General features: G+C 45.7%; 87 protein-coding genes, 2 tRNA genes and 2 pseudogenes (1 of these 91 running past the window's edge). 29 read left to right on the top strand and 62 right to left on the bottom strand.

Annotated features, from left to right (window positions below):
• Positions 1–545, bottom strand: the 5' portion of a protein-coding gene (gene pomA, locus L876_RS0107875) for a flagellar motor protein PomA (RefSeq protein ID WP_028763305.1). The gene continues 223 nt to the left of window position 1, outside the view; the window shows 545 of its 768 coding nt (coding positions 1–545); it begins with the start codon at positions 543–545; its stop codon lies beyond the left edge, outside the window.
• A gap of 381 nt (positions 546–926) precedes the next feature.
• Here pomA and xseB point away from each other — a divergent pair, with 381 nt between their 5' ends.
• The 3 genes from xseB to dxs are packed head-to-tail and all read left to right on the top strand — an operon-like array spanning position 927 to position 3939.
• Positions 927–1166 (top strand): exodeoxyribonuclease VII small subunit, encoded by a 240-nt coding sequence (gene xseB, locus L876_RS0107870; RefSeq protein ID WP_028763304.1) that lies wholly within the window; start codon positions 927–929, stop codon positions 1164–1166.
• A complete protein-coding gene (gene ispA / locus L876_RS0107865; protein WP_028763303.1) occupies positions 1167–2048 on the top strand; it encodes a (2E,6E)-farnesyl diphosphate synthase in 882 nt (293 codons plus the stop codon).
• Between the two features lie 22 nt (positions 2049–2070).
• Positions 2071–3939, top strand: a complete 1869-nt coding sequence (dxs, locus tag L876_RS0107860; protein ID WP_028763302.1) for a 1-deoxy-D-xylulose-5-phosphate synthase — start codon at positions 2071–2073, stop codon at positions 3937–3939.
• Positions 3940–4020: 81 nt separating this feature from the next.
• Here the strand turns inward: dxs and grpE are convergent, their stop codons facing one another.
• Positions 4021–4638 carry a nucleotide exchange factor GrpE gene (gene grpE, locus L876_RS0107855; protein WP_028763301.1) on the bottom strand — a complete coding sequence of 206 codons (618 nt, stop codon included), beginning with the start codon at positions 4636–4638 and terminating at the stop codon, positions 4021–4023.
• Positions 4639–4738: 100 nt separating this feature from the next.
• Here grpE and nadK point away from each other — a divergent pair, with 100 nt between their 5' ends.
• Positions 4739–5617 (top strand): NAD(+) kinase, encoded by an 879-nt coding sequence (gene nadK / locus L876_RS0107850; protein WP_028763300.1) that lies wholly within the window; start codon positions 4739–4741, stop codon positions 5615–5617.
• Between the two features lie 89 nt (positions 5618–5706).
• On the opposite strand, the gene L876_RS0107845 is transcribed toward nadK, so the two are convergent.
• From L876_RS0107845 to L876_RS0107835, 3 genes are all read right to left on the bottom strand, one after another.
• Complete coding sequence (locus L876_RS0107845) at positions 5707–6780, bottom strand: TonB family protein (protein ID WP_028763299.1); 1074 nt, start codon at positions 6778–6780, stop codon at positions 5707–5709.
• 140 nt (positions 6781–6920) lie between these two features.
• Positions 6921–8261: an MATE family efflux transporter gene (locus L876_RS0107840; protein ID WP_028763298.1), complete on the bottom strand. Its 1341-nt coding sequence runs from the start codon at positions 8259–8261 to the stop codon at positions 6921–6923.
• A 46-nt stretch (positions 8262–8307) separates the two neighbouring features.
• Positions 8308–9381 (bottom strand): CobW family GTP-binding protein, encoded by a 1074-nt coding sequence (locus tag L876_RS0107835; RefSeq protein WP_028763297.1) that lies wholly within the window; start codon positions 9379–9381, stop codon positions 8308–8310.
• Between the two features lie 343 nt (positions 9382–9724).
• Here L876_RS0107835 and L876_RS0107830 point away from each other — a divergent pair, with 343 nt between their 5' ends.
• Complete coding sequence (locus L876_RS0107830; RefSeq protein WP_028763296.1) at positions 9725–10942, top strand: endonuclease/exonuclease/phosphatase family protein; 1218 nt, start codon at positions 9725–9727, stop codon at positions 10940–10942.
• A 66-nt stretch (positions 10943–11008) separates the two neighbouring features.
• Here the strand turns inward: L876_RS0107830 and L876_RS21350 are convergent, their stop codons facing one another.
• Positions 11009–12274, bottom strand: a complete 1266-nt coding sequence (locus L876_RS21350) for a DEAD/DEAH box helicase (protein ID WP_037428205.1) — start codon at positions 12272–12274, stop codon at positions 11009–11011.
• Positions 12275–12397: 123 nt separating this feature from the next.
• Positions 12398–15448, bottom strand: a complete 3051-nt coding sequence (locus tag L876_RS0107820; protein ID WP_028763295.1) for an EAL domain-containing protein — start codon at positions 15446–15448, stop codon at positions 12398–12400.
• A 362-nt stretch (positions 15449–15810) separates the two neighbouring features.
• Between L876_RS0107820 and L876_RS0107815 the strand changes: the two genes are divergently transcribed.
• Entirely contained in the window at positions 15811–16563 is a 753-nt protein-coding gene (locus L876_RS0107815) for a substrate-binding periplasmic protein (protein WP_028763294.1), read from the top strand.
• Positions 16564–16662: 99 nt separating this feature from the next.
• A complete protein-coding gene (locus L876_RS0107810) occupies positions 16663–17109 on the top strand; it encodes a thioesterase family protein (protein ID WP_051413025.1) in 447 nt (148 codons plus the stop codon).
• Here the strand turns inward: L876_RS0107810 and L876_RS0107805 are convergent.
• Both L876_RS0107805 and L876_RS0107800 read right to left on the bottom strand, forming a co-directional pair.
• A complete protein-coding gene (locus L876_RS0107805; RefSeq protein WP_028763292.1) occupies positions 17104–18603 on the bottom strand; it encodes a putative bifunctional diguanylate cyclase/phosphodiesterase in 1500 nt (499 codons plus the stop codon). The genes L876_RS0107810 and L876_RS0107805 overlap by 6 nt on opposite strands.
• A gap of 61 nt (positions 18604–18664) precedes the next feature.
• Positions 18665–19507, bottom strand: coding sequence for an HDOD domain-containing protein (locus tag L876_RS0107800; RefSeq protein WP_028763291.1), 843 nt, complete (start codon positions 19505–19507; stop codon positions 18665–18667).
• A 290-nt stretch (positions 19508–19797) separates the two neighbouring features.
• On the opposite strand from L876_RS0107800, the gene trhP reads away from it, so the two are divergent.
• Both trhP and L876_RS0107790 read left to right on the top strand, forming a co-directional pair.
• Entirely contained in the window at positions 19798–21162 is a 1365-nt protein-coding gene (gene trhP, locus L876_RS0107795) for a prephenate-dependent tRNA uridine(34) hydroxylase TrhP (RefSeq protein WP_028763290.1), read from the top strand.
• 14 nt (positions 21163–21176) lie between these two features.
• A complete protein-coding gene (locus tag L876_RS0107790) occupies positions 21177–21434 on the top strand; it encodes a YfhL family 4Fe-4S dicluster ferredoxin (RefSeq protein WP_028763289.1) in 258 nt (85 codons plus the stop codon).
• Positions 21435–21487: 53 nt separating this feature from the next.
• Here the strand turns inward: L876_RS0107790 and ubiT are convergent, their stop codons facing one another.
• Positions 21488–22000 carry a ubiquinone anaerobic biosynthesis accessory factor UbiT gene (gene ubiT / locus L876_RS0107785; protein ID WP_028763288.1) on the bottom strand — a complete coding sequence of 171 codons (513 nt, stop codon included), beginning with the start codon at positions 21998–22000 and terminating at the stop codon, positions 21488–21490.
• A gap of 198 nt (positions 22001–22198) precedes the next feature.
• Here ubiT and ubiU point away from each other — a divergent pair, with 198 nt between their 5' ends.
• Both ubiU and L876_RS0107775 read left to right on the top strand, forming a co-directional pair.
• On the top strand, positions 22199–23200 hold the full coding sequence (gene ubiU, locus L876_RS0107780) for a ubiquinone anaerobic biosynthesis protein UbiU (RefSeq protein WP_028763287.1): 1002 nt from the start codon (positions 22199–22201) through the stop codon (positions 23198–23200).
• Between the two features lie 16 nt (positions 23201–23216).
• The gene (locus L876_RS0107775; protein WP_028763286.1) at positions 23217–24068 is read left to right on the top strand and encodes a U32 family peptidase; all 852 of its coding nucleotides are present in this window, start codon (positions 23217–23219) and stop codon (positions 24066–24068) included.
• A 2-nt stretch (positions 24069–24070) separates the two neighbouring features.
• On the opposite strand, the gene L876_RS0107770 is transcribed toward L876_RS0107775, so the two are convergent.
• Complete coding sequence (locus L876_RS0107770; RefSeq protein ID WP_028763285.1) at positions 24071–24766, bottom strand: hypothetical protein; 696 nt, start codon at positions 24764–24766, stop codon at positions 24071–24073.
• A gap of 710 nt (positions 24767–25476) precedes the next feature.
• Between L876_RS0107770 and L876_RS0107765 the strand changes: the two genes are divergently transcribed.
• From L876_RS0107765 to L876_RS0107755, 3 genes are all read left to right on the top strand, one after another.
• On the top strand, positions 25477–26754 hold the full coding sequence (locus L876_RS0107765; RefSeq protein WP_428829716.1) for a YjiH family protein: 1278 nt from the start codon (positions 25477–25479) through the stop codon (positions 26752–26754).
• A 130-nt stretch (positions 26755–26884) separates the two neighbouring features.
• On the top strand, positions 26885–30568 hold the full coding sequence (locus L876_RS0107760; protein WP_028763283.1) for a two-component regulator propeller domain-containing protein: 3684 nt from the start codon (positions 26885–26887) through the stop codon (positions 30566–30568).
• A gap of 227 nt (positions 30569–30795) precedes the next feature.
• Entirely contained in the window at positions 30796–31203 is a 408-nt protein-coding gene (locus tag L876_RS0107755; RefSeq protein WP_028763282.1) for a CBS domain-containing protein, read from the top strand.
• Between the two features lie 69 nt (positions 31204–31272).
• Here L876_RS0107755 and L876_RS0107750 read toward each other — a convergent pair whose 3' ends face one another.
• A complete protein-coding gene (locus L876_RS0107750; RefSeq protein WP_028763281.1) occupies positions 31273–32631 on the bottom strand; it encodes an NCS2 family permease in 1359 nt (452 codons plus the stop codon).
• A 508-nt stretch (positions 32632–33139) separates the two neighbouring features.
• Here L876_RS0107750 and torE point away from each other — a divergent pair.
• The 5 genes from torE (at position 33140) to L876_RS0107725 (ending at position 38572) form a co-directional block, all read left to right on the top strand.
• A complete protein-coding gene (torE, locus tag L876_RS0107745) occupies positions 33140–33310 on the top strand; it encodes a trimethylamine N-oxide reductase system protein TorE (protein ID WP_028763280.1) in 171 nt (56 codons plus the stop codon).
• Positions 33311–33352: 42 nt separating this feature from the next.
• A complete protein-coding gene (gene torC, locus L876_RS0107740) occupies positions 33353–34531 on the top strand; it encodes a pentaheme c-type cytochrome TorC (protein ID WP_028763279.1) in 1179 nt (392 codons plus the stop codon).
• A 12-nt stretch (positions 34532–34543) separates the two neighbouring features.
• Positions 34544–37036, top strand: a complete 2493-nt coding sequence (gene torA / locus L876_RS0107735) for a trimethylamine-N-oxide reductase TorA (protein WP_028763278.1) — start codon at positions 34544–34546, stop codon at positions 37034–37036.
• A 39-nt stretch (positions 37037–37075) separates the two neighbouring features.
• Complete coding sequence (gene torD, locus L876_RS0107730; RefSeq protein ID WP_028763277.1) at positions 37076–37720, top strand: molecular chaperone TorD; 645 nt, start codon at positions 37076–37078, stop codon at positions 37718–37720.
• A gap of 183 nt (positions 37721–37903) precedes the next feature.
• Positions 37904–38572, top strand: coding sequence for a class I SAM-dependent methyltransferase (locus L876_RS0107725; protein ID WP_028763276.1), 669 nt, complete (start codon positions 37904–37906; stop codon positions 38570–38572).
• Between the two features lie 7 nt (positions 38573–38579).
• On the opposite strand, the gene L876_RS0107720 is transcribed toward L876_RS0107725, so the two are convergent.
• The gene (locus tag L876_RS0107720) at positions 38580–39812 is read right to left on the bottom strand and encodes a DEAD/DEAH box helicase (protein WP_028763275.1); all 1233 of its coding nucleotides are present in this window, start codon (positions 39810–39812) and stop codon (positions 38580–38582) included.
• Positions 39813–39988: 176 nt separating this feature from the next.
• Between L876_RS0107720 and L876_RS0107715 the strand changes: the two genes are divergently transcribed.
• Positions 39989–41149 carry a S8 family serine peptidase gene (locus L876_RS0107715; RefSeq protein WP_028763274.1) on the top strand — a complete coding sequence of 387 codons (1161 nt, stop codon included), beginning with the start codon at positions 39989–39991 and terminating at the stop codon, positions 41147–41149.
• Positions 41150–41222: 73 nt separating this feature from the next.
• Here L876_RS0107715 and torS read toward each other — a convergent pair whose 3' ends face one another.
• On the bottom strand, positions 41223–44204 hold the full coding sequence (torS, locus tag L876_RS0107710; RefSeq protein ID WP_028763273.1) for a TMAO reductase system sensor histidine kinase/response regulator TorS: 2982 nt from the start codon (positions 44202–44204) through the stop codon (positions 41223–41225).
• 85 nt (positions 44205–44289) lie between these two features.
• On the opposite strand from torS, the gene torT reads away from it, so the two are divergent.
• Positions 44290–45360 (top strand): TMAO reductase system periplasmic protein TorT, encoded by a 1071-nt coding sequence (gene torT, locus L876_RS21345; protein WP_037428221.1) that lies wholly within the window; start codon positions 44290–44292, stop codon positions 45358–45360.
• Here the strand turns inward: torT and torR are convergent.
• Positions 45357–46067, bottom strand: coding sequence for a two-component system response regulator TorR (torR, locus tag L876_RS0107700; RefSeq protein ID WP_028763272.1), 711 nt, complete (start codon positions 46065–46067; stop codon positions 45357–45359). The two genes, torT and torR, sit on opposite strands and share 4 nt — an antisense overlap.
• Before the next feature lie 299 nt (positions 46068–46366).
• Here torR and L876_RS0107695 point away from each other — a divergent pair, with 299 nt between their 5' ends.
• Together L876_RS0107695 and L876_RS0107690 are read left to right on the top strand one after the other, a co-directional pair.
• The gene (locus L876_RS0107695; RefSeq protein WP_028763271.1) at positions 46367–46735 is read left to right on the top strand and encodes a PilZ domain-containing protein; all 369 of its coding nucleotides are present in this window, start codon (positions 46367–46369) and stop codon (positions 46733–46735) included.
• A 93-nt stretch (positions 46736–46828) separates the two neighbouring features.
• On the top strand, positions 46829–47542 hold the full coding sequence (locus L876_RS0107690) for an RluA family pseudouridine synthase (protein WP_028763270.1): 714 nt from the start codon (positions 46829–46831) through the stop codon (positions 47540–47542).
• 101 nt (positions 47543–47643) lie between these two features.
• Here the strand turns inward: L876_RS0107690 and radA are convergent, their stop codons facing one another.
• Positions 47644–49017: a DNA repair protein RadA gene (radA, locus tag L876_RS0107685; protein WP_028763269.1), complete on the bottom strand. Its 1374-nt coding sequence runs from the start codon at positions 49015–49017 to the stop codon at positions 47644–47646.
• Between the two features lie 220 nt (positions 49018–49237).
• Here radA and L876_RS21340 point away from each other — a divergent pair.
• Positions 49238–51631, top strand: a pseudogene (locus L876_RS21340) (PilZ domain-containing protein).
• Between the two features lie 15 nt (positions 51632–51646).
• Here L876_RS21340 and L876_RS0107675 read toward each other — a convergent pair.
• On the bottom strand, positions 51647–52564 hold the full coding sequence (locus L876_RS0107675; protein ID WP_028763268.1) for an alpha/beta fold hydrolase: 918 nt from the start codon (positions 52562–52564) through the stop codon (positions 51647–51649).
• A 216-nt stretch (positions 52565–52780) separates the two neighbouring features.
• Positions 52781–53761: a phosphoserine phosphatase SerB gene (gene serB, locus L876_RS0107670; protein WP_028763267.1), complete on the bottom strand. Its 981-nt coding sequence runs from the start codon at positions 53759–53761 to the stop codon at positions 52781–52783.
• Between the two features lie 42 nt (positions 53762–53803).
• Between serB and L876_RS21335 the strand changes: the two genes are divergently transcribed.
• Positions 53804–54535, top strand: a complete 732-nt coding sequence (locus L876_RS21335) for a YtjB family periplasmic protein (RefSeq protein WP_051413023.1) — start codon at positions 53804–53806, stop codon at positions 54533–54535.
• A gap of 52 nt (positions 54536–54587) precedes the next feature.
• Here L876_RS21335 and deoD read toward each other — a convergent pair whose 3' ends face one another.
• The 11 genes from deoD to pnp form a co-directional block, all read right to left on the bottom strand.
• Positions 54588–55298 carry a purine-nucleoside phosphorylase gene (gene deoD, locus L876_RS0107660; protein ID WP_028763266.1) on the bottom strand — a complete coding sequence of 237 codons (711 nt, stop codon included), beginning with the start codon at positions 55296–55298 and terminating at the stop codon, positions 54588–54590.
• Between the two features lie 110 nt (positions 55299–55408).
• On the bottom strand, positions 55409–56626 hold the full coding sequence (locus tag L876_RS0107655; RefSeq protein WP_028763265.1) for a phosphopentomutase: 1218 nt from the start codon (positions 56624–56626) through the stop codon (positions 55409–55411).
• An 11-nt stretch (positions 56627–56637) separates the two neighbouring features.
• Positions 56638–57969 (bottom strand): thymidine phosphorylase, encoded by a 1332-nt coding sequence (deoA, locus tag L876_RS0107650; protein ID WP_028763264.1) that lies wholly within the window; start codon positions 57967–57969, stop codon positions 56638–56640.
• A 154-nt stretch (positions 57970–58123) separates the two neighbouring features.
• Complete coding sequence (deoC, locus tag L876_RS0107645) at positions 58124–58897, bottom strand: deoxyribose-phosphate aldolase (RefSeq protein WP_028763263.1); 774 nt, start codon at positions 58895–58897, stop codon at positions 58124–58126.
• Between the two features lie 457 nt (positions 58898–59354).
• Positions 59355–60188, bottom strand: coding sequence for a nucleoside-specific channel-forming Tsx family protein (locus tag L876_RS0107640; protein WP_028763262.1), 834 nt, complete (start codon positions 60186–60188; stop codon positions 59355–59357).
• Between the two features lie 340 nt (positions 60189–60528).
• Complete coding sequence (locus L876_RS0107635) at positions 60529–61788, bottom strand: NupC/NupG family nucleoside CNT transporter (protein WP_028763261.1); 1260 nt, start codon at positions 61786–61788, stop codon at positions 60529–60531.
• A 176-nt stretch (positions 61789–61964) separates the two neighbouring features.
• Positions 61965–62762, bottom strand: a complete 798-nt coding sequence (locus L876_RS0107630; RefSeq protein WP_028763260.1) for a TatD family hydrolase — start codon at positions 62760–62762, stop codon at positions 61965–61967.
• The gene (locus tag L876_RS22715; RefSeq protein ID WP_156029390.1) at positions 62752–62919 is read right to left on the bottom strand and encodes a hypothetical protein; all 168 of its coding nucleotides are present in this window, start codon (positions 62917–62919) and stop codon (positions 62752–62754) included. The genes L876_RS0107630 and L876_RS22715 overlap by 11 nt, the downstream gene beginning before the upstream one ends.
• Before the next feature lie 99 nt (positions 62920–63018).
• Entirely contained in the window at positions 63019–64599 is a 1581-nt protein-coding gene (gene prfC, locus L876_RS0107620) for a peptide chain release factor 3 (protein WP_028763259.1), read from the bottom strand.
• Between the two features lie 158 nt (positions 64600–64757).
• Positions 64758–65648 carry a lipoprotein NlpI gene (gene nlpI, locus L876_RS0107615; RefSeq protein WP_028763258.1) on the bottom strand — a complete coding sequence of 297 codons (891 nt, stop codon included), beginning with the start codon at positions 65646–65648 and terminating at the stop codon, positions 64758–64760.
• Positions 65649–65776: 128 nt separating this feature from the next.
• Positions 65777–67879 (bottom strand): polyribonucleotide nucleotidyltransferase, encoded by a 2103-nt coding sequence (gene pnp, locus L876_RS0107610; RefSeq protein ID WP_028763257.1) that lies wholly within the window; start codon positions 67877–67879, stop codon positions 65777–65779.
• A gap of 197 nt (positions 67880–68076) precedes the next feature.
• On the opposite strand from pnp, the gene L876_RS0107605 reads away from it, so the two are divergent.
• A complete protein-coding gene (locus tag L876_RS0107605) occupies positions 68077–70119 on the top strand; it encodes a putative bifunctional diguanylate cyclase/phosphodiesterase (RefSeq protein ID WP_028763256.1) in 2043 nt (680 codons plus the stop codon).
• A 197-nt stretch (positions 70120–70316) separates the two neighbouring features.
• Here L876_RS0107605 and rpsO read toward each other — a convergent pair whose 3' ends face one another.
• From rpsO to rlmE, 14 genes are all read right to left on the bottom strand, one after another.
• Entirely contained in the window at positions 70317–70586 is a 270-nt protein-coding gene (gene rpsO, locus L876_RS0107600; RefSeq protein WP_028763255.1) for a 30S ribosomal protein S15, read from the bottom strand.
• Positions 70587–70682: 96 nt separating this feature from the next.
• Positions 70683–71630: a tRNA pseudouridine(55) synthase TruB gene (truB, locus tag L876_RS0107595; protein WP_028763254.1), complete on the bottom strand. Its 948-nt coding sequence runs from the start codon at positions 71628–71630 to the stop codon at positions 70683–70685.
• Positions 71630–72052 (bottom strand): 30S ribosome-binding factor RbfA, encoded by a 423-nt coding sequence (gene rbfA, locus L876_RS0107590; protein ID WP_028763253.1) that lies wholly within the window; start codon positions 72050–72052, stop codon positions 71630–71632. Before rbfA ends, truB begins: the two co-directional genes overlap by 1 nt.
• Before the next feature lie 51 nt (positions 72053–72103).
• A complete protein-coding gene (gene infB, locus L876_RS0107585; RefSeq protein ID WP_028763252.1) occupies positions 72104–74761 on the bottom strand; it encodes a translation initiation factor IF-2 in 2658 nt (885 codons plus the stop codon).
• A 26-nt stretch (positions 74762–74787) separates the two neighbouring features.
• Complete coding sequence (gene nusA, locus L876_RS0107580; RefSeq protein WP_028763251.1) at positions 74788–76287, bottom strand: transcription termination factor NusA; 1500 nt, start codon at positions 76285–76287, stop codon at positions 74788–74790.
• A 27-nt stretch (positions 76288–76314) separates the two neighbouring features.
• Positions 76315–76770 carry a ribosome maturation factor RimP gene (gene rimP / locus L876_RS0107575; RefSeq protein ID WP_028763250.1) on the bottom strand — a complete coding sequence of 152 codons (456 nt, stop codon included), beginning with the start codon at positions 76768–76770 and terminating at the stop codon, positions 76315–76317.
• A gap of 161 nt (positions 76771–76931) precedes the next feature.
• A tRNA-Met gene (locus tag L876_RS0107570) sits at positions 76932–77008 on the bottom strand.
• Positions 77009–77114: 106 nt separating this feature from the next.
• A tRNA-Leu gene (locus L876_RS0107565) sits at positions 77115–77200 on the bottom strand.
• Positions 77201–77321: 121 nt separating this feature from the next.
• Positions 77322–77666 carry a preprotein translocase subunit SecG gene (gene secG, locus L876_RS0107560; protein WP_028763249.1) on the bottom strand — a complete coding sequence of 115 codons (345 nt, stop codon included), beginning with the start codon at positions 77664–77666 and terminating at the stop codon, positions 77322–77324.
• A gap of 1 nt (position 77667) precedes the next feature.
• Entirely contained in the window at positions 77668–78450 is a 783-nt protein-coding gene (gene tpiA / locus L876_RS0107555) for a triose-phosphate isomerase (RefSeq protein WP_028763248.1), read from the bottom strand.
• Positions 78451–78626: 176 nt separating this feature from the next.
• Positions 78627–79958, bottom strand: coding sequence for a phosphoglucosamine mutase (gene glmM / locus L876_RS0107550; RefSeq protein ID WP_028763247.1), 1332 nt, complete (start codon positions 79956–79958; stop codon positions 78627–78629).
• A gap of 75 nt (positions 79959–80033) precedes the next feature.
• Entirely contained in the window at positions 80034–80819 is a 786-nt protein-coding gene (folP, locus tag L876_RS0107545; protein WP_051413035.1) for a dihydropteroate synthase, read from the bottom strand.
• A gap of 270 nt (positions 80820–81089) precedes the next feature.
• A complete protein-coding gene (gene ftsH, locus L876_RS0107540; protein ID WP_037428203.1) occupies positions 81090–83036 on the bottom strand; it encodes an ATP-dependent zinc metalloprotease FtsH in 1947 nt (648 codons plus the stop codon).
• Positions 83037–83090: 54 nt separating this feature from the next.
• A complete protein-coding gene (rlmE, locus tag L876_RS0107535) occupies positions 83091–83720 on the bottom strand; it encodes a 23S rRNA (uridine(2552)-2'-O)-methyltransferase RlmE (RefSeq protein WP_028763244.1) in 630 nt (209 codons plus the stop codon).
• Between the two features lie 91 nt (positions 83721–83811).
• On the opposite strand from rlmE, the gene yhbY reads away from it, so the two are divergent.
• Positions 83812–84111, top strand: a complete 300-nt coding sequence (gene yhbY, locus L876_RS0107530) for a ribosome assembly RNA-binding protein YhbY (RefSeq protein ID WP_028763243.1) — start codon at positions 83812–83814, stop codon at positions 84109–84111.
• A gap of 85 nt (positions 84112–84196) precedes the next feature.
• Here the strand turns inward: yhbY and secF are convergent, their stop codons facing one another.
• From secF to dnaK, 11 genes are all read right to left on the bottom strand, one after another.
• The gene (gene secF, locus L876_RS0107525) at positions 84197–85087 is read right to left on the bottom strand and encodes a protein translocase subunit SecF (RefSeq protein ID WP_028763242.1); all 891 of its coding nucleotides are present in this window, start codon (positions 85085–85087) and stop codon (positions 84197–84199) included.
• A 10-nt stretch (positions 85088–85097) separates the two neighbouring features.
• The gene (secD, locus tag L876_RS0107520) at positions 85098–86912 is read right to left on the bottom strand and encodes a protein translocase subunit SecD (RefSeq protein ID WP_028763241.1); all 1815 of its coding nucleotides are present in this window, start codon (positions 86910–86912) and stop codon (positions 85098–85100) included.
• Positions 86913–87187: 275 nt separating this feature from the next.
• Positions 87188–87682: a hypothetical protein gene (locus L876_RS0107515; RefSeq protein WP_028763240.1), complete on the bottom strand. Its 495-nt coding sequence runs from the start codon at positions 87680–87682 to the stop codon at positions 87188–87190.
• Positions 87683–87865: 183 nt separating this feature from the next.
• Entirely contained in the window at positions 87866–88342 is a 477-nt protein-coding gene (gene greA / locus L876_RS0107510; protein ID WP_028763239.1) for a transcription elongation factor GreA, read from the bottom strand.
• Between the two features lie 239 nt (positions 88343–88581).
• On the bottom strand, positions 88582–91803 hold the full coding sequence (carB, locus tag L876_RS0107505) for a carbamoyl-phosphate synthase large subunit (RefSeq protein ID WP_028763238.1): 3222 nt from the start codon (positions 91801–91803) through the stop codon (positions 88582–88584).
• Between the two features lie 20 nt (positions 91804–91823).
• On the bottom strand, positions 91824–92969 hold the full coding sequence (gene carA / locus L876_RS0107500) for a glutamine-hydrolyzing carbamoyl-phosphate synthase small subunit (RefSeq protein WP_028763237.1): 1146 nt from the start codon (positions 92967–92969) through the stop codon (positions 91824–91826).
• A gap of 184 nt (positions 92970–93153) precedes the next feature.
• A complete protein-coding gene (gene dapB / locus L876_RS0107495; RefSeq protein ID WP_028763236.1) occupies positions 93154–93969 on the bottom strand; it encodes a 4-hydroxy-tetrahydrodipicolinate reductase in 816 nt (271 codons plus the stop codon).
• A 120-nt stretch (positions 93970–94089) separates the two neighbouring features.
• Entirely contained in the window at positions 94090–94707 is a 618-nt protein-coding gene (gene bamJ / locus L876_RS0107490) for a BamJ family beta-barrel-assembly machinery protein (protein ID WP_028763235.1), read from the bottom strand.
• Positions 94708–94788: 81 nt separating this feature from the next.
• Positions 94789–95577 (bottom strand): M48 family metallopeptidase, encoded by a 789-nt coding sequence (locus L876_RS0107485; protein WP_028763234.1) that lies wholly within the window; start codon positions 95575–95577, stop codon positions 94789–94791.
• Between the two features lie 91 nt (positions 95578–95668).
• A complete protein-coding gene (gene dnaJ / locus L876_RS0107480) occupies positions 95669–96799 on the bottom strand; it encodes a molecular chaperone DnaJ (protein WP_028763233.1) in 1131 nt (376 codons plus the stop codon).
• A gap of 89 nt (positions 96800–96888) precedes the next feature.
• Complete coding sequence (dnaK, locus tag L876_RS0107475) at positions 96889–98805, bottom strand: molecular chaperone DnaK (RefSeq protein WP_028763232.1); 1917 nt, start codon at positions 98803–98805, stop codon at positions 96889–96891.
• 303 nt (positions 98806–99108) lie between these two features.
• Between dnaK and L876_RS0107470 the strand changes: the two genes are divergently transcribed.
• Positions 99109–100029 (top strand): DMT family transporter, encoded by a 921-nt coding sequence (locus L876_RS0107470; protein ID WP_028763231.1) that lies wholly within the window; start codon positions 99109–99111, stop codon positions 100027–100029.
• Between the two features lie 126 nt (positions 100030–100155).
• Here L876_RS0107470 and L876_RS0107465 read toward each other — a convergent pair whose 3' ends face one another.
• From L876_RS0107465 to L876_RS21330, 8 genes and pseudogenes are all read right to left on the bottom strand, one after another.
• Positions 100156–100797: a hypothetical protein gene (locus tag L876_RS0107465; protein ID WP_156029389.1), complete on the bottom strand. Its 642-nt coding sequence runs from the start codon at positions 100795–100797 to the stop codon at positions 100156–100158.
• Positions 100798–101050: 253 nt separating this feature from the next.
• Positions 101051–102325 (bottom strand): glutamate-5-semialdehyde dehydrogenase, encoded by a 1275-nt coding sequence (locus L876_RS0107460; RefSeq protein WP_028763229.1) that lies wholly within the window; start codon positions 102323–102325, stop codon positions 101051–101053.
• A gap of 59 nt (positions 102326–102384) precedes the next feature.
• On the bottom strand, positions 102385–103503 hold the full coding sequence (gene proB / locus L876_RS0107455; protein ID WP_028763228.1) for a glutamate 5-kinase: 1119 nt from the start codon (positions 103501–103503) through the stop codon (positions 102385–102387).
• Between the two features lie 153 nt (positions 103504–103656).
• Positions 103657–106734 carry an efflux RND transporter permease subunit gene (locus L876_RS0107450; protein ID WP_028763227.1) on the bottom strand — a complete coding sequence of 1026 codons (3078 nt, stop codon included), beginning with the start codon at positions 106732–106734 and terminating at the stop codon, positions 103657–103659.
• A 5-nt stretch (positions 106735–106739) separates the two neighbouring features.
• Positions 106740–107816: an efflux RND transporter periplasmic adaptor subunit gene (locus L876_RS0107445; RefSeq protein ID WP_028763226.1), complete on the bottom strand. Its 1077-nt coding sequence runs from the start codon at positions 107814–107816 to the stop codon at positions 106740–106742.
• 1 nt (position 107817) lies between these two features.
• Positions 107818–108891 (bottom strand): efflux RND transporter periplasmic adaptor subunit, encoded by a 1074-nt coding sequence (locus L876_RS0107440; RefSeq protein ID WP_028763225.1) that lies wholly within the window; start codon positions 108889–108891, stop codon positions 107818–107820.
• A 296-nt stretch (positions 108892–109187) separates the two neighbouring features.
• Complete coding sequence (locus L876_RS0107435; RefSeq protein WP_028763224.1) at positions 109188–110477, bottom strand: NCS2 family permease; 1290 nt, start codon at positions 110475–110477, stop codon at positions 109188–109190.
• Positions 110478–111590: 1113 nt separating this feature from the next.
• A pseudogene (locus L876_RS21330) lies at positions 111591–113124 on the bottom strand (M17 family metallopeptidase).
• A gap of 238 nt (positions 113125–113362) precedes the next feature.
• Between L876_RS21330 and L876_RS0107425 the strand changes: the two are divergent.
• Positions 113363–114823: an aminoacyl-histidine dipeptidase gene (locus L876_RS0107425; protein ID WP_028763223.1), complete on the top strand. Its 1461-nt coding sequence runs from the start codon at positions 113363–113365 to the stop codon at positions 114821–114823.
• The last annotated feature ends 520 nt before the right edge of the window (positions 114824–115343 follow it).

Raw genomic sequence — 115343 nt, 5'->3', positions numbered from 1 at the left:
GCCACCGCCATCGCTGGGCCAATAGACTTGGGGTCATCCATGTTGGAGAGCATCGCCACCAAACCAATAAGCGTACCAATCATCCCCATTGCCGGGGCGACATCACCCAAGGCTTTAAATATACCGACACCCGTTTTATGACGCTCTTCGGTCAAGGCGATATCTTTTTCCAATGCTTCACGTACCACATCGCCATCGTGTCCATCCACCAACATATCGACCGCTTTTTGCATAAAACTATTGGTGATCTCAGCCTCTTCCAGGGCTAAGAAGCCACCTTTACGCGCCGCATCCGCCATGGTGACAGACTGCTCAATCAACTCTTCGGGTTTATCAATCTTAAACATAAACGCTTTAGCAGCAATTTTAACCGCACCTAAAAATTGCTTTAGGTTGTACTTCATCATCACCACAAACAGAGAACCGATCATTACGATGAGCACTGAGGGCACGTCGATAAAAATCGCGATACCACCACTACTGACCATAGCTCCAATAATAAAACCAAACGCGCCGATTAGGCCTATCAGGGTCGCTAAATCCACAACTGTTCCTCATGTTTAGTATTTGGCTGTTTCTAAAACCGAGCGGTTTCAATCAGCGCGGTCAATGTCTCTGCACCTAAAAAATTTTCCTAACAGCATGGAAAGGCGGAGGCACTTGTGCATTCTTTTGTCATAAAAGTCTCCCATCGGCACATTATTCATCTAACTGCCAGGTCCACTTTAGGATATAATATCAGGCAAAATTGAGTATTGTTCTAATTCAATTATCGGACAGCTTACACGCAAGTTTAGCTACAAATTCAATTTTTTATAAAAAAACCTCCTTAAAGCGTGCTATTGCACAAATATCCGACACCATGATTTGACCCTTAGGGTTCACTGATATACTTTGTGTGTCGCTAATTTCTTGGGAAAATTGTCGTGGCTAAAAAACCTGAAAACCTCTCATTTGAAGAGTCGCTATCTGAGCTAGAACGTATTGTTTCCGATCTCGAACAGGGAGATGTCTCGCTCGATGATGCGCTGAAGCAGTTTGAACGTGGTATTAATTTAGTCCGCAATAGTCAAAATAAGCTGGCAGCTGCCCAACAGAAAGTATCGATACTGACTCAAGAGCACGATCAACAAACCTTGACCCCCTATCTTGCCGAGGGCGAATAATTGCTAGCTGATGCGATAACACTCTACCAGCAGCGAGTTGATAAACTCCTGCGCCACTACATCTCATCTCAAGACGACACAGAGCCTAAATTGAAGGCTGCAATGCAACATGGAGCATTGATTGGTGGTAAGCGTATTAGACCATTTTTAGTCTACGCCGTCGGTGATATGCTCAATGTCCCCCTAGAGCGCTTAGATGCCTGCGCGGCCGCAATTGAGTGCATTCATGCCTACTCGCTGATTCACGACGATCTTCCTGCAATGGATGACGACGCTTTACGCCGCGGACAACCGACAGTGCATATTGCCTTTGATGAAGCCACAGCCATTCTTGCCGGTGACGCATTACAAACCTTGGCTTTTGAAATCATCAGCCAGCCAATGGCTCAACTGAGCCCTAAGCAACAACTGGCAATGGTAGCCGCATTAGCTAAAGCGTCGGGTTATCAAGGGATGTGCGGTGGCCAGTCAATGGATCTCAACGCTACTGACAAACAGATAGATTTAACGACGCTTAAACAGTTACATAGATTAAAAACCGGGGCACTGATCCGCTGCGCAGTGGCATTAGCTATAATTGCCGCAGACATCACAGATAATGAACAAGATCTCTTGTTAGAGTTCGCAGATGCTGTCGGTCTAGCTTTTCAAGTTCAAGATGACGTACTCGATATTATCGCCAGTACTGAAGAGCTTGGGAAACCCCAAGGCTCCGATTGCGAATCGAACAAAAGTACTTACCCGAAATTATTAGGTTTATCAGGGGCGCAGGCGACTGCAGAAAGTTTGATTAACGACGCCCTATCAGCGCTGGCTAAATTACCATACAATAGCCAGTTAATTGCCGAATTCGCCCGTTTTATCATTGAGCGAAGAGTATAATAAAGAGACAAAGAATCTCGCTATGAGTTTGGATATTATGAAATACCCTGTGCTAGCACAGGCCAATACACCCGATGAGCTTAGACAGCTGCCACAAGGTGTATTACCAAAACTTGCTGATGAACTTAGAAGTTACCTACTCAAATCTGTGGGTATTTCGAGCGGCCACTTTGCGTCTGGACTCGGTACAGTCGAATTAACCGTTGCACTTCATTACGTCTATAACACACCATTTGATCGCCTGATCTGGGATGTAGGGCACCAAGCCTATCCCCATAAAATCTTGACGGGTCGTCGCGACAGGATGCATACCATCAGGCAGAAGGGGGGAATACACCCTTTCCCTTGGCGTGAAGAGAGCGAATATGACACTTTCAGTGTCGGACATTCAGGTACGTCAGTTAGTGCTGCCTTAGCGATGGCTGTGGCCGCGGAAAAAGAGCAAGCGGGCCGCAAAGTTGTTGCCGTGATCGGTGATGGTGCCATGACTGGCGGCATGGTGTTTGAAGCCATGAACCATGCCGGCGATCTGCACAACGATATGTTAGTTGTCCTCAATGATAATGAGATGTCGATTTCTGAAAATGTTGGGGCGCTAAATAACCATTTAGCTCAACTGATGTCTGGACGTTTCTATACCACTATCCGTGAAAACAGCAAAAAAGTGCTAGAAGGAATGCCTGTCATCAAAGAGATGGCTAAGCGAACAGAAGAACACCTTAAAGGTATGGTTGTGCCGGGCACTATGTTTGAAGAGCTTGGCTTTAACTATATCGGCCCAATCGATGGCCATGATGTCGACGCGTTAGTTGAAACCATGCGAAACATGCGTAACCTTTCTGGACCGCAGATTCTGCACATCATGACCAAAAAGGGACGTGGCTATGAACCCGCAGAGAAAGATCCTATCGGATGGCATGCGGTGCCAAAATTTGACCCATCCACTTTTGAAAAACCTGCCGCTAAACCCGCAGACCCAACCTTCTCTCAGGTGTTTGGGCGCTGGCTTTGCGATATGGCTGACAAAGATGAAAAAGTCTTAGGGATCACTCCTGCTATGCGTGAAGGTTCTGGTATGGTTGAGTTTTCTCAACGTTTCCCTAGCCAGTACTTTGATGCCGCCATTGCCGAACAGCATGCGGTAACCTTAGCCGCAGGCTTCGCCTGTGAAGGATATAAGCCAGTTGTCGCCATCTATTCGACCTTCTTGCAACGTGGTTATGATCAACTGATCCATGATGTCGCCTTGCAAAAACTGCCCGTTATTTTCGCCATTGACCGTGGTGGCATCGTCGGTGCTGATGGTCCCACCCATCAAGGCGCGTTTGATTTGAGCTTTATGCGCACTGTGCCGAACATGGTAATTATGGCGCCTTCCGATGAAAACGAGTGTCGTCAGATGCTTTATACTGGCTACTGCTACAATGATGGTCCAACAGCGATTCGTTACCCCAGAGGGAGTGCGACTGGCGAACATCAAGTGGAGGTGATGACGGCGTTACCTATCGGTAAAGGCCTCATTAAACGCCAAGGCACTAAAGTCGCGATTCTTAACTTTGGTACCACATTGGCCGCCGCTTCTCATGCAGCAGAAGCCCTTGATGCGACCTTAGCCGATATGCGCTTTGTTAAACCACTTGATGTTGAGTTAGTTCAGCAACTAGCAAGCAGCCATGACCTACTTGTCACAGTAGAAGAGAACGCCATTATGGGTGGTGCGGGATCTGGTGTACTCGAACTGCTACAAACCCTTAAACTGCCTAAAGCCGTGTTAAACATCGGCTTGCCAGATGAGTTTATTAAACATGGTGACTCCAACGAGATTTTGGCTGAGCTACAACTCGATGGCCCCGGCATTTTAAACCAAATTGAGCACTACCTTAACGGGTAAAATCGCGACAATAAAAAAGGCCTCTTTAGAGGCCTTTTTTATTGTCTATTACTTTGATTAAATCATGTCTATCTGTAAAGATTAGGCTTGTGTATCGACCGATGCACCGCCTTGAGACACCATCACCATCGCTGGGCGTAAGAGGCGGTCATTCAGCAGATAACCTTTCTGCATCACCATCATCACAGTGTTAGCTGGAAAGTCTGCACTTGGCTGCATACCAATCGCTTGGTGATGCTCTGGATCAAATGCTTCGCCTTGTGGATTGATTTGAGACAGACCAAATTTCTCCACGGCACTGGTGAAACTCTTCAGTGTTAACTCAACACCTTCAAAAATGGCTTTGGTGTTTTCATCTTCACTGTTAGTTCCCGACAACGCTCGTTCCAAGTTATCGATCACAGGCAGTAGTTCATTCGCAAACTTTTCTAAGGCGAACTTATGCGCTTTTTCCACATCCATAGCGGCGCGGCGGCGAACATTATCCACCTCTGCTGCAGCACGTATCACGGAATCTTTTTGCTCTTCAACTTTAGCCTCTGCAGCAGCTAAAGCTTGCTCCAGCTCTTCTACCCTGAAATTAGCTTGGGTAAGCTCATCCATCAAACTGGCTTCATCTTCTACCACCTCGGTATCGACTTGCGCTTCTAAAGTTTCATCAATTTGCGGTTCTTGTGCTTTGCTTGATTCGTTGCTCATTGTTACTCCAGCTAAAAATGCTTTGTTTCTGCATGCTCTGGGCATATTATGGGGATCAAATTCGAGGTTTCAAGCCCTAAGGCATGGATCAGACACAAATATGAGCAAAGCGTTTCACACAATTGGCTTAATTGGTAAACCCAATCATGCTGGGACCCATAAAACCTTAAAGCGTCTTCATCATTGGTTGATCATGCAAGACTATGACGTCTATGTAGAAGAACGTGTGGCGACCGATATTGGTCCGCAGGCCAAGTCCGTTGATTTACTGCAAATTGGTGAATACTGTGATTTGGCCATTGTCGTTGGTGGCGACGGCAATATGCTCGGTGCGGCGCGTGTACTCGCTCGGTTCGACATTGGTGTCATTGGTGTTAACCGCGGAAACTTAGGCTTCTTAACCGACTTACCCCCAGATACGTTTGAAGAAGCCCTCGGCAAAGTGCTTCAAGGCGACTATGAAACTGAGCATAGATTCTTACTGGAATCTGAAGTCCATCGACATGGTGTACTCAAATCATGCAATACCGCGGTGAATGAGGCGGTACTTCATCCAGGTAAAATTGCTCATATGATTGAGTTTGAAGTCTATATTGACGACAAGTTCATGTATAGCCAGCGCGCCGATGGCATGATTGTCTCTACCCCAACAGGCTCGACCGCTTATTCACTCTCGGCTGGGGGGGCAATTTTAACCCCTAATCTCGAAGCGTTAATTTTAGTACCAATGTTTCCACACACCCTGTCATGTCGTCCAATTGTGGTCGACGCATGTAGCATTATTAAACTTGTGGTGTCACCGGATAACGGTGACAGCCTAGAGGTGAGTTGTGATGGCCATGTGACACTACCTGTGCTACCTGGCGATGAGATCATCGTAAAGCGCAGCGGTGAGCGCTTAAGGCTTATCCACCCAAAAGGTTACAATTACTTCCATGTGCTGCGAAACAAACTCGGATGGGGCAGTAAGCTGTTCTAATATCAATGAGTAAAATAAATAAAAAGCCCCGATTAATATCGGGGCTTTTTATTTACAACGATTCTAATTAAGCAATTATTTTCAATCAATTAAGGACTAAGGCTGTACTCCAGTTGTACGGTCGCTTCAGCGGCTACCGGCTGACCATCAACAAACTTAGGAGCATAACGCCAGCGTTTGATCGCCTTTAAAGACTCTTTGGTAAATAACTTACCGCCTTCAGAAGCAATCACAACAGGATCTTTCACAAATCCTTGTTCATCCACCGTAAAGCTCATCTGCGTCCAGCCCTCTTTACCATCACGTGCATAAGAGATGGGGTAGCGCGGTGCTAACCTAAACAGCGGTGCCTGATTCTGTGTCTCTGACCACGGTTTCATACTGCCTATTGCAATACAGTGCTGAGTCGAGCTGTCGCTATCGCCTTTCTTTTCATAAAGTTCGATTAAACGCGCATGAGCAGCCAATTTATAGGGATGGCTGTAATCAAGCACCGCAAATTGCTTCACGACCTCCTCAAGATATTCAATTGCCAAACTGGTTTTACTTTCTGCCGCCTTGACCATGCCAACATAAAAGGTCGCTTTTAAACGCGCCACGGCATCTTCAGGTAGTTCGGTTTGATATATCTCCAGCGCGTCAATGGCGTAATCTCGCACATCACGCGTGTAATAGGCCGTCGATGCCAGCTTATTAAAAGCCAGCATCTGCACCTCAGCAAGCAATAAAGGCTTGTTTGCATCCTCTGCAATATCAATCGCTTGTTCAAATAACTGCTTCGTTTCTTTAGACAGCTCGACAGTGTCTGCCGCACCGATTAATGGATCAATCAGCTCTATTGCATCTTTGCCAAACCGCTGCCGATACGTAGCAATGACCGAGTTAAAGTGGTCATACGCAAGTGTATTTTCATTATTATCTTGCAACGCGGTCGCCCAATTAAGTTCTAAATGAGCGACATCGATACTATTGGCTTCAAAATAACTTTTACCCAATAGGTATGCTTGCTCTGCATATTTTACCGCTGCTGCACTGTCTTGCTGCTCAATAGCGGCTTGATAAGCGCTATAGGCTTCACTGAAGGGCGAAGCGGTAATCGGTGGAGAGAGTGTCAGAAGGCCGCACAGTATCACTGCACTGATATATGAATTTTTTCCAATCATACAAATATCCTTATTTGTGATCATAGGTTTATGACCGCTACCCTTTATTTAGCGATTGATTCCATAACAGTCATCAGGTGGAAATGGCTTTGTTACCATATAATAATGGCTAATGTGGACTATCCTAACAGCATTAGCGGCTAACTTAAACGCTTGGCAAGCTTGTTCAAGGTTACCAGCATCCAAAGGGCTAACAATAAGCTGCAACAAGCCAGCGAAATCCATACGCCAGTGACCCCAAATAGCCAAGCAAATAGGTAGATCACCACGGCGATAAGAAGCAGTTTAGAGCCCGTTAATATCGACGCTTCCCGAGGACAATTAATTGCCTGAAAAAAAGCGGCGCCAATTAACAGCAGCCCTTCCATAGGTAGCCCCCAAAAATAGAGCCTCATCCCCTCGATAGCCACTGGGGTCAATTGCGCATTATCACCCGCAAAAATATAGACCAGATATTCAGGCACGATATAGATAAACAACAGCCCAATCGCTGCGGTCACTAAGGTCATAATGACGGCAATCTTAAAGGTCTTAAACACTCTATCAAATCTATTTGCACCAGCATTAAAACTGAAGATGGGTTGGGTACCAAAGGCAATCCCCTCAAAAACTAAGTAAAACAATGCCTCGGTATAACTAACCACGCCATAAGCCGCCACATGTATCGGTCCACCAACCCATAGAAATGCCATGTTATGCAATGTTAAGACAATGGATAAATAGAGATTCATCAGGAAGCTAGGAAAACCAACTTTTACAATATTAAGGCAGTGATCCCAAGTTAACTTCATCTGCTCAACATTGATACGCAGACGAGTCTTATCACTGAAAAAGTGCTGTAAGCAGAGTAATCCCGTCACAGCTTGCGAGATCATCGTGGCGATTGATGCCCCCACTAAGCCATAGGGAAAGACCACAATCAGTAACCAGTCGAGCACCGCATTGAGACAACCACCCAAAATCAATACATAGGTTACAAAACCTGGGCGACCATCATTACGCAGCAGAGCGGTAAAAGCGATAGAGATGATAGGGAAAAACCCCAAGGCAAAATACCAGAAAAGGTAGTCTGTTGCGCTACTTAACACCTCTCCCTCAGCACCAAGTAACACCAGTATATCGTCGGCTAACAGAGTACCTACCGTGGCAAAAAAGAGACCAGCTACAATGCATAAGGTAAACGTATTACCCAATATTTTTCGGGCTCGTTCTACGTCATTACGCCCCAAATTAATGGACACTAACGACGCGCCGCCCATCCCTAGCAATGCACCGACAGCATACAAAACGGCACCTATAGGGTAAGCGAGCATCATGCCAGCTAAGCCAACCTCACCTAAATAATGCCCAACAAACATGCCATCAATCGCAACGTATATCCCAGTCACTAACATAGATAAAATCGTCGGAATGGTATAACGCCAAACTAACTTGGGGATAGGGTCTGTAGCCAGCGATTGATCATTTTCGACAAGGTGCATAGAAGCTAATATATTTAATAGGTGAAAGTTTAATGCCGCGAAGATATCAAATACTTAAACGTTTAGATAGCGCTAGTAGCTGTGATTCTATCGCTTCAATTTCGATAGGTGTGGCAGCAATGATTTCAAGGCGAGAGTCCATACTGTCCTCAAGCTCTGCCACACTCAATTCACCATCAACACAGTTAATCCCAGCTATCCCCTCATCACAAATCAACACAGCTTTAAGACGCAAATAAGATTGGGACTTGACCCAATGAAAAACCAATTCAAAATCAAATTCATAACTGCAATCAAATATCCAGCCACAGCTATAGACGTTGTCGTGTTGATTACCGCTGTGATAGATCCCATTAGCCCCCATTGTCACAGGTTCACTCCGTGCTTCAAAAATGGAGGCGTTACCCATCATCTCTTGCGGCATTGCCAGTCGACTGGATGCTGTTCGTGGCTTAGACGCTAATCGTCCAGCCATTGTCTTCACATTTAGAAATTGCGCAGTTAACTCGTCATAGAGCTCACGGGTATCAATAAAGGAGTCGGCCCCAGCCAGCAAGGTCACCGGCCATACAGGCGTCGTTAACGTTTTCTCTCGTAAAAATTGCGCCAACTGCTCACGCTGATCGTCATTGGCTAAGTCGCTTTTACTGGCGATTATCAAATCGGCAATCTCAATTTGCTGATTAAAGGTCTCATGGTCTCGATAACGCTCATCATTACTCTTGCGAGCATCCACCAAACAAAGTGTCGATTGTAGTGCAATAACCTGCTCAAAATGGGGTTGGCGTAACACCTCAACAATGGCTTTAGGGTGACCAAGTCCAGTTGGCTCAATGAGTAGCCGATCTGGTTTCGCTTTAGCAATCAACTGGGTGACGGCCACCTGAGTGGGTACGCCAGCGGCGCAACACAAACATCCACCCGCCACCTCTTTGATTTGCACACCACTCTCTTGATTATCCATCAAGCTGGCATCAATACCGATTTCGCCAAACTCATTAACCAATACCGCCCACACTTCATTTTCAGGTTTATGCTCGAGTAAGTACTTAATAAACGTTGTTTTACCAACCCCAAGAAAACCAGTAATGATAGTAGTTGGTATAGGTTTTAGTATCATTAAATACTCCAGAGGTAGCCAAGTAGATTAAAGTAGAAGCACGACAGTGTAGGCCGCAAAAAAATGAAAGCAACTAAATGATTGGCGACAGTTGCGCTTTGCGCTTTTCGCACCATCACCCCAACATAAAGCCGATTATATTGAAACGACAGCTAAGCCCCCGAACGACAACATATTGTTAACATGAGTAAATTTATCTGAAAAACGGCAAAAAGTGCACAACAAGTAACCAACCAGATAAAAACAAGCGCTACTTCATAGTTATCCTGTAGCACTCTATTTACACTCTGCATTGGCGTCAAGATAGGCGTCAACAACATACTAATAATTGATGGGTCAAAATATGAAACTACTAAAAACCGCTGCGGCGATTGCCGTATCAGTCGCACTGCTTGCTGGCTGTAATTCATCGGACGATAACAATACTCAAAGCGAAACAGTGCGCTTTGCAACCTATAACATCTCATTTGATCGCACCGAAGCGGGCAAGATATATGAAGAGTTAGCCGCAGGCGAAAGCCAGCAGATAAAGCACATTGCCGAAGTGCTACAACGCACACGTCCTGACGTGGTATTTTTAACTGAATTCGATCACGACGGCGTCGGCTTGAACGATCAAGGTGTTAAAGACTTTAATAGCAAATTCTTAGGCCAATCTCAAAATGGCGCTGAGCCAATTGACTACCCCTATTACTATCTTGCGCCGACAAATACAGGCTTATTGGCATCAAAAGATCTCGATGGCAACGGCATCATTGCCCTGCCTAACGATGCTTACGGTTTCGGCTTTTATCATGGCCAATATGCCTTTGTAGTGATGTCTAAATATCCTTTAGACACCGACAATATCCGTAGCTTCCAAAAATTCCTCTGGAAAGATATGCCAAATGCGGCGTTGCCGACGACAGAGTCTGGCGACAGCTATTACAGTGAAGAGGCGTTATCAGATTTCAGGCTCTCGTCTAAAAACCATATTGATGTCCCCGTGAAGATTGGTGAGCATACTGTCCACCTTTTAGGTATGCATCCAACACCGCCAGTATTTGATGGCCCAGAAGATAGAAATGGTAAACGTAACCACGATGAGATCCGCTTGTTCTCAGATTACATCAGTGATGATGTTACCCAAGCTTACTATCTCATTGATGACAAAGGCACTAAGGGCGGCTTAGGCATCGATGCCTCCTTTATCATTGCCGGAGATTTTAATGCCGACCCTGTCGATGGTGACTCTTACCAATATGCTATTCGTCAACTATTAAACCATAGCCGAGTGTCTCAGGAAGTCGCTGTTGGCAACTATATTCCGCAGAGTAAAGGTGCGGCCGAATATCAAACCGATAAACCTTACGTTGGGAATCCAGGTGACTGGACACAACTCTATCCACTGCGCTTAGACTATGTACTGCCATCAAACAACCTTGATGTCGTCGATAGCGGCGTATATTGGGAAGAAAAAGATAGCCCACAGCGTTATCTTTTTGAAAATGAAGCGGGCGAGCAAGGTAAGAGCGTCTCTTCTGATCACCGTTTAGTCTGGGTCGACATTAAACTCGACTAACTTAAGGCAAAAAAAGCCCCGCAAATTACCGCGGGGCTTTTTTATCAATAGGAGTTTTGTTGTCAGTTAACGTGAAGATTTATTCGCACGACGACTAGCATAACTATTGGTCAGCTTCTTACCTGATGATTTTTTACGTTTATACTGCACCTTAGGCTTAGCGGATGAGTCAACCTGTAACTCTCGGTATCTCGCAGGCAATGGCGCACCTAATTCATAACCAGGCTCAATATGACGTGGCAACACTTCGCCAATTAACCCTTCAATCTCTTTGAGCATTTTCTCATCATTTAACGCCACAAAAGAGATGGCATGACCTGTGTTACCCGCACGCCCTGTGCGACCAATACGATGAACATAATCTTCTGCGGCAAAAGGCAATTCTAAGTTAACCACCAAAGGTAATGCCGCGATATCTAACCCGCGAGCTGCGACATCTGTGGCGACCATTACCCGCAATTCACCAGCTTTAAACTGCTCTAATGCACGATTGCGGGCGCCCTGAGTTTTATCGCCATGGAATACCGCATTGTTAATGCCATCAAGTTTAAGCTCTTTGTGCAGAGCTTCAGCGCTCTCTTTGGTGCTCACAAAAACCAACACTTGCTGCCAATTATTACGCCCAATCAACTCAGCTAACAGCTCTGCCTTACGACGCTTATCAACACTATAGACCTCTTGCCTAACCAGATCGGCAGTAGTGCTTTGTGCCACATTGATCCACTCAGGAGTCTGCAACATCTTGGTCGCTAGGGCTTTAATACCAGAACTAAATGTGGCAGAAAATAGCTGTGTAGAATGGTGCGCAGCAACTAAAGTTTTCACTCTTTCGATATCTTTTACAAAGCCAAGATCTAGCATTCTATCAGCTTCATCGACAATCAATTGATTGACATCGGCAAGCTCAAGTCCATGCTGGCCAATCAGATCAAACAGTCTCCCAGGAGTGGCCACAAGAATGTCCACACCTTGATTTATTGCCTTACGTTGTGGGTTTATATTTGCTCCGCCATAAACCGCAACACTCGATAACCCAGTATCACGACTATAACGACTAATGCTCTCCCCTACCTGTATTGCAAGCTCTCTAGTGGGTGTGAGCACTAACACATTAAGTTGTCCCACTGTGCGTGACGCGTTCATGAGTCGATGTAACATAGGAAAGGTATAAGCCGCGGTTTTCCCAGTACCCGTTTCAGCGCACACCATAATGTCACGCCCCTCAATAGCCACTGGAATCACTTTTGATTGCACTTGAGTCAGCTGCGTATACCCGCAATGTTGGGCCGCAGTTAACAACTGGGGATGAAGGCTAAGCGAATCGAAGGTCATAGTGCACTCGTGGGTTAATAACTAATGGGTTCAAAAAGTGAGCGCGGAGTCTAACAAAAACCCCGAGGGAAGGATATCGACATAGGCAATAAAACCGTCACCGCGGCACAACTTTCTCGTGGCTTACTCGCTTTGCGCCACTGAGCTCCTTTTTCCCATAAGGTAAGCTTGCTCAAATTCAGCGAGGCACACAGGCTTAGAGTAAAGATAACCTTGGCCATAATCGCACCCAGCGGCTGCTAATATCTGCTTCTGATGTTCAGTCTCGACGCCCTCTGCAATCACCTTGATCCCGAGCTTGTGCGCCATGACGATAATCGCTTCGCATAACGCCACCCCATCACTATCATCTTCTAAATTACGAGTAAAAGATTGGTCAATTTTGAGGTAATCGATATCGAACTTCTTCAGGTAAGCTAACGATGAATAACCCGTACCAAAGTCATCTAACGAGACTTGTATCCCGGCATCGCGATAAGCCAGCAACTTGTCAGTCACCCCCATTGACGCATCCAGCAATAGGCCCTCGGTAATTTCAACACAGATAGCGTTACTTGATAGATCCAAATGGCGTAACAGTGACAACCAATCGGCAAAGGTGACCCCTTCATCCCTAAACTGAATCGGCGATTTATTGATGCTTATTTGGATTTCGACGCCAAATTGACTGCGCCAACGTGCACTCTGTTGCGCTGCCTTTTCAAATACCCAGTTACCAATCTCATTGATAAGCCCAGTTTCTTCCGCAACCGGTATAAACTCAGCAGGTGAAACCATGCCTCGCTCAGGATGATGCCAACGAATCAATGCTTCCACTTTATAGACCTCGCCGCTACTCATATCGACAATCGGCTGAAAGTAAATCTCAAATTCCTTTCGGTTAATCGCATTGCGCAGATCTTTAATTAACTCCATACGATATCTTGCATATTCTTGCATGGAGGGCGTGAAGTAATGAAAACGATTACGCCCCTGCTCTTTAGCGGCATACATCGCCTGATCCGCATGTTTAAGCAGCCCATCAATGCTAGTCGCATCATCTGGATACATAGTGATCCCAATACTCGCACTGATATAAGCAGTTTCATCCCCCAAACTATAGGGCTCTGATAAACGGTCTAAAATACTCTGAGCAACTCGCTCAACACCGCGCGGAGAGTCTACATTTAATAATACAACGGTAAATTCATCGCCCCCTAGCCTTGCCACCACATCAGACTCACGAATACAACCTTTCAATCGTTTAGCCGTCTCTTGAAGCAAGAGATCCCCCATGTCATGACCTAAGGTATCGTTAACCTCTTTGAAAAAATCCAAATCAAGAAACATCAACGCAAAATGGCTTTCACTACGATCTATTTTGAGCATCTCCGTGCCTAAATATTCCAGCAACATACGGCGATTAGGTAGCCCGGTTAGCGGATCATAGTTAGCCTGTTTCCAAATAATATGTTCGGCCTGTTTCTTTTCTGTAATATCAGAAAACAGTGCAACGCGGCGAAATACGTCACCATGTTTGTCATAAATCGTATTAATGGTCAGCCATACCATGTACTCACCGCCGGTCTTGCTTTTAAGCCATAACTCCCCTTGCCAGTATCCCTTTTCATCAATGGCAGCGTTCATATCATCGTACTGAGAACGGCTAGTACGATCGCACTGCAAAATGCCAATATGTTGATTGACCACTTCATCTTTTTGGTAACCCGTGATGGCAGTGAAAGCGGCATTGATGGTGATAATATTCCCTTTATGATCTTGCACACTCATCGCTTCACTGGAGTTGTTGTACACAGATGCCGCCAGTTCTAGTGAATCTTGTACCTGTTTACGCTGAGTAATGTCCGTGTGCACCCCACACATTCGCAGCGGCTCACCAAATGAATCGCGGCTAACCACTCTGCCAGTATCGAATACCCAATGCTCTTGTCCAGATAAGCTGGACACTCGATACTCAATCTCATGTTGGTCGGTTTCGCCTTTGAGGTGGCGATCCATCGACTTTAATACATCAATTCTATCTTGGGGATGGATGGCATCAGTCCACATCCGCCCATCACGATTAAGCGCTTCCAATTCACACCCTAACAACTTAGCGCACCACTCATTGCGTTTAGTTTCATTGGTTTTAATGTTCCAATCCCAAAAACCTAAGTCACTACTTTCTAGCACCAGAGCCAATCGCTCTTGGCTGGTACTCATGGCAATTTCGGCCTCCTTATGGGAGGTAATATCGATAAGCCCAGCAATCACCATCTCTACATTATGGTTAACCCGTCGACACGCTACGGTAAGATGGGTATAGACAATCTCACCATCTTTTGCCACAAAACGCTTATCCATTTCATACTCATCAATCTCACCGGCTAGCATCCGTTCAAACTGATTAACATCAGCTTCTAAATCTTCAAAATAGGTCAGTTGTCCCCATGTCATGGTTAACAACTCTGCTTCGCTGTATTTCAGCATTTTGCATAATCTTGGGTTGACCTTAACCCAATGCTGGTCAACCGATGTGATGGCGATCCCCATGTTGCCAATGTCAAATTGAGAACGGAAAATGAAATCATCTTGCAGCTGAATCTTGGCATCTCGCTCAATCTCAAAACGCCGCGAAAGCAGCAAACCAAGTAACACTGTCAATATAGGGAAAATAGCAAGAATTGGTAACGCTGCATGCTCTAACAGGGTGATAAAAATGTCTAAGGGGAGTAACGCAAATAAGCCTAACGAAATGAGGTGTAATAGAAAGCCAAAACCATAAAGTTCTTTGAAGGTCAAATCTGCAATTAAGTTTTTACGATAATAACGCCATAGGCTGCCGAAAGCACCAGAGACGATGATAATTGCAATACCCGCCCACATCGCTGCACCACCTTCAATGAGGCGATAAACCACCGCGATGGTCACGGCAATAAACGTAGGTAACCCACCAAAAAATAGGCCGCTTATCCCCAGAATAACTGACCGAGCGTCGAAAAAAATACCTGGTTGATACTGCCATGAGGTCAACATGGTGATCAGGGTGATCACACCAATAACAACCCCCATTATCACTCGCCACAATAAAAAATATTCGCTGCGTTGCTGACGAGGCACCGCATCGTATATGAATATCATAATGAGCAATAACGCCGCATTTTGGAAAAGGGCAAAAAACGTATCTTGATTCATAAATTATTTAACATTTAATAGCCATACTGATAACACCACCTCAGTGTAGCAGAGTAAAACATTAAATCACTGCCTAATCATATAGAAGTGACTGATTTTGAGTAAAATACATCGGCATCTTTCTAGCATTTCATACCAGCTACACAACTTATTCTACGGCATTTTCTTGATGGCTGCGCCGTCAAATGCTGGAATAAATACTCCGATTAATGCCTACCCTCACAATAAAAAACTGCAGAGTTCACACAAAATTAAGGCGGTACTTTATTCACGAAAGAAAATGCTGCATTGTACCCGATTGATCTATATTAAAAACCGTTTATCATTAACGGCTAACGGACGCTGTTGCTTCAAGGAATCAGATGCTACCCTCTCACTTAGTTAAAGTGATTACAGCTTTTTTATTACTGTTAACCTCACTTCACGTCAATGCTGACAATCGTAATAATACGATTCACTTAGCTGCCGAAGATAATTGGGCCCCTTTTGCCGACCATGATGGCAAAGGCTTATCACACCAGCTGATTAACAGCGCATTTTCTCGAGTCAATATTGATGTAGAAAGTACCGTCGTCTCCTACGCTAGAGGCCTGGTTATGGCTAAAAAAGGACTGGTAGACGGTGTTTTTAATCTTCATAAAGAGCAAGGGACAGAAAATCAATTTATCTTTGGTGAAGAGCCGCTGTTTTCAACCCAAGCCTCTTTTTATCACAACAACGCTCACCCCATAATGATCGCAGATAAATGGGCCATCCCTCCCGGCACTAGAGTCGGTGTTATTGAAGGCTATGAATATGGCGATGAACTCGCACAATTAACACAGCTAAAATTGATCCAAGTTGCCAACCATCATCAACTTATCAACCTACTCCTGTTAAGTCGAATCGATATGGTGATCATGTACGATCAAGTTGCAAAGCAGTACCTCAATCAGATGGGCGTTGAGCAGGTAATAGGCAAGAGCGTACATAACCATACAGGCATACTCTATGTCGCTTTCTCCAAAGAGAACCCACAAGCAATCCATTATGCTGCGATGCTTGATCAGGGATTGAGAGAACTCAAAAAAGATGGCAGTTACAACAGAATATTAGCATCCATAACAAGCGACTAAACAGTGATGGCTCGCTCACGACTCATAAGGCGCTTCTTTTCGAATAATGCGATATGGTAAGCTAGCCCCTTATCTCGCTAAATTGGACCTCCGCTTTTCATGATGGCATCATCCGAACATACGCTTAGCCCACAGTACAGCTTTCCCGTTCAGATTTACTATGAGGATACTGACTTTTCAGGCGTTGTTTATCATCCTAATTTCTTAAAGTACTTCGAACGCGCGCGTGAGCATGTTATTGGCGCCGACATTTTGGCCAATCTATGGCAAGAACAGGGATTGGGGTTCGCAGTCTATCGCAGTGACATGCTATGTCATGATGGAGTGGAGTTTGCCGATATTATTGATGTGCGCACGCGTTTCTATTTTGAAAGCAAATACCGCACGGTATGGCTGCAGGAGATATGGCGCCCTAATGGGAAAAAACCTGCGGTCACGGCACAGATAGAGATGGTTTGTATGAACAAGGCACGTCAACTTGCCCCCATGTCACCCTCGTTAATCAGCAAGCTAAGTCAGAATTTCACATCCCAGATTAAGCTATAACGATATTTTTTGATTAAGTTTACGCCAGTTCATCTCTAATTCAGCGGCGGTCATAGGTTTAGCAAACAGGTCGCCCTGAATTTTATCCACGTTCATAGTATTAAGTAACTTAAATACTGGCGTGGTTTCAACGCCCTCAACCGTAACCGTGAACCCCAGCCCTTTTGCTAACCCCACCGCACTATTTAAGAGCTGCTGCCCACGCGCATCGGTTTCAATATTATCTAAAAACGCCCGATCAATCTTAACCTCATCAATCGGTAGCTGTTTTAAATATGCTAATGACGAATGTCCAGTGCCAAAATCATCAATGGCAACGTTTATACCCGCACGTTTTAAGTCGCTTAAGATCTCAGTTGTTCGGCTCATGTCTGTCATCAATTGGCTTTCGGTTACTTCAATAGCCAACACTTCTGGAGATAAACCGCAACTTATCAGGTTAGATAAAAGATGCTCGCACAGCCGTGAATTACTGAGATCATCAATGGCTAAATTAACTGCGACTTGCATTGCTATTCCGCTGTCTCGCCAATGCTTTTGCTGTAGGCATACCTGCTCGATAACCCAATGGCTTAAAATACTGATCATCCCCGCACATTCGAGTAACGGTATAAACTCCCCAGGTGAGATAGGCCCAAGCTCGGAGCTATTCCAGCGAATGAGTGCCTCGACATGGGTACAACCGCCACCCACAACATTGTATTTAGGCTGATAAACAAGATAGAGCTCTTGCTGCGCTATCGCGCGTGGGAAACAGCTAATAATGGTCAACTGACGATGCTGGCTCTTATCATCGCCTTCAACATAACTAGCGATTAAATTTGCGCTACTTTTAGCCCGAATAAGCGCTAAATCTAGGCGTCTGAGCATCTGGCTAACATCACTGTGGTGCTTCGCAAGATCCATGTAGCCTAGCTGCACCTGCAACTTAATCGAGGTGTCATTTATCTGAATCGGTTGTTGTAATTGTTGTTGCAATGCCATGAGCTGCGTTTCATTTAGCGACTGCTTGAAATAGATAAGAAACTCATCTTCATTCATGCGCGCTAAGATCTCTTTGTCGCCAACATGACCTTGTAACCGCTGCGCCATGGCGACTAATAACTTGTCGCCAAAATCAAAGCCCAACAGGTCATTTACGTACCGGAAGCGGTACAGGTCAAACATCACAAACATCCCTCGGGTCACTGGCATTAAACGTGTCAATTTGGCTTTGAGACCGACCCGATTTATCAACCCGGTTAACTTATCTCTACCCGATGGTGGTGGAAGGTGATTAAGCAGTTGTTGTAATTGAACATACAGCGGAATATAACGAAGAGGTACGTTGGGCACCTGTAAAGGTTGTCGATTTCTGTGTTGCTTACTCAGCTGGTTATACAAGGCCATTAAAAACTTAGCGTCAGCTTTTCTATGCCAGTACCAATAGATGATACCAGCTATACCAACAATGATGAGGTACGCAATAACCCAATAGTACTCTATAGCGCTCACGCTAAGCCTTTATATTAATGTAAATCTCGACAGTTTTTGTCAAGGTGACTACCGACGGCAATTATTCATAACTTAATTTAATTGAATGATAGTTATCAAGAAACTCGTCAGACCCTAAGTACTCTGGTGAAACAGGTAAACCACGCTTAACAAATATATCTAAGCGTTCTTCTAAATCATGCCCAGAGCGCAACTCACCAGTGTAAAACGCAGCCGAACGAACAAAGTCCAAATAGGTCACTCGCTCAGGTAGATAAGGCAGATCAGCCCAGCGCTCTACCACCTCCATCACCTCTGGAGAGAAATCCCAACTTTTTAACACCGCTCGTCCAAGAGGTCCCTGCATTTTTCGCACTAATGCACGGAGTTGGTCAATACTAGAGAATAGATGTGGATGTGCTTCAGCCTCAGTCAGTACCGGCAGCGCACCAATGTTGTGCACTAAGCTAGCCAAAGTTAAGGTGTCATAATTTAAACCGCAGCCCTTATGGGTTTTAGAATATTTGAGTAACAAGGCACAGGCAGCAGAGGTTACCTCAATCGACGAACGCCACACTTCATCCATGACCTCCCATACCATCTCATTGGTCGAGATAAACAGTTGTTCCATCGCCACCGACGTCGCGATGGCTTTAATCTGAGTCAGTCCGATGCGTGTCACGGCACTGTTAATGTTCTCAGCTTTTATACCGCGACTGTACATGGCACTGTTGGCAACTTTTATCATCCGCGCTGAAATCGCAGCGTCTTGACCAATAATTTCAGCGACCTGCTTTGGGCTTGAATCTGGTCGAGAAACAACCTCTTGGACGCGCATTGCTACCTCAGGTAAAGTAGGCAATACTAATGCATCTGCCTTTAACTTTTTTAATAACCCAACCAGTAGTTGATGCTCGTTAGACATTATTACTCCTTAAAAAACCGTTCACCCATAGCTTAATTGAGCTGAGTATATCAGGACTCTTGATACACGTGATGGGAAAATCACACATCCAGTTAAGATTTTGTTTAATATTAGCTAAGTTTCAGATTATAGGATACTAATTGTCTTAAAATTGTGCGGCTTAAAGCTGTATTGTAGTACCACCTTGCGATTGACCACAAAATAAACACTTTCAGATTTGCATATCAAGGCTGGCATTGAGTAAAATGCCCGCCCCGAGTTAGTTCGATACCTGTAAATTGAGAGAAACTATGTTTAAACCTGAGCTACTGTCTCCTGCTGGGACCTTAAAAAATATGCGTTATGCCTTTGCTTATGGCGCCGACGCTGTCTATGCTGGCCAGCCGAGATATAGCCTGCGTGTGCGTAACAATGACTTCAAAATGGAAAACCTGGCTACCGGGATTCAAGAAGCACATAGTTTAGGTAAAAAGTTGTATGTGGTGAGTAACATTGCCCCGCACAATACTAAGCTCAAAACTTACATCAAAGATATGGAACCTGTAGTGGCGATGCAGCCTGATGCGCTGATCATGTCCGATCCAGGCCTGATTATGATGGTACGTGAAGCATTTCCAGATCAAGTCGTGCATCTCTCAGTGCAAGCAAACGCGATCAACTGGGCCTCGGTGAAATTTTGGCAACAACAAGGTATTAAGCGTGTCATTCTGTCGCGTGAGCTTTCGCTCGATGAGATAGAAGAGATCCGTCAGCGTTGCCCCGATATCGAACTAGAAGTGTTTGTCCACGGTGCACTATGCATGGCCTACTCGGGTCGTTGCCTACTTTCTGGCTATATTAATAAGCGCGATCCTAACCAAGGGACTTGTACCAATGCCTGCCGTTGGAAGTACGATACCCATGAAGCTATGCAAACAGAAACCGGTGACATTGTCGCGGTTAACCCTGATGTTCAAGTACACAACCCAACACTAGGGGCTGGTGAGCCAAGCAGTGACATTGTTTTACTGCAAGAAGCGGGTCGTCCAGGCGAATATATGCCAGCGTTTGAAGATGAACATGGTACTTATATCATGAACTCTAAAGATCTACGCGCGATTCAACATGTAGAGCGTTTGACCAAAATGGGCATCGACTCACTTAAAATCGAAGGTCGTACCAAGTCTTTCTATTATGTCGCGCGTACAGCACAGCTTTATCGTCAAGCTATTGAAGATGCCGCTGCTGGACGTGAGTTTAACCCAGCACTGATGTACCAACTGGAAGGGCTTGCACACCGAGGGTACACAGAAGGGTTCTTGCGTCGTCATGTCCATGACGAATACCAAAACTATGACTATGGTTATTCTATCAGTGACACCCAACAGTTTGTTGGCGAGCTGACAGGTAAGCGTAACGCACAAGGCATGGCTGAAATCGATGTAAAGAACAAGTTCTCTGTTGGCGACAGTGTTGAATTGATGACGCCACAAGGTAATATCAATCTAACTATCGATTATTTAGAAAACCGTAAGGGTGAAAGTGTTGAAGCTGGTCTAGGATCAGGACACTTTGTCTTCTTGCCCGTACCTAAAGAGGTCGACATCGACAAAGCAATATTGATGCGTAATTTGACCGAAGGTCAGAATACCCGTAATCCGCATACTCCAGCATAATTGGGCCTGACACCATGGCATTACTGATCGACGATAGTTGCATTAACTGTGATATGTGTGAGCCTGAATGCCCAAATCAGGCCATCACCATGGGTGAAGAGATCTATGAAATTGACCCAGACCTCTGCACAGAGTGTGTCGGTCATTACGACAAACCCACTTGCGTATCGGTTTGCCCTATCGATTGTATTGACCCCGATCCCGAGCATGTCGAATCTGACGATGAGCTATTGGTTAAATATCACCTGATCACTGGCAAGCCTATTAGCTAACGACTAAAAAAAGCGAAGTCATCGACTTCGCTTTTTTTTACCTTAAAATCACACTACGCCCACTTCGTATCGGCTTTAGTCTGGAGCTGCATCACCATCGCAGCAAGGCGCTCGATGCTATCTCTGACGAGTGACGGCATGGTATCAAACTCAATACTCAACAGTAGGTTTTTCACCTCTAGGCCCAACTCGGTATCGCCTTCAATCGACAGTTTACGCTGGAAAAACAGAGTATCAGGGTCTTCTTTGCCTGCGGCTATCAGTAACAGCTCTTTGGTTTCACCGCTAAAGATCACCTCAGCGCTTCCCATTTCTCGAATCATAAACTGTGTTTCAAAACTGACTTGGAAACTAAGCTGCATATCAGTGATATTGATCTCAACCCAACGCTCACTGAGAAACTCAAGCTCCTCGTCTTCAATCTGCGTTGCCATGAGCTGGTTAAGTAGCTTTTCTAAGATCCGAGCTTTAAACGAAAATGGCACTAATGTTAAAGGCTTAGCGGCCACGACCGGCCCATATTGCAACAACTGCTGAGCCAAGGTGGCCATCAAGTTCTTTTGCATCGCAAATATACTCCTAACAAGCATTGAGTTCGAAAGAGTTGAACCAACTCAAATTTTCAAGAAATGTCCCGCCAAAATTAGCAAGACTGAGAATGAAAGCAATTTTAACCAGCTTTTATGATCACAAACCTGTTTTACATCAAGATTTTCTCTGCCAAACCCTTTTACACTTCACTATTTTTCAGAGAGCGCCTCAAAATGGAACTACTGTGTCCCGCTGGTAACCTAGCATCCTTAAAAGTCGCCCTTAACGCTGGCGCCGATGCCATCTATTTAGGCTTAAAGGATGACACCAATGCTCGTTCATTCGCTGGCTTAAATTTTACGCCAAAGAAGCTTGCCCAGGCGGTTGACTATACTAAGCAGCAAGGCAAAAAAATCTTCCTGACCATTAATACTTTCCCTAAACCTGGTGAAGAGCAGCGCTGGTATCAAGCGATAGATCTTGCCGCCAATACTGGCGTTGATGCACTGATAATGGCCGACCTTTCGCTGCTCGATTACGCGCATAGTCGTTATCCTCACCTGCCACTGCACCTCTCGGTACAAGCCAGTGCCACCAACCTTGGCGCGCTAACGCTGTATAAGAAAGAGTTTAATATTGAACGGGCCGTACTCCCGCGCGTGCTATCAATGAAGCAGGTCAGAGATCTGGCCAAAGTCACCCCTGTCGACCTGGAAGTGTTCGCATTTGGTAGCCTCTGCATTATGGCAGAAGGTCGTTGCCACCTTTCCTCTTATGTGACAGGTCAATCTCCCAATACCGGAGGTTCCTGCTCGCCAGCTAAAGATGTACGCTGGCAAGAGGTTGGCGATCGTCGCCTGACTCGTCTCAATGAGGTATTAATCGACCAATCTGATATTGATGAGCAGATGGGGTATCCCGTGGTTTGCAAAGGTCGATACACCACAGAGGAGAACCCCCAACCTAGCTATCTATTGGAATCTCCCACCAGCCTTAACACGCTCAGTTTGCTACCCGAACTCGCTAAAGCGAACGTTGTATCGTTAAAAATCGAGGGACGCCAACGCAGCCCAGCTTATGTTGAGCAGGTCACTAGAGTGTGGCGACAGGCTATCGATACTTACCTCAATAACCCAAGTGCATTTAGCACCCAAGACAGTTGGGAGCATGCGCTGGCTAAAGTTTCTGAAGGTCAAATCACTACCCTAGGTGCCTACGAGCGCACGTGGCAATAGCCCATAAGGACAGACGATGAAAACATCCCTCGGCCCATTGTTATATTGTTGGCCCAAAGCACAAGTTATCGAATTTTATCAAGCGGTCGCCAATAGCGATATTCCGCTAGTCTATGTTGGTGAGACGGTATGCAGTCGCCGTCGCGAAGTGAAGTTTAGTGACTATTTGCAAATTGCTAAGGAGTTAAAAGCTTCAGGCAAGCAAGTGGTGATCTCTACTCTGACACTTATCGAAGCACAATCAGAGTTTAGTGAACTTAAAAAGCAAGTTGATAATGGTGAGTTTATCATTGAAGCCAATGATATGGGTGCCGTCGAAGTGGCCAGAAGTCATGGGCTGCCCTTCGTTTGCGGCCCTAGCATAAACAACTACAATGCGGCGACCTTGAACAAACTCGCTACTTGGGGGATGCAACGATTTGTCATGCCTCTTGAGCTCTCCCAGCAATGGTTAGTATCAGTAGTTGATGCATTGACACCAAAGCGTGTCGAAGTCGAAGTCTTTGGTCACGGATATATGCCACTGGCCCATTCAGCACGCTGCTTTAGCGCAAGACATATGGGACTGGCCAAGGACAAGTGCCAGACCGTTTGTATTCAACACCCAAAAGGCTTGTTAGCACAAACCCAAGAGGCGCAACCGCTGCTGCGATTAAATGGCATTCAAACTCAATCGGCCAGTTTGTGTGACCTTCGCGATCAACAAGCCATTATGCAAGGTCTGGGAGTGGACTACTTTAGAGTGTCGCCAAGCGCGATGGCATCAATCGAGATTGCCAATGATATAAGCAAGGTAACGGATAACGCTGACGCCCTAAAATGCAACGGCTATTGGCATCAGCAAGCTGGGCTAAATATGCAGTCTTAAGTTTAACGCCGCCGAAAGGCTCGCTGACTCAACACCAGCGAGCCCACCCACAACAAAAATAGCCCTAACGATAACCACTCCAACATGACAGGCCACCAATATTCTGGTCTGGGTTCTATCATAATTAAATCATGATAGAACCAACGTCCATTGGCGACCATACTAATGTCAAAATGTGCCAATACAATAAATGCCCCCATACAAACTAACGTCAATAGGCTCAGCAACAAACTTCCCGTGCAGGAAAATGTTTTTACGCCAAAGGGAGGGTGCAGTAGGTAACCGATATATAGCGCGATGGCGACAAAACTGAAGTAAAAAAAGTACTCAATACCTAAGGTATGTAAATGGTAAACATTCACAGGAAACAACCCTGTAACGGCAAGAGAGAATAGCGACAGCACCAACACAGCAAACACAGAGTAAAGCCAAGTATTATCGGCATTTTGCAACGAAAACAGACAAAACAGCATCAAACTTAAACTGCCAAAGAATAGACCGCCATTAAATACGACTGCCAAATCAGACAAACCATATTGCCCTAGTTCGCTTAGGGAGAAATTAAATAAGCTAAAACCATGACCGTTAAAATCCTCAAAACCCAGCGCAGCCAAAGTCAGGCCCAATAGATGCCCTACAAGTCCAAGCAGACCAAACCTAAACGCCAGTATCGATAGTTTTTTTTGTCTTGAAGTCATAGTCCCTTGAGTATTATTTTTTGATCACTTGCTAACATATATGGAATCAGATTTTTATGCAGCGGTCTAGCGCATATTTCTTGCAACAAATGGATAAAAGTTATTTCTATAGCGGACAATCATTGGCGTCGCAACCCTATAAAAATATTGAGCGGTAGTACGACCATCACTAAAACCAAGGTATCACTCAACAACTCACTGTCTACACAACACGTTAACCACCATTGTGTTGGTGACATATCCAACAAAGTAAACAGGCACTTGAGAGACCTACACTGCTAGCCCCAAAGGCTCATGGCAAACCTAGACAAAGGCACCCACTCATCCGTCACTCAAACTATCGACGCCACAACTGAAGAACAATCTTATTACATTGTTTTTAAATAAATTTAACCCAAAAGTACATGGTGCAAATCAACAAATATTGGTTACAATATAAATAGTCATAAAGTGCTAATAACTATTCTTGTGCTGTGGTTCACCCAATCAAGCATTATAATCGTTTTACATCACTAGGCTTAGGGGGTAATCTCCCCCACTCACTATTGAATGGATATTCATAGTGTATTAAATCATGGATCTAAGATTAATTTATTGCCGCTGTGCAAGTAGTGTAATTTAGGGTAAAAATTGTGTCAGAAAAACAAACCCATAACGTAAAGACAATACTGACTTTTCTCATTCCGTCGCTGATCGGCTTGCTACTGTTTATGACGCCAATCAGTTATCAAGACGCGATTACGATCCCTATCGCGATTGTGTCGAAGGGATTACAAGCATTTTTAGGTGATGCCATTACAGGTATTGTCACTTTCGTCGTTGTGGCGACCGCCATCGCTACGCTCATTGCTAAGCTCATCAAACCACGCATCATTATCAATAGTCATTTTTTTAATGCCTTACTAAACGTCAGCCCCATGTGGGCGATTGTACGTGTTGTTGGTGCCGTATTTATCGTTTTGACCTTCAGTGGTATCGGCCCCGAAGCTATCCGCTCTGGTGATACCGGAGCCCTGGTGCTAAACGATCTGTTACCCGTTCTTTTTTGCGTGTTCATTTTTGCTGGCATGCTACTGCCGCTGCTGCTTAATTTTGGTCTGCTCGAGTTATTCGGCACCCTATTAACCAAAATCATGCGCCCAGTCTTTAACTTACCTGGACGCAGTGCCATCGACTGTATGGCCTCATGGTTAGGTGACGGCAGTGTGGGCATTTTGATGACCAGCAAACAATATGAGTCTCGCTTCTACACCCAACGTGAAGCCGCTGTTATTGGCACCACATTCTCAGCGGTCTCAATCACCTTCTCTTTGGTGGTGATTTCGCAAGTTAAACTCGAGCACCTTTTTGTACCCTTTTATCTGACCGTCTGTTTAGCCGGCATCGTGGCGGCCATTATTGTGCCCAAATTGCCACCCTTATCATGGAAAAAAGACCACTATATTGATGACACTCCTCGCCACCCTGATGACGAAGTGATCCCACAGGGCAAAGAGGTCTTCTCATGGGGCATAGAGCAAGCTCTCGCCAAAGCAGAAAAAGCTGATGGCGTGGTTCATACCTTAAAGGATGGTTTGAAAAACGTTATCGATATGGTCTTTGGTGTGATACCCGTCGTCATGGCCATAGGGACTATTGCGCTGATCATCGCTGAATACACGCCTATCTTTGATTATCTCGGCATGCCGTTTATCCCGTTACTCGAGTTGCTGCAAGTGCCTGAAGCCACCGAAGCCTCAAAAACAATTGTAGTCGGCTTTGCTGATATGTTTATTCCATCGATTTTGGCCAGTTCAATCGAATCTGACATGACACGCTTCATCATTGCCGCCATGTCTGTCACTCAGCTTATTTACATGAGTGAGGTAGGCGCGCTACTAATCGGTAGTAAAATCCCGGTCAACATTCTTGAGCTGTTTGTCGTCTTTATCCTCAGAACATTGGTCACCCTGCCAGTCATTGCTGGTGTCGCACACCTTATTTTCTAAATCGAAAACCTTGATAAAGGGCAGCCAAGGCTGCCCTTTTACTTTGATAGCTTCCTCCACTCGCATTTTATTGAATCACTACTAAACTTAAAGACTTAACAAGCCCTAATAACGATAATTGGCGTCTTTAATGAGAGTTCTGATTTTCTCGCTATGCTATTTAGTGAGTTGCTACTGCATCGCTTATACCTATCAGCCACAATTTGACTCCTATGGAGCCAAAGATGGCTTGTCAATGAACACTATTAATGATGTCGTCAGTGATAACCGCGGTAATCTTTGGATAGCCACTCAAGCAGGTTTAAATCGTTTTGATGGTAAACACTTTACGATTTTCGATACCACCAACGATCAATATGGCCCATCAGTTAAACACATTAAGAAACTACATTTTGGTAAGCAGTTGTGGCTGATCATGCGTAATGATGGGCTAAACCTATACCACCCACAAACAGAAATATTCGAATCCTTTAATAGTAAAAACAGTCCATTACCCGATGACATCATAGATATTCATCAAGATGACCAAGCTAACTTATGGGTAGCAACCAAACACAACGGCTTGATCTACTTCTCCCCATCAACTCGCACCATACTGAGGCACCTGACAAAAAACAGCCATGCAGTGCTGCCAAGCGAGAAAATCAATGTACTGTTTAACGACAAATATAATCGTTTATGGCTCGGAACTGAGTCAGGCCTAGCGAGTATTGAACTTAAACATGACAAACTACATATCACCCCTTGGGGCAAGGGGCTGCAACAGATCAGCGCAATAGAACAAGGTAGTAGTAATACTCTGTGGGTCGCAACAGAACAACAAGGGCTCTATCTGTTAGACATAGACAATGAATCGTTGACCGCTATAGAAACCGAAGCATCACTGAAGAACAAAGCTATCTCGACACTCAAAAGAGATAAATTCGGCACTCTATGGATAGGCTTTCGAGCTCACGGTTTAGCACGTTTCTCTTTTAGCAACAGACGACTACACCGCTTTAATTCAGCCAGTGAAAATCGATATAGTATAAATAGTCCCGTCATTACCGCATTATGGATAGATGATGAGCAGCAGCTTTGGATAGGTAGTCAGGGAGGCGGATTAAGTAAAACCTTTTTAGATGCACAATATTTCGGACACATTCATGGCTTTAGCTTTAATAATAAAAACCTAGGTAACATGGATGTACGCGCAATAGTGCATGATAAAAAAAATAATCTTTGGGTAGGCACGGCGACGGGGGTTTATATTGCACCCGAATATTTACAGGGTAGCGACTCAGGCTTTGAGCTCTTTGATCCGCTAAACAGTCGTTTGGCACAAAGCTTCATTAGTTTCATCCAAATTGATCAGCAAGGCCAAATATGGATTGGTACTCGCGGTGATGGGCTATTTATCTACGCCAGCAACCGCAAAAGCTATATCCACTATTTGGCAGACAGTAGCGATAACAGCTTACCCAGTAACTACCTCTATTCACTGTTTTTTGATAACCAACAAACGCCTTGGGTCACCACAAAAGATAATGGTATTGCTCGCTATATCAATGTACAACAAGGGTTTAAGACGATAAATAAAACCACAACGCCAACACAACTGCCCACAAACGCCATCACAGCGATGACACAAGATGAGCAAGACAACTATTGGTTAACCTCTTTTACAGATGGCCTCATTAAGATGACATCATCTGGAGAGATCACACACTTCAATCTCGACTCGCCAACCCCTCTGCCCAAAGAGCACCTATTTTCGGTAGTCACAGGGACAGACAATCAGTTGTGGATAGCCAGTAATGAAGGGCTGCTGCGTTTTGATGTGAGCACCAAAAGTAGCCAGCTTTTTACCGATAAAGATGGCTTGGTGGATAACACCATCTACTTGCTATTTGCTGACCATGCGCAGCAATTGTGGATTGGTACAACCAAAGGTCTGACACACCTCAACCCTGACACATTAGAGACGACGAACTATACCGATATTGATGGCTTGCAGGACAACGAGTTTAATTTTAATGCCGCAACGCTTGGGCCTAACAACACCATATACTTAGGCGGCATAAATGGCTTTAACCATTTCAATCCTTCACAACTGCCTAAACGTCAGCCACCGGGCAAACCTATCATTAATGAGGTGCGTGTTCTCAACCAGCACAAATTACTGCCCAATGACGCCAATGACAATAGCCATTTCTCATTACAGCTGTCTCATGAAGAGGATATCTTTTCACTGCACTATCACAGTCCTAACCTACATAAAGCAAAACGACTTATTTATGAATATCGGATGATAGGACTCAATGACACTTGGCTGCGGTCATCAGAGGAACAAAAAACCTATTTTACAGGCCTACCGCCAGGGCAATATATTTTCCAGGTTCGCGCCATTGATATCAACCAAAATAGCAGTGCCATTGCGCAACTTGCGGTAAGCATTACTCCCGCGCCTTGGCGTTCGTCTTGGGCCTATGCTCTGTACTTTTCATTGGCATTAATCATCATCAGTTTTCTCTTCTATCGCAAATGGTGGCAGTACCAACGGCAGAGTAAATTACTAAAAGAGATAGCTCAAAGTGAGCAACGTTTGCAGCTAGCCTTGTGGGGAAGTGGTGACGAATTTTGGGACTGGGATATTACGAGTTCGGTTGCGACTAGAGCTAATGTCTTTTTAAAATATCCAGATAAAGAGACTGAGCTCACACAAACTATGATAGCAAGCGTCCACCCCGAGGATCTCCCCACCGTTTCAGCCGTCGCCAATAGTTGTATCAACGATAAACAAGACAAGTTCTCTATCACTTATCGCGCGCTAGATCTTCATGGCGATTGGATTTGGGTACTTAATAGAGGTCAAATTGTTGAACGCGATAGCAGGGGCCAAGGAATACGCATTGCCGGTACCATCAAAAATATCCAACAGCAGAAGGAAACTGAGCATCAACTTAGAGAGCTTAATCAAGATCTTGAAACAAGAGTCACCACCAGAACACAAGAGTTGCAACAACGTAACGATGAGCTCAAACATACTCTGGATGAGCTGAAACACACCCAAGGGGAGCTGCTCGACAAAGAAAAAATGGCAGCGTTAGGAGGCTTAGTCGCTAGTATTACCCATGAAGTCAACACGCCCATTGGCATAAGCGTAACCGCCACTTCCCACCTGCAAGAGAGTGTTAATATTTTCAATCAACGTTACGCTCAAGGCGAAGTATCCCATGAAGATTTTGAGCAATATCAAAATGAGGTAGCAGAATGTTGTAAGCTAATGCTGTCCAATCTAGAACGTGCGTCAAGGCTTATCGCCAGCTTCAAAAAGGTGTCAGTGGATCAGTCACACGAAGATATTCGTGAGTTTGACCTGAATGCCTACTTAGAGGAGATATTTATCTCACTCAACCCAATGTTATCTCGTACGCCCCACACCTATCAGTACCAATGCCCAGAACAACTGATCATCAGAAGTACCCCCGGCGCCTTCTATCAAATTATCAGCAATTTATTCAACAATTCAGTGGCACACGCCTACCCTGATGAGCGTTCTGGCCTTTTGTCACTCGTGGTGGAAAGAGACGATGATGGGATCACCATGACCTATAAAGATGATGGTTGTGGTATGGATGAATCGGTGCAGTCACAAGTGTTTCAACCCTTCTTTACCACCAAACGTGGTAAAGGCGGTAGTGGATTAGGGATGAATATCGTCTTTAACATCGTCACCCAAGTATTAAGCGGCAGCATACGTATTGAATCAACACCCGGTCAAGGCAGCACCTTTATTATTAAGCTTCCCAACAACTTGTTAGTCGAAAATTAGCCTTTAGCACTGATACGATTTTCAGCCCATATAACGCTATCGCTGGAATATGGGACCATGACCTTGCCCTTCTCCCCCATTTCCGGACCGATTAAGTCATTTATGCTCGTCACTTTTTTACCCACCGAACTTTAGCTGACACTAATTAACAAGGTTAAGTACTACGACATTATACGTTTGTTGAACGCCTAATTGTCTGTTATAAATAGATTAACAAGGAGGCGTCTATGACAATATTGATTGCAGAGATAATGAGTACCCGTGTGGTAACCATAGATATGGATGATCGGCTAACTGTGGTCAAAGAGATTTTTGATGCCGCCCCTTTTCACCACCTATTGGTGATAGAAGAGAGTAAGTTGCAAGGCGTACTCTCTGAGCGTGACTATCTGCGCACCTTAAGCCCTAACATTGGTGCAATAAACGAAACAGAAAGAGATAACGAGACCTTACAGCGCCGTGCACACCAAGTGATGAGTCGAGATCCTGTGACCATATCGCCACGTAAAAATATTAAACAAGCCAGTCAGCTGATGTTGCAACATGAGATAGGCTGCTTGCCAGTGTTAGATAATGGCACCATTGTAGGTATCATTACTTGGAAAGATCTCCTGCGCGCGTTTAGCCAATCTTAGCTATTAATATTGCAAAGGCGAATCAAGCGATCCGCCTCCAGCGAGGCAGCAAGCCAACCTCAACTCAGGTTAAATAGCCCAACCACCGAGATAAAACACCACTAAACCTAATGTAATGGCTAATACGCCAGGTTTTAGCGAACGCCATTCGCCACTGCATAACCGACCTATCACTAGGGTCACAAAGCCAAGCATGATACCTGTAACAATGTTGCAGCTTAATATAATAAATACCGCACACGTCAGCCCTGCCATGGCATCCACTTTGTCATTGAAGTCGAGTTTAGTAACATTGCTAAGCATTAATAAACCAACATACATCAAAGCTGGCGCCGTAGCGTAAGCAGGCACTAAGTAGCTCAGCGGTGCTAAAAACATCATCAGTAAAAACAGCACACCGACAATGGTGGCTGTCAGTCCAGTCTTACCACCAGCTGCGGTACCTGCTGCAGACTCAATATAAACCGCCGCAGGTGCCCCACCGACGACTCCAGCGAAAATACTACTAACGGAATCAGAGGTTAATGCCTTGCCGCCTCCGACAATGTTATCTTTTTCGTCAAGTAGTTCAGCTTGCCCAGCGACAGCACGAATCGTCCCCGTTGCGTCAAAAATTGCCGTCATCACCAACGCCAACACAATCGGTAATACCACAGGGTTCAGTGCTCCCATTATGTCTAGCTGACCAATCAGCGATTGCTCCGACAGCAGATCAGGCAAGGCAAATAGTCCTTGATAGGTTACACTCGGGTCGAAGGCTAAACCAAATAGCGACAGCGCGATAATAACCAACAAAATGCCGCCAGGCACACCACGACGCTCAAGACCTATGGTCGCTGCGAGTCCAATAATCGTGGCCAAAACAGGTAGGCTATGAATGTCACCGAGCTTCACTGGCAAGCCTGCATCATTGGCGACAATGAGTTGGACGCTATTAGTAGCAATCAATAGTAGAAATAAACCAATACCGATACCAGTTCCATGGGCAATACCTTTTGGCAAGTTGGTCAGTACCCACTGACGCACGCCCGTAACGCTCACTAAGGTAAACACAATCCCCATTAAAAAGATCGCCCCTAAAGTAACGGGTATGGAGATCCCTTGGCCTAACACCATACTAAATGCGGTAAAGGCCGTCAGTGAAATCGCGCATCCGATGGCCATAGGTAAATTGGCCCACAACCCCATCATTAACGAACCGAATGACGCAATTAAACAGGTTGCGATAAATACAGCTGCAGGGTCAAAGCCTGCGGTACCAAGCATATTGGGTACAACGATCACTGAATACACCATGGCTAAAAACGTAGTAAAGCCCGCAATCATCTCCCGCTTTAGCGTGCTGCCTCGAGCAGAAATTGAGAAATAGTTATCCAGTAGGGATTGGGTAGGTACAACGGGGGTATCGAGCGCCTGTTCAGACTTCATTATTTATTACCTTTTTTGATCTCTTAATTTGGAAGGCTATGGCAAGTTAGAGCCCCACTCAAAAGAGCGGGTGAGAGATCCACTGAGTACTTTTTGATGTACCTAACGTGACCTGCAAGTGAGTGCTTTAGCAACACACTTATGGGGGTAAGCAAATACTTACCCATAACACAGCCTTGGTTGGGCGCGAATTCTACAGCAAAGCAAACTTGATAAACTAGAGCAAAGTACCAAAACTGTCGAACTTTTTATTCATCACCCATAACAAGGTAAATATCATTACCTGTGACCAATCCCCACACAGTTCCCCCAACCATCAACAACAAACTAAAGCACATAAAATCAGACTGTTATAAGACTACCAAACGAGTAAGTCATGGCCTAGATACAAAGCGTTCATATTCTTTCATAAGTTATCAAGGTTCATTCATTGCAGGCCACACTGCCATTCACAACCATCCCCTAATATAAGCGTCATAGACATAAGATCAACTTAAGAGAGTGAGTCATGACACAACTAAATCGAGCTGATACATCCACCAAGGTGAAATCCAAGGAGTTCAAAGCTCTCGGTTTTATCATCTTTCTCCTATTTCCCATTCTAACGGTCACAGGCATCAGTGTTTATGGCTTTGTTATTTGGATGATTCAAGCATTCGGTGGCGTTGTCGCCCACTAACCCTAACTCAATACACTAGCGAATCTTTTTAAGGATGCTGTTATGAAATGGTTTATCAACATTTGGCGCACTCTCAACCAACCAGCCAAATACCTTACCTTAGGCACAATTAGCCTCTCGGCCTTTTTGATGGGGATTATTTTCTGGGGTGGATTCAACACTGCCCTTGAATTAACCAACACAGAAGAGTTCTGCATTAGCTGTCACAGCATGGAGAGCAAACCCTATCAAGAACTCCAGCAAACTGTGCACTGGTCAAATCATTCTGGCGTACGAGCCACCTGCCCAGACTGCCACGTTCCCCATGAGTGGAGTCGTAAAATTGGCCGCAAAATGGAAGCCTCTCACGATGTCTGGGGCTGGCTACTGCAAAGTGTCAACACAGATGAAAAGTTTGAAAACAAACGTTTAGATATGGCCAGCAGAGAGTGGAAGCGTTTCGATCGTGACAACTCATTGGCGTGCAAAAATTGCCATGACTATGACTCTATGAAGTGGGATGAGATGTCAAAGCTTGCGCAAAAGCAGATGAAACGTGCTGCCGAGCTAGATCAAAGCTGTATCGATTGCCACAAAGGTATCGCGCACAAACTGCCAGACATGGGTACCTCTCGCGCACCAGAACTTATTGCGCAAGTTGGCTCAGGCGAAAGTACGCTGCAGGTGGGCGACAGCTACTTTACCGCCCTCACTAAGCCACTTTACTTCAATGAGAAAACCGATGTTGAGGCGGGAACCCTCAATATTGCCACTAAGGTTACAGTGCTAGAAACCAAAGGGAATCGTGTCAAAGTGGGAATTGACGGTTGGCGTAAAAAAATTGGTGCTGGACGAGTTATCTATTTCGATTTCGGTCTGAATATACTCTCCGCGCAACTATCAAAAGATGCAGCCCTGGAAGAGGGAGTGATGGAAGTTTTTGAAGAGAAAGAAGATCCCATGACAGGTCTAAAATGGCAACGGGTTGAAGCGAAAATCTGGACCGACAAAGACTATCTTGTCAAAGACCTTCAGCCACTTTGGGACTATGCACGTGAAACCTACTCAAGCAGCTGCAGTGTTTGCCACACTCAACCCGCTGAAGCACATTTTGACGCCAACTCTTGGCCAGGTATGTTCCAAGGCATGATCGCATTCGTCAATATGGACCAAGACACCCAGGCGTTAGTACAAAAGTACTTACAAGAACACTCATCGACTTTCGATAAGTCAGCGCACTAAAAGGAGATAACCATGAACAGAAGAGAATTTTTAAAAGGCCTTGTCGCCACCTCTTATGTGACCCTTAGCGGTGCGTCGGTATTAGCACCACTTAATGCCCTTGCGGCCGCTGGTGCAAAGAATAATGATGGCTGGCTCACGACTGGTTCACATTTCGGTGCCTTCAAAATGAAGCGTAAAAACGGCATGATCGATCAGGTTGTCCCGTTTGACTTAGACAAGTATCCAACCGACATGATCAACGGCGTTAAAGGCCTCGTCTACAACCCGTCAAGAGTGCGTTACCCTATGGTGCGCCTAGACTTCCTGCTTAATGGTCATAAGAGTGATACAAGCCAACGTGGTGACTTTCGCTTTGTACGTGTGACTTGGGATAAAGCCCTATCGCTGTTTAAAGATTCACTTGATGAAGTGCAAACGAAATATGGTCCTTCGGGACTTCACGCGGGCCAAACTGGCTGGCGAGCTACTGGTCAATTGCATTCCAGCACCAGTCATATGCAACGCGCAGTGGGGATGCATGGCAATTTCGTCAAGAAAATTGGTGACTACTCAACTGGTGCAGGACAAACCATCTTGCCTTACGTTCTGGGGTCAACTGAAGTTTATGCCCAAGGGACCTCATGGCCGTTAATTCTTGAAGAGTCTAACACCATCATTTTGTGGTCCAACGATCCGTACAAAAACCTGCAAGTGGGTTGGAACGCCGAAACCCACGAATCATACGAATACCTTGCACAGCTTAAAGAGAAGGTAAAGCAGGGTAAAATCCGTGTGATCAGTATCGACCCTGTGGTGACTAAAACGCAAAAGTACTTAGGTTGCGAGCAACTATACGTTAATCCACAGACAGATGTGGCCCTAATGCTAGGTATCGCCCATGAGATGGTCACTAAGCAGCTGCATGATCAGAAATTCATTGACGGCTATAGCCTAGGGTTTGATCGATTCTTGCCTTACCTGATGGGTGAGTCCGATGGCGTGGCGAAAACCCCTGAGTGGGCGAGCCAGATCACAGGTGTTAGTGTTGAGATCATTCGAGACTTGGCTAAAGTGATGACCAAAGGTCGCACACAAATAATGATGGGCTGGTGTATTCAGCGTCAACAACATGGTGAGCAACCCTATTGGATGGCTGCAGTCCTTGCAACCATGATTGGCCAAATCGGTTTACCTGGCGGCGGTATTAGTTATGGCCACCACTACTCAAGTATTGGTGTTCCCTCATCCGGTGCTGCAGCGCCTGGTGCGTTCCCACGCAACTTAGATGAAGGCCAAAAGCCACTATTTGATAGTAATGACTTTAAAGGCGCCAGCAGCACCATTCCAGTTGCCCGCTGGATAGACGCTATTTTAGAGCCAGGCAAAACTATCGATGCCAATGGCTCAAAAGTCACTTACCCTGATATTAAGATGATGGTGTTTTCCGGTAACAATCCGTGGAACCATCATCAAGATAGAAACAAGATGAAACAGGCTTTCCAAAAGCTGGAGTGTGTCGTCACTATTGATGTGAACTGGACAGCAACCTGTCGCTTCTCAGATATCGTGCTTCCAGCGTGTACCACCTTTGAGCGTAACGATATTGATGTTTATGGCAGCTACGCCAATCGCGGAATTTTAGCAATGCAAAAGATGGTTGAGCCGCTGTATGAAAGCTTATCTGACTTTGAGATATTCACGCGTTTTGCTGCCATCATGGGCAAAGAGAAAGCCTATACTCGCGGAATGACCGAATTTGATTGGCTCAAGAAGCTGTATAACGACTGTAAGTCTGATAATGCAGGCAAATTTGAGATGCCAGATTTCGATACCTTCTGGCAGCAAGGTTATGTTCACTTTGGTGAAGGTAAACCATGGACTCGTCATGCAGATTTTAGGAATGACCCAGAGATCAATCCACTTGGCACGCCATCGGGGTTAATTGAGATCTTTAGCCGCAAGATAGCGCAGTTTGATTATGATGACTGCCCTGGTCATCCAACTTGGATTGAAAAGACTGAACGCAGCCATGGTGGACCTGGGTCTGACAAGCACCCAATATGGATGCAATCGTGTCACCCCGACCACCGCCTGCACTCACAGATGTGTGAGTCACAAGACTACCGTGAAACCTATACGGTTCAAGGCCGTGAACCTGTGTACTTAAACCCTGTTGATGCCAAAGTTCGTGGTATCAAAGATGGTGACCTAGTACGAGTATTCAACGATCGAGGTCAACTGCTAGCGGGTGCAGTGGTATCCAACCGCTTCCCACAAGGCGTGATTCGCATTCACGAAGGCGCTTGGTACGGTCCGGTAGGCAACGATGGCAGCAAACAAGGCGGTAACGAGTTAGGCGCACTCTGTAGCTATGGGGATCCAAATACCTTGACTCAAGATATTGGTACCTCCAAGCTTGCACAAGCTTGTTCGGCTTACACTTGCCTGGTCGATTTTGAAAAATATCAGGGTAAAGTGCCACTGGTCAGCGCATTTAGCGGTCCAATCGACACACAAATTTAATAGTTGTCGGCCCATTGAGTGGCCACAGGAGAGAAATAGATGAATGATAAGCACTCATATGACACAGCCATGAATCAAGCAAGAAGCATGGTTTACAAGCTGCTTTCGTCACTGTTTGCTAAGGAGCTAGATCATCAGCTACTGCACGAGTTGACTAGCCCACAAGCACAAGCTTTCTTCACTCAATTGGCCAGCGAACCTAAATTTGCTGACGATGTCACCACGCTAACGTCTGTGCTCAATAAACTTAACACTGACAAGGCATTACTCGAGTTGGCCGCTGATTACTGCGGACTATTCTTAGTCGGCACTAAACACAGCGCTAGCCCTTACGCTAGCCTGTACACGCACCAAGCAAACGATAACGCTGATGAAGTACTGCTATTTGGTGAACAGCATCAACAGATGCTCAATTACCTACAGCAAAGTCAATTGCAAGTGCAATCGGCGTTCCCTGAGCCTGCAGATCATATCGCGGTGATCTTAGCCTATGTTGCGCACCAATGCGGTATTAGCGATGATGCAACCCAGCTCAAGTTTATCAGCCAATATCTCAACAGTTGGCTGGCTAAATTTAGCGATAAGGTTAAGGCAGCAGACAGTGGCCACTTTTATAGTGCCCTAGCCAGCCTCACTCAGTCATGGGTGACAGCTGATTGTGAGGCACTGGCACACACCAACTAGCGTTAATGACCCCGAAAAAAAAGCGCCGAATCTAGCGGCGCTTTTTTATGCAACCAGAGGTTGAAAAGGAGCACTGACTGATTTCATTGGTAACCCCGGTAGCAAAAGCCTATAGTGGTAACCCTTCCACGTAGCGAATCGATATCGATCTAGGCTTGTTGCGTTTTTCGCAAGGAGTTACCTATGTCCCCCGTACGCCTTCGCTATCAAACCCTCGAGTTTCCTGATACCGATATTCATGTTCGCAGCCTAAGAGATAGGCAAGAATTTGCCGATCCTCTAGGCGAAGCCAATGCACTTGGAATCTCCTCTGCACAATGGTCACTGTTTGGTGTGATCTGGGATTCAGGTCGTGCTTTAGCGCACGAAATGGTGGCATTTGATATCGCAGGAAAGCGCATTCTTGAGGTGGGTTGTGGTATGGCTGTGGCCAGCTTACTGCTTAACAGTCGAGAGGCCGATATTACCGCCACCGATTATCACCCGGAAGCGGGCAATTTTTTAATTGAAAATGTACGGTTAAATCAGGGAAGCGACATTCCATTTTTGCGCACAGACTGGAACAATTTAAACGACGGTCTAGGGCAATTCGACCTCATCATTGGTGCAGACCTGCTCTATGAACGCGAACATATAGAGTTGCTATCCCAATTCATTCACCGTCATACCAAGCCCGATGGTGAGGTCATACTCATCGACCCGGGTCGAGGCAATCATGCGCAGTTTAGTAAGAAGATGTGCGCACTAGGCTACAGTCATCTGCAGCACAAAATCATGCCGGCCAGCGATATGTCCTCTTCATTCAAAGGGCAGATGCTCTGCTACAGCAGAACATCGTTAACACCGGACTAATTTAGGCCTAACGCTTACCTCTGCGACCGCGTTGCTTAGCACGGCGCTTTTGTGCCGATTGGCTGTTTTTTCCTGAGAGAGACATCTTGGTTAAGTCAGGCTCAAAGCCCGGGAGCCACTGCTGAGGTAAACGTTTATCAAGCAAGACTTCAACCTCCTCTAACAGCAGCGCATCCTCTTCACAAAATAGGGTCACCGCGACACCTTTGTTACCGGCACGCCCAGTGCGACCGATACGGTGCACATAATCTTCAGCAACAAATGGTAACTCATAGTTCACCACATAGCTGAGTGCGTTAATGTCGATACCTCGTGCTGCCACATCGGTTGCAACCAGTACGCTAATCTCCCCCTGCTTAAAACCATTCAAGACCGCCTCGCGATTTCCTTGAGATAGGTCACCGTGAAATGCATTGGCACTAATGCCACTTGCGCTTAAACGCTCCGCTAACTTATCAGCCGCCACCTTTTTGCGGCTAAAAACCAACACTTGTTGCCAATTTCCTGTAACAATGAGATGACTAAGAAGCGCAAATTTTTTGTCACTATCCACCGCATAGACACGTTGCTCTATATCTTGGCTAGCACTATTAGTTTGACCAACCTCGAGACGCTTAGGCGCGTTCAGCAGCGTGCTACTCAACGCTAACACTGATTCATCAAGGGTGGCTGAAAACAGCATAGTTTGGCGCTTGGTTGGTAATTGCGCCACAACCGCTTGGATCTCATCTTTAAAGCCCATGTCTAACATGCGATCCGCTTCGTCAAACACTAAATGCTTTAGATGCCCTAAGGACAACGATCCACGTCGTAAGTGGTCGAGTAAACGCCCTGGTGTCGCCACCAGCAGATCGACGCCTTGGCTTAACTTAGCTTGCTGCGCCTCAATGCTGACGCCACCATACACAATCCCCGCCGTGAGTGAGGTCAGCTGGCCATAGCTAACAATCGCTGCATGTACTTGTAATGCCAGTTCTCGGGTTGGCACCAGTATCAGCGCCCTCACTGGTGCTAACGAGGCTGATTCGTTTAACCGTTTCTCGTCATCAAGTAAGCATTGCAAGATAGGTAAGCCAAAACCTGCGGTTTTGCCGGTCCCCGTCTGTGCCGATGCCAATATATCCTGATTGGCTAAAATAGCTGGAATCGCTAACTGCTGAATTTCTGTCGCCTGACTAAACCCAAGCAACTTAATCGCTTCGAGTAACGGCTCAGCAAGCGGAAATTGAGAAAAAGACATTAAAAAGCCTACACATTGACACAAGACTAAAGGAGGCAAAAGTTTATCAGATTTTACCGATAAAGGTTAACCAAGCACGGCACCCTATTAAGAATGATTACTACTCAATGGCAGCGCTTTTGTCAGGCGCTATACTTTACTACACGCTTATTTAATAATTCCCCTTAGAGGTTACTATGAAAAAGACGCAACTCGCTTCGGCTATCACCTTAACCTTGCTTAGTAGTAGTCTATTGGCTAATGAAACACCCGCGACCTATGGTGGTGAGAGTGAATTAAATGGGGTACACAACCGCTGTATCGTGCGCCTAAAAGACAATACAGATAGCAGCACTGTACAAGGTATTGCCCATAAAAAGCTGACCAAAGCGAACCAACTTTCTGGTAAAAGTGCCAGCCTTAAACATCTGTATATAAACAGTATTAAGGGCTTTACTATTACCATGCCCTGCGCGGCAGCAAGCAAGGCATTTGGCCAAGACAATGATGTGGCGAGTCTTACCCCGGACAGCATTATCAGCGTTAGCAGAGGTAAGCCCAATCGAGGAGGCAACGACTCTGTTGCGCAATCAACCCCTTGGAGTGTGACACGGGTCGGCGGACCACTGGATGGTTCTGGCAGCACAGCTTGGGTAATCGATACTGGCATAGATCTCAGTCACAAAGACCTTAATGTGGATCAAAGCAGAGGTTTTTCGGCATTCAGTGACAAGCGTAACCGTAGTTTCAATGACGGTCATGGTCATGGCACTCATGTTGCTGGCACTATAGCAGCCAAAAATAATACCATAGATGTCGTCGGCGTTGCGGCCGGTGCCACAGTTGTGCCAGTAAAAGTGCTCGACTCCCGCGGTTCTGGCTCCACCTCAGGTGTCATTGCTGGCGTAGATCATGTGGGGGCCAACGCCCAAGCTGGCGATTGCGCCAACATGAGCCTAGGTGGAGGGGTCAGTACAGTGCTAGATGATGCGGTTAAAGCGGCGGCACTGAAATCGGGGGCTTTTTTCGTACTCGCTGCGGGAAACGATGGTGACAATGCCAATAACCACTCACCAGCGAGAGCCAATGGCAGCAACGTGTTTACCATCTCGGCAGTAAACAGCAGCGATAATATGCCGAGCTGGTCCAACTTTGGTAACCCTCCAGTGGACTATGCTGCACCAGGGGTTAGTATTCTCTCCCTCAAGCGCGGCGGTGGCACAACGACGATGTCCGGCACATCAATGGCCGCCCCAGCGGCCTGTGCGGTGCTAATGCTGAGCAATGGTACGCCATCAACAAGCGGCGTGGCGGGTAATGACCAAGATGGTAATCCTGACCCAATCATCTCGTTATAAATGTCATTAACCGGGCGAGGTTATGTGCGGTTAAAAACTCAAGCCCGAGCTGTTAGTAAACAATCGCTCGGGCTTATTCTTTGGCAGCGAGTTTATCTGCTAAGGCATCAATTGACTCCTGCCACAGGTTATATAGCGCTGAATAACTCTCACTATTGAATCCGTCTAACTCTAGGGTTTTACAGCGCTCACTCAACGCGAGTAGGCCCATGCTGGCACTACTCCCTTTGAGCGCATGAAGTATTTGCTCCGTGTTACTAGGGAGTGTTGCCAAAGCTTGCATCTGCTTGAGACTCGAATCAACAAATAACACTTGCATCTCCTTAAGTGCTGGCACACCTAAATAGGTAAGGTCTTCATCTAACTGCTGCTGGTTAAGCAGCGCATGGGGGTCAAGTGTTATGGCTGGCATCACTGGCGTTTGTTCTTCATCGTGTTGATGACTATCTAGGTCATTATGATTGACCACACCAATCCAACTCGCTAACGCTTGCATATTAAGGGGCTTTGCTAGCACCGCCTCAAAACCTGCATCATGGTATATGTTAATGTCATCGGTTTGGATTTGCGCGGTAAATGCAGCAATTGCGACCTCTTTTCCACAACGATCTGCCACCGACTTTAATTCATTTAACAAGGTAATACCTGAACCGTCCCCTAACTGAATATCCAACATAATTGCATCATATTGCGCTGCCTTTTGCGCAGTATAATGAGCTCTGGCATCGGCACAGCTAGTGACCAATACAGACTCATGACCAAGATGCCCTAAAAACCCCTGAGCAACCATGGCATTAACGCTGTTATCCTCAATCACTAATACCCGCTTAGGCTCAACCTCAGGCAACACGGCAGCAACGGGTCTACACCCTTGCTGACAAATGTCTAGCGGTACACTAAAGCCAAATGTCGAACCGCGACCCGCTTCACTGTCGACCCAGATGCCGTTTCGCTGAGAAGTCGGGCTCTCCATTAACTCCACCAGCTCTTTACTGATAGCCAATCCGAGTCCCGTTCCACGAGTTCGGCCCTGATTTGGCTGGCTACTATAAGCTTTGAACAACTGCGGCATGGCAGCCTGAGAAATTCCCACCCCCGTATCACTGATCTCAAACTGCAGCTCAGATTGAACAATTTTCACCGTCAAGGTGATCTCTCCCTCTGGGGTAAACTTAATCGCATTGCCTAAAAGATTAAATAGCACTTGGCGTAATTTAGGCCCATCGATATTAATACACTGGGGTAAAGGGGGTTTAACTTGCCGCAGTGACAGTCCAGATAAACCTGCACCAGCCATCATAATGGCCACCACCTCATCAAGGAGCTCACTGATATCTACAGGACGCGGCTCATTAGTTAACTTCCCTTGCTCTAAACGAGAAAAATCTAAAATATCATTTAACACCGTTTGCAATAACGTACCGCTGTATTGCGACAGGGCAAGCATCTGTTTTTGTGCAGCGGGAAGCGGCGAGTGCCCCAATAATGTCAGCGTACCTAACAACCCATTGAGTGGCGTACGGATCTCATGACTCATGGTAGCCAAGAACAAAGATTTAGCTTGATTGGCCTGCTCTGCCATCTGCCGAGCGGCAGCATGCCCTTTTGCTTCAGCATCAAGCTGAGTATTAGCTAAGGCCAACTCCTGGGTACGAGCAATCACTGTGCTCTCAAGCGATGCTTTATGCGCTGTCAGCTGTGAAGCACTTTCTTGAAGTTCGGACTGTAAACGCAGATTTTGGTCAGTCTTTTGCTTAAATACCTCAATGGCTGAAGCCATCGCTGTCAATTCGTCATCGCCGTGAGGATCGAGCGCGACGTGGCTATCTCCCTGGCTCAACCGAGACATAGCTTCGGTCGCTTCATTTAACCGCAGGGCAATACCTTTATAGATAACACGGTAGATGACCAACAGCATGAGCACCAACATTGATATCCCTGTGGCCCACAAGCCTGATTTAGCCCAAAAAAGTTGCTGCAAAAATTCGCCACGCGCATCATCTGCTTGTGACTGCTGGGCACTCATTGCACGATCAACAGACTTATTGAGTTCACCAAGTTTATCTGTCAAATGTTGCAACGCAAGTCCCTGCTGAGCCAAGACTTTCACATACTGCTGCTGCAAAAGTAAGCTCGCGTCTACGCCGCGTAATATAACTAACTCTTGATCTAATGCTGTGGCTCTTACAGGGTCTCTCACCAGCCCCTTAAGCAACTCCAGCGGCATAAGGTCGATGTTAGCAAGCCGTTGCGAAGCTGCTTGCTCTTGTTCTGTGCTCACTCCCTGATTGAGTTGATAGCCAGTAGCGATGGTTTTACTCAGCACGCTCGACATACTTGTCATAAGCGAGTTAAGCCCTGATTGCTGCTCTGGTGATTGCAGCAGTTGCCCTATCAATGCAATATGATGTACTAAGGTTAAGGCTCTATCGAGTCGCTCTCGAATATCAAGATCTTGCTCTATGATGGTATCTAGCAAGTGCGCACTTTGGTCTGCCCCGACAACTTGTGGGTAGGCTAAACTTAATTTTGCCAATATGGCAGAATCCACAACAGCCAATTCAGCTTCAAGTAAACGGCTGCTCCGTGTCGCCGCTTCGACTAAAGATTGCCCTTCTCGGCCAAGGCGCTGTGCCATGGTTAAACGCTCACCAACTTGCCGACCCAGTTGCGACAGATCGTGAATAATCTCCCCAGCAGCATATTCCAATCGCTTGTCGTCTTGAACATTAAGCGATTTAAGCTTTGCTATTGCTCCCAATAAGTTACTACTTTCAAGAGAGAGCTTTCGTCCCAAGAATGCGCGTTGGGCCTCCTCTTCCACCCGCTCTAGCCCTTGAGCGTTATCCAGCAGAGCATTAGAGGATTGCATCAATTGACGCGCCGCTTCAGAGGCCGGAAGCGCCTCTTCATAAAGATACTTGTCAGCTAACTTAACCCAATAGAGTGATAAGCTACCTAGGCTAACCAACAAAAGCAGTAGCAAGCCAAGCATGCTGAATGCCAACATTAAACGGCCAACAAGACTCTTGCCTGATAACGATAAAGCGCCCACACTGATTCCTTAAACTGTTATGATAGCGAGTGTTGTAAAGGATTATGTTCACCCTAGATTTGAGACTAAACACGTGACCAAGAAGATGCAATATACCACTTATTTTCTCGTGGCTTGCTTGAATTTTATAGCAACCTTTGTTGTTGTAGCCGCCAATACCCCTTGGCCATTGGAGCAGCGTTATCCCTTTAACGCCAAACTACAAACCAGCAAGCCTGTCACGTTTCACCCCTTATCTCATGTCCAAAAAACTTGGAACCTATGTGTATTGGTGCCACACCTCAAAGATGCGTACTGGATAGGTATCGACTATGGGTTAGCCACACATGCTAAACAGCTAGGGGTCAGTTTAGAGTTATTTGAAGCCGGTGGCTATTACGGTAAAGCGCAACAACTCGAGCAGTTAAGCCACTGCATGTCCGCCCCTTTCGATGCAATCTTACTCGGAAGCGTCGATCCACTTTTACTCAACAGCTATCAAGGCCAAATCAGCAAACCCATTATAGCCCTGGTCAATCGTATCGACAGCCCGCTGATCACCACCCGTGTTGGCGTCAACTGGTATCAGATGGGGTGGGTTGCTGGCCACTATATTCAGCAGGCAGTGTTGCGTCAAAGCACAAAAACACCACCACAACTGGCACTGCTCACCGGGCCTGAAAGGGTTGGCGGTAGCGCATGGGTTGAGCAGGGGGTTTTAGCAGCCCTGGAACATAGCACTGTGACCATCTCATCAATTCGCCATGCCGATAACAATCGTGACCTCTATCGTGACCAACTGCACCACCTGCTCAACGATCACATACCAGATTATATACTCGGTAGCGCAGTCGCGGTTGAGGCAGCGGTTGGCGAGTTACAGCATAGGGGTTTAGATTCGGTACAACTTGTCAGCAGTTACCTGTCTCCAGCAACGCTAAGGGGCTTGTACCGTAATAGAGTGGCTTTTAGTAGTGACGACCAAGTGGTTTTACAAGGTAAACTGGCGATAGATATCACAGTGAGGGAATTACAAGGTGCTGCTGCCTATGGTGATATAGGCCCAAAGATTTTAGGCCTGAAAGCGGGTAAAAAGCAGCTAAGCAACCTTAATTACAGCCTTGCTCCCGCGGACTTTTACCCCATCTACCGTATTGATAATTCAGCTAAAGATTAGTCTTCAACCCTAGCTGCAAACAGGTAGCCTTCACCGTGAACCGTCACAAACAGTTCTGCAGCTAACTTGTTTCTGAGACGGCGAATAATGACATCGATGGTTCTGTCGTTGACGTCCTGATCTCTATGGCTAGTTTGCTGCATCAAACGTTCACGAGATAACACTTGCTGAGGATGTAGAGCAAAGGCCGTTAACAGCTCAAACTCCGCCTTGGTCAACTTAATCACCTCATCACCATAAGTGAGCTTACGATTATTAAGTGCTAAACAATAGCCCTCAAACTCAATGAGGTCATCATTTCGTTCCAGCTGAGTAATCACCTCTTGCTGCGCCTTTTTCACCAGCGACATACGCCATAAGAGGTTCTTGACTCGCACCAGTAGCTCACGCAGTTCAAAAGGCTTAGTGACATAATCATCTGCGCCCATTTCGAGGCCAATAATTTTATCGATAGCTTCATCTCGGCCGGTGACCAAAATAATACCCACATCTGAACGGCTTCTTAGGTCTCGGGCTAAACTCAAGCCATCCACACCAGGTAAATTGATATCGAGCATCACTAAATCGATATGCTGACTGCTGAATTGATGCCACATCTGCTCACCATCCTCAGCCTCTAAGACTCGGTAACCCTCTTTTTCAAAATAGCCTTTTAGCCTCGCGCGGATCACGGCCTCGTCATCAACAACTAGTACAGTATTGGCCAACGAAGTATGCGCCATCGAATCGCTCCAGAAAAAGTTACTTAAAGGTTATCACTCATTATTCACATATTTTCACATTTTCATATAAGCAATATCTCAAATATGCGAACTGACGCCCATTTTATGTCGTATGGCCTTAAGACTGACTCACAAACAGAGCGACCACGCTAAGCTTCGACACCTAAGCCAACACAATACGGATAGCACCTCACAAATATAAACCAAGATTTTTACACCACGCCCATGTTAGCTTATGCTTACTCTACAGCTTTTAGTTAAACACCACAGTGTGAGGACAGGTTATGGATGAAAGGCGACAATTTTCGCGGATCTTATTTGATGCCAATGCAACGCTCACCCAGCAAGGTAACGTCTGGCCAACCATCATCCACGATCTCAGTCTCAATGGCGTCCTGTTAGAGCAACCCCAAGGGTTTAGCGTCACCGATGACCCCATTGCTTTAAGTTTTACTCTAGGTGACTCTGAGATAGTGGTTTCTATGGAAACTAAACTTGTTTATCAAAAAGAGGGACAGTTGGGCTTAGAGTGCCTGCATATCGACGTCGATAGCATTAGCCACCTGCGCCGTATGCTGGAACTTAACTTAGGTGATGCCTCACTGCTCGATCGTGAGCTACGATTATTTGTTGAGGTTCACGAACAAAGTTAAGCGGCATTAATACACCATACGTGTTTCGAAAGGGGAATAAGTTTCCCCTTTTTTGATCAACCCACTAGGCGATATCAATAGCAGGACCCATTCATGCCTCCAACTTGCGCGTTATCCCACACCATTGTTGATGATTTTTTGGCGCCAGCCTGCGACGACTTTGTGGAAATTTTGTATCAAGACGATGAGATTCTATTAATTAATAAACCCAGTGGACTGCTCAGTTTGTCGGGAAAAAATCCGCTTAATTGGGATTCGGTACATTACCGTTTAGTGCACGGTCAACAGGGGCTTACGCCGCCCTTTCCTCATGCCAAACTCCCACATAGGTTAGATTTTGGCACATCTGGCATAATGGTGGTGGGACTCAACACCGAAGCGGCGCAGCATCTCAATCTACAGTTTCAAGCACGCACCATCCAAAAACGTTATATAGCTATGCTGGAAGGTTGGGTGAGCGAGGAGCAGGGACAGATCAACGCCGCAATAACCAAAGATAAAACCCTTTTTCCGCGGGTAAAAATCTGCCAAATCACAGGTAAGCCAGCTATCAGTGAATATAGGGTCATTCAACGGCTAGCAGAACCACCTTGTAGTTTGGTGCAATACACCCCTATCACAGGGCGTACACACCAATTACGCATCCACAGCCTAACGATGGGCCATCCCATTCTGGGCTGCGACCTGTATAAAAGTACTCGTAGCGAACAGATGGCAAGCCGCTTAATGCTACACGCCAGTGAGTTGCATTTTGAGCACCCCACTAGCCACAAGCGAGTTAATGGCCTGTGTCCTAGCCCTTTTTAATCAAACTTACAGGCATCATTCTGCCCCAAAACCTTACAGGCGCTGCAAACTCAATGCAGCGCACCGCCCGCGGAGCATCGGCGAACTATCCCAGCTTAATCTCAATTAATCAGCTCTAACAATTCATGAATGGTCTTAATGGGATTGATTTTGGCCCCTAGGCCTTCCATCGATTTATGATAATTACGATAAGGAATGAAGATCTCGGTGAAGCCATGCTGCACAGCTTCTTTCACCCGCGGCACACCGCTGTCGATTGGACGCACGTCACCATTTAAGCTGAGTTCCCCCATGATACAGGTCGTTCTTGGTACCACGAAATCATTAAGGCTACTGAGCAGTGCCGCGACTAAAGCTAAATCAATACAGGTTTCAGATTCATCAATTTTTAGACCACCGACCAGATTAAAATAGGTGTCGTGGAAAATTTTAGTTCGAGTATGTTTACGTAGAATCCCCGTAAGCATCTTAATCCGATTCATGTTGAGTCCCACGCATACGCGCTGAGGAAACTCCCCTTCGGTTTCGGTCGTTAAACATTGGATCTCTAACAGCAGATTGCGGTTGCCCTTACGGATACAAGTGATAGCAGCACCCGGAGAGTCGGTCGTTGACCCTGACAAAAAGATTTCACTTGGGTTATCAACGCTAATCATACCGCGCTCAGTCATCTTGAAAATACCAACAGTATCAACGTCACCAAAACGGTTTTTGTTGGCGCGCAGCGTGCGAACTTGACCATCGTTACACTCTAAATGTGTGAGGCAATCAACGATGTGGATCAGCGTTTGTGGTCCAGCGGTTTCATTGTTTTTGTTGACATGTGCCACCAGAAACATGGTGACATTGTTTTGCTTACAATACTGAGTCAGTGCTTGGGCTGAACTTTTTACCTGTGACGGCGAGCCAGGACTGCCATTAGCCAGGTCGGTGACAACAGCTTGAATGGAGTCAATCACGGCAAACTTGACCTGCTTGGCTTCAAGCTCAGCAATGATGGCTTCGACACTGGTTTCGGCCATCAAGAATAAATTATCCTCATTGCAATCTAGCTTTAGGCGATTAACGCGGTTTTTAAACTGCGATAATGACTCCTCTGCAGTACAGTATAACGATGGCATCAATTGCGACATACGTGACACCAAATCAGATAAAATAGTGGTTTTACCTGCACCAGGATCACCTGAGATAATATTTACAGAGCCTGTCGTTAAGCCACCGCATAACACGCGATCGAGTTCGCCAATACCTGTCAGCATTTTTTTGGCTTCGAACTCTTCCACTTCGCTAAGTTTCTTAGAGCCACCACCCACAGCACCAGCATACCCGGAGACTGAAGTACTGGCCGACTTGCTCGCCCCTAAACGCACTTCGGTAATAGTATTCCACTCATGACAAGCGTTGCACTGCCCTTGCCACCGAGGGAAGTCTTGTCCACATTCACTGCACACATATGCTGTTTTAATCTTAGCCATAATAAGTTCTAAATCGTTATTTGATATAAAGAGGTCGCCAGAAATAACCATAATGGCTTAAACTGTAGCCACGGTGATCGATAATATTTATTGCCTAATTTATCAACAGTCAAATGTCGTTTTATCATTGATAAACATACGGCTATCAAGTTTTATTGGTTTTGGCCGACACAAGAGTAACAGCCAGAGATTCAATTAGCATCAGAAAAAGAAATCGACCATGAGTTTAGAGCAACACAATGCATTAATCGAACAGCTAAAACCGTTACTCATGGAAGATAATTTTCATGAGCTGTTTGAGCATTTAACCTCTGATGAAACTAACTCAACCCGATTCCTACTTAAAATGGAGCTTAACCGCCTCTCTTCGCTATGCACCAGGGTGATAGATTTAAGAGATAAGTCAGAACTCCCCTGCAGTAGTTTTACTAGCGGTTCACAAACCCATTTTCTCGATGAGCCCGCTAAATCCAGTTTTATTGAGACGCTTGCGCTTTATCAGGACTAATACACCTTAGGCGTCTATGAGCAAGTAATGCTCGCCCATAAAACGCGCAGACAAAAAGCCCGAAATCCGCAGGCCGGTGACGATTTAGCCCTAACTCCCTTTATCGCTTCTGGCGCGGTCTTGGGCAGCTATTTTAATCGCAGTGAAGAGCGGATGAACTACTCAATACGCATCGGCGTCTTACAGCCGGGATTGAGTGAAGTCAGCGGTATCACCGTGGACCTCTCTGTCGGCGGAGCACGCATTCGTTTGCCACTCAGTAACGGTGTCAATATTGAAAAGCCCGTTAGGGTGAAATTACTCGAATTGGGTGAAGAGTACTATTTTGAAGATCTACAAAATGGCGTTGACTACCAAGTGGTTGATAGCGAAAGTAACCACGAGTATACATGGCTGCGTCTAAAGCGTATTGGCGGCAGTGACGCATTAACAGAGATGTTAGCAAACCTGATCCAAGGCTATAAGTACCGATATAAAGTCGACATCAACGACATATTGGTCGCTGCAACAGGACTCGGATTTGAACGTCACTATCTGCCTCACCTGCCTCACCTTCCTCTGTATGTCGAGCATACAGAGGAAGGATATCAAGTCACCCATAAGCTTCTTAGCCGTGACAATCAAAAATTACAGCACTTTTTCCGTGATGAGAAAGAGATAAGCCAATTACCAGGAATGCTGACAGCAAACCGCCTAAAAGCCCTTATTGATAATCCACAAACTATCGAACACAGCCTGTTTTTCTGTTTTACCTTTCAAACTCAAGGTAATATCTATTTCTATTCGGCAACTTTAGCTGAGTTACTGAAAAAAGAGCTATTAGGGCTTTTTTTACATTTTGGCACCAGTAAGTCTAGCTGGAGCATATTTAAACTTGCCAGTCATCAAATTGATCATCAAACCTCTTATAAGTCGAGTATTTTACCGGGTGATAGTAGCGATTACTCGGCGCTCACAGAAGCCCAACTCAAACGGTTCACCCATGTCTTACAACTCATCGACTTAACCAATGAAGAAGCGCTTGATAGTTATAAGCAGTGGGATCCAATGGGCCATCATCCCAATGAGCTAAAACCTTTTGGCCAAGCTAAGCTCAGCCTAGATAAGATTAAACTATTATCACTACAGTTTACTGAACGACGGAATGAAGCAAGATTTGCCTTTAAAACCCAAGTGAACGTGAGCCAAGGTAAAAAGTCGGCTCAAGGTTTTACTTTAGATATCTCAGGCAAAGGGCTTCAGGTCACTTTAAATGATGGCATCGAATTTGATGCTACAGCACCTATACTAGTGAGCTTTCCCAAACTGCAGACCCTTGCAGGAAAAACCAAATTATCGCAGTTACCCTATCGATTGATCCGTACCCGTAAAAATGGCGTGACCATACATTTAGCCGCGCAGGTAGGCCACACACCACATGTAGGGGTCGCCTTTATCAATCGTTTGATTGAAGCCAACCGCGATAAGCTACAAAAACTTACCGAAGCCAATAGCGATATGAAAGAACTCTCTGATGGGTTAAAAAACCTGTTAATGAGGGAGCTGGCCTGCGTACCTTACTTTCTTGAAAAAACCAGTAAATCGGCCAAACTTGGCGTATTAGGTGTGAGTAAACACAGCAACACCATTACTGATTTATTTGCTGCTACGGCGCAAGATACTTTGCAATATGATCTTGTCAGCCTGCTTGACGATGGGCGTTTAAAGCGCGATTTTATTGACCCAATAAGACAGATGAAGCCCCAATATGGCCTAGAGAGCTTTGAAGTCTTTGTCCAAGTGTCTCGTCAGTCACAAGGGCGAGTGAAGATAAAATGCCTGCCGCCAGCAGAGCTCGGCGATCAGCAAGCGCAAGTACACTTTATCCGTCAAAGTCAAAATCTAGGTAAATTTATGGCACTACGTATCTATCGTGGCGCCACTGGTAAGCCGGATTTAAGTTATATAAAACGCGAACTTGAATACATCAATGTACACGCCCCGCACAAGGCAAAGAAACTCGAGCAGTTAATGTGGCACATCATCGGCGTCGGTGAGCTACTTGAAATAACCCCAGAGGTCATGCTCCGCTTTCCAAGCCTCTATAACGTCATTGACACAAATTAGAGATCTAGCCAAATACTAGTTTTGAACTAAATACCAATGCTTTACTGCTGGGAAATGATCTTTCTCAGCGTCTTTATGGGTCAACATATCTGCATGACCATAATCATGTAGATGACCATTGGCTTTAGACAGTAAAGTGTAGTTAACCTGCTCAAAATGGCATTCATCGATCATGCGCCGAACATCTTCTGGATTGCCCAACACCTTGTCACCAATCCCGGCAATAAACCACGCTTGTGGCCATCGATGTTTCACCGCAGCTTGTGATGCCGCTTGTGCGTAATCGAAGCCATCATCATGATCGACCCAATCACCACGTACCCAGTCGATACTCTGACTCAAAGAAGCCTTGGTTTCGTTGTCCATGCCCATACGCCATCGATCTGCGGCTAAATAACCATGACCCATGGCGATGGCTGGCGCCAATTTATTCCAAGCTACATCAACCATCAACCATTTCTTAAATGAGCGAACTTTGATAGCACGCTTACTGCCAAACGTTAACAGCGATGCTACGCTGGTTTGAAAAAAATCAAACCTTGCAATAGCGCTTGCCATTAATACCCCTCCCCATGAGTGTGCACACCAGTGAACCTGATTAACTTGTTGGTGCAGCGACAAAATATAGTGTTGAACTAACGGGAGCTGCTCTCTAATCACTTCGCCTTGGCCATGATTAGCCCCTGCGCACAGTTTTGGCGTGCTGAGTCCTCGCCCCAATGTATCTAATACGTAGACTACAAAACCCGCTTTGGCCAAATAACAGCCGAGTCCCCGACCACTATCACTGTAGAAGACACGGCCATTTGACATGGCGCCATGGAGCATCAAAATGGGTGGACGGCTCATATCTGCATCGGCCGTTTTAATTTGGCGAAGATGCAACTGCCCCTGACGATAAGGAATAAAAAGTGATTGCTGAGAGAGTGTCAAAATAAGATAACTGCCAAGTAATTTACAACTAAACTACTGACATTTAAAAGATAAAACAAGTAACTAATGACGCGCCAAGGCAAATAAACAGTCGTTTGAAATTATTAGCTTTAAGATCAATCAATAATTTGCAAATTAAAACAGTGATGACTTAGCTTTATCGCAACAATGCCTGTGTTGCGATAAAGCAATTGAACATGGCAAAGCGGTTATGTCTTAGCGTAAGTCCAACAACATATAGGGTAATACCCTTAAATCTAACTGCCTAATCACGCCGTTAGCCGCAGCCGCCAGTTTAGGTTTAGCATGGAATGCAATACCGAAATCTGCGGCTTCAACCATAGGAATATCATTCGCACCATCGCCAATAGCCAAACGCTGACCATTACTAATCTGCCACTTGGCGGCTGCTCCCAAGACAGTATCAGCCTTAAACTGCGCATCAACGACTTGCCCGCGCACTTCACCTATAAGCTTTCCGTCTTCGATGACGAGTTCATTAGCAAATGCAGCATCCAAATTAAGTAACTGCTTTAAATGACCAACAAAAGGAGTAAAGCCGCCCGATGCCAATACTAGACGCCATTGATTCGCTTGTAACTCACTAACCATCTCGGTCAACCCTGGCATTAGGGGCAAACGTTGACACAGATTGTCGATGATACTCGCCTCTGCGCCAGCAAGCTTGGCTACCCGCGCACGTAAACTCTGCTCAAAGTCGAGTTCTCCCTGCATTGCACGTTCTGTCACCTCAGCAACCTCTGCACCAACCCCAGCCATAATGGCTAGCTCATCGATACACTCAATCTCTATGGCGGTGGAGTCCATATCCATCACTAACAGACCAGGAATATCAAGTCGAGGATGAGCGTTAGCAATCGTAAACACTTCAACACCATCAAGTGCGTTAAAACGTGTTTTAGCCTCACTAAGCGTTACCTCGCTTAAACACAACTCGATGCAATGCAAACCACTATCACGAGTTATCGACGCTATACTCTCAATAGCATTAACGCCCAATAAAACCTCTGCAAGTTCCACCTCAGTTGCATGAGTTTGATAGACAATACGCAAGCGAGAAGCCGTTGTTGCGTTAGCTTCAGAGTGTCGCTGAAATCGCTTTCCCTGGTACTCCATGCTGCTGGCCGTTTGCTCATGAATCCATGAAAACAGGTTGTTTTGGCGCTGACTTTCCATTTGTATTGCATCTCCGGCTATCGAGTTCGCTGATAATCAATTATGATTAATAAAACCCTTATCATCTTCAGGTACAAAGTGTTTTTTCTTAAAGGACTCAAAAAAACCCATAGGCTCAGCCGACTGATACAGATAGGCATTGCACTCGCGTTAATGGCGGGTCTATTTCAATTATGGGAAACAAGCCTACTACAAGGTCAACAGCTTCTAAAGTCCCAAACGCAAAAGATGGCTCGATTACTAGTTCAGCAAACGGCCTATGGGGCAGCACCGGCCCTACAATTACAAAATGATGAGCAACTGCAGTGGCTAACGACAGCATTAGTACTCGACCCCAAAGTGATGTCAGCAACCATCTTTAGCGAGCAAGGTCAACGACTCGCTTTCGCTCAAAGCGTAAGCCAGGATGATTTAGAACCTGAATCTGACGAGCTAGAGCGCTTATTAGCGCCTTTTCCACCTTATGTTGAGTCGGTAATACAAGACAATAAAAACCTCGGCTATATCGAGGTACGCTTGGTGCCAGAGCTATTTTTTAATGAGATCAAAGAAGCACATCAGATCAATATGGAACAACAGCAGATGATGTTGATCATTGCAGGTCTGATAGGATTACTACTGTCACGGGCACTCTCATTCAAACGCGCTGACTTTGATCGGCGAATGACGAAGAGCAAATTAGGAAAAAAACTTGCAGCGGCGCTGACTAATGACAAGTCAACAGGCGAAGATGAAGCAGACGTTGAGCCAGTCCATAGTGCTAAGAAAGAGTAACGTTAAAACAAAAAACGGACCTATTGGTCCGTTTTTTTACTAAAAGCTACGATTACAGAGTAATTGCCGCGTCTAGTGTCATTTCGATCATGTCGTTAAAGGTGGTTTGACGCTCATCAGAAGAGGTCTTTTCACCAGTACGAATATGGTCAGAAACGGTAACAACACAAAGTGCTTTTGCACCAAACTCAGCAGCAACGCCATAAAGACCAGCAGCTTCCATCTCGACGCCTAGTACGTTCATCTTTTCCATTACGTCAAACATTTCTGGGTCTGGCGTGTAGAATAGATCTGCAGAGAATACGTTACCAACGCGGTACTTAGTACCTTTTGCATCAGCCGCTTTAACCACAGCGCTAAGTAGGCTGTAATCTGCGATAGCAGCGAAGTCTTGGCCTTTGAAACGTAGACGGTTAACTTGAGAATCAGTACATGCGCCCATACCGATGATCACGTCACGGACTTTAACGTCAGTGCTGATCGCACCACAAGTACCAACACGGATTAGGTTTTTAACACCGTAATCTTTAATAAGCTCAGTGGCGTAGATAGAGCATGAAGGAATGCCCATACCTGAACCCATAACAGAGATACGTACGCCCTTGTAGGTACCAGTGAAACCAAGCATGTTACGTACGTCAGTCACTTGCTCAACGTTCTCTAGGAAAGTCTCAGCAATGTACTTAGCGCGAAGTGGATCGCCTGGGAATAAAACTGTATCGCCGAATGCACCGTCTACAGCATTAATGTGTGGTGTAGCCATCTATATAACCCCTATTTTTTAGACTTAAGTCTTTCTAGTACAGGCGATCAATTTATATCGCCAAATCGATAAATCGTTGTGGGCGACTTATCAGTCACCCACTGCAAGTCTTAAGAAACGAAAGACTTGCCATATTCCATTGGTTCTAAACCGAAGTAAGTTGCGATACTTTGACCAATATCGGCAAAGCTATCACGACAACCTAACGAACCGGCAGTCAGCCCCGCACCGTACGCAAGTACAGGCACACGCTCACGAGTATGATCGGTACCTTTCCAAGAAGGGTCACAACCATGATCGGCCGTTAATAACAACAGATCGTCGTCATTAAGTAGTGCCAGCATTTCAGGTAAACGGCTATCAAAATACTCTAATGCACGTGCGTAACCCGCGATGTCACGACGATGACCATAGTGAGAATCGAAGTCGACAAAGTTAGTAAAAACAATGGTTCGATCGCCCGCTTGTTTTACTTGCTCAAGTGTTGCATCAAATAACGCTTCAAGGCCTGTCGCTTTCACCTTTTTGGTAATGCCACAATGCGCATAGATATCTGAAATCTTACCGACACTGACCACTTCACCGCCATCAGCCTTTAGCTTATCCAATACTGTTGGTGCTGGTGGCTCAACCGCATAGTCACGACGATTACCCGTACGCGCAAAATCACTTGGACCCGTACCAATAAATGGACGCGCAATAACACGGCCGATGTTATAAGGCTCAAGCTCTTCACGGGCAATAATACAAAGCTCGTAAAGCTTCTCTAGACCGAACGATTCTTCATGGCAAGCAATCTGAAACACTGAATCGGCAGAGGTGTAGAAGATAGGCATACCAGAGCGCATATGCTCTTCGCCAAGTTCTTCTAAAATAGCCGTGCCCGATGCATGGCAATTACCAAGGTAGTCGCTTAAACCTGCGCGAGCTAGGATCTTATCGGTCAGCTCTTTGGGGAATGAGTTAGTCAAATCACTAAAGTAACCCCATTCATACAACACAGGTACACCCGCCATTTCCCAGTGGCCGCTTGGCGTGTCTTTACCAGAGCTTAGCTCATCGGCATAACCATAAGCGCCAATCACTTCAACATCATCAGCAAAGCCAGCGGCAAACGCACCAGTGCTTTCTTGTGCGGCAAGAGCTAAGCCCAGTTTAGCCAAATTTGGTAGCTTAAGTGGACCTTCTCGGCCATCATTAGCCTGCCCTTCTGCGCATGCTTTGGCGATATGACCAAAGGTATCTGAACCAATATCACCGAAGGCTGCAGCATCTTTTGCTGCACCGACGCCGAACGAGTCCAGCATCATAATTACTGTTCTTTTCATCTTTTACTCTCCTAGAGATCTTCTTGACGAATGTACTTATAGATCTCAGGTGTTTTCTCTGGCGCTGAATCGCCAATGTGTATCGCTTTTCTAACCGCTGCAGAGGCTTCTTCAAATGCAGCTTCGGTTTGAGCGTGAACCATGGCAATCGGTTTATCTGTTGTGATTTCATCACCCAACGCACAAACTTGAGTCAACCCTACACTATAGTCTAGTGCATCACCGGGCTTACGACGACCGCCACCTAAGGTGACAACGGCTAAGCCAAGTTCACGAGTATCCATCGCAGACGCAAAACCAGTACGGTCAGCATAAACAGGGCGAATGATCTGTGATTGTGGCAGGTACTTGCTGTAGTTTTCGATAAAATCAGCGGGGCCACCTAAGCCTGAGATCATACGGCCAAAAATATCTGCAGCCTTACCATTGTCGAGCACTTGGTTTAACTTTGCGCGCGCCTCAACTTCTGTCGCAGCAAGGCCACCAAGTTGAAGCATTTCAGCACAAAGACCCATGGTCACTTCATAAAGACGAGGGTTACGGTACGCACCCGTTAAGAAATCAACCGCCTCTTTCACTTCAACCGCATTACCCGCACAAGAGGCAAGTACTTGGTTCATGTCAGTCAGTAGCGCGGTTGTTCGCGTGCCAGCGCCATTAGCTACCGCAGTAATACTACGTGCAAGCTCTTCAGATGCTTCGTAAGTCGGCATAAATGCGCCACTGCCGACCTTAACGTCCATCGCTAATGCATCGAGACCTGCAGCAAGCTTTTTAGAGAGAATGGATGCGGTAATAAGGGAGATGGATTCAACGGTTGCGGTATTATCACGGATAGAATAGAAGCGTTTATCGGCAGGAACAAGATCACCAGTTTGACCGATAATGGCGACACCCGCTTCTTTAACCACTTTACGGAACAGGGCACTGTCTGGCTCGGTTTGATAACCAGGGATAGCATCGAACTTATCTAACGTCCCCCCCGTATGCCCTAAACCACGGCCAGAAATCATTGGAACATAACCGCCACATGCTGCTGCCATGGGGCCAAGCATGAGGCTAATCACATCACCGACACCACCAGTGCTGTGCTTATCGATGATAGGACCGTCTAGTCCGAGGTTTTTCCAATTGAGCACGGTGCCAGAGTCACGCATAGATGTCGTCAGCGCAATACGCTCATCCATATTCATGTCGTTAAAGTATACTGCCATACCGAGTGCGGCAATCTGCCCCTCAGAGACACTGTTGTCAGTAATCCCTTTAACGAAAAACTGGATCTCTTGAGTGGTTAACGCTTCGCCATTGCGCTTTTTACGAATTATCTCTTGTGCTAGAAACATAGTACTGCCTCCAAGTTTGTCACAAAATTTCTTTTTAGGTGACAAACTCTTTTATAAAACGCCAAAAATCGTAATTTAATTACAATTAATATAAACAAGTTTTGGCGTTTTCAAATAGATTTAGATCACACTTAACTAAAAAGCTAATCGTTTATTAGTAACCTTGTGGGCCTTTTGGCGCATCACCCAACTCTAGGGTATGAAGCAGGTTAACTAATAGACTAGACGCACCAAAACGGAAGGTACGCGGTGTTGCCCAATCATCACCAAGTAGACGAGCAGCCACACCTAAGAACTCTTCAGCTGCAGCGGCATCACGCACGCCACCAGCCGGCTTAAAGCCAACTTTAGGGTTCTTTTCACTGATCACTGTCATCATAATTTCAGCAGCTTCTAGCGTTGCATTGACCTCAACTTTACCTGTAGAGGTTTTGATGAAATCTGCACCAGCATCGATACAAAGCTCAGACGCTTTACGAATAAGCGCAGGATCTTGCAAAACACCAGACTCAATGATCACTTTTAATAGCACATCATCACCACAGGCTTCTTTACACGCTTTAACAAGTTCAAAACCTACGGTTTCGTTGCCAGCCATCAGTGCGCGGTATGGGAAAACCACATCGACTTCATCGGCACCATATGCTACTGCAGCGCGAGTTTCTAGCACTGCAATCGCGATGTCATCATTCCCGTGTGGGAAGTTGGTCACGGTTGCAATACGGATCCCTTCACACCCCATCTCATTAAGGGTCTTACGTGCAATTGGGATAAAGCGTGGGTAAATACAGATTGCAGCGGTGTTACCAGCTGGTGTCTTAGCCTTATGGCAAAGCTCAATCACCTTCTGATCGGTATCGTCATCATTTAAGGTGGTTAAATCCATTAATTCAATGGCTGTTTGTGCTGCTTTTTTTAAATCGCTCATAATAGCTCTCCGAAACGTAAAATTATTAATTCAAAAATAAGAAAAAAAATCGACGTATGACAGCACCTAAGAGTTGGCATTATTTTGATTATTTTTATGGCCGGGCCTTCAGGCGTTGCCGTAAATCGTGTCTCTGCGCCATTGGCGTAGGACTCAAGTTTACATATTCAGGTATTCAATGCCTGGTCTTACACCATGGCTATCCTGACACAAGGGTCACGACTTGAATCCTTGAAGACCGGGAAGGGGAACGAAGTTATTAAACTGCAGCGCAGTGTTCCTGCCTTTCCGCGAAAAATCCATTTTAGCGCGTAAAACTACTAACCTTTATCTAAACAAGCTCTACAAATATAGTCCATGCTTAAATAAAGACTAACCAGCAAATCAGAAAAAAATCATCCGTTTGATAGAGAATTGGAGCCGCATTTATTGCGGCTCCAACCATACAAATTCTAGCTTAGAACTTGTAAGTAGCAGTTAGGTAGTGAGCCCAACCAGTTGTTTCTAAACCTACGATACCAGCGCCATCTTCAAGAAGATAAACGTCTTTATAACCTTTTAGGCCATAACCCAGTGCGTAGTTGTCTGAGTGCCAGTGCACACCGAAGTATGCAGCACCACCGCTTGAAGTCATAGGTACGAATTCATTACCGTACTCGTCGTCAGCACCAAACTGATAATCAACATAACCTTGGAAAGCTACGAAGCTACCGTTGTCGAAGTTAGCAAATGGCTTGAACCAGTTTGCAGAGAACTGGTAACCGTTCCACTCTTTACGGTTCATGTCGTAGTGAGCGTACAAGTTCATGCCAGTTTTACCTAACCATGGAACCATAACGTCAGCACCAACACCCCAGAAAGAAGCGTTCACATCTTCACCAACTGCTCCACCACCCCAGTTGAATAGAGTTGAGAAGTAAACTTCTTGGATAGGACCAGCTGAAAGGCCCCAACCAGTGATCGCGTCAATAGAGAAACGAGGCGCGAACTTCATGAACATTTTGCTAGCACCAGAACCAGCGGCTTTGTCACCTGAATCACCAGTGAATAAGTTGAAAACATCAACATAACCGTATAGGTCAACAACACCAGCACGGCCGCCGAATTCCATTTCTAGGTAATCGTGTCCGCTTTCACCTGAGCTTGGTAGCTCATCGAAAGCATACATTGCATTGAACTGCATCCAGCTATAGTCGCCAGCGCGAAGGTCTGTACGATCTGCTGCGAAAGTCGGTGCAGACATTGCTGCTACTGCTGTTGCTGCTAAAGCTAAAGTTTTAACGTTTTTCATCATCAACCCCATTATCTTATGGTTTTGCCGCTCTTATCGAGTCAGCGTTTCTTTCTTTGTTGGCGCCGCATTTTACTCAAATTCTACCAAAGCACAATAAAATTAATGTAAAAATGCGAACACAATATTCTAACATTAAAACAAACTTCTGATTTATTGCCAAAATAAGTCTTACATCTCATTTCTGACTAAAGTTTGTTTGGGCACAGCTATCCTATAACAGTGATAAAGAATAGCTCTGTTTTACAAATCTGCTTGAAAATGGTTTGGTTAACTCTGACTCTGCTCTGTTGAGCAGAGTCATAGTTCAGGGGCATCCCCCCAAGGAATTACCTGAGAATTACAACGCTAGGAATAGACCTGCTAGCGTAGCACTCATCAAGTTAGCTAGTGAACCGGCGATTACTGCACGGATACCAAGCTTAGCTAGGTCATGACGACGTGATGGCGCCATAGCTCCTAGACCACCTAGTAGAATTGCGATTGAAGATAAGTTAGCAAAACCACAAAGTGCGAACGAGATGATAGCTTTAGTTCTATCAGACATTACCGCTTGAGTTGCTTCAACCAAGATACCGCCGTCAGCAACATCTTTTAGGTATGGAGCAAAGTTTAGGTAAGCAACGAATTCGTTAACAACAATCTTCTGACCGATGAAAGAACCCGCAACAAGTGCTTCGTTCCAAGGTACACCGATTAGGAATGCCAAAGGCATGAAGATGTAACCTAAGATTAGCTCTAGCGTGATACCTTCAAGACCGAATATACCTGTTACGCCACCGATGATACCGTTGATCATAGCAATTAAGCCTACGAAAGCGATCAACATTGCACCAACGTTTAGTGCTAGGTGCATACCAGATGAAGCACCCGCTGCAGCTACATCAAGTACGTTAGCTGGCTTATCTGGATCTTCTGGAAGATCATCCATCTCATTAACAGTTTTATCTGTTTCAGGATGCATAAGCTTAGCCATCAATAGACCACCTGGAGCCGCCATGAATGACGCTGCTACTAGGTACTCAATTGGTACACCCATCTGCGCATAACCAGCAAGTACTGAACCAGCGATAGACGCTAGACCACCAACCATGATGGCAAATAGCTCTGACTGAGTCATAGTCGCGATAAACGGACGAACCACTAATGGCGCTTCAGTTTGACCAACGAAGATGTTAGCAGTAGCTGACATTGACTCTGTGCGGCTTGTACCTAGTGCTTTTTGTAGACCACCACCGATAATACGGATGATCCACTGCATGATGCCTAGGTAGTAAAGCACTGCGATTAGAGACGAGAAGAATACGATAACTGGTAGAACGTTAATCGCGAAAATGAAACCAACTTTAAACTGGGCTAAATCGCCGAATAAGAAGTTGATACCGTCTTGAGCATAACTGATCACGCTTGATACGCCGTCAGAAACACCTTTTAGAATGTCTTTACCTACTGGAACATATAAAACGAAACCTGCAAAGAACGCTTGAATCGCTAGTGCACCGAACACAGTACGTATATTGATAGCTTTTTTGTTATTTGATAACAAGAAACCTATTGTAAGTAAGGTGACCACCCCTACTAAACTCATTAAAATATCCATTAACCATCACCCTATTGTTAATACTTTTTAATTATGTTGTTAACCAACCTTTTTCAACGTCAGATTATACCCGACGCTATGGTTAAAATCGTCGTTTTGATCAAGTTTTTGAAGTTTTATTTCAAGACGTTAGAAAAAAAGTTGATGCGATTTACATCTGTTTGTCAAAAAATAAACTAGAGGTCAAAGAGTTGCAGTGTATTTTGAAACACTTGTTCTGATACCAGAACGTTAGTTTTTTTTTGCAAATTTGCGATTTTCTCAATTAGCAAATGCAAAATTAAGCTGGATCCGTTGATTTTATCGGCAAATGGGTATTTTTGGAGGTCAGATACCATGGCTAAATCGGTCTCAATGACAAAAGATGTCAATGGTAAGTTGACAATGGCTTCTGGTAGTTTCTTAGCTTTTTCGTCTAACAAGAGATGTCCAATACCCAACTTGAAACCAAGATCGAGGTATCTTTTCGCTAACTCAGAGCCACCATAAAAGCCATGAATTACCCCACCACGATCCAAAGGGTAACGTTTGAGCAACGCAAGCACCTCATTATGGGCCTTGACGCTGTGAACGATGATCGGCAGTTGGTAACGTTGCGCCAGCACTAAATGAGCTTCAAAACATGGCAACTGCCATTGCCAATTATCACGATAAAAACCATCTAAACCACATTCACCAATGGCCACCAAAGACAGCTCTTTATTACGTGACAAAATATGCCGTTCCAGCGCTGCCACCCCCACTTGCCAATCTTGATTGCAATACCATGGATGGATACCTAACCCATAATGGCATTGATATTGTTTTGCGACCTCTGTCGTTCTGTCCCAGCTCTCACTCGATACACCAGGAATCACCGCATTCACGAGGCCCAACTTTCTCATCTGTGCAATAAGCTGCTCACGCCGCGCATCAAATTCACTAAAATCGAGATGAATATGGCTATCAATAACCTTTATAACATCACTTCGCATTGTCTTTTGTCTCGTCGACTATCACTTCTGGCGCTTGCTGCTCACGCTTTAATGGTGGGTCAGAGAGATTCGGGGCGCAACAACGTTTATTATCCGCGGTCAAGCCCATGCGATCGCACCACGCAATATAAGCGCGCCACCATTTTCTAATCATCACAGTTACTCCGTTATCACATCTCTAGTCACTCTAACAAAACGGGTAAATTTTGGGCACAAAAAAAGCAGACGAATCTGCTTTTTAATGATGCTTGAGCGATTAATTTTCGCGAGTTTTCGCAAACGAGATATCGGGATAACGCTCCATCGACAAGTTCAAGTTAACCATAGTCGGTGCTACGTACGTTAAGTTATCACCACCATCTAAAGCTAAATTGTTACTGCATTTGCGCTTAAACTCTTCTAACTTTTTATGATCGTCACAATATACCCAGCGCGCAGTAGCCACACTTATCGCTTCATAGATAGCTTCGACCTTATATTCGCTCTTTAATCGCTGTACCACCACTTCAAACTGCAGCACACCCACAGCACCGACGATAAGATCGTTGGTATCTAGCGGTCTAAACACCTGTACAGCACCCTCTTCTGAAAGCTGCACTAAACCTTTTAGCAACTGCTTTTGCTTGAGTGGATCTTTGAGACGAATACGGCGGAACATCTCTGGCGCAAAGTTTGGAATACCAGTAAAGCGGAACTTCTCACCTTGGGTAAAGGTATCACCAATGCGCATGGTTCCATGGTTATGCAGACCGATAATATCACCCGGATAAGCCATTTCGGCTCGGTTACGGTCACCCGCCATAAAGGTCAAGGCGTCACTCACGTTGACATCTTTACCTAAACGCACGTGATGCATCTTCATGCCTTGCTCATAACGACCGGAACAAATACGCATAAAGGCGACACGGTCACGGTGTTTAGGATCCATGTTGGCTTGAATTTTAAACACAAAACCACTGAACTTTTCCTCTTCAGGCTCAATGGCCCTCAGCTCAGTTTCTCGAGCTTGCGGCTGTGGTGCCCACTCAACAATACCATCTAAGATATGGTCAACACCAAAGTTACCCAGTGCGGTACCGAAAAAGACTGGCGTAAGCTCACCTTTAAGGAATGCGTCTAAATCAAATTCGTTTGAGGCACCCAGCACAAGTTCCATCTCATCACGAATATCATCAGCATAGCTGCCAATCGCTTCATCTAACTCTGGGTTATCGAGCCCTTTAATGACTCGAGAATCCTGAATCGTATGACCCATGCCATTTTGATACAGGATCACTTCATCACGCAGCAGATGATAAACACCTTTAAACTCTTTACCCGCCCCGATAGGCCAAGTGATCGGCGCACAGGCGATATTTAGCACGTCTTCGACTTCATCCATTAACTCAATCGGATCACGGATATCACGATCCAACTTGTTCATGAAAGTAACGATTGGCGTATCACGCAAACGCGTCACTTCCATTAACTTAATGGTACGCTGCTCAACACCTTTTGCTGAATCGATGACCATCAAACAAGAGTCAACAGCCGTAAGCGTACGATAGGTATCTTCAGAGAAATCTTCGTGACCAGGCGTATCGAGTAAGTTGACCAATGCATCGTTGTAAGGAAACTGCATCACAGAGGTGGTGATAGAGATACCACGGTCTTTTTCCATCTCCATCCAGTCAGACTTAGCGTGTTGGCCTGATTTCTTCCCTTTTACTGTTCCCGCTTTTTGAAGGGCGTTCCCGAACAAAAGAACCTTTTCAGTAATTGTGGTTTTACCCGCATCGGGGTGAGAGATGATGGCGAAAGTACGACGCTTGTCGACTTCAACTTTATAGCCTGACATGTTTACCTGCGAATTGATGGAGTGCTAAAAGCCGGCAATTATAGCGCCTAGGCTTCAAGTTGGCTAGGCGCGCGAGGTCAAATAGCCTATCTAGGCAGAATACAGTAAAAAACGCGGTGATCTGAAACTAAAACAGCCCTAATTATTAGGGCTTTTTTCTACTGTTCGGCTATCATTTGAGAGACTTTAGCCAGTTCGACTCGGGCATAACGATGCTCGACAAAGTCATAAATGTTAGTCGCCAATGCTAACCGGAAATAGTTAGCCGCATCGTTATATTGGCCCTGCTTTTGGGCTACTTTAGCGATATAAAAATACGCTTCGCACAGACGTTCAGCATATTCGTTGGGATGATTAACGCCCTCTTTTGCGGCGCTAAATACTTGTTCACGGGTAAGCTTCCCTAAATAGAAGTCGACCAAGGTTGTTGACCATGCGGAATCAGTAAGCTTCTCACGGTGACTCATTAAATGTGCTTTCGCTTGTTCAGCATCAATTTCAAGCTCAGTGATAAACAACCACAACGCACGATAGCCATCTTGCTCATCAGCACCATAAAAAGATTGCATATCGGACACAGCTAATTCATTTCGCTCGCCATAGTAGAGCGCGATTCCACGATTTAAATAGGCATAATCATACTCAGGTGCCAGCTCAAGTACGGCATCAAATGCCTCATAGGCCGCTTCGAACTCCCCTTCTTGCGTATAGTAAATACCGATGAAGTTATAAGCATCTGCTAAGTTAGGTTGAAGTTTTAATGCCTGATGAAAATCAATTCGGCTAAGAATGCGAAGACCGACACTGTCATATATCACGCCTCTATCATAATGAAAGCGCGCGCGCTGTTCTGGCGTTAACTCTGCAGAGGTTAAGATGTCATTCAGTCTAGCAAGCGTCACTTCCAATTTATAATCCGGCATAACCGGTGCAACCATCAGTTTACCTTGCTCTGCACTCGCGCTGGATTGGGTTGATACACATCCTGTCAGTAACATACTCAGACCTGCCATAACTGCTACTGTGGCGGTGCGCAATTTATAAGTCATCCATTTAACCTTTTAACTTCAGCATGAGCCTCAATCATAGCAATCACAAATACTAACGGCTATCTGCATTTAAAAAAAACCAATAAAAAAGGAGACCTAGTGGTCTCCTTTCTTCAAACAGTTAGCAATTACTCGCTAGCAGCTTCTTCTTTAGGCTGTGCTTCTTTCATAGAAAGACGTACACGACCTTGGCGATCAACTTCCATCACCTTAACTTTAACTTCTTGACCCACTTCTAGGTAGTCAGACACATTTGCTACACGCTCTTCAGCGATTTGAGAAATGTGCACTAGACCATCTTTACCTGGAAGGATTGTGACGAATGCACCGAAGTCAACGATACGAACCACTTTACCGTTGTAAACCGTGCCCACTTCAACTTCAGCAGTGATCTCTTGAATACGACGAATCGCTTCTTGAGTTGCTTCACCATTTGAAGACGCAATTTTTACAGTACCGTCATCATCAAGTTCAATTGTCGTACCGGTTTCTTCAGTCAATGCACGAATAGTCGCACCACCTTTACCAATAACATCACGGATCTTCTCAGGATTGATCTTGATAGTTGTGATACGCGGTGCGTGATCTGAGATATCTTCACGGTGACCAGAGATAGCTTGATCCATAACGTTTAGAATATGAACACGAGCACCATAGGCTTGCTGAAGAGCAATCTGCATGATTTCTTGTGTGATACCTTCAATCTTGATATCCATCTGCAGTGCAGTGATACCGTCACGGGTACCCGCTACTTTAAAGTCCATGTCACCTAAATGATCTTCATCACCAAGGATGTCAGAAAGTACAACGAAATCGTCGCCTTCTTTAACTAGACCCATCGCAATACCAGCAACAGAAGTCTTAATTGGTACACCCGCATCCATAAGCGCAAGAGACGTACCACACACAGAAGCCATAGAGCTTGAACCGTTAGACTCAGTGATTTCAGATACGATACGAACGCTATATGGGAACTCCTCAGCAGAAGGCATAACCGCGTTGATACCGCGCCAAGCTAGCTTACCGTGACCAATTTCACGACGCTTTGGCGAACCAACCATACCCGTTTCACCAACAGAATACGGAGGGAAGTTATAGTGCAGCATAAAGCGATTTGTTGATTCGCCCATAATGCTATCAACTTTCTGTGCGTCACGCTCAGTACCAAGGGTACATGTCACTAACGCTTGAGTTTCACCACGAGTAAACAGTGAGCTACCGTGAGTACGTGGAAGTACACCAGCCATTACGTTTAACGCGCGGATCATATCTGGTTCACGACCATCGATACGTGGGTTGCCAGCAATAATACGGCTACGAACCACTTTCTTTTCTAAGCTAGCAAGAAGGCCATCGATTTCACGAGTATTAGCATCTGGGTTTTCAGCCAATAGTGCTTCTTTTGCTGCAGTTTTAACAACACCGACTTGAGCGTAACGGTCTTGCTTAACTTCAATTTGGTAAGCTTCAGTTAAACCAGCTTCAGCCAAATCTTTGATCTTAGCTACCAAGTCTTGGTCTTGAACTGGCGCAGCCCATTCCCATACAGGCTTGTTAACTTCCGCTTGTAGCTCTTTAATTGCTTTGATTACAACTTGTTGTTGCTCATGACCGTAAACAACCGCACCCAACATAACTTCTTCAGGTAGTGCGTTTGCTTCAGACTCTACCATCAATACAGCGCTTTCTGTACCGGCGACAGATAGCTCAAGCTGGCTGTCGACTAACTGAGATACTGTAGGGTTTAGAAGGTATTCACCATTCACATAGCCGACACGTGCCGAACCTAGTGGACCATTAAATGGAATACCTGAGATCGACAATGCCGCTGAAGTACCGATCATTGAGATAACTTCTGGGCTGATTTCTGGGTCAACAGAAACAACTGTGATGATGACCTGAACTTCGTTTTTGAAGCCATTAGGGAATAATGGACGGATTGGACGGTCAATTAGACGTGCAGTCAGCGTCTCGCCTTCAGATGGACGACCTTCACGCTTGAAAAATCCACCAGGGATCTTACCAGCTGCATATGTTTTTTCCTGGTAATTAACGGTTAGCGGGAAAAAGTCACGGCCTGGCTCTTCAAACTTCTTGCCAACAACAGTTACTAAAACTGTTGTATCACCCATACTAGCCAAAACAGCTGCATCTGCTTGACGTGCAATAACCCCAGTCTCTAGTGTGACTGTGTGCTGACCATATTCAAAACTCTTTACGATTGGATTCACGTGAACCATTCCTTAATATTTAATTACCTTAATTTCGCGGGTAAGTATACTTCAAGTCTATTCAATAGATAAAGAGCACATATAGATGACAAAGCGGAATCTTTTCTCTAAAGTGGAGAGTAATGGATTTTTTTATCGTCAATCGCTGCTTTTTCTTTAAATAGAATGTGAATGGTCCCTGATGTGAGGATTGGCAAATGAGCGCCAGCTTTAAATCGTTAACTTGGAAACAAACTAGCTTAGTTGTGTTTTCAGCGCTTTTTTTTGCAATTGCTATCTTTATCGTCGAAATAGCCCTAGTCGGCGTTTCGGCTCGCCAACAACTCATTGCAGCGCAAGATGAGTTGCTAGACTCTATTGAACAGCCAGCGGCCAACGCTGTCTGGGCGCTTGATGACAACCTTGCCACCCAAACCTTAGAGGGCGTATTGAAAGTTGAGCATGTTGGCGAAGCCCTTATCGAGCTCGATGATGGCAGTATGTTCGTCTCGATCAACAACCCTTCAACTGATAACGCTTTAGTACGCAAACTGAGCCAAAAATTATTTGGCGATTTGAAAAAGATTTCACGCACGCTTTATCGCCCCTCATTTTTTGAAGGCACTGACAAACAGCAGGTCATCGGCACGTTAACCGTGTTCTACAATACGCAAGAGCTCACCGACTCACTATTTTCTCAGTTAAGATTCAGTTTTTTCGCGACACTAGCGCGTGCCCTGTTAGTCACCTTAGTACTATCAGTTCTTTTTCATCGCTTTCTCACCAAACCCATTGCTGAGATCAGTGAAGCGATCGATAAGATTGATCCCGAACTGCCCGATGAAAACCTGCTCCCCATGTCAGAGGCGCATCAAGACGATGAACTAGGGCTCGTGACATCAAAATTTAATCAAATCTTAATCCAGTTTGGCCAAACCCAGACTAAATTACGCCGAATGGCCACCAGAGACCCATTAACAGGTCTGCCAAACAGAACGCTACTACTTGAGACTATTGCTGTATCGATTCAACGTGCTCGGGTACATAAACATCAATTTACTATGCTGTTCATTGACCTCGACCGCTTTAAAAACGTTAACGACTCCCTAGGCCACGCATTAGGCGATCAATTTTTAGCAAGGATTGCTCGAGTACTTGAACGCGTAGTTGGAGATAGAGGCACTGTCGCGCGCCTAGGTGGAGATGAATTTGTCATTTTGGCCGATGAAGCTAGAACACCCGACCAAGCAGCAGACTTTGTCGACAAGTTATTGATGCAACTTAATGTGCCATTGCAGCTTAATGAACATACTATTCATCCAGCGGCTTCGATTGGGATATCGGTTTACCCTGATGATGGCCTCAGTGCAGAAGACCTCATCCGCCATGCTGACATCGCAATGTATAGCGCCAAAGCGGCAGGTTCTAATCAATGGGCATTTTTCAAACAACAGATGACCGAACGGGCAGCAGTGCGTTTAAGAACAGAGGCATCACTTCACGACGCATTGAAAAACAATGAATTCTTACTGCACTTCCAACCGAAATTTAATATTAAGACAGGTGAAGTATTAGCGTGCGAAGCGCTGATTCGTTGGAAAAAGGATGGCCGCTTAATCAGCCCAATGTCATTTATTCCTGTCGCAGAAGAAACGGGCATTATTATTCCTTTAGGGCGTTGGGTGATCGAAGAGGCTTGTAAAACATTAAAGCATTGGAAAAAGCGCTATAACTTCGCCATCCCCATTGCCGTAAATGTTGCATCGCAGCAGTTCGCAGATCCAAGTTTAGTGCCCGACATTAAGCAATTGTCATTACGTTATCAAATCGACCCAAGCTTATTAGAGATAGAGATAACCGAAACCTCATTGATGAATGATATCGAGTTGGCAATCACTAAACTTGAGCAACTTAAATCATCAGGCTTTGGTATCGCTGTTGATGATTTTGGCACGGGATACTCATCACTTTCGTACCTTAGACACTTACCCATCACGACCATGAAAATTGATCGCTGTTTTGTCACCGATCTCCCTCAGGAGAGCGCAATAGCATCAACAATTTTGATGCTCGGAAAACAGCTTAATCTGCATATTGTCGCGGAAGGTATTGAAAATGAGCAGCAATTAGATTGGTTAAAAGAGATGGACTGCCAGATAGGGCAAGGGTTCTATTTCAGCCAGCCGCTGCCGTTAGATGAGTTTGAAACAAACTATATCGCTCCAAAGACCGCTACTATAAGTCAAATTGACACCATCTAACATGCGCGTCGTTTAACTAACCAAGGTAAACCGCGGCTCTCAAATTTGTTCATTTCCAGCATGCAATTTCAACCCAGCACAGCCTTTGACGCCTATCGCTAAAACACTCTCACGCCCTAAGCGGCTTTAACTTGTGGATCTACAGGCACAAAAAAAGGAGGCTAAGCCTCCTTTTAAACTACAGCGTTAATGGATGATTAACGACGTAGACCTAACTTTTTGATTAGCTCTTGGTAACGAACGTTCTCAGTGCGTTTAAGGTAAGCAAGAAGCTTACGACGAGTGCTAACCATACGAAGCAAACCGCGACGAGAGTGATGATCATGGATGTGCTCTTTAAAGTGACCTTGCAGATGGTTGATCTGTGCAGTCAAAAGCGCAACTTGAACTTCAGTAGAACCTGTGTCATTTTCACAACGACCGAATTCAGCTAGGATCGATGCAGTTTGTTCAGCATTTAGTGACATGTTTTTCTCCAAAAATAATATAAAGGCTTCAGCCGATCACTAACTCAGCCGAAGAGAGCGCAGTATAATAACGAGATTAGCCTGCGCTTGCAAGCGTTATGCTTGCTGATCGCGTAATACAATCAAACGTTTCGGTGCCAGCAAGCCATCGTCACTCATCGCACCAATGCCGACAAACTTGCGCTCTTCACCTAAGGTGATACGGACTAACTCATCCACAGGTAGATTAGGCACCTGAACCGGATTACCATGCATCAAATACGTGGCGATATCGTCGGTAACATTGATCTCTTTGAAATTACTGACAGCTGTATCCATCGGTAACAAAAGTGGATCTAATCGCGTTTTAGGAGGCTGTTCCTCAGCTTCGGCTTGGGCTAAAAGTGCCTCTAACTGTTCCAGCGTTACCATCTTGTCATAAGGGTAACCAGCAACACCGGTACGACGTAACATGACAACGTGAGCCCCACAGCCTAACATCTCGCCTAAATCATCAGTGATAGTGCGGATATAAGTCCCTTTAGAGCAATGAATCTCTAGTGTCAGCTCATCCCCTTCAAGCTTGATAAAATTAAGCTCAAAAACTGTAATTGGGCGAGCCTCTCTAGGTACTTCAATCCCCTCACGAGCATACTTATAAAGCGGTTGCCCCTGATGCTTTAATGCTGAGTACATAGAGGGAACTTGCATCGTATCCCCTCTAAAGTGCTCTAACGCTTCATCCAGCTGCTCTTGGGTAAAATCCACAGGGCGAGTTTGCACAACTTCACCATCAGAATCACTCGTATCAGTACGAACACCAAGCTTTGCCGTCACCAAATAGCGTTTGTCAGCATCAAGCAAGTGCTGAGAAAACTTAGTCGCTTCCCCTAAACAAATCGGCAACATACCTGTCGCTAAAGGATCTAGCGCACCTGTATGGCCAGCTTTGGCAGCATTATAAATGCGCTTAACGCGCTGCAGTGCAAAGTTAGAACTCATCCCAGTGTCTTTATCGAGTAGCACTATGCCATCAACAAAACGACCTTTAGGTTTACGAGCCATTACTTATCACCTTGCTCTGTTTCACCGCCATCAGCCACGTCAGAACCATGCTGCTTTGCTTTCGCTTCGTCTGAGCTAATCACTTGGCTTACCAAATTAGACATGCGCATACCTTCAACCAGCGACGCATCGTAGATAAAACGAATTTCCGGCATTACTCGGAGTTTCATGCGCCCAGCCACTAACGAACGCACATAACCTGCAGCGGTTTCGAGTGCGGCCAGCTTTTCCTCAACGACAGCTTTATCTTCTTCAAAGAAGGTCACATAGACCTTTGCGTAACTCAGATCTCGAGACACATCAACATCGTTCACAGTAACCATGCCGATACGAGGATCTTTAATATCGCGCTGTAATACTTGAGCAAGTTCTTGTTGAAGCTGCTGAGCAATACGACGAGTACGACTAAATTCTTTTGCCATAATTATTGCATCTCTTAACTAAAAAAGGCGGCTTACGCCGCCCCTTTTCGATTATAAGGTTCGAGCGATTTCGACCGTTTCGAAGACCTCTATCTGATCGCCGACTCTGACGTCATTATAGTTCTTCACACCGATACCACACTCCATACCATTACGTACATCATTAACGTCATCTTTAAAGCGACGAAGTGATTCTAGCTCACCTTCGTAGATAACAACGTTTTCACGAAGCACGCGAATTGGAGTGCTACGCTTGATGGTACCTTCGGTAACCATACAACCTGCGATAGCACCAATCTTAGGCGATTTGAATACATCGCGAACTTCAGCAAGACCAATGATCTCCTGCTTGAATTCAGGTGCAAGCATGCCCCCCATAGCGGCACGAACTTCATCGATAAGATGATAGATAACGCTATAGTAACGAAGATCCACGCTCTCGCTATCGATAGTTTTACGCGCTTGCGCATCGGCACGAACGTTGAAACCAACCATAATAGCGTTAGACGCTGCTGCAAGTGACGCATCAGTTTCCGTTAATCCACCTACACCACTAGCGATGATGTTAACTTTAACTTCATCGGTAGAAAGCTTATTCAGTGAATCAGAAATCGCTTCAAGCGAGCCCTGTACATCGGCCTTAAGCACGATGTTAAGTTCTTGAACTTCGCCTTCAGTCATATTAGCGAACATGTTCTCAAGCTTAGACTTCTGCTGACGAGCAAGCTTAACGTCGCGGAACTTACCTTGACGGTAAAGAGCAACTTCACGTGCTTTACGCTCATCGCGTACAACAGTTGCTTCATCACCAGCAGATGGCACGCCTGAAAGACCCAAGATTTCAACAGGAATCGATGGACCTGCTTCAGTAATCGCTTTACCGTTCTCATCTTTCATTGCACGGACTTTACCGTACTCAAGACCACAAAGAACGATATCACCTTGCTTAAGTGTACCTTCTTGGACCAGTACCGTTGCAACCGGACCGCGACCTTTGTCTAGCTTAGACTCGACCACGACACCAGCAGCCATCCCTTCACGAACCGCAGAAAGCTCAAGTACTTCAGCTTCTAGCAAGATCCCTTCAAGTAACTCATCAACACCTTCACCAGACTTAGCTGAAACGTGACAGAACATGTTACTTCCGCCCCAATCCTCAGACATTACGCCATGTTGTGAAAGTTCAGACTTAACACGATCAGGATCAGCTTCTGGCTTATCCATCTTGTTTACTGCAACGATTAGCGGTACACCGCCCGCTTTCGCGTGCTGAATCGCTTCAATCGTCTGTGGCATTACACCATCATCGGCAGCAACAACTAGAATAACGATATCAGTCGCTTTAGCACCACGGGCACGCATTGCGGTAAACGCGGCGTGACCAGGAGTGTCTAAGAAAGTGATCATGCCGTTTTCAGTTTCAACGTGGTATGCACCAATGTGCTGTGTAATACCACCGGCTTCGCCTGATGCAACTTTAGCACGACGAATATAATCAAGTAGTGACGTCTTACCATGGTCAACGTGACCCATGATGGTCACAACAGGCGCACGAGGCTCAACCTTAATGTTGCCATCACGGTCGGAAAGCACTTGATGCTCTAGCTCGTTTTCGCGAGTTAGGACAACTTTATGCCCCATCTCTTCAGCAACCATCTGCGCAGTTTCTTGATCAAGCACTTGGTTAATCGTAACCATAGAGCCCATCTTCATCATCTGCTTAATGATTTCTGTTGCTTTAACAGCCATCTTCTGAGCAAGTTCAGCTACAGTGACTGTTTCACCAATGCTGATATCACGAGTAACGGCTGCCGCTGGCTTATTAAAGCCATGATCCATAGACTCAGGTGCATTACGCTGATTACGGTTATTACGACCACCGCGAGTATCTCTACCACCGCGTTTCTTATTGCCTGCCGCTTTATTTCCGCCAGCAGGTTTACGAGGACGACGACCGCGTTTCTCTGCGTTCATGTCAGCAGTATCTTCTGCCGCGCGCGCTTCAGTTGAAGTCGTTACGTGGTGATCGGCACTCTTTTCAGACTCTTTACGAATACGCTCTTCTTCAGCCCAACGCTTTTCGTTCTCTTCAGCTAGACGACGCGCCTCATCGGCGGCAGCTTTAGCTTCTTCATCAGCTTTCTGCTTAGTCGCAGCTTCTTTTGCAGCTAGCAAACGCGCTTCTTCAAGCTTGGCTGCTTTTTCTTCAGCCGTTTCAGCAATTGCAGGCTTAGCTTCAGCGGCTTTCTTTGCTTTAGCTTCTGCATCAGCTTTTGCCTTGGCTTTCGCAGCGGCATCAGCTTCGGCTTTCGCTTTAGCATCTGCGTCGGCTTTCGCCTTGGCAGCGGCTTCGGCTTCTGCAGCCGCTTTAGCTTCCAGTTCAGCCTTCTCTGCAGCTTCTGCCTCAGCAGCCGCATCGCGCTTAACAAAAGTACGCTTCTTACGTACTTCTACTTTGATATCTTTTGACTGACCACCGCTGCCGGCAACACTGAGTGTTGACACAGACTTACGCTGTAGTGTCATTTTCGTTGGTGCCGCATCGCCACCATGTTGTTTCTTTAAAAACTCAAGCAACTGCTGCTTCTCTTGTTCAGAAACCGTGTCACTCTTGTTCTTTTTAATACCAGCCTCAGAAAACTGCTCAACTAATCGATCAGCACTCTTCCCTACTTCTACGGCTAGTTTTTCTACTGTAGTATCTGCCATCTGTAAAATCCCCTCTGTTGATCGACTTATGCTTCTTCGCCAAACCAACAGATATTGCGGGCTGCCATGATGAGCTCACCAGCCTTTTGTTCTGTTAATTCTTCAATCTCGATCAAATCATCAATGCCTTGTTCGGCTAAATCTTCAAGCGTAATAACGCCTTTGCTTGCGAAAACATACGCCAAATGGCGCTCTAAACCTTCTAGGGCAAGCAAATCTTCGCTCGGCTCAGCACCGTCAAGTGCTTCTTCGGACGCCAGAGCCCGTGTAGAGATAGCGGCTTTTGCACGCTCTCTCAATGCTTCAACGATATCTTCGTCAAAACCTTCGATGTCCAATAGTTCCGCTTCTGGCACATAAGCAATCTCTTCTAATGAAGTAAAACCTTCATCAGCAAGTACCTGAGCGAAATCTTCATCGACATCCAGTGAAGCAACAAACAAATTAACCACCTTCGCACTTTCTGCTTGGTGTTTAGCTTGCATATCCGCCACTGTCATTACATTTAGCTCCCATCCCGATAACTGGGTGGCTAAACGCACGTTTTGGCCATTACGACCAATAGCTTGTGCTAATGAATCTGCTTCAACAGCAATATCCATTGAGTGATTGTCTTCATCTACAATGATTGATGCAACATCAGCAGGCGCCATCGCGTTGATAACAAACTGAGCTGGATTATCATCCCAAAGCACGATATCTACACGCTCACCGCCAAGCTCATTTGAAACTGCCTGAACACGTGCACCACGCATACCAACACAGGCACCGATAGGATCGATGCGACGGTCATTTGACTTAACTGCAATCTTAGCGCGAGAACCCGGATCACGAGCCGCACCCATGATTTCAATCATCTCATCAGCAATTTCAGGTACTTCGACGCGGAAAAGCTCGATTAGCATATCTGGCTTAGTACGTGTCAAAAATAGCTGCGCGCCACGTGCTTCTGGACGTACCGCATACAGCAGTGCGCGAACACGGTCGCCAGGACGGAAGCTTTCACGAGAAATGAGGTCTTCTCTAAATAATACCGCGTCAGCGTTATTACCCAAATCAACCACTACACTTTCACGATTACTCTTCTTCACCACACCGGTGATCAACTCACCTTCTTTCTCGCGGAACTGGTCTACGATTTGGGCGCGCTCGGCTTCACGTACTTTTTGTACGATCACTTGCTTAGCCGTTTGCGTGGTAATACGGTCGAAAACAACAGATTCGATCTCATCTTCGATGTAGCCACCGATTTCGACTTCTGGGTCTTCATATTTTGCCGCTTCAAGAGTGATCTCACGAAATGGGTTTTCTAACGCTTCACCATTATCGTCAACCACCATCCAGCGACGGAATGTTTCGTAAGCACCAGTCTTACGGTCGATAGCGACGCGAACTTCGATATCGCCTTCATATTTTTTCTTGGTTGCTGTGGCTAGCGCAATTTCCAACGCTTCGAAAATCTTTTCGCGTGGAACTGCCTTCTCATTTGAAACCGCCTCAGCGACTAGCAGAATCTCTTTATTCATCCTCTTGCCTCGTTCACCTTGAATCCATCAAAACTTAGCGATTAAATTGCCTTTACGGATATTATCCAAGGCAATAATCAGTGCGTTGCCATCAACAGTTAGAGTGAGCATTTGCCCCTCAATACCGGTGACAGTACCTTTTAAATTACGACTACCCGCTACAGGCATAGTCAATTGAACCTTTACAGTTTCACCCATGTAGCGTTCATACTGCGCTGCATTAAATAGCGGTCTGTCGACGCCAGGCGATGAAACTTCTAATGTATATTCGGTAGAGATAGGGTCTTCGACATCAAGTACGGCGCTCACCTGACGGCTAACATCAGCACAATCTTCAATAAAAATGCCATTCTCATTATCAATATATACACGCAGAATAGAGTGCTTGCCTGCTTGCACGTAATCAATGCCCCAAAGACTGTGGCCTAATGCTTCAACTGGTGCAGTCAACATCTGTTCCAGTTTGCTTTCTAAAGTTGCCAAGGTAGCTATCCCCCGAAAAACAAAAAAGGGCATAAAGCCCTAGTACGACATCGCTTCTAAGCGATATTTCAAAAGTCCAGATAACAAAAAACCCCGTAATAACGAGGTCATAGCATTCAGAACCTGTTTCAGAAGCAGATGTAAATCTGATTCTGAGAAGCTGGTTGCGGGGGCCGGATTTGAACCGACGACCTTCGGGTTATGAGCCCGACGAGCTACCAAACTGCTCCACCCCGCGTCAACTGCTGCAATTATATTGATAGTTATCAATATTTGCAATAACAAAGCGACTAACCAATCACTTTGCTATATTCAAAATCAATCTAAAAGAGCGATTTAGAATTTGGTGCGGATGGGGGGACTTGAACCCCCACGAGCATAGCTCACCACCCCCTCAAGATGGCGTGTCTACCAATTCCACCACATCCGCATGTGATCGTTACGCTTTACTGTTTTCACCTTTGTGAGATAAATTGAGGAAACTATCTCAGTGTAAACAGTAGGCCCTATTTATTAGTTAAATAGCACCTAGATTTAATCATTATTAAATCTTAGTCAGGGATCTTATCTTCTGACTTATCGGCTTCGTTTACAGCGTCAGTCACTTGTTCAGTTACTGCAGCCGCATCTGCGCCTAACTCTTTCCACGAATCTTCAGATTTTGCATGGTTTGCACTTAAGTTACCAATGGTAAGACTTAGTGCGAAAAATGCTACAGCTAAAATCGCGGTAGAGCGTGTTAAAAAGTTACCTGAACCAGACGATCCAAATAATGTTGCTGATGCACCGGCGCCAAATGAGGCTCCCATATCAGCACCTTTACCTTGTTGGATTAGAATTAGGCCAACTAGACCTAGTGCAACCAACAAGTATATAACCATTAGAACTTCGTACATATTATGCGCTCATTGCTATCGAACATAAACTTAAAAACTCGGTAGAGTTCAAGCTTGCACCGCCTATCAGTCCACCATCTACATCAGGCTGAGCAAATAGATCTGCTGCATTACTCGGTGTTACGCTACCACCGTACAAAATCCTGATATTCTCTCCAATAAATGGAGATACTTCAGAGAGACGTTTGCGTATAAACGCATGAACTTCCTGTGCCTGCTCTGGCGTAGCGCTCTTACCTGTTCCTACGGCCCACAGAGGCTCGTAAGCGATAATTGCGTTATCAAAAGCCATGGTGCCATTTTTCTCAATGACCACGTCTAACTCTTCAGCAATCACCTCAAAGGTGCGTCTTGCTTCACGAGCTGGACCCGACTCACCAACACAGAGTATTGGGGTCAAACCGTGCTTTTGTGCTGCAGCGAACTTCTCCGCTACGATATCACTAGTTTCGCCGTACATACGACGACGTTCGGAGTGGCCGATAATCACATATCGACATCCTGAATCTTTTAACATCTGGCCTGACACTTCGCCAGTATAGGCACCAAAGTCATGTTGACTTAGGTTTTGCGCACCCATTCTAACTAGGCAACCGTTCAAGGCTTCCTTATTTGCGTCAAGCTGCTGACGTACACTTTCCAGAAATATACTTGGCGGACATAAGACAACTTCCGCTGAATCATTTTGAAGCTTGGTAGCGAATTTAGTGAATAGTTCCTGCGCAAGTTGTGCAGTACCGTTCATTTTCCAGTTACCAGCGACCATTGGACGTCTAAGGGCCATCACTGTCTCCTCTGAAAGCGGCGTGAATAATAGCGAACCACTTGTTAAGTTACAATACCTAAATCTCGAAATTTTGCGATAAACCGTCGAAGCGCTTACTTTTTATGCTTAACGTCGGTGCTATGCGCAGGAATTAATCTATTCGCGACTAACTCCTGTATCGAGGATTACGCGCTTTATACTAACGCCCGAATAGCGTCAGCAATAGTATTGGCATGGCGTGTTACATCTGCCGCCACATCGCCTTCAACCATGACTCGGATTAGCGGTTCTGTGCCTGACTTTCTCAATAATACTCGGCCACGTTCACCAAGTTGCTTTTCAACCTCTGCTTGCGCACTAAGAACAGACTCTGATACGAGCGGATCATGGCTGCCTTCAAAACGCACATTAACCAGCACCTGAGGTAACATTTTAATCCCTTCGGTGAGTTCTTCTAATGTGGCGTCTTTGCGGCGCATCGCCGCCAACACAAGGATTCCTGCAACAATGCCGTCCCCTGTCGTACCATGGTCAAGATTGAGAATATGCCCTGAGTTTTCACCACCAATACGCCACTCGTGCTGCTTCAATAACTCCATTACATAGCGATCGCCCACTTTAGAGCGCACAAACGGAATATCACGGGCTTTCAATGCTAAATCCAAACCAAGATTTGACATTAACGTGCCAACCACACCACCTTTTAGCACCCCTCTATCTTGGGCATCACACGCCAAGATATAAAGAATTTCGTCACCATCGATCACTTTACCATGGCGATTAACCATCATAATACGGTCACCATCGCCATCCAGTGCAATACCTAAATCCGCCTGCTCTGCAATCACTGTCTCACGGATTTTACCCATTGAGGTTGCGCCCACCTCATGGTTAATATTGATGCCATCGGGCTTATCACCGATAGCGATGACGTCTGCACCCAGCTCTCTAAATACATTCGGTGCAATATGATAGGTTGCGCCATGAGCGCAATCGACGACAATTTTAAGTCCGTGGAGCGTATGCTCAGCAGGGAAGTTACCTTTGCAATACTCAATGTAGCGCCCAGGTGCATCATCAATACGCGATACCTTACCCAATAGATGAGATTCTACGCAGGTTAACTCTTTTTCCAATTCGGCTTCTATCTCTAACTCGATGGCATCACCGAGCTTACTGCCGTCAGTTGAGAAAAACTTAATCCCGTTGTCATAATAGGGGTTATGTGAGGCACTGATCACGACACCTGCTTCTGCACGAAATGTTCGCGTTAGATACGCGACTGCAGGTGTAGGCATTGGTCCCATTAACATCACATTCAGTCCGGCCGCCGACAAGCCCGCTTCCATCGCTGATTCAAAAAGATAGCCCGAGATGCGTGTATCCTTACCGATAATGACTTTCTTGGTACCCGTTCGCGACAATACACGCCCAGCAGCCCAACCCAGTTTCAAAGCCAATTCAGGGGTCATCTTGCCAGCCCCTACTTTGCCACGAATGCCATCTGTTCCAAAAAATTTTCTCAATTGACTAACCTCTAACGTTTGTAAACGTATACATTTTTATTTTCGGCATATCGCCATGCCGTAAATATCTATTCGTTATAATGCATCATAATACTTGCATGCTTGCATGACCTTGATCATATCCATGGTTTCTTTTACATCATGGACTCGCAATATATGAGCGCCGCGCTGCACTGCAATCATGGCTGCTGCGACACTGCCAACGACACGTTGCTCTACCTCTACCTGTAACAAGTTGCCAATCATGCTCTTACGCGACAAACCAATCAATAAAGGTAGCTGGAACTCACTAAAATCGGCTAAACGATGCAGCAGTTCATAATTATGTGAAAGCGTTTTACCGAAACCAAATCCGGGGTCGAGCACCAGTCGCTCCTTAGCAATACCGGCGGCCATACAAGCTGCTACGCGTTCATGAAAAAATGTGCTGATATCTTTAATAATATCGCCATATTCTGGTGATGCTTGCATAGAGCGAGGCTGGCCTTGCATATGCATCAGGCAGACTGGTACCTGTAACTTAGCGGCAGCCGCTAGCGCGCCAGGCACCTGTAAAGCACGAACATCATTAATTAAATGTGCACCTGCAGAGACAGCTGCGGACATCACTTGAGGTTTACTTGTATCCACTGAGATGCAAACATCGTGAGTATTACCCACATATTCGATGAGTGGGATAACCCTATCTAACTCTTCTTGAAGCGAAACATCTTTGGCACCGGGTCGCGTCGACTCCCCACCAATATCGATAAACGCAGCACCGTCAGCGACCATCTGATCCGCATGTCGACAAGCGCGCTCGATGCTGGTGAACTTCCCACCATCTGAAAATGAATCTGGGGTCACATTGAGTATCCCCATAACCTGTGGCACGCTAAGATCTAACCTTTTGTCTGCACAAGTAAACAGCAAAGCTCAACCCTCAGTATTGTCTATACAAATTTTTAACGTTGATGTGCGACTTAACAGCGCAGCAGCACCCCTCTACAAACCTAAACAGGGTCGCAGAGCAAGGTAACATCACTCACTGTATCGTCCACGATGTAGAAACACTATGCGAATCAATAACAAGAAAACCCCTTTCGGGGTTTTCTGAACTCACTGACTAACAACCGCTCTAGTGTCAATCAGCTATTTTGCTACAGGTGACTCATCAGTGCTGTCAGCCACAGACGTTTCAACCTCTTCGGGCTCAGCAGCATCGTCAATCTCTTGCGCTTTGCCACCTTTATCACCGTTGCTACCATTCTCATCCATATTCCAATCGGCTGGCGCACGAACTTCACGACGCGCCATTAGATCATCAATCTGTGATGAATCAATGGTTTCATACTTCATCAATGCATCTTTCATTGCATGAAGTATGTCCATATTTTCAGTTAGGAAAGTATGGGCTCTTTCGTAGTTACTATCGATAAGAATTTTCACTTCGTCATCAATGACTTTGGCTGTCTCATCAGACATATGCTGTGACTTGCCCATACTACGACCTAAAAAGACTTCATTTTCATCTTCGGCATAGAGGACAGGACCAAGCTTCTCAGAGAAGCCCCATTGCGTCACCATGTTACGTGCAATCGATGTCGCATACTTAATATCCTGTGATGCGCCTGTCGATACGCGCTCACTGCCGTAGATAAGCTCTTCGGCTAAGCGGCCACCGTACGCCACAGAGATTTGACTCTCTAGCTTTCTACGGCTCTGACTAATAGCGTCGGCTTCTGGCAAAAAGAAGGTCACACCTAAAGCACGGCCACGAGGAATAATAGTCACCTTATGCACAGGATCATGCTCAGGCACTAAGCAACCAACAATAGCATGGCCAGCTTCGTGATACGCGGTCATCTCTTTTTCATCTTCAGACATCACCATGGTGCGACGTTCTGCACCCATCATGATCTTATCTTTAGCGCTTTCAAATTCTTCCATGCCAACGACGCGGCGGTTACCACGTGCAGCAAATAGCGCCGCTTCGTTAACTAGGTTAGCCAAATCGGCACCAGAGAAACCTGGTGTACCACGGGCAATAACACTCGCTTTGACATCATCGGCCAACGGCACTTTACGCATATGGACTTTGAGGATTTGCTCGCGGCCACGCACATCAGGCAAACCAACAACAACCTGACGGTCAAAACGACCTGGGCGCAACAATGCTGCATCGAGTACGTCTGGACGGTTAGTCGCCGCGATAACGATAATACCTTCGTTACCTTCGAAACCATCCATCTCAACTAGCATCTGGTTCAACGTTTGCTCACGCTCGTCGTGACCACCACCAACACCAGCGCCACGTTGGCGACCTACGGCATCGATTTCATCAATAAAGATGATACAAGGTGCAGATTTTTTCGCTTGCTCGAACATGTCACGTACACGGGATGCACCAACACCAACAAACATCTCGACGAAGTCAGAACCTGAAATAGTAAAGAATGGCACTTTAGCTTCACCAGCTATCGCCTTCGCCAGTAGTGTTTTACCTGTACCTGGAGGACCAACAAGCAAAACACCCGTTGGAATACGGCCACCAAGCTTTTGGAATTTAGTGGGTTCTCTAAGGTAATCAACCAACTCTTTAACGTCTTCTTTGGCTTCATCACAACCTGCAACATCACCAAAAGTCGTCTTAATCTGGTCTTCACTCATCAATTTGGCTTTGCTCTTACCAAACGACATCGCGCCTTTACCGCCACCGCCTTGCATCTGACGCATGAAGAATATCCATACACCGATAAGCAGTAACATTGGGAACCAAGAGATAAAAATCTGGGTCAAAAAACCTGACTCTTCGGCTTCCTGGCCTTTCATGGTGACACCTTTACGATCAAGATCATTGATAAGATCTTGGTCATACATTGGCATAATCGTTGTGAACTTTTCACCAGTCCGTTTAGTGCCTTCAATAGTGCGTTGATCGCTCTTAACTTCGACAGTATTTATCTGTCCAGAACGCACGTCATCTAAGAATGCTGAATAATCCATCTTCAACGAAGTTGATGAAGAGGGGGAGTAGCCCTGAAACACTGACATCAACACTACGGCGATGACAACCCAGAGAATTAAATTTTTTGCCATATCACTCAAAATTACTAGACCTCATAAAGTCTTGCGGTTACTGACGTTAGGTTACTACAACTTGTATCCTGTCGCCACAAGATAGACTTCACGCGAACGCGGTCGCGAAGAGTCTGGCTTACGTGTTTTAACGGTTGTAAATGCTTCTTTAACCGCCTTCATATACTCATCAAAGCCCTCCCCCTGAAAGACTTTGACAGCAAAACTTCCATTTGGTGCCAACACTTGATGACACATATCAAGCGCCAACTCCACCAAATACATGGCCCGGGGTTGATCAACACCACCCGTGCCACTCATATTAGGCGCCATATCAGAAAGCACAACATCGACTTTAGCATCACCCACCCGCTCAAGTAAGGCGTCGAGAACTTTCTCTTCACGAAAATCTCCTTGAAGAAAATCGACACCAACAATTGGGTCCATAGGCAAAATATCACAAGCAATTACTTTGCCGTTATCACCGGCTAACTTCACTGCAATTTGCGACCATCCACCTGGTGCTGCCCCTAAATCCACCACAGTCATTCCGGGACGGATCAGTTTGTCTTTCTGTTGTATCTCTTCGATTTTAAACGCGGCACGGGAACGCAGCCCACGTTTTTGCGATAACTTAACATAATGATCATCGAAATGTTCCTGCATCCAACGGGAGGAACTTGCTGTTCGTTTTTTACCTGACATTTAAAATCCGCAACAAATAAAAGTTACACAAAGGCTATATGAGGGTAGAATAGCGGTTTTTCAACAGTAACTCAGCATAAAGTTGGTAGAAATGAACTTAACAACCAAACAAAAACAGCACTTAAAAGGCTTAGCACATAACTTAAAGCCTGTTGTACAGCTTGGTTCCAATGGTCTGACTGAAGGTGTACTGGCTGAAATTGATAATGCACTCTCTCATCATGAACTAATCAAAGTGAAAGTAGCTTCTGGCGACAGAGAGCTAAAAAATGCAGTCGTTGACGCCATCGTACGCGAAACCCAAGCTGTAAAAGTGCAGCTAATCGGTCACGTATTGGTCCTTTTCCGTCAATCTCCAGAAATGAAGATTGCTGTGCCTAAGGCAAAGTAATTCAGCAATGCGCTTTTAATTTATTAAAAAGCTCATTACTAGGTAAGCTAAAAAGAGCCGCTGTATCTACAGCGGCTCTTTTTTATTATGGCGTTTGGCTAATCGGTGCTAATTGATAATGTTCGGCTTTCACCTTCAATAGTTCCGGTAAACACGTTCCCACCGAAATAGATGATATTGTGCCAATCATTATTCCAAGGAACATTGCGATAGAAAAACCCTCTAAGGGAACACCACCCATCCCCCACAGCGCAGCAACGGTAATTAATGTCGTGCCGCTGGTAACCATAGTGCGTGAAAACGTTGCTTTCACCGCCGCACTGCATACTTCATCAACAGCCATTTTCGGTTTTGCTATCAATAGTTCTCGGATCCTGTCAGCAATCACAATTGAGTCATTCAGCGAATATCCCAATATGGCTAACACTGCCGCCAATATGGTCAAATTAAACTCCATTTGCATCAAAGAGAAAAACGCCAAAACAAAGACCACATCGTGAAACAAAGCAAGTAATGCCCCACTCGCTAAACGCCATTCAAAGCGAAAACTTAAGTATCCTAGAACACATAGCATAGCAACCAGTAATGCTAATCCCCCTTGCTCTGCAAGCTCTTGACCAATTTGCGGTCCGACAATACTGGAATTAAGCACTTCGACATTGCCACTTAACGGCGCAAGTACACTAACAATATCCGTACTCGACTTCGCATCAACCTGGCTGTATCTCAATACCCAACGACCCGACTCACCGGCAGAGATGACACTTACTTCCTGTTCAGAGTGCTGTGCTAACAGTTCACTCAATTCAGTCGCTTTAATATGGCTGTCCAGCCGCACTTCTGTTACCACACCACCAGTGAAATCTAATCCCCAATTGAAGCCATTACTAAAGATAATACCTATCGATGAGATGATAATCATTAGCGATAATACACTCGACAGGTAACGGGCCTTGGTTAACTTGCTCATTTTTATTACGTTCATCTTATACCCTCACATCGCGGCGAAAATCGCGGCCATATACCCAATTCACTAAAGCTCTAGAAGCAAAAATCCCCGTAAACATACTAGTTAATAAACCAAGGCCTAAGGTCAATGCGAAACCTTGTATCGGACCATTACCAATGGAATACAGCACTATAGCGGTGATCATCGTGGTGAAATTTGCATCGACAATGGTCGATAGAGCACTGTCGAACCCGCGTTCAATGGCGTGAGCGAAGCTCCTGCCCTCCTTGATTTTGTCTTTAATCCGCTCAAAGATAAGCACATTAGTATCAACCGCCATGCCAACAGTTAACACCAACCCTGCAATACCAGGTAAGGTCAATACAGCTCCTGGTATCAGGGCTAATAATCCGAACAACACCACCATGTTAGAAATAAGCGCCACATTCGCTATCCAACCTAAGCGGCGATACCAAAGCCCCATAAAAAGCAAAGTGAAGGCCACTCCTAACGCCAGCGCCGAAAAACCATTAGCAATATTTTCCTCTCCTAAACTGGGGCCAATAGTCCTCTCTTCAGCGATGGTAACAGGTGCAGTCATCGAACCTGCCCGCAGCAGCAACGCAAGCTGTTGCGCACTGGCATAGTCCCCCACTCCGGTGATACTGAAACGGTCACCGAGCTGAGAACGAATCGTAGCCACACTGATCACCTCGGTAGATTGACTTATTTTGCCTTTATCATCGCGACTGTATTCGCTATAAGAGGTCGCCATCGGTTTACCGATATTGTCACGTGAAAAACCTGACATGATTTTTCCACCTTTTCTATCGAGATGAATCACAACCTCCGCTAACCCCATCTCGCCAAGCTGTGCTCTGGCATCAACAATATGTTCTCCGCCTAGCACCGCCCGTCGTGAGACCGATACTGGTCCATCTTTTTCGCTGTCCAATACTTTGGAATTCAGCGCGCCCGGTTGCATCACCTGATAAAACGCTAAGCTTGCTGTCGCCCCAATAACTGACTTAGCCGCAGCGGGGTCTTGGACGCCTGGCAACTCAATACGAATGCGTTGCTCTCCTTGGCGCTGAACGAGCGCTTCGGTAATGCCTAGCTGTTCTATACGGCTGCGCATTATCTGCAGGTTTTGCTTGACCGTCAGATCTCGAATATTGACTTTTTCGCTATCAGACAGATTAACCCCGAGTGCATTGAGCCCCGAGTTGGTTACTTGCCAATGTGGATATTGCGCCGCAATAAACTGACGCAACTTTTGGCGTTGCCTCGAGTCTGAGGCAGAGATTTGTACACTCCCGCCAGCCTGAGGTTGAACAGTTATTCCAACGAGAGACTCATCACGCACAAATTGTCGAGTTGCCTCGACAAACGTATTGTTGTGCAATTGATACACAGGATCGATCTCAACATCGAGTAAAAACTGCACACCACCACGTAAATCTAAGCCTAGTTTAATTGGAGAAAAACCTAACGACAGCAGCCAATTAGGAGCGGACGGTGCTAGTGTAAGGGTGACCTCGGATGGGGTTTTAACTTGCTCAACTAGCAGGGATTTAAGTTGAGCCTGCTGTGAGCTATCAGTGAGCACGACCAAGGTTTTTCCCATTGTTTGATCAATACGCTTAACTTCAATCCCAGCGGAAATGAGCCGTTGGTGCAACATCAAAGGATCGAGCTTGAGCCCGGCCTCTTTACTAACTTGAATGGCTGCATCTTCACCATAAAATGTCGGTAAGGCACTCAATAACATAATGATGATCGTGACAACTAACAGCACATACTTCCATACACTGTAGTGGTTCAACAGGGTTGCTTTATTTTGTTTTCTCATACTTCTTTGCTCTTTATCTTCACTAAATACGCAAAATGTCGACGACTGAACAGTGAAAAACCGCCCCTAGAAGGTGGGTTAATCGCTAATCTGCGTTGCCGTCTAAAATGTCGAGAACAGTGCCTTAGCGCGGATAACCTGTAACGATTTATAGGTAAATGATAAGCGCTAGAACAAACTCACAGGTGCTAAAGATAAGCACGCTGTATTGACCCACCAGATAAAGCGGGAATGGACTGTTCTCGATTGATAAGCCTGAAAGGGCTTAATAGTATTTAGCTAGCGGAGCGGGTATGAGATAAACGGTAAAGAAGATTAGATTCTTTCCATGCAGAAAGCCTAAAAGATGAGCCATCAATATGCAGCTGCCAATCGACGGCAGGTTTAAAATCCATACGATAGCCCACGGTTAATGAAGGAATTGGTGGGGAGATAAATTCAAATACCAGTTGGTAGTCAGGCCGACTATGCAGACGTTCATACTGTGCGAAGCTGATTAATCGTTGCGACACCAGCGGCGCATATTCTGAGCTCTTGCTCTCTTTGTGTTGCAGATGCCGACCTTGAACATCACTTTCTGTATCCAGTGACGTCTTTAGTGATGACTCCATGATGTTAAACATTGTGGCAGTATCGACCTTAGCACTTTGAACAGATAGTGGCTGACCCTCAGCATTCAAATTGTTCCCAGCGATCAGCGTATGCTGTTGGTTTATGGCAGACGCACTTGCTGACATAGGTGACAAACAGAGTCCCCCAATGAGCAACAAAATAGATCCTACCAACCACAATAATCGCACTAAACCACCTTACTCACTACATTACTTTACGCTGATATATAAACACAGCACTCTAAGGATTAAAACCATTAATCACGCTGTTATGAGCTTTAATATCAAACAAACATAAAAAAACCGCTATAAAGCGGTTTTTATGGACATCAAACGATGAAATTAGATGTACTCAACTTTAATGATTTCAAAATCACTGGTACCGCCAGGAGTGGTGATAGAGATTTCATCGTCTAAGCTTTTACCCACTAAACCACGCGCAATAGGCGAGCTCACTGACAGTAAGTTCTCTTTGATGTTAGCTTCATCTTCTCCCACAATACGGTAGGTTGACTCCTCTTCGGTATCTAAGTTCAGAATGGTCACCGTGGTACCAAAAATAACACGCCCAGTGTTTTCCATTTTGGTCACATCAATGATTTGCACATTTGACAGCTTACCTTCGATGTCACGTACACGAGCTTCGCACAGGCCTTGCTCTTCGCGGGCTGCATGATATTCGGCATTCTCTTTCAAATCACCCAGCTCTCTGGCAATACCAATGGCTTCAGCAATCTTAGGACGCTTATCGAACTTTAAATAATCTAACTCTTTGCGCAGCATCTCTGCGCCAACAACTGTCATCGGAACCTTATTCATAGGAACGATTGTCTCCTTAAAACAAAAGCATCCTAGCCAGCCTGACCATTGTCGGGTCACTGACTAAGTAAAATAATGCATGGAATAGCTCTATTCTATATCGTGATGCCGCGAGATGCTATTTAATCACACACAGATAAGCATAGCGCAGATAGAACTGTGTTTTCTATCCCATTACTAACACCAAAATCAAGCCATAAAAAAGGCCGCGAAGCGGCCTTTTTGCAACTCAAAGACTATTAGCCTTTAATGCGCTGATGAAGCTCTTGTACCGAGGTCACTGTCGTGCGGTCATCCGCAGCATGCGCCATGCATGTTGCAAAGGCGGCATTCAATGTTGTGGTGTAGTTCACTTTATAACGCAATGCACCGCGGCGTAACTGACGCGAGTCTTCAATTGCTTGACGACCTTCAGTGGTGTTCACAATGTAGGTGTATTCATCGTTCTTGATACGGTCAAGAATATGAGGACGACCTTCATGAACCTTGTTCACTAAACGCGGATTAATACCCGCTTCGCCTAACACAACTGCGGTACCGTGAGTGGCATCGATTTCGTAACCAAGCTCAATCAACTTAGCCGCTAAATCGGCAACGCGGTTTTTGTCACTGTTACGCACTGACAGTAATGCACGCCCAGACTTAGGTACTTCTGATGTCGCACCAAGCTGCGCTTTTGCGTAGGCTTCGGCAAACGTATCACCTACACCCATCACTTCACCGGTTGAACGCATTTCAGGGCCAAGCAATGGGTCAACACCAGGGAACTTGTTGAATGGTAAAACCACCTCTTTCACTGAATAGAAAGGTGGGATCACTTCTTTTGTGAAGCCTTGCTCTTCAAGTGATTGGCCAGCCATCACACGTGCTGCGATTTTAGCTAATGGCACACCGGTTGCTTTCGATACGAATGGCACGGTGCGCGCGGCACGAGGGTTAACCTCAATCATGTAGATGTTGTTTTCTTGTACGGCAAACTGCACGTTCATCAAGCCAATAACACCTAGTTCCATTGCAAGCTTTGTCACCTGTTCACGCATCTGGTCTTGGATCTCTTGACTCAGCGTGTAAGGAGGCAGTGAACAACCAGAGTCACCTGAGTGAACACCCGCTTGTTCGATATGCTCCATGATAGCGCCAACCACTACCGTCTTACCGTCACAGATTGCATCAATATCGACTTCTGTCGCATTATCTAAGAAGCGATCAAGCAATACTGGCGATGCATTGGATACACTCACAGCTTCATTGAAGTAACGACGCAAGTCTTGCTCGTCATACACTATCTCCATCGCTCGGCCACCTAATACATACGATGGGCGCACAACCAATGGATAACCGATACGCTCAGCAGAAATAACCGCACCTTCAACCGTTGTCACGGTATCGTTTTCAGGTTGCTTCATCTCTAAACGCTGAATCGCTTGCTGAAAACGCTCACGGTCCTCAGCGCGGTCGATAGCATCAGGGCTAGTACCAATGATAGGTACACCCGCAGCCTCTAGATCGCGAGCCAATTTAAGCGGTGTCTGGCCGCCATATTGTACAATCACGCCCTTAGGCTGTTCGATACGAACAATTTCCAAAACATCTTCAAGCGTCACTGACTCAAAGTAGAGTCTGTCTGAAGTATCATAGTCGGTTGAAACCGTTTCAGGGTTACAGTTAACCATAATGGTCTCGTAACCATCTTCACGAAGCGCAAGCGCCGCATGAACACAACAGTAATCGAACTCAATACCTTGGCCAATACGGTTTGGACCACCACCCAATACCATGATTTTGTCACGGTTAGATGGATTAGCCTCACACTCTTCCTCGTAGGTCGAGTACATATAGGCTGTATCCGTTGAGAACTCAGCCGCACAGGTATCAACACGCTTATAAACAGGGTGGATCTCATGGCGATAGCGCAGCTTGCGCATCTCAGATTCGCTGACCGCCATCAGTTCGGCAAGACGAGAATCAGAAAAACCTTTACGCTTTAGCTTGAACAAGAAATCCTTGTCCATACTAGAGATACTTGACTCTTTTACTTGGCCTTCAAGCGCCAGTAGCTCTTCAATCTGAACCAAGAACCACGGGTCGATATTAGTTAACTTAAAGACATCATCAAGACTGAGTCCCGCACGGAAGGCATCGGCAATATACCAAATACGTTCGGCACCAGGCTCTTTAAGCTCATGGCGAATACGCGTTAGCGCATCGGCTTCTTGGATATCGATAATGGAATCTAAACCATTCACACCAACTTCAAGGCCGCGCAGTGCTTTTTGCAATGACTCTTGGAATGTACGACCTATCGCCATCACTTCACCCACAGATTTCATCTGAGTGGTGAGTCGGTCATTTGCACCAGCAAATTTTTCGAAATTAAAACGTGGCACTTTAGTCACCACGTAATCGATGGCTGGCTCAAAAGATGCCGGTGTCGCACCACCAGTGATATCGTTACTTAGCTCATCAAGGGTGAAACCAACCGCCAACTTAGCCGCGATTTTAGCAATCGGGAAACCCGTCGCTTTCGATGCTAGCGCAGAAGAGCGTGAAACTCGTGGGTTCATCTCAATGATCACCATACGGCCATCAATTGGGTTAATACCAAACTGTACGTTTGAGCCGCCGGTTTCAACACCAATCTCGCGTAACACAGCAAGTGATGCATTGCGCATCAGCTGGTATTCTTTATCTGTTAATGTTTGCGCTGGTGCCACAGTGATAGAGTCACCCGTATGAACACCCATTGGATCGAAGTTTTCAATTGAACAGACAATGATGCAGTTATCATTGCGGTCACGAACCACTTCCATCTCATACTCTTTCCAACCAATTAACGACTCATCAATAAGCAGTTCGTTGGTTGGTGACAGGTCAAGGCCTTGAGAGCAGATCTCTTCAAACTCCTCCTTGTTATAGGCGATACCACCGCCACTACCGCCCATCGTAAATGATGGACGAATAATACAAGGGAAACCCACTTGTTCGAGTACGCCATAAGCATCTTCCATGCTACGAGCAATACCTGCACGTGGACACTCGAGACCAATGGCTTTCATCGCTTCATCGAAGCGGCTGCGATCTTCAGCCTTATCAATCGCATCGGCAGTCGCGCCAATCATCTCGACATTAAATTCGGCAAGCACGCCTTCGCTTTCTAGACGCAGTGCACAGTTCAATGCAGTTTGACCACCCATGGTTGGTAGAATCGCATCAGGACGCTCTTTGGCGATAATGTTGCGTACCACTTCCCAATGAATTGGCTCAATATAGGTCGCATCGGCCATCTCAGGGTCGGTCATAATGGTCGCTGGGTTAGAGTTGACCAAAATGACACGGTAACCCTCTTCACGCAGCGCTTTACAAGCCTGGGCACCCGAGTAGTCAAACTCACATGCTTGACCAATCACAATTGGGCCTGCACCCAGGATTAGAATACTTTTTATATCTGTACGTTTTGGCATTGCTGAAACCTTCTCCCGGACTACTTAGCGTTGTGACGATACTGTTCGATCAACTCAATGAAATGATCAAACAATGGGGCCGCATCATTAGGGCCTGGACTCGCTTCAGGGTGGCCCTGGAAGCTAAATGCAGGTTTATCCGTTAGATGAATACCTTGTAATGAACCATCAAATAGCGATTTATGGGTCACCTTAATGTTAGCTGGCAGGCTAGTTTCATCGGCAGCAAAACCATGGTTTTGACTGGTGATCATCACATTGCCTTGTTCGATATTACTCACAGGGTGGTTAGCACCATGATGACCAAACTTCATCTTCAAGGTTTTTGCACCAGAGGCCAGTGCCAATAATTGATGGCCTAAACAGATACCAAAAACAGGAATGTCAGTCTTCAAGATATCTTGAATCGCTCTAATGGCATAATCACATGGCTCTGGGTCACCAGGACCGTTAGACAAAAATATACCATCAGGATTCATTGCAAGTACGTCTGCAGCAGAAGTCTGTGCAGGAACAACCGTCACATCACAACCGCGATCAACCAGCATACGTAAAATGTTGCGTTTAACGCCATAATCATAGGCAACAACTTTAAACTTAAGCTCGGACTCAGGGGTATCAAGGGGTAAACCACCCACAAGACGCCAGCTTCCACTACGCCATTGATACTGAGATGCAGTGGTCACTTCTTTGGCTAAATCCATGCCTTTCAATCCAGGGAACGCCTTAGCCGCTTCAAGTGCTTTAGCTTCATCCAAATCACCGACTAATATTGCGCCAGCCTGAGCCCCTTTCTCCCTTAAAATACGCGTCAATTTACGCGTATCGATATCTGCAATACCGACAACATTGTTGGCTTTTAAGTAGTCACTTAGGGATTGCTGATTTCTGAAGTTACTTGCAATTAGAGGCAGATCTCTAATAATTAACCCACATGCATGAACTGCATTAGATTCGGTATCTTCACTGTTGGTACCTGTGTTACCAATGTGAGGGTAAGTCAAAGTAACGATTTGACGAGAATAGGAAGGATCTGTAAGAATCTCTTGGTAACCAGTCATTGAAGTGTTAAAAACAACTTCACCAACTGCAAGACCATCGGCACCAATTGCTGTGCCAGAGAATACGGTTCCATCTTCGAGTACGAGTAAGGCAGACTTTGTCAACGCGACCTCCGAAAAAGAGCCAAGCCACTGAATAATAGGGTTTTATGTTATATTTAAAATACCAACTTTCGCTAAAATACGAAATTTTGACAAATTCCGTCAATTCTATAGGTCAAACCTAAATTCGTCTATAGCTAGTGGGTAAGTTTTTCAAAAAAAAACGCCATATAGGCGTTTTTTTAAATCAATCTTTCAGGCCTAAGACCTGCTGCATATCGTAAAGACCGGGACCTTGGTCACCAAGCCAAAACGCGGCGCGCATTGCACCATTGGCAAAAGTCATGCGACTCGAAGCCTTATGGGTGATTTCCAGACGCTCACCAATATCAGCAAACATCGCAGTGTGCTCACCAACGATATCACCGGCACGAATGGTTGAGAAACCTATGGTCTCACGACTACGCTCTTCGGTGATCCCTTCGCGGCCATAAATGGCACACTTTTCAAGATCACGTCCCAGCACCTCGGCAATCACCTCTCCCATTTTCAACGCTGTACCTGACGGCGCATCTTTCTTATGGCGATGGTGACCTTCAATGATCTCAATATCAGTGTAATCACCCATTACTTCGGCCGCCAACTCAAGCAGGCGCCACATCAAGTTGACGCCAACAGACATATTGGGTGCCATCACGATAGGAGTGGATTCACTGTAAGCAGCAATCTGCTCTTTCTGTGCATGATTAAAACCCGTGGTTCCAATCACAATCGCCTTACCATTACGCGAACACCAATCGGTATGTACGACACTAGCTTCTGGCGAAGTAAAATCGATCAGGACGTCGAAATCATCGACGGCATGATCAAGAGAATCCGTAATAGCAACATTCATGGCACCAACACCTGCGAGCTCGCCGGCATCTACTCCAATCAATGTCGAACCAGCACGCTCAATCGCAGCACCTAAAAAGATATTGCTACTTAACTTGGCCGATTCAATAAGAGTTCGGCCCATACGACCGCTGCCACCAGTAATAGCCACTCTTACTTGCTCTGTCATCTACTTCTCCCTGCACAAATTATTGATACCAATCGCACACTGCACTATGGCAACAGCTCTAGACTGATAATGGTTTTTCTATTTCAAAAAAAAGCCTAAGCGATAGCTTAGGCATTTTTATTAAATGATGTCGAGTAACTCAACTTCAAATACTAACGCTGAGTATGGAGGAATTGAAGCACCCGCTCCACGCTCGCCATAGGCTAGGTGATGAGGAACATATAGCTTCCACTTAGCACCCACAGGCATAAGTTGAAGTGCTTCTGTCCAACCAGCAATCACACCTGATACTGGGAATTCAGCTGGCTGATCACGCAATACAGAGCTATCGAATACATCACCAGAGATGAAAGTACCATGGTAGTGAGTACGTACAGTTGAATCGTAACCAGGCTTGTCACCGTTACCTTCGTTAATGATTTCGTACTGTAGACCAGACTCAAGGGTAACAACACCATCACGCTTTTGGTTTTCAGCTAAGAAAGTATCGCCCTCTGCAGAAGCTACCGCTGCGGCTTCTTCTTGAACCTTCTGAATACGCTGACTGATTTCAGTGAAGGCAGTTTGAAGATCTTGCATAGAAACAGCGCTCTCTTTACCGTCAAATGCGTCAGATAAACCAACTTGAACAGCTGAAATATCAATACCTTCAAAAGAGTTTGCAGCTAATTGCTCGCCTAGTTGACGACCGACACCATAGCTTGCGTGCTGTTCAATTGTGGTGAACTTCTCAGACATAATGATTGTACTCTCATAGATTCAATTAATTTCGCGCGGAATTTTAACATAGAATGTGATAAAAAACCCATTAATAGCAGTTTACTCACAGCTATTTTTTACACTGGATTGTGTGTTCTGATATAACGGCAATACCTTAGCTTGCATCTGTTGCAAATCAGCAATTCGGTGATCATGTGAAGGGTGAGTCGATAATAGTTCTGGCCCCTGGCTGCCACCCGCTTTAGCCATATTCTGCCATAACAATATGCTTTGGCTAGGATCAAAACCTGCTCGAGCCATCAACTCAACGCCCATAATATCGGCTTCGCTCTCCTGCTCACGCCCATAAGGGAGAATAAAGCCAACCTGAGCCCCCAAGCCTAACGCTGACATATAGAGATCTTTATTACTCACGCCACCCGCATCCAATGCAACGTTGGCAAGCTGCATACCGACCCCCGTCATTTGTGCACGCGACACCTGCTCATTACTATGATTGGCTAAAACGTGGGCCACCTCATGGCCAATGACTGTCGCAAGTTGATCTTGATTATTAGCGACCTTAAGTAAACCGGTATAAACACCAATGTGTCCGCCGGGTAGCGCAAAAGCATTAACCTGCTCAGACTCAAACACAACGACTTCCCAGTTAGGTTGTTGGCCCGGCAGTACCGCTGTGATTCGCTCAGCAACACAAGCCACGTACTGATTGACTTGACGATTCTTACTGAGTGGTTGCTGCTTTTTCATCTCTTCAAATGAAGCGGCCCCCATCTGATCCATCTCCTGAGCAGAAAACAGCAAGGTTTGCCCTCGCCCAGTAGGTGACTGATGTGTCGCGCAACCAGCAAGCAGCGTTAAAATAACAAGCATCATAAGCGGTTTCATGGGGCGATAATCCTTTATTGTCGTTGGGTAGTATTGAGCTAGCTATAAAAAAACCTCGCATAGCGAGGTTTTTATTTTCTTACAAATAGACTTAACTATTCAAGTCTTGGAAAAACTTCTTCACGCCATCGAAGAAACCTTCAGCCTTAGGGCTATGTTTCTTTGACGCACCAGTAAGGGTATTGTCAAATTCACGCAACAGCTCTTTTTGCTTGTCGCTCAAATTAACCGGTGTTTCCATCACCACCTTACAAAGTAGATCACCGACAGCATGACTACGAACAGACTTAACACCCTTACCACGTAGACGGAACATACGGCCGGTTTGCGTCTCAGATGGGATCTTAAGGTTAACCTTACCATCTAACGTCGGCACTTCAATCTCACCGCCCAAGGCTGCCGTGCTAAATGAGATAGGCACTTCGCAGTAGAGGTTGTTACCATCACGAACAAAAATGGCATGTTCACGCACGGTGACTTGCACATATAAGTCACCAGGTGGTGCACCAAATTCTCCCGCTTCACCTTCACCAGAAAGACGAATACGGTCGCCAGTATCTACACCAGCTGGAATTTTAACCGATAGGGTTTTGCTCTTCTCAACACGGCCTTCACCATGACACTTGTTGCAAGGATCTTTAATGATCTTACCGCGACCATGACAGGTTGGACAGGCTTGTTGTACCGCAAAGAAACCTTGGCGCATCTGTACTTGGCCTTGACCATGACAGGTACCACAAGTGGTGGGAGAAGACCCTTTCTTAGCACCGCTTCCATCGCAGCTATCACACGCAGCCAGTGTTGGAATACGTAGCTCTTTAGTTAAGCCTTTAACGGCTTCTTCTAGCGATAACTCTAGGTTGTACCGCAGGTCACTACCACGTGCCGCTTGACGCTGGCCACCACGACGACCGCCGCCAAAAATATCACCGAAAACATCACCGAAAACATCACCGAAATCAGCGTTGCCACCGAATCCACCACCGCCGCGATTAGGGTCAACGCCCGCATGACCAAACTGATCATAGGCCGCTTTCTTATCGCTATCGGTTAGTATTTCGTAAGCTTCTTTAACTTCTTTAAAGCTGGTTTCAGCCGCTTTGTCGCCAGGATTGCGATCTGGGTGAAATTTCATGGCTAAACGTTTGTAAGCCTTTTTAATTTCACGTTCGCTGGCGTCACGACCTACGCCTAATACTTCGTAATAATCTCGCTTTGACATAATCTCACACTTTCTGCGCTAGAGTTGTACGAACGGGCGTTAGAGTTTCCCCGTAACGCCCGCTAGAAATAATTTAGGCTAGGCCCGAATTATTTTTTGTCGTCTTTAACTTCTTCAAACTCAGCATCGACAACATCATCAGCAGGCGCTTCACTTGATTGCTGCTGTGCTTGCTCACCTTGGCCAGCTTGTGCTTTAGCTTGAGCAATTTCCATTAATTTAGCAGAGGCTTCCATTAATGCTTGAGTCGCTTTTTCAATCGCTTCTTTGTCATTACCTTTAGAGGCAGTGTCAACGTCAGCCATCGCAGCTTCGATCTTCTCTTTGTCTTCGCTTGGTAGCTCATCACCCGCTTCTTCGATCTGCTTCTTAGTCGCGTGAACCATGCCATCAGCTTGGTTACGAGCAGTCACTAACTCTTCAAACTTAGCATCTTCGTCAGCGTGAGCTTCTGCATCACGAACCATTGCATCAACTTCTTCGTCACTTAGACCTGAAGAGGCTTTAATAGTGATGTTCTGCGCTTTACCCGTTTTCTTATCGGTCGCAGACACATGCAAGATACCATCAGCATCGATGTCAAACGCAACTTCAATTTGTGGCATGCCACGAGGAGCAGGCTCGATACCTTCAAGGTTAAATTGACCAAGTGATTTGTTAGCACTTGATTGCTTACGCTCACCTTGCAGTACGTGAATCGTTACCGCTGCTTGGTTGTCGTCTGCTGTTGAGAAAGTTTGACTAGCCTTAGTTGGGATAGTGGTGTTTTTCTCAATCAACTTAGTCATTACGCTACCCATGGTTTCGATACCAAGAGATAGTGGTGTAACGTCTAGTAGTAGTACGTCTTTTACGTCACCAGCAAGTACACCCGCCTGAACTGCTGCACCAATCGCAACGGCTTCATCAGGGTTAACATCTTGACGGATCTCTTTACCGAAGAACGCAGAGACTTCAGCGCGAACCTTAGGCATACGAGTTTGACCACCAACCAAAATCACTTCATTGATTTCTGATACAGATAGGTCAGCATCAGCAAGTGCAACTTTTAGTGGCTCAAGTGAACGAGCGATCAAATCTTCAACTAAAGACTCAAGCTTGGCACGAGTGATCTTAACCACTAAATGCTTAGGACCTGTTGCATCGGCTGTGATGTATGGCAGGTTAACTTCAGTTTGAGTGGTGCTTGAAAGCTCAATCTTAGCTTTTTCCGCAGCTTCTTTTAGGCGCTGCATCGCTAATGGATCTTTACGTAGATCGATTGCTTGTTCTTTCTTAAATTCATCAGCTAGGTAATTAATTAGACGGTTATCGAAATCTTCACCACCTAAGTGCGTATCACCGTTAGTTGCAAGTACTTCAAACGTTTGCTCGCCTTCAACGCTATCGATTTCGATGATAGAGATATCGAATGTACCACCACCTAAATCGTATACCGCAACGATGTTATCGCCTTGCTTCTTATCGATACCGTAGGCTAACGCAGCCGCTGTTGGCTCGTTGATAATACGTTTAACTTCAAGACCCGCAATACGACCCGCATCTTTAGTGGCTTGACGTTGTGAATCGTTAAAGTATGCAGGAACAGTAATAACGGCTTCTGTCACTGGCTCACCTAGGAAGTCTTCAGCCGTCTTCTTCATTTTCTTAAGAATTTCAGCAGAAACTTGTGGAGGAGCCATCTTCTTACCGTGCGCCTCTACCCATGCATCACCGTTATCTGCACCGATAATTTTAAATGGCATGATATCAACATCACGCTGAACTTCATCATCAGTAAAACGACGACCAATTAGGCGCTTAATTGCGAAAAAAGTGTTAGCTGGGTTTGTTACAGCTTGACGCTTCGCAGACTGACCTACGATAGTTTCTTCGCCAGTGAATGCAACAATTGAAGGAGTAGTACGATCACCCTCTGCATTTTCAATAACACGTGCTTTTCCGCCATCTAATACGGCAACACAAGAGTTGGTTGTACCTAAATCGATACCAATAATTTTACCCATGGAGTCCTCCAAAAAAACTTTTAACTAACGCTAAATTTGTCATCTGATTCAGATATGGGGGTAGGCTAAATAAATTTCAAGCCTAATTTCCGCGCCATTATCTTTCCTTAACACCCTATATTGGGTCGTCAAAAGTGATTACAAGGGGAGAAACATAAAAATTATCTTAATTGAGCATTTTTTTGATCTTAAAAGCTGCCGACAAAAGCAGAACAAGCGTATAATGAATACAATCGAAGAAAACTGAGTTCGCTTGCCACAAAGTAACCAGTATTTATGTAGTCTCGTTTAGTGAGAAGTTCAGTGAAATCATCCAACCAAGCTTATATTTATGCGCTAGTCGCCATATTACTGTGGTCTACCGTTGCAACGGCATTTAAAATTGCCTTAAGCCACTTCAGTCCACTGCAACTTGTGTTCGTTGCGGTATCTACCTCTATTGTTGCCTTAGGTTTGGTTTTGCTCTTCATGGGAAAACTTGCATTAATTAAGCAACAGTTTTTAGCCCGACCTTGGTTTTATCTGCAGACAGGATTACTTAATCCTTTCTTATACTACTTGGTACTTTTCAAGGCCTACGCTTTATTGCCTGCGCAACAAGCCTTATCGCTTAACTACACTTGGGCAATTTTGTTACCACTTCTGTCTGTGCCTCTACTTAAACAAAAGCTCAGAAAGAGTGACATTACTGCTGCACTCATCGCCTATTTAGGCGTTTTTGTTATCGCCACGAATGGCCACATCACAGATGTTGCATTTGATAGCCGTACTGGAGTCATCTTAGCCCTAACCAGCACCCTACTCTGGTCACTCTATTGGATAGTCAATACTAAAGATAAGGGCGATCCGGTTGTAAGCTTACTGCTTAGTTTTATCGTCGGACTGCCTTTTATCACAGTAACCTTACTCCTGACCGAGTCTATGCCAGTATGGGATAGCAAGGCATTTGCCGCCGGTGTCTATGTTGGCCTGTTTGAGATGGGCGTGACGTTTGTGCTTTGGCTGATTGCATTAAAGAAAGCCGACAGAACCGCCAGCATGAGTACCTTGGTGTTCATCACACCGGTATTATCCATAGGTTTTATTGCATGGATTCTACAAGAGACAATTACCCGCTCTACGTTTATCGGACTTGGACTTATTTTAACGGCACTGGCACTGCAACAACTTTTACCGCAGCTAAACCGTTTACGCACTAAACCCGCTATCAGCCCAGAACTATAAGTTAAAAACATAACAATTGGGTTTAAGTTTGGGAGCATAAATTTGTACGCATAAGCACTGAGGCTTTGGCTAAAAATCAGCATAAAAAAACCGACAAATTTGTCGGTTTTTATGTCTTTACTGATATTAATTATTGATATCAATCTCACCAACACCAACATTAACATATAGGTGCTGCTTACTTGCTCCATCTTTACTATGGTAGCTAGCGCTGACTAAACTACGCTTAATCGCTTGATGCTGGCCATTTTTACTAATAGACACTTCACCAACACCAGACTCTAATGACACATCACCATAGTGGCCTTGATGCGCCACTTCAGCGCGTCCAACACCAAGGTCGACATCGATATTATTTACAAATCCATCAACAACCACTTCACCAACTCCAGCTTCAACAGCGATGGCAGCATCACGAGGTAGGTATACTCTCCACTCCTGAGAGAGATCGTCTTGTTCGCTAAGCTTAATCACTATCTTATCTTGGTTTTCGTTGATGGCCAGCGCCACGCTAGAGATATCACTGTTACTCCAAAAGCCAAACCAATTGGAATCTGACGGCTTAACAACAACCTCAATACGAACTTCAGACTCATCTGTCGCAATCAGCTGTGCTGTACCGACCTCCATATCGAGCACGATCGCTTGTCCGTTATAATCTAGCGTATCATTGAGTGTCACCGAGCTATCAGCAACTGCTGAAAGTGAAACCGCACTCAAAAGTAAACCTAATCCAGCAACCGTTTTCATTAGTCTTGTCATGCTCATTGTTATAGCCCTTATTGATTCCTTGTTTATTAACTAGGACAAAGCAAACGACATACCAATATTGCAAGCCAATGATTATAAAGGATTAAGATAATTTTCAATACAGCCAGCTAAACCTGACACCTCCAGCTTTTAGTGATATTCACTAAATTTTGTGAAATAACACCGCAAAAATAAGTGAATAAAAAAAACCTCGGGGAACCTGTCATCCACGAGGGTTAGTCTGTTTAAAAGCAAATAGTCTAGCGTAGGGTTAACTTCTGGCGGTGTAGTCACCCACCCCAATCCATTTATAAGTGGTCAATGCTTCCAGACCCATTGGGCCACGCGCATGCAACTTTTGAGTACTGACAGCAACTTCGGCACCAAGGCCAAATTGTCCGCCATCGGTGAAACGCGTGCTGGCATTAACGTATACGGCCGCTGCGTCAACTTGATTAAGAAAGTGAGCCGATGCGTGAATATTGTCAGTTAAGATCCCTTCCGAGTGGCCACTCGAATAGGTTCTGATATGCTCGATAGCAGTATCGATATCACTAACCACTTTTATACCCAAAGTGAGTGCTAACCACTCATTGCCATAGGTTTCTTCGGTCGCCTTTGAGATGGCTACGCCCAGTTTATCGGCGATAACTTGTGCACCTTGGCAACCATAGAAAGTGACGCCTAATGCGCAGAGGTGAGTATAAAGCTGAGGTAATAACGCCTCAGCAATAGACTCGTGCACTAAGACAGTATCGAGTGCGTTACAGACTGTTGGGCGCTGAACCTTAGCATTGGCAATCACATCAATTGACTTAGCAATATCCGCATCCTTATCCGCATAGAGGTGACAAATTCCAATACCGCCTAAAATCACCGGTATAGTAGCCTGCTCGGCACAGAGCCGCTGTAAATGCTGACCACCGCGCGGGACAATCATATCCACATATCGATCAAGCTTTAACAAACCCGATACGAGAGCACGATCAGCGCTTTGGATCAGTTGCACCGCATCAGCCGGCAAGCCTTGCTGAGTTAACGCATCTCTAATGGCAGCACTTAATGCAAGGTTTGATTGCAAGGTTTCCTTACCGCCACGAAGAATGACCGCATTACCTGTTTTGAGCGCTAATACCGCAATATCGACGGTAACGTTCGGGCGGGCTTCATAGATCACCCCAATCACCCCAAGTGGCACTCGACGACGGGAAAGACGTAACCCGTTATCAAGCAACTGGCTTTCAAGCTCTGTTCCAACGGGATCGGCAAGATTAATCACATTATCAATATCTGCAATCACGCCACTCAAACGTTCGTCGTTAAGCAGCAAACGATCGATCATCGCCTCATTAAGGCCGTTATCTTTTGCCATGGCAACATCGCGCATATTTGCTTCAATGATGGTAGCGCGATTCGCCTCAAGACTGCTGGCGATTTGACTCAGTAGCGCCTGCTTTTCAGCCCCAGTTAAACTGGCAAGGGAGTAGCTTGCTTGCTTAGCTTGTTGTCCCAGTTGGATTAAATACTGCTGATTATTCTCTATCACTTTGAGTTACCTATATCTCTTGGCTATGGCATTTAACCCTAGCTCTTAATCCTAATTGGCTATAGCACGACCATATCATTACGGTGAACGATGGCATCACCATAGTCATAGCCCAGCAAGGACTCTATTTCGTCTGAGTGTTTGCCAGCAATTTTAAGCAAATCTTTAGCACTATAGCGGCTCATCCCTCGTGCATATTCGCGCCCCGTTGCATCAACTAACTGCAATGTGGCCCCGCGCTCAAATTGACCACTTACCTCAAGAACGCCTTTTGACAACAAGCTACGCCCTTTTTGCGTCACAGCGTTGAGCGCCCCGGCATCGAGTACCAATTTACCTCTGGTCGCCGGCCCCGCCAAGATCCACTGTTTACGGCTTTCAAGCGGGTTTTCCAGTGCGGTAAAGTGAGTACCAACAGCTTCTTTACACACGGCATTTTGAATCACTTTAGGGTGATGACCTGATGCAATAACCACCTCAATACCAGCGCGGCGCGCTATATCAGCGGCTTGGAGTTTTGTCGCCATGCCACCAGTGCCTAGACCTGACACGGCGCCACCAGCAAGGCTGCGCAGGCTATCATCAATATTGACCACTTGCTTGATTAACTTAGCATCGGGATTAGCGCGCGGATCAGCATCGAACAGCCCTTTCTGATCCGTCAGCAAAATCAATAGGTCGGCATCACAAAGTAGCGCAGCTCTCGCAGATAAGTTGTCATTGTCGCCAACTTTAATCTCATTGGTCGCCACGGCATCGTTTTCATTGATAATGGGAACAATGCCATTAGCGAGCAGGGCGTTAAGGGAGTCTCTTGCATTGAGGTAGCGCTCTCTGTCATGCAGATCGGCGCGCGTTAGCAATAGCTGACCGACATGCAGTCCATAAATACTGAACAGCTGTGACCAAGCAAGAATAAGCTGACTTTGCCCCACCGCGGCAAGCAACTGCTTGTTGGCCACGGTATCGGGGAGACTGGGGTAACCTAAATGTTCGCGACCAGCGGCAATGGCCCCTGATGTACACAATACAACTTCAACACCTGATTTCATTAAACTTGCCATTTGACGAGCAAGCTCAACCATATGCGCCTTATCCAGCTGACGAGAGCCAGAAGTTAAGACGCTTGTCCCCAACTTTACCACCACGCGGCGATAACCAATCTCACTTAAGTTCATTTTAAATAAAGTAAATAAAGCCGAACTTAGCGTTATACCCAATCCACATAAAAATTGATAGCGATTGAACTAAAAGATTAGCATCTTGCTAGGCTAGAACAGATCTAAACGACCTGCCGAACCGATGTCTAATGGGTTTAGCGTGATCACACTCTATTTGGTAAAGGTCTTATAGCTTCGATATTTCACCTTAAAGAAAATGATATAGAACACGGGCACAATCACTAGCGTCAGCACCGTTGCCACCCCAAGACCAAACATTACAACAGCCGCAAGGGACTCGAAAAATGCATCTGTAATGAGCGGTAACACCCCTAAAATGGTCGTGACGGCCGCCATACAAACAGGCCTTACACGGCTCACTGTGGATGAAAACACCGCCTCAAACACCTCGGTCCCAGACTCAATCTCGGTATTAATTTGATCTAATAGCACAATCCCATTTTTCAATAACATTCCCGAAAGACTTAACATTCCTAACAGGGCCATAAAACTAAAGGGTTTATCGAGCACCAATAAGCCCGAGGTAATACCAATAATGGCCAACGGCACACAACACCAAATAACCATCGGCTTACGTACCGAATTGAAAAGAAAAACGGTGATCAAGAACATAAATAGAAAGCCCATAGGCAAGGTCGCAAACAAGGATTCTTGAGCATCATTAGATGATTCATACTCACCGCCCCAATTAAGCTCATAACCAGAGGGGAGTTCTATCGCCTCGACACTCGACTGCATCTTAGAAAGCAGCTCCGTCGGCAATATGTCATAGGCAAAATCGGCATCGGCAAATACTGTGATGGTACGTTTACGGTCTCTGCGTTGAATAATCGGATCTTCAAACTTTACATCAAAGCCATCGACAACCTGCTGCATGGGAACATAAACGCCCAACACTGGACTCCAAATCCTTAAACTCTCCAAGGATCCAATATCAACTCGCTCCTCTTCAGGTAAACGAGACACAATAGGCAATAATGTCGTCCCCTCTCTATAGACACCGACATTCACCCCGGCAAACGCAAACTTAAGGTTTTCATCAACGTTGCTTTTCACTATGCCTAAGCGGCGAGCTTGAGACTCATTGAAGCGTGGTGAGATAAATTTAACACGCTCACGCCAATCATGGCGTACGTTGACCGTTCCCAGTGTGCTATTAAATACCGTCATGACTTCGGATGCTAACTCCCTCAGGACATCGGGGTCAGCACCACTAATTCTGGCTTCAATTTTTGCATCGGTCGAAGGACCAATTTCCAAACGCTTAAACTTAAACTGTACTTGTGGAAACTTAGCTTCAACCTGCTCACGATAAGTGGTCATCGCGGGCAACAAGGCATCGAAGCTTGTCGTACGTAATGCCAGTTGTGAATAGGATGAATAGTTCTTCTCTGGTGCATAAGTGAGTAGAAAACGTGGGAACCCTTTACCCACAGTAGAAGCCGCAAACTCGACGTTGTCAATTTGTGCAGCCATTATTTCCATCTCTTGAGTGACCCGCTGTGTTTCACGGATGTCAGTCCCTTCAGGCAACCAAACATCAACCAGAAAAATGGGCGTCGTAGATGGCGGGAAAAAGGACTGTTTCACATACGCAAACCCTGCCAAAGCCGCGACAAAAGCGCTGCACACAAGCAAGACGCTGACCCAACGAAAACGCATACAGATATCTAATAGCGCTTTATAGGCGGTAAAAAATGCACCGCCATAGGGGTCTTTCTCATCGCCTTTAACAACGGCCTCCCCTTCAGCACCAAAGAACAGCTGCGCAAAGAAAGGCGTGATTGTAATAGCCGTGATCCAAGAAAGCAGCAGAGAAAATAGTAATACCCAGAACAGGGATCCCGCAAACTCGCCGGTAGCATCAGGCGACAAGCCAATGGGTGCAAATGCAGTAACTGCGATAACCGTGGCGCCAAAGAGTGGCCACATGGTTTGTTTGACTATGCCCTGCGCCGCTTGTAAGGTTGTTTCGCCCCGTTGTCGACCAATTAAAATCCCCTCAACCACCACAATGGCATTATCGACCAACATCCCCAGTGCAATGATCAGCGCGCCCAAGGAGATCCTTTGCAGTTCAATATCAGCCTGCAACATCAATATAAAGGTGCCAAGACAGGTTAAGAACAGGATTAAACCAATCAATATCCCGCTCTTTAGCCCCATAAAGACCAGTAACACACCAATGACGATTACAACGGCTGCAATCAGGTTCCATACAAAGCTACTGACTGATTTATCAACCTCTTCAGGTTGATTGTACATGGTTGCTATCTTCATCCCCGCAGGGCGAGCATCATCTATCTCGGCTAACTTTTCGGCCACTGCGCCGCCTACTGACACGACATTGACACCGGATGAAAATGAGACACCAATATTGATGGCGCTATCTTGGTTAAAACTCAGGACATTACTAGGGATGTCTTGAAAGCCGCGTTGAATAGTGGCGACGTCTCTAAGGTAAATCAGTTTCGAACCCGCCGCCCCTGGAATGATCAGATCGCCGAGCTCTGTGACCGTTTTGAAGCCACCACTGGTGCGGATCCTTAAGTTATCACCCGCGACGCGAATATTGCCCGCATCAGACACCATGTTCTGCGAATTTAAAAGGTTACTGATGGTGTCAGGGTCAATATTTGAGTTAGATAACTTGTTGAGCGAAATCTCTAGAAAAATCTGTTCCTGCTGCGCACCAGCCAATGACACCTTACCCACACCAGGCACCAATTCTAATTCGCGCTTAACAAAATCAACATAATCGAGCAGGTCTCGATAACTGTAATCTGGTCCACTGACCATATACATAATGCCATAGACATCGCCAAAATCATCATTGACCATCGGCGGGTTTATCCCCGGGGGCAACTGAGCGGACATATCATTGACCTTGCGGCGCAACTCATCCCAAATTTGTGGCAATTCATCTGGGCCATAATTGTTCTTCATGGTAACGGTTATTTGTGATAATCCCGACGTGCTCAAGGAACGGATCTTATCCACATAAGGTAATGCCTGAATGGCCTTTTCTATGGGATAAGTGACCTCTTCCTCAACCTCCGTTGACGTTGCACCGGGATAGAGCGTCACCACCACCGCATCTTTAATAGTGAAAGGAGGATCTTCTAACTGACCGAGACCGGTAAAGGCCATTAGCCCACCTATAAGTAAGATCAGTGAAAACATCCAACTGATCACGGCATTTTTTACAAAGTACCCTGCTACATTCATTGTAACTATCCCTTAATCAGCTCAACTTTCTGTCCATCAACTAAGCGCTTACCGCCACCAGTAATGATGACCTGCCCATCGGCCAATCCTTCGACGACCTCAATCATGTCACCAACAATGACACCAAGCTTAACCTGCTGATACGTAACGCTGTTGCTGTCTGCCTGATAAAGCCATACGCCCCCCTGTTGCGCATTGATTTCACTGCCATCTCGCATCAGCACCGCGTTAATTGGCACCAAATGTTGCCGACTGTAGGTGTAAGTCAAATGACTTAAGTTAGCTTTGACTTTGGCGGGCATGCCCTCAAGCACTTTATATTTTTCATCTAATGGCACCGCGAGGGTCGCGATAAACGTATAGGATGAGGGATCCTTTTCCGTGTTCATTTCTAAGATGGTGCCTTTGAAAACCACATCAGGAAAGGCTTCAAATGTTACGTCATACTCCTGTTTCTGGGCCCTCGCGTCATGACGCCTTGAAACTGCGAGTAAAATATCTGGGATCTGCACCTCGACATCAATGCGCTCAATTTTGTGCATGGTCACAATTTCTGACCCAGGTTGAATATTCTCGAAAGACTCTACAAGCACATCGCTGACAACGCCGTCAAATGGCGCACGCAGTTCTGTGTAATCTAAATACAATTGCGCCTGTTTGGCTTCGGCACTCGACACTAAGTACTGGGCATTTATCTGGTCATATTCTGATTGTGCAATCAGCTCTTTATCAACTAACTGCTTGGTCCGCTGAGCTTGCTTACTGGCAACCTCCATCCTCGCCCTGCGATCGTTAAGCACAATTTGATAATCTTGCTTATCCAATGCCGCCAGCAAGGTCCCTTTTTTCACCCGCTGCCCTTTAACGACTGGGATGCTACTGATTCTGCCATCTACGCGAAACGAGAGCGGAGTGAGATCCTGCGCCCGGGCCACCGCATTAAATTCGCGAATCACTTGATTATTAGTATGTGGTAGAGTGAAAGTTTCAACTCGAGCCGCGGACGATTCAATCACCATTGGCTCACTGCAACCAATCAGAGCTAGTCCGCCAACGAGACATGAGGCCATAAGTGTTTTCATATTAAAGCCCCCTCTCTTTTATCCAGCGCACCGCGTTTTGCCCATCGACCAACTCCGATGCCCCCGCGACAACAAGCCAATCACCATCGTTTAGGCCCTTAATAATTCTATTTGACTCAACAACAACAGGGACTTTCTCTACACGATTAAGCCCTTCTAACCATCGAAATACATAACTTTGCCCATCAGACTCAAGGATGGCACCCTCAGAGACTTTCAACCCGCCATCATTAACATCTGAAGGCAATACAGCTTTGACACTCGCCGCCATGCCCGGCAAAACATTGAGTTGTTCTGGGATGGGTAAGGTCACCACCAAGGTATAGCTGCCAGTGTCAGGATCTGCGACAGTATTGAGCTCTTTCAGGCCGGCAACAAACCATTCATCACGGCTGTCAAACTTTACCTGTATCGCCGCATGGTCATTATCAAATCGGTTGAGCCGTTGCAGTGCACCAATAAATTGCTCGGGCAGTTGAAAACTCACATCCACTGCAGATTCAGTTTGGATGCCCAATACTGGCTCCTGCATCTGTGCATACTGAAACACACGCATATAACGCTTAGAGATGACACCATCATAAGGCGCTAATAATCGCGTATAAGTGAGGTCTGAATTTGCTTTGTCTAACGCAGCTTGTGCCACGGTGAATTCACTTTTTGACTGGTCAAAATCTCCGCGCGAGACCACGCCCTGTTCAACTAAGTTGCTCGCTCGTTCAAACAAAACTTTCGCCAACTCAAATTGAGCTTTAGCAACGGCTCTTTGCTGCTCGTAAATTGCTGGGTCTAATGTGGCCAAGGGATCTCCCATACGCACTTCGTCACCCGGGCTGACCAAAATGTTGGCAATCTCACCCGCGACACGAAATGATAGAACCGCTCGATCGGACGCCCTCACTTCTCCAGGTAAAATCCGCTCGCGCGTACCCTGCCCATATACAAACTGAGTTACCTTTACAGGTCTAAACTCTGCCTGAGGTATATCGGATGACACGGATTTAACGGGTGGGCTAAAAAGCAGGAAGGATGAACTGATAAGGAGTAAAGACAAGGCGCTGAAATATGATTTCATGGCAAGGTTTCCAATGTCCAACAAAAGTAGAGATTAAGTTATCAACCTGTAAAAAAATATAGCATACACCTATTTTTAATACACCTGATTTTGTCAAAATCCATTGATTTATTTAACTGTTTTCGTCCTTTTACCTAGTGTAAATATCAAGTATTAAAAACGAACATGAGAAATAAAAGTAAAAACCAGATAGGGCCTTAGGCAGCACAGATGCAAACACATCGTAGACTAACAAAAGGGACAAGTGCCTCACCCAAACATAGAAGGGTGAGACCCAATGAAGCCTGTTTAGCTAGTTAACCATAAATAAACTTGGCCAAAAATAGTGCTGCCAAAATCAGTACGCCAGCACTTAAATCCCGGTATCGCCCACTTAAGAGTTTAATCGCCGCATAGGCGATGAAGCCCATGGCAATTCCCGTCGCAATAGAAAATGTTAACGGCATCAAAATACAGACCACCACCACAGGTGCAGCTTCGGTCAAATCCTCCCAGTCAACATGTACTAAGCCTGACATCATCAATATTGCCACATAAAACAATGTTCCCGCCGTTGCATAAGCTGGCACCATACCTGCCAAGGGGGAAATAAACAGCGACAGTAAAAACAAAATACCGACAACGACAGCGGTAAGTCCAGTGCGGCCACCCGCACTCACACCCGCGGTGCTTTCGATATAACTGGTCGTCGTAGAGGTACCTAGCATCGCCCCTGCAATTGTTGCAGTGCTGTCAGCGGTTAAGGCTCGACCCAACCTTGGAAGCCGTCCCTTATCGTCAAGAAAACCACCACGCTGTGCAACGGCCACTAATGTGCCTGAGGTATCAAATAGGTCAACAAACAGAAAGGCAAAGACCACAGATAACATGCTGATCTCTAACACACTAGACAGATCCATCTTCATAAACGTCGGTGCAATAGAAGGCGGTGCGGAAACAAGCCCCGCATACTGTACATCACCAAATAATAACCCTAACGCTGTGATAGACAGAATGCTAACAATGACCGCAGACTTCATGCCACGGTGAACCATAGCAATAATCATGAAAAAGCCCAGTACCGACATCACGGCAGGAAACGCCGTCACATCGCCCATGGTCACAAGCGTCGCCGGACTGGCAACCACAATGCCGGCACTTTTGAGGCCAATCAATGCCAAGAACAACCCGATACCAGCGGCAATACCAAGACGCAAAGACATAGGGATGCTGTTAACAATCCACTCTCTAATTTTGACCAGCGACAAAACCAAGAAACAGATACCAGAGAGGAATACTGCACCAAGCGCGGTTTCCCAGCTATAGCCCATTTCCCCGACCACGGTATAGGTGAAAAAAGCATTAAGCCCCATGCCTGGTGCCAAGGCTATAGGATAGTTGGCGACCAACCCCATGATTAAGCAGCCTAAGGCCGCGGCCAAACAGGTCGCGACAAAGACCGCGCCATGATCCATGCCTGCATCAGCCAGCATCATAGGGTTAACAAAAATGATATACGCCATCGTTAAGAAAGTGGTTAGGCCCGCAACAACTTCTTGTTTTAACGTAGTTTGATGTTCTGTCAGTTTGAATAGTTTTTCTAACATGGAACTGGGTTCCTTGAATTAGTTATTAGTTATGAGGTAGGGATAGATGTAAACAGTAGGTTAATCCTGTCACATCGCGCGCAGATTATATACTTAACTGAGAGTTGAATGCGAGACACGCTAGAGTGATGGCTCAAAATCGTAGAGAACAGTGAATTTTAGGCAAAAAAAAGCCTGCTCAATGAGCAGGCGAGACATGTTTCAAGTGTTCCGAAAGGAAAGAGCTACCGCGCTAGCGGGTTACACTGGCATATCATTCAACGACTTAACGTGAGCAATATACGACTTGAGTCTAAAATCCCCAAAAGGGGTAAGGTTGATGGATGATGCAACTACTTTTATCAAGTGAACTAGGTTCAGATGATAATAGGGGTAGTTAGCCCTTAAAAGTCATAGCAAATAACCCGCCACGCAGAGCGTTCGTGCAAAACCAACTTTTCTGCCAATAAACGTGTTGAATTCCTGTGTAAGACATAGTCAAAACTCCTAACAAAGTTGTATTAAAATTACTCTAGTGAAACTTGGTGTGAAAGGCTTAAATCCAAAGCGCTTTCTGCCGCAGAGTCAACTTGTCGCTCGATTCCTTGGAGAATTATCCATCCTGGATAGACTAGAGGTGGTAGACACCGTGTCTAACCAACGAGAGCCATTATAAATAAATGTAGTTTTATTACAACCTTTTTTTTGATATTTTTTTGTTTTAAGGCTTTAAATGTAATTTTACTACAAAAAGTAGGGTTAACAACCTTGCTGCACCCCACACATCAACACTGTTTTGTGACCTACCCACAAAAAGAGGCAAACTAAGGTATGTCTCCTTCAAATTTTTACGGCGGATCCCAGCAGCAAATGATCGACCACGCATATCTATCTATGAATGTGATCTATGGATATTACTTAAGAAATGGCTCAATGAGCGAGGCTAAATGATATTGTATTGCGTAAAAATGCAACCTATGGGAATTCACAACGCCTAAAGCTGTGCAAAGACCACATAGGTCGCTCAAGTACTTAAACCGCAGTAGGGTAAGTTACCGTTGAAGGGCAAAGAAAATGCTGACGTTTAGCTTCCACGTAACGTCAGCCACACGCTATAAAAAGCCGCGTTCACTATTAAGCTGTGATATGGGCGAACAATCCCACCAACGGCGCTGCCGTCGGTTTACCATAAAGTGGGTCCCCTTCTGTTGCACTGCCAGCAATATCAACGTGGGTGTATGCCATTGGCGTTGCTGCCGTTAAACCATGCGCCTCTAACCCCGATGCCTTCAATAAGAAAGCAGCAGGATATTGATGACCGCGAGCGGTTACAGATGATGGCGCATTATTTGATGACAAAATATCGGCCGCACCAGAGGGATCAACAATTTTACTGTAATCATCACGGCGTAAACGTGAAACCTCTATTGGCTCCCCCCCATTCATCACCAATAGTTTGCAATCGCAGCCCAACCTGATTCTCTCTTGCAACGGAATTTTCAACAACCGCCGTATAGCTGCCATAGCAGCGAACCACATGGCCGGTTAAGGTCGCGACCGAAAAGAGCTGCGGCGAAACGGCCTTCTCAGCCTTTATCCGCAAGTGCGATAATAGATCGGCGAGCACGAGTCGCCCCTCTGCGTCAGTATTACCGATACGTACTCTAACCCCTGCATGGCTAGTAATGATCTCGTCAGTAACAAAGGCTTCGCTACCTATGCTGTTGCGCACTAATCCAAGCTCAGCCACAACCCTAACCCCTTTAGGTTTGAGCATTGATAATGTTTTCATTAACCCAGCAACGGCCGCGGCACCGCCTTTGTCTCGGCTCATACCCGCCATGCCGCCTGCAATCTTGATATCTGCGCCACCCGTGTCATATACAACCCCTTTGCCTGCAAAGAAATAGCTATGACTTATCTCGCCCTCAGCACAATACTCAACTTTCACGACTCTAGGTTGATGGCGGGGTACCCCAAATGAACTTCGACCCACAGCACTGAGTAGTGGATAGTCACGCTCAAGTACGTCGCGGTCTTCCACCACACTCACCTTGAGGCAAGAGTCTTGATAAGCCTCTACACAATATTGAGCAAATGCCGTCGCTGACATGCGTTCAGGCTCGGTACCACAAAGATCCCGAGCAAGAATACGCCCCGCTTCCATGGCATTAAGCACCGCTGCGTTGGCTGACGTCGCTAACAGCCCAATAACCTCAAATGCCGTCTCATCACCCAAGGCTTCGCGGCGTTCTAATGCTTGCCAAAGCTGCTGACCACACGCCAACGCTGACACAGATAAGGCTTGACGATACTTGTCACTTTGATGTTGATTAACAATTAATAGTGGCCGTTTAGCCCCCGCTTCCAACGCAACCTGAAGTGCCTGTCTCGCAGCGTCACCATACAAACGTACATCTTGGCAATCGTTGTCAGTGTCATTCACCGGTGAGACAATTAATCGACCTCCAGCAAGTCCTGGGGCAAACAACAAGGTGGGCGAGCGCCCGATTCTCGCATCGATATTTTTGCCATGATTGGCCAGTAAACGGATCTCATCGATGCCAAGGGCATCAATGTCCGAAGTCACTACAACAACAGCGTCATAACCATTGCCTTCAAATATTGCATCATTGTCTTTTACATCAATAAAATTAACCTGAGCCATGCCCCATCATCCTTATGCTTGTGAATTCAATTTCGATCTATGTCGATTATTAAGGGGCATTATTCCCATATTAAGCCGACAAAGCCAAGGGAATTGACGATAGTGCGATCAAGCATTGGCAACTTTGTATGACACTGGGTCGACAGCATTACGACCTAAGCGGGTCAACAGCTTTGACTCTGTGGTAGACTATTGCCAATTTTGACAGCAACGACCTTTTATCTAGAGGAGTTAGTCCGTGAGCACATTAAGTCAACTGCAACCTCAAGCATTATGGCAATGGTTCGAACAGATCTGCGCCATCCCACACCCATCTAAGCATGAGCAAGCACTCAGTCAATACATACAAAACTGGGCTAAAGATAAACAGCTCAGCATCGTAGAAGATAAAGTGGGCAATTTGATCATCAAAAAGCCTGCCACACCTGGTATGGAAGACCGTAAAGTCGTTGTACTACAAGCCCATATCGATATGGTGCCGCAGAAGAATGCAGACAAAGTACATGATTTTGAAAAAGACCCAATTGAAGCTTATGTCGATGGCGACTGGGTCAAAGCCAAAGGTACAACCTTAGGTTCAGATAACGGTATAGGTATGGCGTCAGCCCTTGCTGTGTTGGGCAGTGATAATATCCCTCATGGCCCACTTGAAGTCTTGCTGACCATTGATGAAGAAGCAGGCATGACAGGCGCATTTGGCCTTGAAGCGGGTTATCTCGATGCTGAGATCCTTATCAATACCGATTCAGAGCAGGAAGGCGAGATCTACATGGGCTGTGCCGGCGGTGTCGATGCACAAATCACCGTACCTATGGTATGGCAAGCGCCTGAACCTAGCAATTCAACTTACACCTTGTCTCTCTCTGGCCTTAAAGGGGGTCATTCGGGTGTAAATATCCATTTAGGCCGTGGTAATGCCAACAAACTACTCGCCCGCTTTTTGTTTAATTACGCCGATGAACTCGCGCTTGAATTGACCAATTTCACTGGTGGTTCATTGCGTAACGCTATTCCTCGCGAGGCCAGCGTTAGCTTTATGCTACCTGCTGAAAATGTTGCACGCCTAGAAGCGCTTATGGCTGAGTATACCCACTTAGTTCGCCAAGAGTTGGCCATTGCAGACCCAGATATGCTGTTGACGCTACAAGAGTCGCCAGCCGCTAAGCAGGTAATGAGTGAAGATGCACAGCAAACTTTAATCGAGTTATTACATGCCTGTCCTAATGGTGTCATCCGCATGAGCGATGAGATTGAAGGCGTAACAGAAACCTCATTAAACGTTGGCGTTATCAGCACTGAGGCCGAATCAGTTGATATTCTTTGCCTAATACGTTCATTGATAGATTCTGGACGTGAAGAGGTTGAAGGCAACTTAACTGCACTCAGCAGTCTTGCTGGCGCAGAAATTGAATTTAGTGGTGCCTACCCAGGTTGGAAACCTGACAGCAGCTCGCCTGTTATGGCAATTGTAAAAGATACCTACGAGGCGATTTATCAAAAAGAGCCAACGATTATGGTGATCCACGCGGGGCTTGAATGTGGTCTGTTTAAGAAGCCATATCCGGATATGGACATGGTATCGATTGGCCCCACCATTCGCTTCCCACACAGCCCTGATGAGAAAGTGCTTATCGAGACCGTCGATCAATACTGGAAGTTACTACTCGCCGTATTGGAGCGGATTCCAGCGAAAGCTTAATCATACTTAGTCAATCTAAGGCGTCGATGTTAATCCATCGGCGCTTTTTTTGTCGGCCCACAAAATGTTGATGTAATGCCGCATTCAACCTTATAGGTGTTTACCTAACACACGCTAGCGTTAACCTTCATTAATTTGAATTGCTTGCAACAGTTGCAGTGTATGGCACGGTTAGTGCGACCTTACATTTACACAACTTAGGTATTTAAATAGGGAGTTTTAAACCCTAGCTGCATGGTTTATCGATTGCTTGCAGCTGGCCTTTTGTGCAGGTACTTCTGTGACACGGTGCAGGTACAATCCCTGTCGCGGAAGGTCACAGCCGCACCTACACCGACTTTTCTACCTCTTCGATTTAGCCGCTATTGGTATTCACAGAACCGTTAAAAGCTAAATCGTTTTTGGACAAAAATAAGCTGGCCTTCGAATGAAGGTGTTGGCATTTTTGGCTTGTAACATTTGGCTGTATTGGTTTTTATTTCGCTGACGGTAGCGTTGACTTTCATTGTTTTGAATTGCT

The organism is Shewanella colwelliana ATCC 39565, from assembly GCF_000518705.1.
Classification (GTDB): domain Bacteria; phylum Pseudomonadota; class Gammaproteobacteria; order Enterobacterales; family Shewanellaceae; genus Shewanella; species Shewanella colwelliana.
Note: the sequence above shows the minus strand (reverse complement) of the source record. Positions and strands in the feature narration are given on the sequence as shown.

Bases quoted from the DNA above. Each gene is read 5' to 3' on its own strand.
- radA (WP_028763269.1), bottom strand. From the start codon at position 49,017: ATGGCTAAGATTAAAACAGCATATGTGTGCAGTGAATGTGGACAAGAC.
- torT (WP_037428221.1), top strand. From the start codon at position 44,290: ATGCAATATACCACTTATTTTCTCGTGGCTTGCTTGAATTTTATAGCA.
- L876_RS21335 (WP_051413023.1), top strand. From the start codon at position 53,804: ATGATTAATAAAACCCTTATCATCTTCAGGTACAAAGTGTTTTTTCTT.
- L876_RS0107815 (WP_028763294.1), top strand. From the start codon at position 15,811: ATGCTACCCTCTCACTTAGTTAAAGTGATTACAGCTTTTTTATTACTG.
- ubiT (WP_028763288.1), bottom strand. From the start codon at position 22,000: ATGCAAAAGAACTTGATGGCCACCTTGGCTCAGCAGTTGTTGCAATAT.
- yhbY (WP_028763243.1), top strand. From the start codon at position 83,812: ATGAACTTAACAACCAAACAAAAACAGCACTTAAAAGGCTTAGCACAT.
- L876_RS0107725 (WP_028763276.1), top strand. From the start codon at position 37,904: ATGTCCCCCGTACGCCTTCGCTATCAAACCCTCGAGTTTCCTGATACC.
- L876_RS21350 (WP_037428205.1), bottom strand. From the start codon at position 12,274: ATGACCTTCGATTCGCTTAGCCTTCATCCCCAGTTGTTAACTGCGGCC.
- L876_RS0107445 (WP_028763226.1), bottom strand. From the start codon at position 107,816: ATGAAAACACTTATGGCCTCATGTCTCGTTGGCGGACTAGCTCTGATT.
- L876_RS0107640 (WP_028763262.1), bottom strand. From the start codon at position 60,188: ATGAAAAACGTTAAAACTTTAGCTTTAGCAGCAACAGCAGTAGCAGCA.
- bamJ (WP_028763235.1), bottom strand. From the start codon at position 94,707: ATGTCTGAGAAGTTCACCACAATTGAACAGCACGCAAGCTATGGTGTC.
- L876_RS0107715 (WP_028763274.1), top strand. From the start codon at position 39,989: ATGAAAAAGACGCAACTCGCTTCGGCTATCACCTTAACCTTGCTTAGT.
- rlmE (WP_028763244.1), bottom strand. From the start codon at position 83,720: ATGTCAGGTAAAAAACGAACAGCAAGTTCCTCCCGTTGGATGCAGGAA.
- carB (WP_028763238.1), bottom strand. From the start codon at position 91,803: ATGCCAAAACGTACAGATATAAAAAGTATTCTAATCCTGGGTGCAGGC.
- L876_RS0107465 (WP_156029389.1), bottom strand. From the start codon at position 100,797: ATGAGCATGACAAGACTAATGAAAACGGTTGCTGGATTAGGTTTACTT.
- L876_RS0107775 (WP_028763286.1), top strand. From the start codon at position 23,217: ATGAAAACATCCCTCGGCCCATTGTTATATTGTTGGCCCAAAGCACAA.
- secD (WP_028763241.1), bottom strand. From the start codon at position 86,912: ATGAGAAAACAAAATAAAGCAACCCTGTTGAACCACTACAGTGTATGG.
- L876_RS0107440 (WP_028763225.1), bottom strand. From the start codon at position 108,891: ATGAAATCATATTTCAGCGCCTTGTCTTTACTCCTTATCAGTTCATCC.
- folP (WP_051413035.1), bottom strand. From the start codon at position 80,819: ATGGGGATACTCAATGTGACCCCAGATTCATTTTCAGATGGTGGGAAG.
- L876_RS0107750 (WP_028763281.1), bottom strand. From the start codon at position 32,631: ATGAAGTCTGAACAGGCGCTCGATACCCCCGTTGTACCTACCCAATCC.
- L876_RS0107630 (WP_028763260.1), bottom strand. From the start codon at position 62,762: ATGCGAAGTGATGTTATAAAGGTTATTGATAGCCATATTCATCTCGAT.
- deoD (WP_028763266.1), bottom strand. From the start codon at position 55,298: ATGGCTACACCACACATTAATGCTGTAGACGGTGCATTCGGCGATACA.
- L876_RS0107810 (WP_051413025.1), top strand. From the start codon at position 16,663: ATGATGGCATCATCCGAACATACGCTTAGCCCACAGTACAGCTTTCCC.
- L876_RS0107830 (WP_028763296.1), top strand. From the start codon at position 9,725: ATGAAACTACTAAAAACCGCTGCGGCGATTGCCGTATCAGTCGCACTG.
- L876_RS0107770 (WP_028763285.1), bottom strand. From the start codon at position 24,766: ATGACTTCAAGACAAAAAAAACTATCGATACTGGCGTTTAGGTTTGGT.
- L876_RS0107435 (WP_028763224.1), bottom strand. From the start codon at position 110,477: ATGTTAGAAAAACTATTCAAACTGACAGAACATCAAACTACGTTAAAA.
- L876_RS0107760 (WP_028763283.1), top strand. From the start codon at position 26,885: ATGAGAGTTCTGATTTTCTCGCTATGCTATTTAGTGAGTTGCTACTGC.
- L876_RS0107800 (WP_028763291.1), bottom strand. From the start codon at position 19,507: ATGTCTAACGAGCATCAACTACTGGTTGGGTTATTAAAAAAGTTAAAG.
- L876_RS0107845 (WP_028763299.1), bottom strand. From the start codon at position 6,780: ATGATTGGAAAAAATTCATATATCAGTGCAGTGATACTGTGCGGCCTT.
- L876_RS0107790 (WP_028763289.1), top strand. From the start codon at position 21,177: ATGGCATTACTGATCGACGATAGTTGCATTAACTGTGATATGTGTGAG.
- deoC (WP_028763263.1), bottom strand. From the start codon at position 58,897: ATGAGCGATTTAAAAAAAGCAGCACAAACAGCCATTGAATTAATGGAT.
- L876_RS0107605 (WP_028763256.1), top strand. From the start codon at position 68,077: ATGAGCGCCAGCTTTAAATCGTTAACTTGGAAACAAACTAGCTTAGTT.
- L876_RS0107765 (WP_428829716.1), top strand. From the start codon at position 25,477: ATGACGCCAATCAGTTATCAAGACGCGATTACGATCCCTATCGCGATT.
- prfC (WP_028763259.1), bottom strand. From the start codon at position 64,599: ATGTCAGGCTATAAAGTTGAAGTCGACAAGCGTCGTACTTTCGCCATC.
- infB (WP_028763252.1), bottom strand. From the start codon at position 74,761: ATGGCAGATACTACAGTAGAAAAACTAGCCGTAGAAGTAGGGAAGAGT.
- L876_RS0107690 (WP_028763270.1), top strand. From the start codon at position 46,829: ATGCCTCCAACTTGCGCGTTATCCCACACCATTGTTGATGATTTTTTG.
- secG (WP_028763249.1), bottom strand. From the start codon at position 77,666: ATGTACGAAGTTCTAATGGTTATATACTTGTTGGTTGCACTAGGTCTA.
- L876_RS0107820 (WP_028763295.1), bottom strand. From the start codon at position 15,448: ATGAATCAAGATACGTTTTTTGCCCTTTTCCAAAATGCGGCGTTATTG.
- proB (WP_028763228.1), bottom strand. From the start codon at position 103,503: ATGAACTTAAGTGAGATTGGTTATCGCCGCGTGGTGGTAAAGTTGGGG.
- rbfA (WP_028763253.1), bottom strand. From the start codon at position 72,052: ATGGCAAAAGAATTTAGTCGTACTCGTCGTATTGCTCAGCAGCTTCAA.
- nlpI (WP_028763258.1), bottom strand. From the start codon at position 65,648: ATGACTTATAAATTGCGCACCGCCACAGTAGCAGTTATGGCAGGTCTG.
- ubiU (WP_028763287.1), top strand. From the start codon at position 22,199: ATGGAACTACTGTGTCCCGCTGGTAACCTAGCATCCTTAAAAGTCGCC.
- torA (WP_028763278.1), top strand. From the start codon at position 34,544: ATGAACAGAAGAGAATTTTTAAAAGGCCTTGTCGCCACCTCTTATGTG.
- L876_RS0107655 (WP_028763265.1), bottom strand. From the start codon at position 56,626: ATGAAAAGAACAGTAATTATGATGCTGGACTCGTTCGGCGTCGGTGCA.
- trhP (WP_028763290.1), top strand. From the start codon at position 19,798: ATGTTTAAACCTGAGCTACTGTCTCCTGCTGGGACCTTAAAAAATATG.
- greA (WP_028763239.1), bottom strand. From the start codon at position 88,342: ATGAATAAGGTTCCGATGACAGTTGTTGGCGCAGAGATGCTGCGCAAA.
- L876_RS0107635 (WP_028763261.1), bottom strand. From the start codon at position 61,788: ATGGATATTTTAATGAGTTTAGTAGGGGTGGTCACCTTACTTACAATA.
- dnaK (WP_028763232.1), bottom strand. From the start codon at position 98,805: ATGGGTAAAATTATTGGTATCGATTTAGGTACAACCAACTCTTGTGTT.
- nadK (WP_028763300.1), top strand. From the start codon at position 4,739: ATGAGCAAAGCGTTTCACACAATTGGCTTAATTGGTAAACCCAATCAT.
- L876_RS0107450 (WP_028763227.1), bottom strand. From the start codon at position 106,734: ATGAATGTAGCAGGGTACTTTGTAAAAAATGCCGTGATCAGTTGGATG.
- L876_RS0107485 (WP_028763234.1), bottom strand. From the start codon at position 95,577: ATGAAACCGCTTATGATGCTTGTTATTTTAACGCTGCTTGCTGGTTGC.
- torE (WP_028763280.1), top strand. From the start codon at position 33,140: ATGACACAACTAAATCGAGCTGATACATCCACCAAGGTGAAATCCAAG.
- grpE (WP_028763301.1), bottom strand. From the start codon at position 4,638: ATGAGCAACGAATCAAGCAAAGCACAAGAACCGCAAATTGATGAAACT.
- L876_RS0107720 (WP_028763275.1), bottom strand. From the start codon at position 39,812: ATGTCTTTTTCTCAATTTCCGCTTGCTGAGCCGTTACTCGAAGCGATT.
- deoA (WP_028763264.1), bottom strand. From the start codon at position 57,969: ATGTTTCTAGCACAAGAGATAATTCGTAAAAAGCGCAATGGCGAAGCG.
- rpsO (WP_028763255.1), bottom strand. From the start codon at position 70,586: ATGTCACTAAATGCTGAACAAACTGCATCGATCCTAGCTGAATTCGGT.
- L876_RS0107840 (WP_028763298.1), bottom strand. From the start codon at position 8,261: ATGCACCTTGTCGAAAATGATCAATCGCTGGCTACAGACCCTATCCCC.
- ftsH (WP_037428203.1), bottom strand. From the start codon at position 83,036: ATGGCAAAAAATTTAATTCTCTGGGTTGTCATCGCCGTAGTGTTGATG.
- L876_RS0107835 (WP_028763297.1), bottom strand. From the start codon at position 9,381: ATGATACTAAAACCTATACCAACTACTATCATTACTGGTTTTCTTGGG.
- L876_RS0107695 (WP_028763271.1), top strand. From the start codon at position 46,367: ATGGATGAAAGGCGACAATTTTCGCGGATCTTATTTGATGCCAATGCA.
- truB (WP_028763254.1), bottom strand. From the start codon at position 71,630: ATGGCTCGTAAACCTAAAGGTCGTTTTGTTGATGGCATAGTGCTACTC.
- dxs (WP_028763302.1), top strand. From the start codon at position 2,071: ATGAGTTTGGATATTATGAAATACCCTGTGCTAGCACAGGCCAATACA.
- dapB (WP_028763236.1), bottom strand. From the start codon at position 93,969: ATGACAGAGCAAGTAAGAGTGGCTATTACTGGTGGCAGCGGTCGTATG.
- tpiA (WP_028763248.1), bottom strand. From the start codon at position 78,450: ATGGCCCTTAGACGTCCAATGGTCGCTGGTAACTGGAAAATGAACGGT.
- serB (WP_028763267.1), bottom strand. From the start codon at position 53,761: ATGGAAAGTCAGCGCCAAAACAACCTGTTTTCATGGATTCATGAGCAA.
- nusA (WP_028763251.1), bottom strand. From the start codon at position 76,287: ATGAATAAAGAGATTCTGCTAGTCGCTGAGGCGGTTTCAAATGAGAAG.
- torC (WP_028763279.1), top strand. From the start codon at position 33,353: ATGAAATGGTTTATCAACATTTGGCGCACTCTCAACCAACCAGCCAAA.
- L876_RS0107755 (WP_028763282.1), top strand. From the start codon at position 30,796: ATGACAATATTGATTGCAGAGATAATGAGTACCCGTGTGGTAACCATA.
- torD (WP_028763277.1), top strand. From the start codon at position 37,076: ATGAATGATAAGCACTCATATGACACAGCCATGAATCAAGCAAGAAGC.
- dnaJ (WP_028763233.1), bottom strand. From the start codon at position 96,799: ATGTCAAAGCGAGATTATTACGAAGTATTAGGCGTAGGTCGTGACGCC.